Origin of the sequence: Bdellovibrio sp. HCB2-146 (assembly GCF_047345725.1) — a bacterium.
Classification (GTDB): domain Bacteria; phylum Bdellovibrionota; class Bdellovibrionia; order Bdellovibrionales; family Bdellovibrionaceae; genus Bdellovibrio.
Genome location: NZ_JBLEQP010000002.1, coordinates 1,147,344 through 1,260,118, shown reverse-complemented (window position 1 = coordinate 1,260,118; position 112,775 = coordinate 1,147,344). Strand labels below are relative to the sequence as shown.

Genomic DNA, 112,775 nt, shown 5'->3' with positions numbered 1-112,775 from the left:
GCAAGGAAGGACGTTTCTGGTATCATTTGTTTTTCGGAGCGTTGGCTATTCTTTGCGGCGTGTTCGTAGCCGTGTCACCAGTTCCCAATGCATTAATTCTTACGCTCGCAGCTTCGATTTTTTTGATTGGTCATGGTTTGGTGCAAACTGTGCAAAGTGCTTGGATACGCTATCCTTATTGGGGATGGTCGTTCACCGAGGGCGTGATTGAGCTTGTGCTGGGTGGAGCGATTATTTATTCGTGGCCGTTCTCGAGCTTTTGGACAATTGGACTTTTTGTGGGAACGGGATTGTTACTTTATGGTGCGCAGCTAGTTTCGCTGGCAGCGATGGGCCGAAGAGCTGAGAAAATACGTTTGGCTGCGGCTCAAGCGAAAAAGCCACCTACAACATTACGCAAACCCAGCTCTCGTGAAGATCGAGGACGAGATCAGGATCAAGACATCCAACATTTCTTCTAGATTTCTAAATCAGAAGAAACGGTGGTTTCAAATCCTTCCGTTGGCAATCGAGGAGCTTCTTCTTGCGGCTCCTCGTAGGTGTACCAATATTTACGTTTGATAGCCGTGACTTCCTTTTTGATCCAAGGAGCAAACGGCGCAACTTTCGTTGCTTGGCCCATTCCTTTGCAGCTGTGTTGTCCATTGGCTAACTTCCTCCCAAAAACTCCCGAATTGATTCCGATTAATTTTAAAACACCTTTTTCATGATAGAACTGGGGCCCACCGGAATCTCCCTGGCAGAGGAAAGTTTCCGATGCCGTTTGTGTTAGATAGCGATCGGCAAAGCGATTGTAGTTGTTATCAATCAGCATGACACCTCGATGAAGTTCTCCGATTGTTGCCCACGTGTCTTGCCCACGTTGGCCCGTATAGTCTTTGGTGCGACCGTATCCGTAAACGTAGACAATGCGAGATGAATAGTTCGCTTTGGAATCTGTATCATAGGCGATCGGTGCAAACCCTTGAGGTGTGCTTCCTTGATACATCGCCACTGCAATGTCGTGGTCGATGGAGCTTTGACTATTAAACTGCGAGTGTAGGGAATAAGTGGTTCCTTTACGAGTCACGGCAGGAGATTTTTCCTTCAGTGCATTGACGAAAAGGATGTTGAACTTCCGCAGTTGAGGGATGCGCGAAAGGTCAAAGCAGTGAGCGGCAGTGAGTACGAAGTGTTCTTCGATCAAGGTGCCAGTGCAAAAACCGAGACGGTTGTTATCCAAGTCGAGTAATTCAACCAGAACGACGCTTCGAGAAGCCGCGCTCTCGCGCTCTTTAACGGGACGACCATCAATGATGGATTGGTTTTGCAGACGCGAAGTGAGTCTTCCTGCTTGCGGTCTCCCACATCCCCCCAGAGCCAAACCTAAAATGCAAACCAACAAGATCCAACGTCCCACATCTCACCTCCGCTTTTTTGAGTGGACTGAGATTAGTAAGGACATCGAAGCAAGGAAAGAGAATGCGCATGTCCCTGACAAGAGACATGCATGCTGAGTTAGAATTGCGAGTTGTTAATCTACTGAGGATATTAATTGCACAAACTCGAGTGTTGGAACCTCTTCGTAAGCATTATTTTGGCTCTGGTCAGTTTTCAATTCATACGAGAAGTATATCATGTATCTATGTTGTGACTTGTTAAAAGTCGCAATTAAACAATTCGTGTCTCTGTATTTAACTTGCTGTTCATTGTAGTCATTAGTCATGTTTTGTTTGCAACGACTGAAGGTCACGTCCTTCTCAATCGAAAGATTAGTCAAAAAAGCACGATACTGTTCAGAAGGATATAAGGGCCGATCGGAGCTCGGAGTGTTCGTTTTTATGAATGCAGGGTAAACAACGTTGCGATTGTATTCATCACTCGATTGAATCAGAGTCATAAATCTACTTATATTGTTTAAGCTTTCAGCCGGAAGATCAGATCCTGCTTCCGAAAGGAGACTTGTTACCTTATGTCTAACAACCGCAGCCGGCTTGTTTTTTTGTAGAACAACCTCAGCATATGCAGTTGAATAGTCATTACATCTCAGGTCGAACTCCAATGAGTTTGATCCTTGAGAGAGGCGTATCTTTCCCAGAGGAATGGCTTGGCTCGAACCTGCTTTGTACAGTAAACTTTCATGTAAAGTTTCTTCTGCCTCATGATTCTTATCTGTCTTGAGATGAAGACTGTAAAGATAAGCTGGATATTCCCTCGATATTTGTTCGTTGTTTGGTAGGTCACACTTGTTATTCCTATTTGATATTTGCTCCAGAGCTTTTGTCCATTGAGGGAATCCATGCGGATAGCTTCCGTTCTGAATAGCAGTTTTGATTTCTTTGTAAAGCAAGGCGATAACGCCCTCAGCTTCACCAGACTTAGCGCCACATATAACGATTTCCGATTTTAGAACAATATTAATTTCGATAAGCTTTTGTTCCGTGGTCAACGCAGTCCGCTGCTTTCGTTGGTTCCAATCGGTCGTCGAGTTTAGCAGAAACAGTGTTATTGGTTGTGGAGAAGACCTTAGGTGTCCCGTCCATAGAATGCTTTCCTGACCAACTCTCAACGGCAGTCTGTTATAAAAATTTTGCATTGATATGTCGACACGTGGTGTGAGCAAGCTCGCGTTTGAGTACCAGCGGTCATAGAAAATGTCCAGATTAGGTTCGAAATAGTTGTCTCCATCGTGAAATTGGGACTGGAAATAAAGTAAGTCAGTTGCGGCCGCTAGACTGGAATTCTTGTTGGGATCAAACGGAAAACTTGTACTTTGCAGATAAGCTGAATTGATTGAGTTCGATGAAACAACTGGGAAAGTGAAATACTGTTTTCCATCCGTTCCTTGATATTGATACATGTGAATTTTTGCGTCCGGATCGGTCTGAGAAGTACCTTCGCATGTTTTAAAGCCTTTGCTGTTCTCTGGGAGAACATCCTTAATACTAGGAACTTTCGATGGAGCATAGGCAGTAAAAAGGGGAGTTAAGCCTTCAGTTGAAAGAAGCTGTCCAATCTTGTTGCGAACAGTGTCAGAGTTTTTGTAACCAGCCTTCCTTGCCTGTGCATAAAACACTTCGTGCGCCAGCAGGCCGATCTTGTTGAGCTGATCGAGCGAGCGCCAAAATCTACGATTTACGTAAAGTTTATGTTCATTTGGCACACCAGAAGACTCATCCCAAAAAGCAATTTGCACGGCTGTGCATCCGGGTTGAAGGTGAATTGGAGAGTTTGCGTCTTGGCTCGAAATGAGTTTATGGTCTTCTTCCAAGAATACGATGGCATTAACCAGTCTTTTCCAGAATGAGACCTTGGTGAATTCTAAGGAATAGCTCGCGGGACCAAAATAGGATTTCAATGAGTTCGCCAAAACCTCGAGAGCGTCGTCTGATACTGCATCGGTTCCCGCTACTCCTGGTACGGTCTTCATTTTGAGATCTTTATCAATAACAGCTTCATAAATATCGCGAACAAAAAGGCGATTGCGAATATCTGAGTTCTTGGTGTTCTCGCCACATTCAACACCCTGACCACCACCTCCATCACCAGTCGCCCCGCCGCCGCCAAAGTTGCTGCTAGCGCCACCGGAGTTGGGAGTCTTGTTCGTATCGAAGTAGTTATTGTTGGTGGAGCCGGGGCCGCATCCCGTGACCCAAATTGAGACACCTAGCAAAAGCAGAAGGCTGCGGCTGAAAATTGTTAGACAGCTGCCCAGGATCTGCGGGCGATTTCCCCTAAAATGGTGTCTTGAAGTGCTCTTTTGTTCCATGCAAATCAGCTATTACAAGGTCCATTCCAGTCAAAGCCTCGAAATGCCTATCTACAGATGGGAAAAAGGACGAGGAGAGGTCTTGACATTCAGTGTCTAGACTGGCCTTTTCCCCCCGAAGAGCCCATATTGTGGGGGTTTAAACAAGGAGCTCAGTCATGTCTAAGTTGAGAGTAGGTATCAACGGTTTTGGTCGTATTGGTCGTGTTCTTTTCCGCGCGGGTTTTGAAAAACTCGATATCGTCGGAATCAACTCTTTGGACAGCATCGAAGGTGATGCTCATCTTCTAAAGTACGACTCTGCTCACGGTGTATTCCCAGCAGAAGTTTCAACTGACGAGCACAACTTGGTTGTGAACGGTAAAAAAATCCACGTTTCTAAAACTCGCAATCCAGCAGAAGTACCTTGGAAAGAGTGGGGCGTAGATGTGGTTCTTGAGTGCACAGGCGCATTCAAAAACAAAGAAGATTTCATGCTTCACATCAAAGGTGGCGCAAAACGCGTTTTGGTATCAGGCCCTGCTGAAAAAGGTGCGGACCTGACAATGGTGTACGGAATCAATCACAATGCTTACGATCCAAAAACTCACTACGTTGTATCAAATGCATCTTGCACAACAAACTGTTTGGCTCCGGTAGCGAAAGTTTTGAACGACGCATTCGGTATCGATCACGGTACAATGATGACGATCCACTCGTACACAAATGACCAAAAAATCTTGGATGCTCCTCACAAAGATTTGCGCCGTGCACGTGCAGCAGCGGTGAGCATGATTCCAACAACGACGGGAGCTGCGAAAAACGTAGGTCTTGTGTTGCCAGAGCTTAAAGGCAAAATCGACGGTATCTCTGTACGCGTTCCAACTCCAAACGTGAGCTTGGTTGACTTTACTTTCCAAGCGAAAAAAGACGTGACAGTTGAAGCTGTGAACAACGCTTTGATTGAAGCTTCGAAAGGTGCTTTCAAAGGTATCATCGCAGTTGAACACAAAGAACTTGTAAGCGTGGATTTCAACGGTAACGTGCACTCATCAATCGTCGACCTTGCAAGCACAATGGTTGTAGGTCCTCGCATGGTGAAAGTTCTTGCTTGGTACGATAACGAAGTTGGCTTCTCTAACCGTATGGTGGACGTCGCTCTTCACATCGCAAGCAAAGGTCTGTAATCATGTCATCTGCAGGTCTTAAAGGTATTAAAACGGTACGTGATTTCGAACTTGAAGGAAAAGTCGTTTTCCTTCGTTTGGATCTGAACGTGCCAATGGAAAACGGAAAAATCACGGATGAGAACCGTATCACGGCTTCTCTTCCAACGATTAAGTATTGCATGGAAAAAGGTGCGAAGCTTGTATTGGCTTCCCACTTAGGCCGTCCAAAAACAAAAGACGACAAAGAATTCTCATTGGAGCCGGTTGCAAAACGTCTGCAAGAGCACTTGAATGTCGAAGTGATCTTGGTTGAAGAACCAGATTCGGATGCTCCAAAAGCTTTGCTACAATCTTTGAAAAAAAATGAAATCATCCTTCTTGAAAACGTTCGTTTCGAAGAAGGGGAGACAAAAGATTCAGTTGAGTTCGCGCAAAAGATCGCCAACTACACTGATATCTACATTAATGACGCTTTCGGTGCTTCTCACCGTGCGCATGCTACAATTCATGCATTGCCATCTTTGATGAAAGATAAAGGCATTGGTTTCTTGATCGAAAAAGAAATCACGATGCTCGATTCTTTGCTCACAAATCCAAAACGTCCTTACTTGGCGGTTATGGGCGGAGCAAAAGTTTCTGACAAGATCGCAGTCATCGAGCGCCTTATGGACATCGTTGATGGTTTCGTGATCGGTGGCGCAATGGCGTACACATTCTTGAAAGCTCAAGGGACGCCAGTCGGCAAGTCTTTGGTTGAAGGCGATAAACTTCGTTATGCCAAAGAAATGATCGAGCGTATCGAAGCACGTAACAAAACAATGTTGCTGCCAAAAGATCACGTTGTCGCAAAGTCTTTCAATGACGTCGCAAGTGCACGCACAACGAAAGACATTGTGATCTCTGAAGATGAAATGGGCTTGGATATTGGTCCTCAAACATTGCGTGAGTACTCAGCTGCAATCAAAGAAGCGGGCACTATTTTCTGGAATGGGCCTATGGGAGTGTTTGAAACTCCTGCGTTCTCAAAAGGAACTTTCGGTGTTTCTCAGGCAATTGCAGAAAGCCAAGCAACTAAAATCGTTGGTGGTGGTGATTCCGCTGCGGCTGCTGAGGCTTCGGGCTTTGCAGATAAAATGACCCACATCTCAACAGGTGGTGGAGCAAGTCTTGAGTACCTTCAAGGTGACAAGCTTCCAGGTCTTGAAATCTTGCGCGCAAGAGTTCGCGCTTAAGTCTAAGAAAACCTAATAAAGAAAAAGGGATCTAGCAAAAGCAGATCCCTTTTTTTATTTGTTAAAACGTCATGCAAAAATCTAAACGCTAGCGATTTTGATGAATGAATCAACTTCAAGTGAAGCACCACCCACAAGGAATCCGCTCACATGAGGTTGAGAAATCAAACCTGCTGCGTTGTCTGGTTTTACACTGCCACCATAAAGAATCGGGGCAGAAAAACCCAAACCTTTCAAAATAGTTTGAACATCCGTGTGAGTTTCAGCGACTTGTTCTTGAGTAGCGACTTTGCCAGTGCCAATTGCCCAAACCGGTTCGTAAGCAACAACCAGAGGCTTTGCTTTATCAGCTTTCGCTAATCCCAACTGCAATTGCGTTTCAAGAATACGGTAGGTGTGTTTGCTCTCGCGCTCATTTAAAGTCTCACCGATACACAACAAAGGAATCAGTCCCAAGCTTTGTACAAGAGCCACTTTATCGGCGATCATCGCATCTGTTTCGCCAAAAATCTGACGACGCTCACTATGTCCGATCAAAATATATTGCGCACCCATGTCTTTCGCTGTTTGTGCTGAATTCTCGCCGGTGAAAGCACCTTGAACTTGTGAAAAGCAGTTTTGAGCACCGAATTGAATTTTGGTGCCCTGTAAAGAATTACTCGCAGCCTCTAAGCAAAGTGCTGAAGGGAAGAAGACCAAATCACCCGTGGCTTTATTCGCAACCTCTTTGAAGGCTTGAAAGAAAGCACGCGTTTCTTGAGGCGTTTTAAAAAGCTTCCAATTGGCAGCAAAGATTTTTTTCATATGGTTCTCCCTTAGATCAGGGAAAGCCTAGCATTTTTGACTATCGAATAAAAGAAAAAAGCCCACGGGCTTCGCCGCGGGCTTTATAAGTAGAGTGAGTTAGAATCCAGATGTGTCTTTGAGTTTCGAACGTGAATCGCTTGCATCGTCGTCAAAGGGAATCACGGCAGAGGCTTCCGACGTCTTCCCTTTAGCTGGTGCCGACTGAGCAGGGGGAGCCTTTTTAGGCGACTCTTTCTTCTCAAGTTTTATGACTTTCGTTTCCACTTTTGCGGAGTCTTTCTGATCCTTTTTACTGTCACGAACCGCGACTTTGAGATCGCGTTCACCGAGGACAACGAAATTCAAGTCTCCCACATAAGTTTGCATGTTAACTGTTTGTACTGAAATTTCTTTTGCTGAAGCGGCGATTTCTTCAGATGAAGCGGCATTTTGTTGTGCCCCCTGATCTAACTGGTTCATCGCTTTAGAAATCTGCTGGATTCCAGTTGATTGCTCTGAACTTGCCGCGGAAATTTCGTTAGAAAGGTCTGATACCTTCTTAACAGAATTTACGATTTCGCTCATTACAACACCGGATTTATTTGCGGTTTGAGTTCCATTTTCAATTTTAGTCACCGAGTCTTTGATGAGACCCGTGATTTCCTTAGCCGCCGTGGCTGATCGTTGTGCCAAAGTGCGTACGGCCTCTGCGACAACAGCGAAACCTTTTCCGTGTTCACCAGCGCGGGCTGCTTCTACGGATGCATTCAGTGCAAGAAGATTGGTTTGGAATGCGATATCATCGATGACGTCGATGATCTCTTCGATTTTCTTCGATGACTGAGAAATGTCCTGCATAGAAGAAACCAAGTTTTTAATTTCTTTTTCGCCACGCTCGGCAGCATCACGTGAAGACATCGAAAGGGAAGCGGCTTGCTTTGCATTGTCCGTATTCATTTGAATCATCGAAGTCATTTCCTCAAGAGCTGCGACAGTTTCTTCTAAAGAAGCCGCCGATGCTGTTGAAGATTGGGACAAGCTATCACCAGCATAAGTCAACTGGCTAATCGAGCTTGTTACTTCGTCACTAGCTGTTACAAGCTTTTGTGAAACAGCGCGGATCAATCGAGTCACCGAGAATGCAGTCCATGCAAGAGTTAACGCCGTCAATACCACCGAGAGCATGCCAACTAAAACCAAAAGATTAAATGCAAAGCTGCGTTTTTCGTCTTGAAGGACCAGGCGTTCTGTGGATGCGAGATCATAGGCATCGCGGATTGTGTCGATCGAGTTATCAATTTCAATAACATACTGAAGCCATTTACCTTGAAGGATTTCCAGGGCTTTGGCGTCATCTTCTTTCGTCCCTTTTTTGACGAGTTCGAAAGCTGATTTTGTTAACATCACGAATTCTTCGTGATGTGACTTCATGGCGTCGTCCATCCCTTTTTCTTCTGGAAGATGAGCCGACTTAGAAAAATCTTCAGAGGCTTTCAAATAATCCTGGAATGATCTCTCTGCATACTCAAAGGCGTTATCACGAAGCGCTTTATTGTCGTGAAAAAGAAGGACTTTTGTAAGTCCGTCACTTATTCCGGCACGGGCCTCGTTCATTTTCCCCAGAGTCATGATGTTAGGGTTGAGATGAGTGTAGGACTCGTTCAGCATCATTCCAAGTTCATTCATACTCTTATAAGAGATAAATGTGGACACCACGGCTGCAGCCACTGGAATCACGGAACTCAGAATCAAACGTCCTTTAAGTCCTTTGAACCAACCAGAAATATTCATACAGAAACATCCCTTCGAAAAATTATCCGTACCTTAACAAACGGCATTTTTCCGAGGAAGATGTAGGTTTCTTAAATAGATTTAAAGAATCAGGACCTAATTTTCCACGCCAGAAGCCTCATCTGAGGCACCTTTGAGGGATTTTTCTAACAGTTGTGAGTCTTCCTTAGGTAGAGTTTTAAGAATAGCTCTCATTTCTGACTCATTTTTTTTGTAAAGCGGAAGGATGATTTCCGCGCCATAATTTGTCTTGTCTTGCTTGAGCAATACGAGCGCCACTCGAACGATTTCCCTCGTGAGTTCTGCATTTAGAGGACCTTTTGTCGCAAATTCAACGGCATCAATGAGACTGTCTACCAAGTCGTCCTCCATTTTTTCAATGGATTTTTCGTCTTTGAGGTCAAAGCTTTTGGTTTGAAAAGTCTTTAGCTTGGACTGAGCTTCATTCGCGGTTTTAAAACCAGCAAAGGTAATTGACGAACAAAATAGGAAAGTAAGAATGAGTATAAGATGTTTCATACTAATCTCCTGTTACTGGTTTAATCATCACGCCTTTGATTTTATATGGAAAACCTCGTCGGGCTTTGCGGCGCCCTTTGGGTTGCAACATCATCGGACGAGGGCTGTAATATTCTGAAACCCAGCCACCCTTAGTACCCCAATCAGTTTTGATCGCGATGTCTCCCGATTCGTGCGCTTCCTCTGTCCAGGTTACCATAATAGCCCCCTTCGGGACATCAGCTGGACTTTTAATTTTATTTTTATAACGGGGATCATCAAGCAAATTGACCCAACCCTGAGCTTTAAGGTCTTTCACTGCATCTCGAGCGTGACGGCCCGGCGGGTATTTGCGAACCTGTCCACTCGCAACGAGTGCGCGCTTTACATAACGATAGCAATATCCATAGGAGCGTCCGCGCTTATTGCTCATTGCCCGACGAATGGAATTTTGTGTTTCTTTACTGTTGGCGTGACTCATAATGTAGTCGTCATTGGCCCATGGGTTGTTTGGATCAGGCGGAGTCGATTTGTTGACGGTCTTTTGAGTTGGAGGTGGCGGCGTTGCCGGCATTGCGTTCAACACATCTTCGACTTGCTGAATATTTTTTGGATCATGAACTGGCACTTGTTGGGTCGCGCATGTTCCTGTTGTACACCAAGCGCCCTCAGTGGTATTGCGATCTTTCATGACAAGATTTGGATCAACAGAAGTTCTTAAAACTTCTTCACGAGTAGGCAACGTCGGATTCTTTACAGTTCCCTCGATAGCTGGCAGCGACTCACCATCACGTTTGGCTTGCGCCGTGAGCGCGCCTTCGGGATCTTGAACAGTTTGATTATCTGGATCACGGAATTTCAACCAAGGATCTTTTTGTGAATAATAAACCCACACCTCTTGGTCTTTTTTTACAAGATTCTTTCCGTTGTTGCGACCGACTTGGGTCACTTTCATCTTGATACCGTAAGATCCAGTGCGTTTGAGTTTGCGAACTTCGACAACGGTTCCCTTCGTGCCTTTAGGCACAAGAGCCGTGACGTTCTTAGCATTGGTACGGAAGTCGACAGAGGAGCGCGCGTTCATATCTCCGGTTAAAACCAGATTCTGCAATTCTTCAGGAACCTCTGCCCAAGCAGAAGTCGCAAAGATGCTAAGTGCTAGAAAAAGATGAACAACTCGCCGAAATAAACTCAAAATAAGATACTCCTCATGTCCTCTTCGGAGGCCGAGGCGAGAGAAAGAGTCTAGCCAGCGAGTTTCCCGTCCAACGTCTAGTACTAAAGTGTTCTTCAACGAAGGCGGGAACGCAGCGCTCCGAGGTCCAGTAGGACATAGTAAAAATAAGGGCGCCCCTTTAAGATGGCGGAATGAAAGTCACAATCGAAGATATCCAGAAAGCCCGCGAACTTCTAAAGAGCCACATTTGCCAGACGGAACTCAGTCACTCGTTGAGTGCGAGCAAACTTTTAAAGAGCGAAATCTTTTTTAAGTTTGAAAACACTCAGCGCACAGGCAGTTTTAAATTTCGTGGTGCCTACAACAAAATTTCAAATCTCACAGCAGAAGAAAAATCTCGCGGTGTCGTTGCAAGCTCCGCGGGAAATCACGCGCAAGGGGTCGCCCTTTCCGCATCCTTGATGGGAGTCAAAGCTACGATTGTGATGCCGGAAACAGCTTCCATCAGTAAATCGTCAGCGACAAGAGCATACGGCGCTAACGTTGTGCTAAAAGGAGAAATTTATGACGACGCTTTTCAACACGCCAAAAAGTTAGAAAAAGAACACGGCTATACTTTTGTTCATCCTTACCAGGATCCATTTGTGATCGCCGGGCAGGGAACCATTGGACTTGAGATTCTAGAAAAGCTTCCGGATGTTGACACCGTGATTGTGCCAATCGGTGGAGGCGGACTGATCAGCGGCGTTGCCTTGGCTTTAAAAACTTTAAAACCAAGTGTGCGAGTTATCGGCGTGCAAAGTGACCGTTCGCCAGGAATGGCCTGCCTGTACAACAAACAAAATCCAACAACTCCGCCCAAGCGTATTGCAACGATCGCCGATGGTATCGCGATCAAAAATCCATCTCCAGAAATGTATGAGAATTTCATTTCAAAATACGTCGATCAAGTCGTCACGGTGAGCGACGACGAAATTGCCGAAGCCATTGTGTTCTTGATGGAAAGAACCAAAGCTGTTGCGGAAGGTTCCGGTGCCGCGGCTTTAGCAGCAGCTATGCAAAGAGGTCTGAACCTCGGTAAAAAATGTTGCATCCTGATCAGCGGTGGCAATATCGATTTGAATATCGTGAGTAAAGTTATCGACCGTGGTCAGATCGTTCGCGGTCGCCTGTGTGAATTATCTGTGATCGTGGATGACGTTCCAGGAAATCTGAGCCGCTTGACTCAAGCAATTGCTGAAAACAAAGCCAACGTATTAGAAGTGCGACATGATCGTGTCTCTCAAGGATTGTCATTGCGAGAGACACGAATTGATTTTGTTTTAGAGACTTCGAGTCGGGAGCACGTTGAGCAAATCAAGCGGGCCATGGAAGCTGTCGGAGCTAAGGTGATTCAAGCCTAAGGCGGCGATCACTTGGCGGTTCAGCCAATCCGTCAAACTGTAACGGTCCAAAATGCGCTGAAGTTCACCAGACTGGCGCATTTCATCAATGCCCTTATTGATCAACTCAGCATAGTACGCTGATTTCGGATTGTTTGGAGAAAACGAGATGAACAAATCCGGATCGTTGGCCATATTCGGGCTTACCGGCTTATAAGCATCAAGTGGAATTTTCTTTCCCGATAAATAGAAACGCAAAACCATAGGGCTTTCGACAAATGCATCGATTGTTCCATTGTCAGCGGCTTTCAACATCTGTCCCAATGGATCGTTGCCAGAAAAGATCACCAAGGACTTGTGTTTGGTTTTAACTAAGTTGTCAACGCCGTCGCCGTAAGTGTAGCCCGCGATCACGCCGACTTTGCGTCCCGTGAGTGACTGGCGTCCGTTGTAATTCCATTTTGAATTTTTAACGACAAAGTAGTGATTGATCATTTGGCCCAAAGGACGCTCAGGGAAAATAAAGTCCGGAGCATCGCTATGGCTACATCCAATCAGAGCATTGATTTTATTGGAACGAGTTTCTTTGATTGCATTAACCCAGTTGGTAGTTTTGAAATCAATACGATGACCATGTTTGGAAAAGATGTGTTTTACAACTTCCACCATATAGCCTGGACGGGGAGAGTTTTCGTCGCAAGCATAAGGACACCATAAGTCGGAGCGAATGGAGATCGTGTCTGCTTTCACGATTTTCGTGGTAAGAATTGTTGCGAGATTCAGCGCTATCATTAAAAGTGTGAATTTCGTCTTCATGTACTGACCCCTCAGTTACGAGAAGGCAATACGTTGTCTCTAAACAAATCTCCACTGAGAAAATGAGACCTTTCGCAATTGTAACCCTGCTGTTAAAGGAGCGTTAAAAATCCAGCTTTCTTTCATAGTGGCAGGTATATCCGCCAGGATTTTTTTGTAAATAATTCTGGTGATATTCTTCTGCGGACCAGAAATCACCGGCCTTGTTGATCTGTGTAACGACGGGTTTTTTCCAAGCATTGGACTTATCGACCAAAGCTTTTACTTCCTCGGCTGTTTGCTTTTGTTCAGGTGAAGTGTAAAAAATCACGCTGCGATATTGAGTGCCGACGTCATTTCCTTGGCGATTTGTCGTCGTAGGATCATGAATTTTGAAAAAGTGGCGAAGCAAATCAGAATATTTTAATTTGCTTGGATCAAATGTGATCTTTACTGTTTCCGCGTGATTTGTGGCTCCAGTTTTAACGATATTATAAGTGGCATTTTTGAGGTCACCACCCATGTAGCCCACTTCCGTTTCTGTCACACCCGGAATCTTACGCAGAAGATCTTCCATACCCCAGAAACAACCACCTGCTAAATACGCAACTTCTTTCGTATTCATCGAAGACTCCTTTTTGGCAAATGCCATAGGTACCAGACACAATGTAATAAGAAATAGAATGAGCTTTTTCATACCTCTGAGTCTACATCAGCCTCAGAGGCATTTCAAATGCGTTAGGCTTCAGGCTTTTCAGGCAGGCCGGAACCCCCGCCAGAAGCCGAGGCAAATGTGACAAAGTCACCGGCTTTAAAGATTTCTTTCCCTAAAACGGGGAGAGTCTTAATTTGACCGTCACGCTCCAGTGTCACTTCACATGCATCTCCATGAGTGCAAGTGCGAACCAAGCGAGGACGATACAAAGTTAAATCCGTGAGCCAGTTGATTTCCAGATCTTTTAAAATTTCAAAACGAAGCAAAGACCCGCGACCACCTGAGAATTTACCAATGCCGCCACTTGAATCACGTTTATTGATTTGACTGATACGCACTGGATAATCGCGTTCAATTTGTTCAATTGAAGAAACGCAAACCGATCCATCCAATCCGACGCGACCTTGCTGGCCGCTTTGGCCACCAAAAAGTCGCAAGCAGTTTTGACGATCCGAAGTCTTGATTTCGACAAAGATAGGGCAGTGAGCTGAGATCGACGTCACCTTTTTTGGATGAATATGCGACAACGCCAATTCAATACTGCTTTGAAGAGCTGCTTTACCGCAAGTCATTCCTTTAAACGTTGGTGCTGGGTATTTGGCCATCAACCAACAGCCAGTTGGTTTGATCACTTGGAGCAAAGACAAGGTTCCTGCATTCGCAAATTCAGCAAAACCATAATACGAAGCAATGGCATGGAAGCAAACAGATGCCGCCGCCGTTTCAGTCATGAAAACAGTTTTACCGCCGGAAGTTCCGCTGAAATCCATGATCACGCGACCATCGCGAGTTTCCAGATTCAAACGCAAAAGTTCGCCGCTATCTAAAACATAATCGACACGTGCTTCACCATAGGCGCGATCTGAAATTCTTTGCGAAGCCATTTCGCGGGACATGCGCCAATATTCTTCAATCAACTCAGCCGTTAAAGCCAAGCCCGAAACCTCAACCGCCTCGATGAAGCGTTTGGAGGCGACAGAAAATTCCTGACACTTTTCGTGAACCCATTTCGCAAAATGTGGCGGGCAAAGAGGATGCGCCTGCATTGCGCCGAGGATGGTCTCATTCAACTGACCTTTTTGGAAAACCGGAGTGGGTGGAATGCGCAGACCTTCATCTTCAATGGATTTGCCAGCTTGGACCTTTGCTGTGTGCGGAACGCGTTTGACCCAGATAAGATCTTCGGAAACCGCGGTGACAAAAGTCATTTCATTTAGATGAGTGCCACCAGAATAAGGGTCATTCATCAAAACGATATCGCCCTCTTGCATGCGCAAGTACTTCGCAACTGTTCCTGCTGAGGCTGACAGTGTGCCATAGCTTAGTGGATCTTTCCCACGCAAGGCTAAAACTTCACCGTCTAAAGTTAAAAGTGCGGATTCGCCAGTTAGAAATTGCTGCAAAAGAGAATGAAAGAGTTCAATTTGATAATTCATATTAGCGTGCCTTTGCCAAAGAGCGGCCCCAAGTGGCGATCGCCGCTGCTTCCCCATACTCTTGCGTGTCTACTGTTGATTGAGAATCTTTCTTAAAGCCATTCGCAAAAAGAGAACTCAAAGGTCCCATGATTTGAATCTTTGCATTTTTCTTTTTTAAAATCACTTCTGTCACAAGTTTTTGCACGGCCAGACTTTGCAGTCCTTTCATCAGACCCGATAAATCGGATGAACCTGAGCCATTGGCTTTTGAGAGAGTGAAAAGCGTGTTTTTAAAACGTTGTTGGCCAGCCGCAACCAAGCGATCCGCAAAAGTTTCAAGTTCTGTGAGTTTGGCGTGTTCAGACCAAAGATCAATCAAAGTTGGCTTTTGCCCACGGCCCATCATCATGGGACCTGGTTCCCAGCCTTCATTAGTATTTAAAAAATCCAAACGACCAAAAGAATTCAAATCAATTCTTTGTGTCGGGTGAACTTGCAACTGCTCAAACTTGACGTGAGGAAGTTCCAAATGACCCCATGGTGAATGCCAGTGGGTATTTTCCTGTCCGGGATGAATGAGATAAAATCCTTCAAGGCCCAAGTACAAATAATCTTTTTTCGAATCCGCTGAAGCTGCCGCAAGAGCTGCCAAGTGTGACAAGTGTCCTGACAAAGCTTGCGTCTCTGATGATTTCTCTAAAGTGCCTTTGGAATTAAGGAAGAAAATTTTCTCATCCGCTACTCGTGTTGTGAGAATTCCCAAAAGATCTTGCTTTAATTCGGTAAACACAGACGCCGCAAGGGCATTTAGTGAATGCGTGCGCCATCTGGAAGTTTCATCTGGGTTGTCAGAGCCAGTGGGGCAGAAAACTTCAAAACCTTTTGCTTGGAAGAAATCACGGGCTTGGTTTTGATGTTGCGGGAATAGTCCCGCATGCAAGAATTGCAAACAGATTTTTTTGCAGTCTAAGGACTCAAGTTTTGCAGCAATAGGTTCGAGGTCTTCAAGACGAAGTGGTGTGATCACTTGACCGTCAGCGCTGATTCTCTCGGCAACTGAACATTGAAGTTCTTTATTGATCACAATGTCTTGTTGGGCATTTTGCAAAGCCGGCCATTCTTCAAGACCTGCCGTTGAAAGAGTGGCAACTGAACCACCTAGTCGATGGTCAAACATCTTTTGAGGAACGCGAAGGCTGACATAAGCCTCGTGAATCGGAGTTTCTTTATTTGCATCCAGAAAAGCCTGCAGGGAGCTCTTCATATTTTCTCTTGGTAGATACGATCGCTTCACGGCGATCACCTTTGAGTCTGTCAGGAGAGCGAATTCGACAAAAGATTCGCCCAGACTCAGTCCTAATACATTTACGGTCTGCATTTTTAAACGCTCACTATTGAATTTAACTTGGATTGATATTACAACGTAGTGTCGCAAATTAGCAAAAAGATCGCCAGATGGAAAGCATCTTTGAGACGATCTTGTAAGAACCTCGAACAAGGATTTGAAAGTGAAGATTTCTCCTGAAATTCGCAACATGGTTCCCTACAAACCGGGAAAACCGATCTCAGAAACTCAACGCGAGTATGGTCTAAAAACTGTTTATAAACTGGCAAGTAACGAGAATCCTTTAGGTCCTAGTCCGAAAGCGCTCGCCGCTGTTCAAAATGCTTTGCAGCACCAACAGCTTTATCCAGATGCCTCTCAATATGAGTTACTGCACACGATTTCAAAAGTGTGGAATTTTCCTGTTGAACAACTCGCTCTTGGCAATGGCAGTGATGAATTAATTGATCTGTTGACTCGCATTTTCTGTGAACCTGGCGAAGGTGTTCTGACATCGCAAGCGGGGTTTGCTGCCTATAAAGTCAGCGCTCAAGCCAATCGTGCAACGATTTACGAAGTGCCGCATACAAAAGATTTTGGCTTTGATTTAAATGCGATCGCAGATTTTTACGAAAAAAATGCTGCAAAAATTCGTATCATTTTTGTTGCAAATCCAAACAATCCTACGGGTACATACGCGAATCAAACTGAAGTTGAGTCTTTCCTTGAAAGAGTCGGCAATAAAGAAGACGTCGTTGTGATTTTTGACGAAGCCTACAATGAGTTCGTGCGCGCCAAAGACTATGTGTCTGCGCAGAAGTATTTAAGTAAATATAAGAACCTCATCGTTTTGCGAACTTTCTCCAAAATCTACGGCCTCGCGGGTTTCCGCGTGGGTGCGATGATTGCTCCAAAAGAAGTCATTGAAGTTTATAACCGGGTGCGCAAGCCCTTCAATGTCAACGATTTGGCGCAGGTTGCTGCAAATGCGGCTCTGCAAGATGAAGAATTTATTCAACGCTCGCAGCAAATTTGTTGGAAAGCGCTTGATTACTTTTACAAGAAGCTAGAAGAATTAGGCCTGCCTTACATTCCATCCCAGGGGAACTTTGTCATGTTTGACACCCTTCGAGACGCCGCCAAGGTGAATGAAGCACTTTTGCGTCGCGGGATCATTATGCGTCCTCTTTTAAACTACGGGTTTAAAACGCATTTGCGTTTGAGTGTAGGTTTGGAGCACGAGAACGAAGCCGCGTTTAAAGCGCTGGCAGAAGTTCTTAAAGAAGTGCCGCCACTTTAATAGTTTCAGTTTTTTGAGTATTTGAGTTTTTGGAGAGTTATGGGAATGGTAGTGACGATTGATGGACCTGCAGCTTCTGGCAAATCGACAGTAAGTCGCGAACTTGCTGCGCGTTTGGGCTGGCAATGGGTTTCAACAGGTGCTTTTTATCGTGGACTTGCTTACGCTGCCATTGAACTGCAAATTGATCTGGATGACGTTAAAGCGTTGGCGGAACTGACACATAATCCCGTTTGGCAAATTAAACTCGATGCAAGCCGCACGAAAGTTTTCTTCAAAGACGAAGATGTGACAGACAAAATTGCTCACGAAGACGTGGGTAATTACGCAAGCAAAGTCTCTCATTATCCAGAAGTACGTAAAGCTCTTTTAGATGCGCAAAGAAACTGTGCAAATGGTCCAAAAGGTCTTGTCGCTGAAGGCCGTGATTGCGGAACAGTTGTCTTTCCAAATGCGGAAGCAAAAGTTTTTCTAACAGCTTCCAGCGAGCACCGTGCTGCTCGTCGAGCAGCAGAGTTGGGTCTTGATCAAGACGACATGGTGAAAGCTCAAAAGCAAAGAGATCACCAAGATTCCACTCGTAAAGTGGCACCTATGGCGGCACCACAAGATGCATTGATGCTGGATTCGACGGAACTGAATCTAAATGAGGTTGTAGACCGCGTTTACGACTTCGTTAAAGGTAAAATCTAATACTTCAAAGCGGTCCTCTGAGACCGCTTTTTTTATGCCTTCTTCAGTGTAAAAAAATCCGGACAGTGTCGCTTTTCTCAAACAGTTCTGTGAGGCTGTGATCTGTAAAGCAAAAACACCGCGTTTAACGCGTACGCATTGCATTTTCCTAATAGTCCATGCCCTAAGACGCAGCTCGTTTTGGTTGTCGACAGAAGAGTTATAGAGTTCACTTATGCAAAGCCTTTTACACAAGGTTGCTAAATCCCTTTTAAGGGAAGAGGAGCATAAAATGAAACTTAAGAACACCACGTTGATAGCGAGTTTGGTATTGGTGTTGTTTGCAGTCGGCTGCAAATCAAAAGAGATCAAAGAAATCGACACTGAACTAAAAGACAAAAAGACCGTCGGCTCTGAAACATTGGGCAAGAACAAAGACGGCAACTACATCATTCAGAAAAAAGAAAGCCTGGCGACTTACTTGCTTGATTTGCAGCGTGAAGTTTACGGCATGGAAGAAGGCATCTACGGTAATAAAACTTACGGCAACAAAGGAAAATACGGCGTTCTGGAAGACTGTCGTATCGAGCTTCGTGCAAAATCAAACGGCAAATGGGAAATGGTGGATCCAGCTCCTAAAACTGTGTTGAGCAAAGAAGAAGCAAAGATCACAAAGAAAATCGGCATTGACGAAAAAGGCGAGCTTGTGATGTTGACTGAAGAAGAGCTTACGAATCGCATCAAGCGTTTTGAGCGTTACAAAAAGAATTACGAATCTCAAGACGACTGGTACGACACCGAAATCAAAGCCTGCAAAGTATCATTGAACAACTATGTGAATCATAAGTTTGAAGCTGTTCCAAAAACTGAAAAATTCCCTGACTTCGCAAAGGAACAAAAGGCCGACATGGATGCTTTTGTTTGCGAATATGTCGATGCAAATGCTTCCCTAAAAACACTGGTTAAAACGGCTGTTGCGAACGGTTGGTTGGTGCAAGAAGACCTTGCGGAGCGTGCGTTTGTAAACGACGACAGCGCTAAGGACGCAACGAACTTCCGTCGCAATTTCTCACTTCGTTTGGGCGACTGGGTTTTGGCTTACGACTATCGCGTGAACTATGGTGATTTGATGAACACAGATCGCGATGCTGAATTGAAAGCTTGGTTAAATCGCAGTCCGGATAGCGTTTCTGGAAAAGCCAGCTGCCTTGCAAACGGCAAGCGTTGGTCAACAGTAAGAAAATAAGCACGAGGATAAAACGATGAAAAAGATTTTATTATTGGCTTCTCTATTGGCGGTTGTTTCTTGTAGTTCGAAGTCTAAAAAAGACGCAGATATCAAAGACCAAGACATCAAAACTCAGCAAGAAAAAGGCGAGATGATTACGGGTGGAACGACTTTGGGTGTGAACGAAGATAAAGAAATCATGGTTCAAGACAAAGTAGAATTAACAGAACACCTTCGTACATTGGCAGCTTCCGTCAAGCACAAGCAAGATGAACTATACGGTAGCAAGCGTTTCAGCACCCGCGGTTTGTACGGCAAACTTGAAAAGTGCGTGGCGCAAGTGAATAAGAAAAACAAAGGTGGCGACGGAGCTTCCCATTTCACATTGGCCGCTCGTGAAATCATCATTCAAGATCAAGAATTGGGTCAGCTTGAAGCAGGTAAGTTCGGCTACGATGAAAAAGGCAAGCTGGTGGCCTTGGATGAAGCCAAGTTGCGCGACAAGATCCGTGATCTCGAAGATAAAAGACGTCGTCTTTATCAAAAAGAAGAAGAGCTTTTAGCGGAAATGAACCGCTGCGAAGCTCAACTCGATTAATTCGAAAAAAACAGAAAGACAATCCCGCTGGGATTGTCTTTTGCTTTATTGGGCTTCAATGCCGGCTTCGGTGCTATCAACCGAAGTTTTGCTCCAGGCAGATCCGTCAGGTGCTGTTTCACTCAGGAAAAATTCATACAACCAGCTACTCATTGTGAGTGTTCGTAAAGTCGAACTGATCACATTGGCTGCATTTTTTAGATTCAAGCGTATTTTTCTGCCGCCATTATCAGTCGTGGTGTTGCGAGTTCGGAGTGCCACGCCGAATACCGATGTGATACCTGCCGGGAGAGATTGGAACGTGTAGTAATCTTGTTCTGCGGTGACAGTGGTTTCAACATAAGTTGCAGTGTCAGCGGTGGCATCTCCAACGGCCTGCCAGTTTGAGGCCGCACCGACAGCATCCATTTGCGTGGAGCTACCGGCACCCGTAGGCAAAAGACCATAAACAGAGATCGGTCCAAGAAAAGTATTGTTGGTCGAGCCACTGGTGTCACATATGTAAAGGTCGTCCAAATAAACTGATATCGAGGTAGAAGTGCCACGTCCAATAATTCCGTACGACGAAATACTTCCAGCCGCCGTGTTGATGTTTGTTAATGAAAGAACCGATACACCGTTGATCCGCAGATGAGCTTCACCCGTTGTGGTTCCTAATTTCACGCGCAACTCAGCATAATACCAAGTGCTGTGAGAATATGTGCCCGACGCCGTTCCTAAAGTGGTTCCGGGATTTCCGCTTCCACCTGAAGTGTGAATACTAAATGTTCCCGCGCCAGGGTTCATGGCAAAAGCAATTCCTTGTCCTGAGTAACCAGTGCCGCCCACACAGAAAATCGTATAAGCAAATGAATTTGTCGTGGTGATGTAAACGCCGCAACCGATGATGATTTCGGTTTTAGAAGGCATGCTGAGTACAAACTCTTGGTTTCCAGGTGCATAAAGACTGCGAGAGTTCGCAGTGGTGACCTGAGACGTGCGATAAATACTCGAACTCAGAGCGACCGAAGAATCAAGTGTGGTAAAGCGGCATGCGCTCGTTCCAACCGCTGTGACGTCCGTGCGAGATGCGTATCCCTCAAAACCATCAATGTACATAAGCGCCATAATTGGACCCTTTCAGAATTACGGAGTTGGGACGGCTACGATGAGAATGGCATGTGAGCATCGTAGCGACTGTGTATCGTTCTGTGTGGCGACAACCTTAATTAAATGAGACGTGCGAAGAAGCTGCTGACTGCTTAAGCCGGCAACGATTTTGACGGTCTGAGCACAGCGCAGAGTTCCTGTTCCGCCGACACGACGGGCTCTTCGTAGGTGCGCATTCGAAAACGCCAAGACGGGTTTTCCAAATGCCAAGAGAGCTGGCAAGATCAGAGACTTTATAAATCCGCGCCGGTTCAGCAGTTTCATCTAACTAATGTTAAGCAGTGCTAAGCAACAGCGCAATAAATCCCCGGGCGAAGAGATCAACTAGTATTCCCTGAGAATTTCGTAGTGTTGAGTTCATTAAATGTGGACGCAATGTTATTGAATTTTCAATTTGTCATCCGTACTGGACAAGTGGTTGAGGGGCTTGCTAAGCACTCTGCTTATGAAAAGTCTGTTCCTATTTGCTCTTTTTAGTTCGTGGTCAATTGCTGCAATTGCCTATTGCCCGAGCAGCTATTCCTCTTGCGATTATTATATCTGCGCAGAAGAGCACAATCCATGTGGTAAACAGGGTTATTGGATCGGGTGGGGGCATCGTTACTGCCAAAAATATTTAGACTCTGAAAAGTCATTTTCTCTCGAAGCACAGCAGTGGCTCCGGGAAAATCGCCAATGCTTGCAATCGCGCGCAGAAGAAATTTCCCAGGGCACCCAATGTTCTGGAATCCGTAAGGCCGCTATGGAAAGCCACGTGGGTTGTTACGTTGAAACCGGCTTTTGTGAGCTTAGTTTTAAAGATAAAGCCGCCATTCTTTGGGGGCTCCGCACAGCTTTGAACGCTCCCGAAGCGTGGATCGAGGGAATCCGCTTGGAGAAAGCCTGCCGCGAACAAGGCCTCAGTTCTATTCTAAGATATTGAAATTAATACCCAAATATCGACCGACCGAAACCGGCTTTGTAAGGGAGCATAACACAGGACCACGAAAAGCTAATGTCCTGCGTAAATCCTTTGACTTTCACACCCTTAGATCGCTAAACCAGTGTTTCGCCCAAAGAGGTGAAGAAAGGTGACGGGTAAGACCCAGGAGGTTTTACTACGTTGGAGGTTTACAAAAATCGATATGACAAAACAATTAAACAAGGCCGAACTTGAGAGACAAAAAGTTCTAGCATTCTTGGATGCTGAAGATGCAAAGGTTCCATCGAACCCAGGCATTTACGGTGACAAAAAAGCTGACAAAGGTGATTTCGACTCAATGTTCGAAGCATCAATGAAAGAACAAGATTTCAAAGTTGGCGACGTTGTTACAGGTACTGTAGTAGAAGTTCAATCTGACTACGTTCTTGTAGACATCAACTACAAATCTGAAGGTTTGATCGCGATCAATGAATTCCGTATCGTTGACGGCGTTCGTGACGTAAAACCTGGCGATAAAGTAGAAGTTCTTATCGACCGTATCGAAAACGAAAACGGCATGATCGTACTTTCTAAAGACAAAGCTGACATGCTTCGCGCATGGACTGACATCTCTAAAGCAGCTGAGAACGAAGAAGTTATCGAAGGTACTGTTGTTGCTAAAGTTAAAGGTGGCTTGAGCGTTGATATCGGCGTTAAAGCATTCTTGCCTGGATCTCAAATCGATCTACGCCCTGTTCGCAACATGGACGTTTACCTTGGCAAGAAATTCAAATTCAAAGTTATCAAATTCAACAAAAAGCGTGGCAACATCGTTCTTTCTCGCCGTGCGCTTCTTGAAGAAGAGCGTGACAGTCTCCGTTCACAAACTTTGGACACTATGGCTGAAGGTTCAGTTGTTACTGGTGTTGTTAAAAACATCACTGACTACGGTGCGTTCATCGATCTTGGTGGCATGGACGGATTGTTGCACATCACTGATATGTCTTGGGGCCGCGTAAAACATCCTTCAGAAATGTTGAATGTTGGCGACGAAATCCAAGTTAAAGTTCTTAAGTATGACAAAGAAAAAGAACGCGTATCTTTGGGCATGAAACAATTGACTTCTGATCCTTGGGAATCAGTAAAAGCTTCTTACCCTCCAGGAACTAAACTTTCTGGTAAAGTCGTATCTTTGGCTGAATACGGTGCATTCGTTGAATTGGGCGAAGGCATTGAAGGTTTGATCCACGTTTCTGAAATGTCTTGGACAAAACGTGTGAAACACCCTTCTCAAGTTGTTAACGTAGGTGACGAAGTTCAAGTCGTAGTACTTGAAGTTGACACTGAAAACCGTCGCATCAGCTTGGGCATGAAACAGCTTCAAGCAAATCCTTGGGTTGAGTTGAAAGAATCTTACCCACCAGGAACTATCATTGAAGGCGAAGTGAAATCAGTAACTGATTTCGGCGTGTTCATTGGTATCGAAGAAGGCATCGACGGCCTTGTTCACATCTCTGACTTCTCTTGGACAAAACGTGTTAACCACCCGAACGAAATGTACGCTAAAGGACAAAAAGTTCGCGCGGTTGTTCTAGGTGTTGATATCGAGAACGAAAGATTCTCATTGGGTATCAAACAACTTGAATCTGACCCTTGGTCAAACATCGAATCTAAATACGCTATCGGTACACAACACGACGTTAAAGTAACTAAAACAGCTGATTTTGGTGCTTTCGTTGAGCTTGAGTCTGATATCGAAGGTTTGATCCACATTTCTGAACTGACTACTGAGAAAATCAACTCTGTTGAAGATTTCATTAAGCCAGGTCAATCTGTAAAAGCTGAAGTGATCTCTATCGATAAAGATGCTCGTAAGATCGGTCTTTCTTCTAAACTAGTTAAACTTCGTGAAGCGAAAGCTGACGTTGATGACTACGTGAAGAAAGCAACTGCGACTTCTAAATCAACTCTTGGCGATCTTTTCGCTGATCAGTTGAAAAACGTAAAATCTGACAACAAAGGTTAATTCCTCGTCAGGTTTACGAAAGATGTAAATCATCACAGAACCCCCGGCCTAAAACCGGGGGTTTTGTTTTATCGGGCCTACCACGGGGCAACTTATCATTTCGCGTCATGACAGTGTGGCGGAAGCGCGAGAACCTTATCTCTATTCAGAATCTATCTGTCGGAGATGTCTATGAAGGGTTCTTTCCTTAAAAAATTAATGATCGTAGTTGTTGTCTTTATTGCCCTGGGTTTCCTACTCAAGATGTCGGGTGGTTTTTTTGGTGAGACGGAAACGAAGCTCACTTCTAAAAACACAATCCTGCAATTGGATATGAATGGTGTGATTTTGAACGGGAAGAAATTCCTCAAGAACATCAAAAAATATCAAGACGACGATCGCATTAAAGCCATCGTGATCAACATCAACTCTCCGGGCGGAGCAGTTGGACCTTCTCAAGAAATTTATCACTCAATCAAACAAGTTCGCGAAGAACTCAAAAAGCCAGTGATCTGCGTGAGCACAGGTGTGATGGCGAGCGGAGCTTACTACTCAGCGGTTGCATGCGACAAAATCATTGTGGCGCCAGGGGCACTGGTTGGTTCAATCGGTGTGATCATGGAATTTGCGAATCTTGAAAAGCTTTATGACTGGGCGAAAATTTCTCGCTATTCCATCACGTCCGGAAAATTCAAAGACTCAGGTGCTGAATACCGTCCCATGCGCGACGATGAGAAAGCTTTGTTTCAAAGCATGATCGATGAAGTCTATGCGCAGTTTAAAACAACAGTGATGACGGAAAGAAAACTCGACGAAAAAACCGTCACTGAATATGCCGATGGCCGCGTGTTCACAGGTGCAACAGCAGTGAAGTTGGGTTTTGCTGATGAAGTGGGTTTCTTTGAAGACGCTGTGAAATTGGCGGCGAAAGAAGCAAAGCTAGGGGATGACTATGAACTTTTCGAAATTCCCAAAAAGCGTATGAGCATTTTCGATCTAGGTGGGTCTGAGCAAGAAGACGATATCAATTCTTTGGCAGAATACGCAGACCTTTTGAAAGGTAAGGCGGGCGCTGCTGGAATTGAAAATGCAATCAAGTACGTGATTCGCTCTGAATACTTGAATCAGCCACTGTACATGATGCCAGGCTACTGGAAGTAAAAGGCTGAATGCGAATGGCAAAAAAGACTCCTGCAAAAAAGAAAAAAGCGGCAGCTCCCCAAAAGAAAGCTGCTGCTAAAAAAGCTTCTTCCGCGTCTTTACGGATCGGGAAAGATGTTTGGCCTTTGGAAAGAGATGTTCTTTTTAGACCGGATCGTCTGAAGTATGTTCGCAAACTGGTGAAGCCTGAGGGCTGTGTGTTTTGCAAAGCCTCAAAAGAAGAGCAAAGTTTTGATACTTTGTGCGTGTACAAGACAGACCATTCGATGATTGTTCTAAATAAATTTCCTTACAACTCAGGACATCTTTTAGTTTTGCCATTGCGCCACTGCGGAGATTTGTTGAAGCTTTCTGAAGCTGAGTTTGCAGATGTGCAGGATTGCGTGCGTAAAGCAATGCGCGCTCTCAATGAACTCTATCAGCCCGGCGGTATCAATGTTGGACTGAACCATGGTGCAACGGCCGGGGCGGGGATTCCGGAACATTTGCACTACCATTTGATTCCACGTTGGGCTGGGGATCTGAACTTTTTCCCGCTTATAGCTGAGACCAAGGTCTTGGTTGAAAGTCTTGAGCAGACCTACGAGCGTTTTTTAGAGTATTTTAGGAACATATGAATAGAGGTATGACTTTCGCGACACCCGCTATAACTCCGGTTGTAAAGTGGTTGTTGATCATCAACGTTGGTATTTGGTTCATCTTGCAAGTGATGGTGGAGGGATTTCTAAGAATTCCGTTCACGTCGATCTTTGGTCTCTTCCCGGGCAAAGTCATTTTTGAATTCCAAATCTGGCAAATTTTTACTTACATGTTCCTGCACTCTTTGCAGGTCACGCATATCCTTTTCAATATGCTGATGCTTTGGTTCTTTGGGGCCGAGCTTGAGCAGCGTTGGGGCAGTCGTTTTTTCCTGATTTATTATCTGACTTGCGGTGTTGGTGCGGCGATTTTGTACTGTATCGGCGTATGGGGTTACTCGATGGTGACGGGTTCGCACACGGGCATGATTGTCCCAGTTGTCGGGGCTTCGGGCGCTGTGTTTGGTTTGCTTTTGGCGCAGGGAATGATGTTCGGGGAGCGTGTAGTTTATTTCTTCATGCTCTTCCCAATGAAGACCAAATGGTTTGTGGCCGTGATGGGTCTGATCCAATTGGCGTCACTTATGACTTCAAGTGTCAGTGGTGCTGAAACAGCTTACTTGGCCCACTTGGGCGGCTTGGTTTCCGGTTATATTTGCCTCAAAGCGAAGGACTGGAAGAATAAGAGCGATCTTAAGAAGAGAACTCGCACCAAAGGACGTAATCTCCGTTTGGTCGTCGATAACGAAAAATCTGATAAACCCCCGAAATACTGGAATTAGTTACTGGTTCTGACAGGGCTCTGGACTTAGCTATGTTTTTTGGCTATATCTAGGGCTTCAGGTGCGACAAAGGAGAAAGTCATGTCTTTAGCTCAAGCTAATAAAAATTTGAAATACGATAAAAGAATGACAGAGAGAAACATCACTATCGGTGAAGTTTCTAAAGAAGAGTGGCAAAAGCACTTAGAAACACTTCCAGACCTTGCTAGCAACGCGATCACATTCACGATCGATGGCAAAACAGGCTCTTCAGCTGACGACAACCACTAAAAATTCGCTCAGACCGGCTCCTTTGCATGAGCCGGTGTCGCAGGACGGACGTACAGTTCCTTCTCCCGTCTCCAAGAAGCCAATCTGTTCAAATTTTTACGGACCTAAAAACCCACTTCGCAAGAGTGGGTTTTTTTATTTGTGAACCTTGACAGGGAAAAAGGTGTTCTCACTTTTTTTATGAAAGGAGGTTCATAGAAAAATGAGGTTCAAATAATTTTAAACTAACAAAAAATCTTTATCTGTTTCGATTCATAAAAAACCAAAGAAAGGAGTTAATGGTTTATGAAACAGAATATCGGTCGGTCCGTTTGGACAGCACTTCAAAAAACCCTTCAAAGGGCATCACTCATTGTCAGTCTTTTGGCTCTTGCTCTTGTGGCCTTTGCAGACTCGACACCTAAAATTCATTTAAAAGAATCAACCAGCAATCACATGCAATTTCTTTTATCTAAAGGAGGACAAAAATGAGATCACTTACGCCATACTGCCCATCTATCAATTTAAAATCGCACTTGTGGTCGGTGATGAAAGCAAGCGAGCCCCGGTCGGGCCCGCTCTGTTTAAACCGCGAATTTAAAGCGAATTAATTACTGTACTTGGTGAGCTTGTTGAGCTGTGAGGCTGTTTTCGCGCGCTATCGCAGCTGTGACTTCTTTTTGATTAAAAGGAGTCCATTCTTCGCGAATGATCTTGTACGTGTCGCCTGATTTCAATGCGTAGATAGTCTTCACACCGTAGTCGACGTGTTTGTCGGACTCATAGCGCTGCAACGTTTTAACTAACAATTGTTCGTTATGTTGAACGATATATGGCTGAGACAAGTGAACTTTGATGAACTCATAGTTCTTTTTCAAGTTCGCTTTGTGAGCTTTCCATGAGGCGAAGTTAAAGCCGGGTGCTTTAAATTCAGAGTCATAGAACGTCATATACTTTTCGATATCTTGGTTTTCCCAAGCTTGGCGCCAGCTCTCAACAAATTGAGTGAGCGATTGACGACGTTTATCGTGTTCATCTTTCGAGATGTAGTCGACATGATCAAAAATCAAAATCGGTGTTTCTTTGAGTTTTACGAAGTCTTCAAGCTTTTTGATGACTTCGTTGCGAACCACGACACAACCGCGAGAACCTCGAGTGAGGGGAACTGAATCTGGAATTGCATGAAGCCAAATTCCTGAGCCCGTTTTATTTTCGCGTTTATCAAACAAGTTTGGATAGTTCGTTGTGAAGGCCATCGCACCATACAAATTAAAAGGAATCTCTGGTTGCGAGAGTTTTTTCTCTAGGAAGTAAATACCTTCGGGAGTTTTGTGGTCGTCACGTTTGGTCTTGTTGCCACCCATTTTGCCGATATCAGCAGGGTAGTCTTGAATTTTTTTGATTTGCTCACCGTTGCGCTCAAATACAGACAGAACTCTTTGCTCTTTATCAACGAGAAGAACATAGCGAGAAAAAGCTTCCGTCTCAGAGATCTGAAGCAAACTTGCTGGCAGCAAATTCGCCGTCTCTTTTTGAGAATCCGCAGCCTTCGTTGAGTCAGCCCAACTAGGCATCGCGAGTAGAATGATTGCGCAACTCTTGAGAAATAAACTCATATGATATTATGTCGGAAGAAGTCTGTTTCTTGTCAAGTCTTTGCCCTTAAGTGTTCAAAGCGTAGACACTTTCCGAAACATTTTGCCTCGAAAAATAAGCATAGAGTCATTAAGACCTTAGACTGATTCACCGATAAAATCTGAGTAGAGGTGTTTATGGCTGAAAAGCAAGAGCAGCAAGCTGCCCAAAAACCAAAAAATACAGGTGCAATTCTTCAGGCCGTGTTTGCCGTTCTGAATTTGGCGGTAATGGGAGTCGGTGCTTATCTTGTTTATGCCTCCACAATCGGATGGCACAGCCCTAAGATTACTGAGGAACAAGCGCAAGAGGAATTGGCCTCAACCAGCTCTGAAGAAGCCGGACCTTTGGTTTACACCATGGATAAGTTCACGGTGAATTTAGGTGGCGAGCCTAAGCGCACGATTCGTTTGGAAGTAAATCTACAAATGTTAGGTAAGAACGGTTTTGAAGAGGTCATGGAGCCTGAAAACCGCGCCAAAGCCCGCGATAAAATTGTCCGCCTTTTAAATGACAAGTCCTTCACGGAGCTTGAAACCATTCAAGGTAAGTTGTTTCTAAAAGACAAGATTGCGATGGAGGTGAACTCACTGCTTCACCGTGGTATCGTGAAAGACGTCTTCTTCTCTGATTTCGTTGTTCAATAGGCGGCTCTTTTTGCCCGCCCCTAAGTCCTAAATATCCTCTAATTCTTGTCAGGTGAGACCCCGGATTTCACAATGAATCTGGTGGTTTTCTCTTACAAGGATTGTAGGTGTTTATGAAACGATTTTTTCCCGCTCTCGTGGGCTTAAGCTTTGCTTTGTCTGCATATGCTGTTGAACCCACTCCTCCCGTCGGTCCCACAAAAAATGAAGTCATCGGCGCGATTCAAGGTTGGTCTAAAAAGAACGACCTGAAAATTTCTTTGCCAGTCACGCGCTTTGTTTTGGAAAACGGTTTGACCGTGATCCTTGTAGAAGACCATGCCGTTCCGATGGTGAGCTACCACACTTGGTATCGTGTCGGCTCACGTGATGAATCGCCAGGTGTGACAGGTGCGGCTCACATGCTTGAGCATATGATGTTTAAGGGTGCGAAGAAATACGACGGCAAATCTTTCGATCGTATTTTTCATGAAAACGGAATCACCAATAACGCCTTCACCACCAATGACTACACAGGCTTTTATGAAAACTTACCAAGCTCAAAGCTTGAGTTGGTGATGGATATGGAAGTCGACCGTATGAGCTCTTTGTTGCTGAACCCTGAAGATCTAAAAAGCGAAAAAGAAGTCGTGAAAGAAGAACGTCGTTGGCGCGTCGATAATAATCCAATGGGTCTTGTGCGTGAGCTGATGATGGGCACTGTCTTTAAAGCTCATCCGTATAAGTGGCCAGTAATTGGTTATATGAAAGACATCGAAGCGTATGATGTAGAGAAGCTTCGCTATTTCTATAACACTTACTATGTACCAAATAACGCTGTTCTGGTGTTGGTCGGGGACTTCAAAACTTCAAAGGTAAAAGGTTTGATCGAGAAGTATTACGGTAAACTACCTTCGCGACCATTGCCGCAAAAAGAACTGGCGCAAGAAAAAGCTCAAACCGTGCAGCAAAATGCCATTCTTCACAAAGATGTTCAAAACAGCTCTTTTGTTGTTGCGTTCCGCGCGCCAAAACAAGGAGATCCGGATATGTATGCTTTGGACTTGGCGGCGAATATTTTGGGCAACGGAACTTCCAGCCGTTTGCATCGCAAGCTGGTTTATCAAAAACAAATCGCGACATCTGCATACTCGTTCAATTACTCAATGAAAGATTACGGTGTTTTGGCAGCAGGTGTTAGCTTGAAGCCGGGCCAAGGAACACAAGAGGCTTTGGATATCGTGTATAACGAAATCTGGAAGCTTCGCAATTCGCCAGTCACTCCGAAAGAACTGGAAAAAGCCAAAACTCAAGTCATGAAGGATCTCGTCGATAGCCTGAAAACAATGGACGGAAAAGCACGTGCCTTGGCGGTGAATGAAATTGTCAATGGAACTTACGAGACTCTTTTCACCGATCTTGAAAAATACGATGCGGTGACAGCTGATGATATCAAACGTGTTGCCGAGAAGTACACTCAACAAACTCAGCGTTCAATCATCACTCTTGCGCCGAAAGCGAAAAAGGAATAGCCGACTATGAATAAACTTATTTCGACTTTATTATGCGCGTTTGTTGCTTTCCAATTTGTGGCTTGCGCAAGCCAAAAGACAACACAAAAAGCACCTCCGGGTTATGTACAAAAAGGCAATGGCAGTTTCCAACTTCAGCCTTATAAAGAAAAAACTTTGGCCAATGGTTTAAAACTTGTTTTCATCCAAGATAGCACTCTTCCGCGTATTAGCCTCACGATGTTGGTGAAAACCGGTACGATGCAAGAGCCCATTGCCGGGTTGAATGCGCTCACAGCATATCTGCTTGAGCAGGGCACGCAAACTCGTGATGCCATGAGAGTCGCAGATGATTTTGGGCAAATTGGAAGTTCATTGGATATTGCTCCCGGAGCTGATTTTACGACGATCTATTCAGACGCTCTGTCGATGGATGCCAATGAGGTTTTGACTTTGTTTTCAGACGTGACAATGAATCCGGCATTTAAAGATCGCGAAATCAATCGTCTGCGCAGTCAAATGTTGGCTGGCCTTCAAAAGAAAATCGACAACCCGTCGTCATTTACGGATGATGAAGCGGATCAATTTCTTTTCGGAGAGCACCCTTATTCACGTGATGTGAATGGAACGAAAGAGAGTCTGCCGCAAATTAGAAAGCAAGACATCATCAAGCATTACCTGACGTTCTATCGTCCTAACAATGCTTCGCTCGCAGTGGTTGGTAATATCTCTCCAGAATTTGAAAATAAAGTCGAAGAGATCTTTAGCAAATGGACAAAGCGTACCGCGCCTGACGTGAAAGTGACGGCACCACCTGCGATTGAAGGTCTGCAAGTGAAACTTATTGTGAAAAAGAATTTGCAGCAAACGCAAATTCGTATCTCACAACTGGGCATTGAAAGAGCCAGCGCAGATTACATCCGCGTGCGTGTTGCCAACGAAACTTTGGGTGGCGGCTTTGCAAGCCGTTTAAACCAAAAAGTTCGTGATGACCTGGGTCTGACTTATTCGATCTATTCCTACTTTGACACTCGTAAAGAGAAGGGGAGTTTTGAAATAAGTACATTTACAAAGAACGAAACCGCAGGGCAGACCCTCGAAGAAAGTCTTAAAGTTTTAAAAGATTACGTCGGTACGGGACCTAACGAAACCGAGCTCGCGGCGGCGAAAAACCAACTTATCGGACAGTTCCCAAGAGCTATTGAAACGGCGGACCGCTTGGCCTTCAATATATTGGCTTTGGACTTCTATGGTATCGGCATTGACTATCTGACGGACTTTAATAAAAACGTAACGGCGATTCATTTGAAAGATATCAATCAGACAATTCAAAAACATTTCGATCCAACAAAGGTAAAAGTGACGATCTACGGGGACGCAAAAATTATCCCGCAGTTCGAAAAGTACAAGCCGACTATTGAGCGTTTGTAATAGCAGTTTTTACAATTGAGTTCGTCATTCTGAATTGGTATATCCAGCGGAATGACGAACAGTACTCAGTTATTTTTTGAAGACTATCGCCAATATCTCCGTGAGGCTTTCGACCTCCGTTCTAGCCGCAATAAAAATTATTCTTTGCGCTCGTTTGCTAAAGATCTAGGCTTAGCGGTTTCAACTTTGACTGAAGTTCTTGCCGGCAAATATGGTTTGTCGCCAGAGCGCGCAACAGACGTTGCGGTTCGACTGAATTTGAGTGCCATGCAGTCAGAGCATTTCTGCAATCTCGTGACTATGCGCTTTTCTCGTAAAATGGAAGCTCGCGAAGAAGCTCGTCGTGCAGTCGAACAACGACTTTCCACTCACACCCAAGAAGTTCCCACAGAACAATTCAAGACGATCGCACAATGGCAGCACAGTGCTTTGCTGCGTTTGCTTGAGACCAAAAACTATGTACAAGAAAATTCTTGGATCGGACAACGTTTGGGGCTTCCGCCGGAAGAAGTCGATGCTTTTTTTGAGCGGCTTGAAAAATTAAATCTGATCGTTCGCGAAGATGGAAGATTCAAACCCACAGGTGAATTTGTAACGGTCGGGGATGGTCGTGCATCAGAGGCTCTTCGTCAGGCACATAAAGATATAATGAAAAAAGCCATCGTCGCGATTGATGATGTGCCAATCAACGAACGTCAAATGTCGTCGACGATGTTCGCCATCGACAAAAATGATTTAGAAGCGGCAAAAGAAGAACTCACGCAGTTTCGCCGTCAGTTTGCTTCGAAATACTGTAAGGGCAACAACACCGACGACGTTTATGTTTTGGGAATGCAATTTTTTAGTTTGTTGAATTAAGTGGAGCTCCTATGAAAATTTGGATGATGTCTCTTATACTTACAATGACAACTTCAATAGCGCTGGCTCGTGGTGGCGTCACTGATTTAGGTAACGGTGGGGCTGGCGTTTTAGTAAACGGTCGCCCTGTTGTTTTGGATCTTTATGAAATGGGCTTGGAAGAGGGTGCAATTGATCAATCGATCAAGCCGGATGCTGACATGATCGCAGCTGTTTTAGGGCTCGATTTATTGAATTCTTCAGAAAAGGGACTGTTAGCAATAAAGCTCACGGAAGTTTCTCGATTGAATGCGCGAGTGGGAACGTTGCTTGCCATGGGCCTGAGTCGCTACATCTGGCAGGTTGTTCAAGCAGATCTCAATGTGATTCCTGAAAAAACACCTCTTGATGTGGAAACAGTTCAATTGGCAAACAGATTGGGATCTGTGGTTCGCATTCAAAAAGGTCTTTGGGACAAAATGAGTTCGTCCAACAAAGTCGCACTTCTTATTCATGAAGTGGTTTACGCCTATGCGCCTTTGCGCATAGCCGGTGAGTCCTTGTATCGACAAGACAGCATCCCAGTGCGCGAATTGGTAGGGCTTTTATTTTCGCCAGATCTGCGCAAACAGACGCGCTTAGCCCAAGATTTGATGGAAGGAATGTTTAGCTATTTAAATGCGAGAGCCGCATTCACAACCGGCGATCTTTTGGTGACGATTACTTATTACGCGACCAAGGGACTTCCGACGACGAATAATCTGACTGACTTTTGTAGCAAAGTTCGCGAGCGCACAACCACGAAGCTGCCGTTTACCGGATCTCTGAACATTCGCGGGAATGTGGAAGTGATTGCTTTAAGTGACTACAAGACTCTGGCGGGTGTACAGAAACGTTTGATTTTCTGGGAAGCGGAATATCTCGACAAGAACCTGAATTTTAATTTTACATCTGAGAACGCGGCAGCCTGCGAAGCGTGGCTTGAGGCTGCCATCATGGCTCGTTACAGAAAGATGTATAACTAGCGTTTCTTTTTACGTGCTTTCAAGAAGATGTAAGCACCGATTGCAGCTAACAATAAGGCTCCACCTAACAACATAGTTTTGTTCGAGCCTTTGCCTTCATTCATTCCATCACCTTGAAGCATATCTTGCGGCATGGCTTGGCCGATTCCCACTCCCAACGTTTCAGAACCTGGTCTTAGAGAACTACGGTCAGGTGTCGACAAAAGATTTTTTGCGGCAATCACGCGCAAGCTCATCACGGCTTTGAAAAAGTCTTGGCTGTATTTTGTGTAATATTGTTTGTGCGCGCTGAATGTGACCAAGATCGCGATGCGATCTTTGATCGTCGCAAGATAGCGCGTGAAGTAATTTGGAACTTCAGAGCCCAGGTGCAGGGAATCAATCCAGTTTTGGTCATTGATTTGGACGGTTTTAGATTTGTACACGACTTTAGACTCGCTCATAGCACCGCCACGAGCTGTTAATGTGATCGGAGAGTTTAAATGCGTTTCATAAAGAGGGAATGTATCGGTGGGACCAACCTCTTTAGCCGTGAGGATAATGATGGCCTCTTTGGATTCTTTAGTTTGTTCGCTCCGACAGACCCACTCTGTTTGTTCGAGATTACACTTCCATGTGTCTGGCATCTCAAAGGAGATGTAGGCGTTACGAAAGACTTTTGCTTGTGCGGCAAAACTGAGTAGAATAACTGCGAGTGATACTAACAAAGACTTCATGCAGAACCTCTTAGGTGAATGCACTAAGTATAATAACAATTTGCCCTCGGATCAAAGCGCAAAGGAGTAAATTCTTGTGAAGAATATTTATCAACTGACGACCTTTGTGACCGTCATGAGCGAAGGCAGCATGACAGCCGCCGCAGATAAGCTTTACCTGACTCAGCCAGCAGTGAGCCAGCAGATTCGTAACCTAGAGGAAGATCTAGGGGTCGAGCTCTTGGTGCGGGGAGTGAGGTCCATTAAAGCTACACCTCAGGGCGAAGTTCTCTATGAATACGCGAAAAAAATTATTCACCTTACACAGCAAGCGGAAATTGCGATCAAGTCAATTGGCAATCAAATGCGTGGGCAGCTTCGCATCGGCAGTTTGAATTCCATTGGTTTGCATTTGATGAGTCCGATTGTGGGGCGTTTGATGCGTCACAATCCGGATTTGCAAATCAAAATCGATTACGAGCGTGGAGAAGAGTTGATCAAAGGATTTAAAAAATCCGTTTACGATGTTCTGATCATTCCTGACGTCAAAACAGAATTCTCGACGGAGCTTGAAGGCTGCGAGCAAAAGTTTTTAGCGAAAGAGGAAATGTGGCTGGTCGGTACAAGTAAAGACGAAAAGATGCCTCAGCATATTACGACAAAAAATTTGGGCGAGTTTCCTTTGGTGAACTTTACGGAAGAATTTCCGAATTTCAATAAGCAGCTCATGGAAAAATTGGATGGCCAAGGTGTGAAGTACAGTTCAATCTTTGAGTCTGCCAATGTTGGAACTTTGAAGCGTGTTATCGAGGCTGGATTGGGTTGGGGATTTTTACCAGCACATTCCATCAAAAAACAAGTGCGCTCGGGGCGGTTGAACCGCGTGTACGTGAAAGATCTTTCTTATGAAATCGATCTGATGTTCTATTATAAACGTGCATCAGAAAGCCGGCCTTTGATCGAGGTCTTCTATCAAACACTCGCACAACAAGAAAAAGCATAAGTCTTTGGTCTAGCAATCCCCTCTGTAAATCTGAGGGGACCTCTTGTAATGATAAATGGGTTTATATGCCTGAGTTTTCTTCCGAAAAGGAATTCATAAATTCTTTTTTGGAAAGAGAGCCCATGAAGAAAAACTATTCTATTCAGGTCAAACTTGCAGTTCCTATTCTTTGTCTAGCGATCCTCGTTCTGGGAAGCATGACATTTATCATGGCCCGTAGCGGTCACGAAAATGCGAGGAAGTCGGCCACTGAAGAAACAGTCGCAACCGCACAAGCGGCCGCAAGTGATATGCGTCTTGCCGTCGAGCGTGGACTGGATATCGCCAGAACAATGGCACATCAATTAGAAGCGCAGAAAAAACACGGTTTTACATCTCGTGAAATGGTGAATGATACTTTGCGTGAACTTCTCGAGAAAAATAAATTCCTTATCGGAACTTGGACGGGTTGGGAGCCCAATACATGGGATGCTCGTGACACAGCTTACGTAGATAAAACAGGTCACGATAAAACAGGCCGTTTTGTTCCCTATTACAATTGGGAAAAAGGGAAATCAGTTCTCACGCCTTTGATTGGTTACGACCAAGCTGGTGCGGGCGACTATTACCTCGTTCCTAAATCTCGCCTAAAAGAAACAATGGTTGAACCTTACTTGTATCCAATCGATGGCGTGCAAGTTTTGATGACATCTGCAGTCGTACCTATTGTTATTGAAGGTCAATTCGTAGGTGTTGCGGGCGTTGACTTGCCACTTAAAGAAATTCAAGCCAAAGCTGCGACGATCAAACCTTTTGAAACGTCTGAAGCTTTCGTTATTACGGCTGCGGGAAACTACGTTTCTCATCCCGATGAAAAACTGATCACGAAACCAGCTGATTATCCGTTTGAACCAGAAAAGTTTCAAAACGCTATTAAAAAGGGCGAGCTCTTTACTCAGTCAGGTGTGGATTCTCGTGACGGTAAGGAATACTTATACGTCGTTGCTCCAATGAATATTGGTTTCACGGAAGCTCCGTGGGCTTTGGTGGTGAGAACACCAATGAAATCCGTATTGGCTGAAGCTAATGCCGCTTTGATGACTCAGCTCTTTATCGCTCTTGCGGGTATTGCGGTTCTATTCTTCGCAGTTCTCTTTATCGCACGTTATATTTCTAAGTCTGTCAGCCAATTGTCGGAGAAATTGTTTGTATCAAGCGAGCAAGTTTCTTCAGCAATCAGCCAGCTTTCAATTGCGGGTCAATCATTGTCGCAATCTTCAAGTGCTTCTGCAGCTTCTTTGGAAGAAACAGTGGCGTCTCTTGAAGAAATGACTTCAATGGTAAAAATGAACTCTGAGAATGCGAAACAAGCAGCGGCGTTGTCAGCGGCATCTTCTGATGCAGCAACTCGCGGTGAAGTTGAAATGTCTTCTCTTTTGGCTTCAATGAAGGAAATCTCTTCTTCATCGAAAAAGATCGAAGAGATCATCAATGTGATCGACGATATTGCGTTTCAAACAAACTTACTTGCTTTGAATGCCGCGGTTGAGGCCGCTCGTGCTGGTGAGCAAGGTAAAGGTTTCGCGGTCGTCGCGGAAGCGGTACGAAGCTTGGCACAAAGATCCGCATCGGCGGCTAAAGACATCACTTCTTTGATTAAAGAATCCGTTAACCAAATTGAAGAAGGAACAGTGAAAGCAGACAAATCCGGCGAAGTTCTAAAAAACATCGTTCAGTCTGTTAAGAAAGTGTCTGATTTGAATAATGAAATCTCTGCTGCGAGTGAAGAGCAATCAACAGGTATTTCACAGATTTCCAAAGCGATGAACCAATTGGACCAATCCGTTCAGTCCAATGCAGCTTCTTCAGAGGAAATCGCTGGGACATCAGAAGAGATCAACACACAAGCTCAGGTGATGAAGAAAGTCGTAGACGATCTGAACATGGTTGTCTATGGATCCAAAGGCGGCAATATGGAACACACGCCGCCTCCTCCTTCTGGAAATCACGATCAAGAAGACCCATTGTGGGCAGATATGAAGAAGGCCGCGTAAGCGGCCTTTCTTTTTTGCTTGAATTATCTTCCGCGAGGATAATCCGCACACTTCGATGCAAGGGTTTGGTCGTTGTTATAAATAAGTGTGTAAGCGGCATCGACGGTATTACGACCGATGTTTCTAAGGCGCAATCGTACGGGTCTCAGAACCATTGGAAAAGCTCGTAGATCTGAGAACACAAATCCAGAGCCATAATTACATGCCGATCCTCCGGCACTTTTTACCATGTCGACCAAGTTTCTTCCCGTAGCCACATCATAGACTTCAAATACAAGTCCCTGAAGTGCAATTTGGTCTTTCCCTCTTTTCCAATCCGGATCGCCTTTGAACGAAACACCAATTTGAAGGGTGGCGTCGAGTTGAGTGTAAAGAAGGCAATCGCTCTTTAAATCAACGATCAACTCTTTCACTTCACCGGGCCTTAATGTGTAATATCTAGAATCAGCAATCGCTGTATTTGCAGCATCACAATATATCGCCATTACGTCAGAAGATTGCGCTTGAGCCAGATTAAGCTTCAGCAACAATATTCCTATCATTAAGAGAAATCTCATACGAACCCCCCGATTGTACTGATATCAATGCAACCCAAGTGCCACGGTAACATCTTGAAATTTCTAGGGTTAGGTTTCCTTAATATGTAAAGCGATCAGCCCCGAAGCTCATGGGTTGTTGTGGATATCTAAGCCATTAACGACACTTATAAACTCTATGCTCTGATCTGGACATGATCGATAGTTCTACGTTCCAAATAGAGTCGACCATTTCATGGTAGCTATTGAGGCTTTGGCGCGAAACTTTTTCTTGAAGGGTTCCATCTTTTGGTAAAGGGAAAGGCTTTTTCGTTTTGGAAAAGTCACGGCGAAACACGCCAAGAGCCAAATCGTATCTTCCGCCACTGCCGTCGTATTCGGGGTGAATCTCACGGAGTGAGACTTTACCTGTATTTTCAGCTGAAACATTTCGAATGTTTGCTGCCATCGTGACATACACTTCTTTATTCGATGAATCGAGGCAGTGTGCGGCAGTCAGGAAGACATTTTTTGCGACCAGAGTGCGCCTAATAGTAAAAGAGATTGAATATAAGCTTTCACAAGTCCTCCGATTCGAGGGCAAATTAGACCATCTTTGAATGGAGGACTGTGAACTTCTTTGAACTTTATTGTTAAGGGCGTAGGTCTGAACTTATTACCGTATTAGTTGCCCAATGCCACTTCGCACGTTGTGGTGTTGACGGGGAAACTGATGCGTTTTTCGTTCGTGCAGTGAAGGGATGAAAGGCTTGTGCTGTCGTATCCAAATGGAGTGCTACGATGTTCTTGGCTGTCTTTTGCAATGGCACAAGCATCACCAACGCTTCTTGCGGCTTTAATATTACGAGTGACTCGGTTCGACTCTTGGCCCAACGGAGTGCTTCGGCTGCGATTGTAAGTGGCAACACAGTTGACTCTGCCGCCCACGGCATCCAAAACTTTATTCAAGACATCGCCCCATCCTGCGTGGGCTGAAGTTGATGACACTAAAAGGATCGTGAAAAGGACTGATTTCATAAAGGCTCCATTTCAATTTAAGGGTTGGGTTAACTTGAATTGAACTTAAATGGTGCTCTTGAAAAACGCGATTTATTTGAACTTAAAGTGTTCGTCGTAAGAGAACGTCAAAAAGTTAGACGGATGCCTTTAAAAGGGATCTTGATCCACGTGACTATTGGAATCGTGAAAGTATCATGACTTAGAAAATTACGCTGTCTGGTAATCCCAATCGGGCCGCGATAATACGCACGATTTCGCTCGCTGTTTCTTCAAGCGCACGTTCCGTGACGTTAAAGACGGGCCAACGGCGATTCAGTTTGAACATGCGTTCTGCGTATTCGATCTCTTTTGCAATGTGAGACATGGAGGCGTAAGATCCGCCGGGGTCTTGGCCGAACTTTTCCAAACGACTCTTACGAATTCGCTGCAAAGAATCCATATCGATAATCAAACCGACAATACGGCGTTGATCGATTTTGAATAATTCTTCAGGTAGGGGAGTGTCGAGTACCATCGGAACGTTTGCGACCTTCCAGCCTTTATGGCTTAAGAAAATCGACAGTGGCGTTTTGCTCGTACGAGAAATCCCCACCAGAACGATGTCAGCTTTATCTAATTCCGCAAAAGTTTTTCCGTCATCGTGTTTAACTGTGTATTCAATGGCTTCGATTCGTTTGAAGTATCTTTCGTCGACGGCGCGAAGAGCACCGACGTGGGCTTCTGAGTGTTCGCCAAAGAACGTATCCAAAGTGCCAAGCAGCGGACCTAGCAAATCAAAATAAGGAATACCTTTGCTTGAGGCCATTTCACGGATTTTATTTCTTAGCTGTTCGCTGGCGACCGTATAAACCAACATCCCACGACGCTCAAAGCATTCTTCGATCACAGCTTCGGCTTGCATCTCTGTTCGCACATTTTTACTGCGAATCATATTGATGTCTTTATTCGAGTACTGAACTAAGGCTGCACGAATCATCGTCGCCGCTGTTTCACCGGTACTGTCAGAGAGAATATAAATCGTGTAGGTTTGATTCGAATCGTCGCTCATTAATCGGCAAATCCATTGATAAGAGCTGTGCGCACTTGCGTGATATGATCTTTCAGCCAAATATCAGGCAATGTTGAAAACAACAAAAAGGCAAAGTCAGGAGTTGCTTTGATCAACAAGCAAGAGCTGCGTTGTTGCGGATCAAGATCTTGCAATTGTAATTTCTCAAGCAACGGTCTTGAATCGGTTTTCAATACGGTCAATAGATCTAAACTTGGCAAGCTGATCGTGAGCTTTGCCGAGTTTTTCAAAAGCTCTGTTGCACCTTTGTGAAAGAAGGCTTGCGCTTTCCATTCGCCGTCATTGTTCTCTAACAATACGCCTGAATCAAAAAGTAAAGCCAAGCGAGAAAACGCCACAATCGCGCGATCGATATGATCTTCCGGCAATCCTTGTGAAAGGCCGCGCACCAAAGAAACATCGCGAGAAGCTTCAAACATTTCTTGTTGGGATTTTTTCTCATCAGCATTGGGATCGAAATCATTTTCCAAAAATGATTGCAGACGCTTTTGAAAGTGTGTGAGTTTTGAAACCAGTGCTTGTGAAATCTTCTCCATGAAATCCTCGTCCTTTTATTTGACGGGATCTTGGGACTTTAATCAAGTACGACTGTGAATTCTTGAGAGGCCTGATGCTTTTGCCATTGTTGCTGAAGGTTCCCAGCACTTTGTCCAGGTGGTAAGAAAATGCGCAGACTTGGCTCTTTCAGATCGCGCCAAGTTTTCACAACCTTCTCAGTCCAATCCGACATATTCTCTGTCCAAGGAATAACCAAAACCCACTTATTCGGAAGAAGATCAGCCGATGAAATCATGAGTGGAGAATCTGCAGGCAAAGAAACATTCGGGAAACCTTGTTCGGTTTCACGCAGAACATAACCGACAAACTCCGGAAGCTTGGGAGTGTGATGGCGAGAAGCCTTGCAGATTTGGAAATTCAAATACCAATCAAGCTTTGCCGTCCAGCGCGAGCGTTCCAAGTCAGGCACGATCCACAGGTCAGAGCCGGGATTTAATGCGCTGGCTTGGGAAAGCACGCTGACAGACATTAGTGAGCCTTGCTGACTTGGTCGAGAAGACCATTTACGAAACTCGCTGATTCGGTTGTTCCGTATTTTTTTGCGATCTCAACGGCTTCGTTGATGGCAATGTTTTCTTTGATTTGTTCAGAAGCGAATTTCATTTCGTAAACAGCGATGCGCAAGATATTGCGATCAATCGTTGCCATACGCTCAACCTTCCAGTGAGCACTGGAGGCTTGGATTTTGCTATCGATAGCAGCTTTGTGTTCCTGTACGCCTTTGATCAAAAGATCCGCGTACTGGATGGCTTCATTATCATAGCTTTCTTCAAAAACTTCCATCAGCGCACGAACGCTGATCTGTGCAGAAAATTCAGTTTGAAAGAGGATTTGCAGGGCGAGTTCTCGGGCCTGGCGTCTTGCTGTCAGTTTCATGATTTACTTGTTTCTCGCTTTCTACAAAATTCAGAGCGGTCAGACTTAATTGTGGATTATTTGCGTCCACAAAATCAAGTAGTTCAGCATCTTCCAGTGTCTCAACAAATTCCTGAACGTCTTTGAAAGTTCGATAAACGCTCGCGAAACGGATGTAAGCAACGTCATCGAGTTGTTTCAATTCGGCCATGACTTTTTTTCCGATCAGACGAGAGGAAATCTCACTCTCTCCGCGGTTGATGACCCATGCTGAAATGCGCTCTACCACAGCTTCGATTTGCCCCAAGCTGACAGGGCGTTTTTGACAGGCGGCTTGCAGACCTTTAAAGATTTTCTCTTTATTGAAAGGCTCGCGGCGACCGTCCTTTTTGATAATAAAAGGGAAGGCCAACATAATTGTTTCAAGCGTAGAAAAGCGAGCCTTGCACTCAAGGCACTCACGACGGCGGCGGATGCTGCCATCTTTCTGCACTCTCGTATCTAGTACTCGGTCATCAGCGTGACCACAAAATGGGCATTTCATAGGCTTAAGTCCCGTCCAAAAACTTGTTTGGAATCTAGGTTCCCCAGAGGAGAGAGTCAACGTCGCGAGGCAATTGCGCGCAGGGTCAATTTAACTTAAGACGAGGGCCTAAAACCCTTTACAGTTTGGCTTTGGCGGTCAAAAGTTTTAAGGCTATTATGTGCAAGGATGAGGTGCGTTGTGAAGACACTTTTAATCACTCTTTTTGGCTCTATTTTACTCAGTTCAGCAGCATTTGCCCAAGATGCGCAACCACGTGTCGGTCGCGAGGCCGCGGCGAAGTACTTCCAAGTCAGCGAACCTAATAACTACGACGTTCGAAATGAGGGTGGCAGTCTTCGTGGAGCTTCTGATCACTATTTGGCTCTGCATTTTGGTCGTTATATGGCTTCGCAATCCTACGATTGGGGTGACAACGGTCAAGAAGACGACGTCGGTGGAAATTCCTTCGGCCTCACATACCGTGTGGGCGAATGGCACAACTCAATGGACTTGAACCTGCGCTTAGATTACGCCGAATACAATCTTGAAGGCGGTCGCCCGACGAAGTTGTCCTTCTTGCCATTGATCACTTTTCCGGATGCAAACTCACGTTTCCCTCTGTATTTCGGGATCGGTGCGGGGTTAGGTGTGTTCTTTAAACAAATCGACAGCAAATCAGCGATCTCTTTTGACTACCAATTGGTCGCAGGTGCGAGATTTTTCGATGTCTTTGAAAATACTGGATTCTTTATTGAGGCTGGGCTAAAAAACCACCTTCTGATTCTGTCATCAGGTCAGTTGAATGGAACCTTCTTAGCCGGTGGATTGGTATTTACGTTTTGAAAATTCATAGACTGCTCGTAGAACAAGTTATTTATGCCCTAGAAGAAATTTTCGAACACGGGCAGTACGCTGATAAAGTGATCGAACGCGTGATGAAGGCGAACCGCAAATGGGGCGCTCGCGATCGTAAGTTTTTTGCTGAGACAGTCTATGAAATCGTTCGTTGGAAAAGATTATTAATCGAAATCACAGGTGAGGAAGATTGGTGGCGCGTATTTGGCGTTTACTTCCTTCGTAAGGGTGAAGAGCAACTTCCGAACTGGGAAGAGTTCCACGGTCTTTCACTTCCTAGAATCCAAGAGCGCGAAAAGAAAATTACGAACCCTGCTATTCTTCAGTCCATGCCGGACTGGATGTATGAGCGTGGCCTTAAAGAAATCGGTCCTGAATTCGATCAAGTGGCGAAAGCTTTAAATCGTCCTGCCGAAGTTTTTTTGCGCGTGAACACTCTGCGAATTCAACCCGACGAATTGATCAAAAAACTAGCTGAGGAAGACATTCAAGCAGAAAAAGTTTCTCCGGATTTGCCAGTGGCTTTGCGTTTAAAAGAGCGCAAAAACGTTTTCGTGACGGATGCTTTCAAAAAAGGTTTCTTCGAAGTTCAAGATGCGGCTTCGCAAATGGTGGCAGCACTGTTGGACGTGGAGCCCGGTCATCGCGTCGTCGATGCGTGCGCGGGTGCGGGCGGGAAAAGCTTGCACATTGCAGCTCTTCTGAAAAACAAAGGCAAAATTATTTCTCTCGATATTCACGAGTGGAAGCTCAAAGAACTCAAAGAACGTGCGCGCCGTAACGGTGTCGATGTGATTGAAACGCGCGTGATTGATTCCAACAAGGTTATTAAGCGCATGGAAGAGTCTGCGGATCGGGTGCTTTTGGATGTGCCTTGTTCAGGTATGGGCGTTTTGCGTCGTAATCCAGATTCAAAGTGGAAATTAAGTAACGACGAAATCACGCGGCTTCAGCAATTGCAGTACGAAATCCTGACGGGTTACTCGCAAATGACCAAGAAGGGCGGACGTCTAGTCTATGCGACGTGCAGTCTTCTTCCGAGTGAGAATGAGCAACAGGTGGCCAAGTTTATTGCTGAACACGGTGATAAGTGGTCCCTCGTCAAGGAGCTCCACTTACGTCCTGACCGCGAAGGCTTCGACGGCTTCTATGCCGCTCTTTTGCAAAGACATTAAAAAACAGGATCTCAAGCTGAGATAAAAACTGCCGATCAAGATTCTGTGAAGAATTTGTTCGTACTCCTTTTTATTTTAATGTTTGTGAGTTCCTCCCGCGCAGGTGCCTTATTGGAAGTGGGGGGGACTTATTTAAGTGACAGCACAAACAGTTCTTCCACAACAACTTCGACCAAGTATCTTTATCAAGTCGGCGTTCTTTTTAACATTCGCAAAAAGATTTGGGGCGGGTGGAATTATTCTGGAATTTCACACACGGACAAAAACGATGAGACGGAAACATTTACCTCGATGGATACCGGACCCTATTTCAAATGGGAATTTGGTAAGAATGAAGTTTTCAATTTAGGTTTTGCTTATAATATTCTCAGCCGCGCGACTTTTAAAAATGGAAGCGTGAACGAAAAATGGGAAGGCACAAGTTTTTGGTTTCAGTTTGGCGTCATGCCAGAGATCAAAGAAGGATTGCACATCGGTGCATCACTGAACTATTTCGCTGCAAGTTATACGAAAAAAACCGTCGAGAGTGTAGAATCCACGGACTCCAACTCCAAGACTTGGATTTTTCCCATGCTAAGTCTCACCAAACAATGGTAACGCATTGCAATTAATTTGAATCCTTCAAGAAGCCCCTGTTAGAACTCCAAGGCAACAAATAAGGGGGTCCTCATGTTACGTTCATTAGTGGTATTTGCACTAACAACTGGTATGGCTGCTTCATCTTTCGCGATGGATAAAGCTTACTTCGAAATCAAAAATGTAAAAGTAACTGACGTTACAGAACAACAAGCCGATCTTTTCGCAGCAAAAAAAGTTTTGCCAGAAGATTGCAACTCTCAACGCCCATTGCGTGCCGTTCGTTCAAACGAAGTGAAAAACAATCCAGCTGCAGGACCTCTTGATGTTGTTGAAGCAGTTGTTGATCAAATCATCAACATCGGTAAAAAAATCTTCGCGGTTATCGCGCAAGGTAAACCGGTTGTGAACTTGCAATTTGATACTGCAAACGCATTGCCTGCGGGCGTTCAATGCTGGTCGGACCTTTCTGGTTGGAATGCTCCAGCATCACGCGTTTACAACGTTGTGTATGAAAACGGTCTTGGTATGGCGGTTGTTGATTTCACATACCGTGTAACTTACGTAGCTGGTGGTTCAGTAGATGGCGTTGGTCAATACATCACAAACGCAACGATCTTGCCTGCTAACTTGTCTGTTGCTTGGGGCTTCCAATTCGACGCTACTGCGCAAATCCCATCTGTATTCAACATGGGTTCTAAACAAGAACCTCTAGCTGGAATGCAAATGAACATGGCGTGGAAAGTAACTTCTCCAGTTGCTCACGAGCAATCTGTTGAAAGCTTCCACATCAGCGGTAAAAACGAACTTGTTCACATGCAATAGTCTTTAGAAGAAAATCTTAAGACCTGTTCGAATCCCTGTGCGCTCGGTGAGAGTCTCTTCGATCGCAGCAGGGATTTTTGTTTTAAGAGACTCTTTGTACCATGTCCCGAAAATTCGGAATGCTTTAAAGTCGATAAAAAGACCGCCCTCAACGAGCTCGTCTTTTACTTCTCCTAATTCGTTATTGTCCGTCGGTAGGAAATAGCGATATTTGCCGTCCATACCGAAATACTTCGTCAAATAAACCTGTAGGGCCGCTTGCCCGAATTGCTGAGACAGGCGAGTTGGAGTTGTTCCACTCATTTCACGGGTGCGCAGGCCGTAAGACAATGTCAGGCCGGTATTCTGGATCGAGTTCCCGAACAGGCGGATATTAAAAAGCCCAGTGAGGTCATTGAATTTTTCTTCGGTGTTATTTTCGTATTCACCCGAAACTCCGACAAGTTGAGCATAGGCCGCGAGCTCTCCTGAATAAGAGATTCCGTCGGAACTTACAGGCGAGGTGCTAGGGTCGCGAACTTCGGACTTACCACTGATGTAGGATCCACCAATCATGAATTCGAATGGCGAGGGCGAATTCAGGGAAAGCCACATGTCCATCATGCGGTTTCTTTCCTTCATAGCCAGCCAATCTGTGAGTGAGAAACGGGACTTTTCCCGTGCCGCCGCCCTTTGGGTAAAATCGATCCCGCTGCCCCATTTTCGACCTTGGGCATGAGTCGCAAATGAAGACAGAGTGATAATGCATAACAGAAGCAGAGATGAAAATCTGGACATGGAGTTATTTTCTCGCTTTTATGTGGGAAGGTCTAAAGAATCCCATGTTGGAACAGTTTAAGTGTCTCAGAAAAGGATAGCTTGTGGTTCACGATTTCGATCCCTTTGCTCTAAGAATTTCCGGTGATTTCGGTATCCGCTGGTATGGTCTGTCGTACATGATGGGCTTTATCTGTGCTTATCTTTTGATTCGTTGGCTTGCGACAAAACAACGCGCGGGCATGACAGCACAGATGGTGGGTGACTTTGTTACCTACGCGGCGATCGGAACTTTGGTGGGCGGTCGTTTGGGTTATGTGTTTTTCTATAGCCCGGATCTTTTGACGAAGTTCAAATCCACGTTCCCATTCTGGGGAGTGTTGGCAGTAAACGAAGGCGGGATGGCCAGCCACGGTGGTATGATCGGTATCGTTGTAGCGGTTTTGCTGTTTGCTCGTAAGTACTCTGTGAATTCATTGTACCTGTTGGATTTGGTTTCTGTATCGGGTCCTATCGGTGTGTTTTTTGGTCGTATCGCGAATTTCATCAATGGTGAGTTGGTGGGTCGTCCTTGTGATCCAAGTTTCCCATTGGCAGTGAAATTCCCGCAAGATATCACAATGTGGCCAGGACAAGAGCCGGAGCGTTTGAATGCTCTTGCCGATGTGGTCGACAAAGTGGGCGTGAGCCGTGAAACTTGGCTAGAGCTGGTTGGTAAATTCCGTTTTGACGGAGCCGCTCGTGACCAAATGTATTCGATCATGACTCAAACAATTGATGCGATTCAAAACGGCAATACAGCTGCAAAAGAAGCGATTGCTCCTTTGCTGACACCTCGTTATCCATCGCAATTGTTTGGCGCCGTAGGTGAAGGTCTATTTATTTTCTTGGTGCTGTTCTTTTTATGGAGAAAGCCACGTAAGCCAGGATTTATCGCGGCCACATTTGTTGTCTTGTATGCAATCGTGCGCATCTTGGATGAACATTTCCGTATGCCAGACGCGCATATCGGTTTCCAATGGTTGGGTCTGACGCGCGGTCAATGGTTGAGTATCGCGATGTTAACAGTTGGCTTGATCTTGATGTTCGCATGGAGCCGCGCAAGCTCGCTCAAAATTCCCGGCTGGAGCCGCGGACACAGCATCAAGCTAAACCGCAAATAGGTACCTGCTTTCTTTCGTGTAGAAAAGGTACCAGGTTCTTTTCGTGTCGAAAAAACGGGATAAAAAAAAAGGAGCATCCGCTCCCTTTTTATTTTGTATATCGTAAAATATTACTTTTGAAGATGTGCAATGATCTGCGTGCGATCCACGGAGTCCTGCTGACCTGTTCTCAAGTTTTTGCAGGAAACTTTTTTGTCGTTCACTTCAGATTCACCCAAGATCAAAACAAAGCCTGCGCCCATTTTGTCGGCTTTTTGAATGCGTTTTCCCATTTTGCCTGACATCAAGTTCTCTGTGCGGATACCTGCAGAACGCAACTCGTGAGCAAGAGCGATACTTTCAAGCTCACCTTTTTCATCAGCGCCGATCACGGCAACGAAGAGATCGTTTTTGACTGCGAGTTCTTTTGGAGTCAGATCTGCCAATCGGTCTATGCCGGCTGCCCAGCCCACGCCTGGAGTTTTAGGTCCACCCATCATTTCGATCAAACCGTCATAACGACCCCCAGCCAAAACTGTTCCTTGCGCTCCCAACTTTGAAGTCGTGAATTCAAAAACAGTGTGGCAGTAGTAGTCAAGACCGCGAACCAACAATGGATTTACTTTGTGAGGTATTCCAAGTTTTTCGATACCAGCCAAAACTTGTTTGAAAAATTCTTTCGATTTTTCGTTCAAATATTGTTCCAGCTTCGGAGCATTGGCGATGATTTTGCGATCACCTTCGTCTTTGCTGTCCAGAATGCGCAGAGGGTTTTTCTCCAAACGCACTTTGCTGTCTGCCGACAACGATTCTTTGTGATCAGTGAAGTATTTTACGAGAGCTTCTCGGTTCGCCGTGCGGCTCTCAGCGTCGCCCAAAGTATTGATCTCAAGCGTGCAGTCTTGTGAAATTCCGATTTTTTTCAGAAGATCCCAAGCTAATGCGATGCACTCGACATCAGAATACGGGGACTCATAACCTAAGCATTCTGCACCTAGTTGGAAAAATTGACGGTAACGACCCTTCTGCGGGCGTTCATAGCGGAACATAGGACCTGAATAGTAAAATTTCAGCGGTAAATTTTGGGATAAGCCCTCAGAAATAAAAGCACGTGCAACGCCGGCAGTTCCTTCGGGACGCAATGTAAAACTATCTCCGTTACGATCTTTGAAATCGTAAGTTTCTTTGCTCACAACGTCAGAACTCTCGCCCAAAGTGCGGTGAAAAACTTCAGATGCTTCGAAGATTGGCGTCTCAATTTCGCCATAACCATACTTACGAGATAATTCGTAGGCTGATTCTTCGACAAAACGGAATAAAAGACTCTCATCTGGAAGGAGATCGCGCGTGCCTCGGGGACTCTGAAGTTTTTCACTCATAATTTGGCCTCAACTGTAGAAGTTTTAGTTATAGCAGAGTAGAGGGGGCGTCGTCTAGAAGAGAGCAGACTCAAAGTGATTGCATTTGTGAGAGGGCGGGTTTTTAATAAATATATGAATAAGTGGGTTCTTTCTGGTGTTTTCATTCTTGCTCTGGTTATGGGCGCCATGGCTTACCAACTCTGGTCTTCTTCAGGAGGTCCGGTGAATGGTGTTGAGGTCGATTGGCGTTTATTGGGCGATATGGATTACATCACAGGGAAGGCCACATCTGAGCTGAACGCTTTGAATGGCAAGGCGGTGAAAATCCCGGGCTTCATGGTTCCTCTTGAAGACAATCAGCGTGATGTCGTGGAATTCTTGCTTGTGCCAAGTGCGCAAGCTTGTATTCACGTGCCCCCTCCTCCTCCGAATCAAATGGTTTATGTGAAAATGAAGAAAGGTGTAGAAGTGGCGATGGGTCCGATCTGGGTCTATGGCACTTTGAATCTGGTAACGAAAAAATCAATGTATGGGGATGCGTCGTTCGAGCTTATCGGCGACTTTGTTGAACCGTATCGTTAATGAAAGGAGTTGCTATGATCAGTCTTCTTCTTGTGTCATTCCTATCAATGGCACACGCTGACGAACAGAAAGCTCAAAAAGCCCATGTTCACGGCGAAGCAAATATCAGCATCGCGTTTGATGGGAAAAAAGGACGTATGGAATTCCATGCGCCGTCGGAAGCCCTTTTTGGTTTCGAGCATGAAGCTCGCTCGGCAAAAGACCGAGCAAAAAAGGATCAAGCCATGACCAAACTCGAAGAGAAAATGTCCGAGATGGTTGTTTTGGCTCCTGAGCTGAAATGCGAAATTAAAAAAGAAATTTCGGAAGTGATTCAATCCAAGGATCACGGGGATGTGGACGCTGAGTTCAATATCACTTGCGAACAACCAGTGGTAGGAACAACGGTCCGCTTGCAGTTTGCAAAAGTCTTTCCTGGAATTAAAAAGGCAAAGGTTGATGTGATTGCAGGTGACGTCCAAAAGTCAGTGATTGTGAAAAAAGGCGGAGAAAGTCTTGAGCTTAAATAGTCCTCTGATCGAAATGAAGGATGTGCGCTTTTCCTATCCTAATCAAGGAAAGGACACGCTTCATATTCCAGAATTCACCGTCAAAAAAGGTGAAGCTGTTTTCATCTATGGTCCAAGTGGAACGGGGAAGACCACCTTCCTTGAACTTCTTGCGGGGGTTTTACAACCGACACAAGGTGGACTCAACATTCTGGGGCAGGACTTTACCAAGCTTAATTCCTCAGCGCGGGATGCGTTCCGAGCTGAACATATGGGATACGTTTTTCAGAGCTTCAATTTGATTCCTTATCTTTCTGTTCGTGAAAACATTGAATTGCCTTTGCATCTCAGTGCTGCTCGTCGCTCACGCGTGGGGAACACTGTTGATACAGAAATGGTGATTCGTGCTTTGTGCGGAAATTTGGGAATTGCGGATCTCCTAGATAAAAACGTGACAGAACTCAGTGTAGGGCAGCAACAACGAGTAGCGGTAGCGCGGGCTCTTTTAGGAAAGCCTGATTTGCTCCTCGCAGATGAGCCGACATCCGCATTGGATACGGATCATCGTGAAAAATTTCTGAAGTTGTTGTTTGAGCTCGCCGAACTTTATGGGACGACGGTGATCTTTGTATCACATGATCGTACAATTGAAGGTTTGTTTTCTCGATCTCTTTCATTGTCCTCAATTAACAAGGCGGTGTGATGGTTTTCTTTCGTCTCGCGGTGAAATCTCTTAGAAATCGCATCTTAGCAACTACTCTCACCGTGTTCGCGATAGCATTAAGCGTGACGCTTTTGTTATCCGTCGAAAGAGCCCGTCGTGCAGCCGAAGATGGATTCACGCAAACAATTAGCAAAACCGATTTGATCGTCGGTGCCCGCAGTGGCCCGTTGCAATTGTTGTTATATACAGTTTTCAATATGGGGAACGCGACCCATAATATTAATTACGAAACTTATCAAAAAATTCGTCAAAATCCTGCAATCGAATGGACGGTGCCATACTCTCTGGGTGACGGTCATCGAGGCTTTCGTGTCGTAGGAACCAATGAAGATTTCTTTAAGCACTACCGCTTCCGCGGCGACAAAAACATCGCTTTTCATGAAGGCCATGCATTTGAAGGTCTCTGGGATGTGGTGATCGGTGCGGATGTGGCACGCAAACTTTCATATCGCGTGGGTGATCGCATTGTAGTAGCTCACGGTGTGACGAAAGAAGAAGGCGTTCTTAAGCATGACGACCGTCCCTTTGTGATTGTCGGAATCATGGAAGCGACGGGTACTCCACTTGATCGCGCCGTTTATATCAGCCTCGAAGGTATGGAAGCTTTGCACATTGATTGGGAAAATGGATCTGTTCCAGCTGCTGGAAAAGTCACTCCAAACTCATTGATTAAAAAAGAAAACATGGTGATTGGAACCATCACTTCGTTTTTCGTAGGTGCCAAAAGCCGTATCGATACCTTGCGCTTACAGCGCGAGATCAATAACTTCAAAGAGGAGCCACTTCTAGCAATCATTCCGGGGGTCACTCTGAGTGAGCTTTGGAATGGCCTTTCCTATGTCGAAGGGGTTTTGAAAATGATTTCCTGGATGGTTGTGATCGTCGGTTTCATGGCAATGCTCATTGCATTGACGACGACGCTGAATGAGCGCCGTCGTGAAATGGCGATTTTGCGCGCAGTAGGGGCGGGGCCTGGAAAAATTTTGGGTCTTTTGGTATTCGAATCCGCTGTCTTAACTCTGCTGGGAATTGTATTGGGGTTGGTCCTTTCAACGGCTCTCTCTATGGTGTTACGCCCTTGGCTGGAAACAGAGTTTGGTCTTTATCTCGCCGGTCCCTTGTTCACCAAAAAGGAACTGATTTATTTGCTGATTACATTGATTGGCGGAATCTTAGCTGGTTTGATCCCAGCTCTTCGCGCGCAAAGCCTGTCATTGAAAGACGGGCTCAGCATGCGAGTCTAACAAAAAATTAATCTTGATTCCGATACCCCGTCTTCGATTTTGGAATGACGGGGTTTTATTTTTTACCGATAGAAATTCGCGATCCGACTAAATAGTCGAAAATTCTGTACAAAATCCGTGATTCAAATTCCAAAGTGTTTACGACCCCTCTGGCACTTTCCTTGCGAAAGGGAAGGTCATTCAGTTTTTAGGGGTGGTTATGAAAGCTCAGTTCGTTGAAAAGTGCTTAGAAGTTTTAGTGAAGGACCAAAATATTTCGTCTGAGGAACTTGTGAATTTCCGTTCTGCTCACGGGGATCAACCGGATTCCATTTTTCTGTTTTTCTTTTTGGTCTTTATGTCGAAACGTGGCGTGTGCTGGCCGAAATTTCTCGATGAACTCGAAAATCTTTTCTTTCAAGCTCGTGATTCTCAGGAAGAATTTTTAATCAAAACCGGTTTCTTAGAGCCGATCTACAATATGATGACCAGTGGTCGCTTTGATCGAACATCCATTTACCCTCATCTGGGGCCGCTATCTAAAAAGTTCATCAATGAAGAAGAACAGTATGATCGCAACCCTCCCATCATTGTGAGCCGTCGCAATGCTCAAGTCGAAGCAGTCGTTGAAGCTCTTTGTCGCCAGCAAAAGATCAAGCCACGTGAGCTCAATCTTTTACGACTTAAAAATTTAAATGTGGACGATGGAAATTTCTTGTTCGCGATTTTGCGACATTTGATGATTCATCCCGAACAAACGAACTGGCGAGTTCTCTTGAATGGCCTTGAAGAGATAAAATCAAATGAAAATTGGAAGAGGAAGTAGTTCATTTGGCAACTTCGGCGATCAGCTTGAAAGATTTCAGACGATCTTGGAAGTCATAAGCGTCAGACACAATGATGAGTTCATCGGCCTGAGTTTCATCGATTAATTTCTGTAAGCCTTTTTTGACAGTTTCTGGACCACCGATCACTGAAAAGCGCAGTTTGGATTTTACGAATTCTTCTTCTTGCGGGCTCCAGAATTGGCTCATGTCGTGAGTCGGTGGCATCAGATTCACGCGTTGATTGCGAATGATGCCCAGGAATCTTTGATACAATGTCGTGGCAAGTAATTGAGCTTTTTCATCTGTGTCAGCGGCAATCACTTGCACTCCCACCATCACGCGTGGAGCTTTCAGAACTTTTGAAGACATGAAGCCCACGCGATACAAATCAAGAGCCTGCATCAACATTTCAGGAGCAAAGTGTCCCGCAAAAGCATAGGGGAGTCCTTCACTTGCGGCTAATTGGGCGCTGTAAAGGCTTGAGCCGAGAATCCATATCGGAATATTCAGTCCCATGCCTGGGATAGCACGCACTTTTTGTCCTGGTTCTGCAGGCGCGAAATAATGTCGCAGTTCTTGAAGCTGCAAGGAAAAATCAGGTTCTGCGCCTTTCATCTCACGACGAAGAGCTCGCATCGTCCACCCGTCAGAGCCGGGGGCTCGTCCTAATCCTAAATCAATTCGTCCCGGAAAAAGTGTTTCCAATGTGCCAAACTGTTCGGCGATTACCAGTGGCGCGTGATTCGGAAGCATAATGCCACCAGAACCCACGCGGATTTTTGAAGTATGAGCCGCCACCTGACCAATCAAAACCGACGTGGCAGCACTGGCGATGCCATCGAGGTTATGATGTTCTGCCAACCAATAACGTTGATATCCCAAAGCTTCGACATGTTTGGAAAGGGCTAACATGTTTTTGAATGCGTCTGAAATGGGCTTTCCATCAGCGATAGGGGCTAAATCTAAAACAGAGAGTGAAACATCAGAGAGCTTTTTCATAGAAAAGTGTCCTTGAATCTGAAAATACAGTTTTATTCTACGCCTCATTTAGGGACCTGTCTGGTTTTTAAAACTTTGGTCGCCGAACCTTGGGAGGATGTGTTGCGGAACAGTTTTACTACCCCTTGTCCGAATTCCTATATTTTGGAATTTTCAGTATCTGCTTTCGGACGTCTTATCCATTTTGAGAGCCTTTAGCGACATCAAGTCTGTTTAACGCGGATTTGGCCATGATTCCTTCCTGGTCCGGTCTTTGTAATTGGGGAAGCTCATAACAAACGTTCGGAAAGGAACATTATGAAAACCAAGATCTCTTCATTTATCGCCGTGGCATTGATGTCTTCAACTGCATTGGCTCAGTCACAAACTTCAACAATGCCAATGCCTCGCTCATATATCTCTGCAGAAGGTATTCGCGTTGGGCTCGTGAAGCCAATGCTTGATATGGAACTCAAGATGAGTGTTGGTGGTGAATCATCAACTGGAAAAGCCAAAGTAGATGATGGCATCGGTGTGGCTGTCGGTTATGCTTATTTGCCAATTCAAGATCTAGGCTGGAGTGCGAGCTTTGTCCATTCTGCTGGCAAAATTGAAAGTTTGAACATTGGAATTTCTAGGATTGAAGGAAATTTGGGACTGGCCTTCAACGAGTACTGCAACATTAAAGGTGGAATCAACCTTAGTAAATTATCAGGCGAAGAAGTATTTAATAAAATGGGCCCAGGGTTTGGTCTCCAAGCTGGCGTGGGTGTTCAATTTACGAAAAATATCGGACTTGATCTCAATTATTTATATTTGAATCAGATCGGCAATATTGATGGTGTGAATCTTATGTCAAAGCAAACAGGTTTTGAAGTGGGTGTGAACGGGACTTTCTAAGATCCTCTGCCAATAAAAAAGCCCAAGGGAATTTTTCCTGGGCTTTTTTTATGTTGTTCAGTTTGTTTAACTTAAGCAGCAGATTTGATTTTTACTTTGTCAGCGCCTTCAGCTTCGTAGTCTGAGTAAGCTGTTTTAATATCAACGTAACTGCCATCTTGCGCTTTATAGCCGCGCACTTTGTACATCTTCAAAGCTTCAGAACGACCTTTTACTTCTGCGGCACCAGCAAGCTCGACTTTGAAAGCATCGCCGACTTTGGCGATAACGTCGTCGGTAACCAGCAAGTCAGCACCGAAAGCTTTTGTTGAAGCTTCGATACGAGAAGCGGTATTGACCGTATTTCCGATAACTGTGTACTCCATACGCTCGTCAGAACCGATGGTTCCCGAGATCGCGCGACCGGCATGCAGGCCCATACCGATATTGATCGGTGGCTGACCGCGAGCTATGCGGGCTTCGTTCAAACCTTCAAGACCTTTACGCATTTCAAGGCAGGCATAAAGAGCATTTGCTGCATCTTGATCAGATGAACGAGGAGCACCCCAAACTGCCATGATCGCGTCTCCGATAAATTTATCGACGACACCACCACGTTGATTGATGATTTTAACCATCACGCCGAAATACTCATTCAGCATTTCAACGACTTCCTCTGGAGAACGTTTTTCAGAGAACGCCGTAAAGCCACGAATATCCGAGAAGAAGACGACCACATCCTTACTTTGACCGCCAACTCCAATGTCTTTTCCAATCAAATCTTCAGCAACAGAAGAGCCGTGGAACTTGGAGAAAAGGCTTTTTACTTTATCACGCTCTTTCAGACCCTCAGTCATGTGATCAAACGCTTCAGCCAAATCGCCAACCTCGTCATGAGAGCGAACCGCCGCGCGGGCTTTCACGTCGAAGTTACCTTTAGAAACGAGATTGATCATCTCTGCCAACTTTTCAATAGGAGAAGTGAGCGTCATCGAAAATAAGAAAATACAGAAGATCGCCAACGAGATCGCAGATCCCGCAACGAAAATCGCTCGGCGTTTCACCTCGCGGGAGACTTCCAGAATCGTTTCCTCTGACGTTTGCGAAATCAGGCTGATACCTAAAGACGTTTTCACGGAAGCACCAAAGAATGTTTTGCCAGAGTCAGGTTCTGTGAACTTCGTTTGGAACTGTGGCGACTTTGTCTTTAAAGCCTTTTGCACAATCGGTGAATAGTTCATATCCATGCGGGCCATGGCTTTTTGCTCATCTTTGTGGGCGAGCAATTCACCATTGCGGTCAACCAAGAACTGAGTTCTCTCTGAAGGATCGGTAAATGGTTTTTCAAGAGGGGAGAGTGTGACATCGGCCAATGCGATATGCGTGATACGACCATTCTCATCACGAATCAGCGGAATACCAATAGTGAACATCGCGGGTGCTTTTGGATAGGAGGCATTTTTAAGCTCCACACTTCCTTGTGCAACTGAACGCACAGGGAATTTTTGCCAAGAGCGAAGGCTGACAAAATAAGAAGGCGACAAGTTGTACGGTTTTAGAACGTCTTCTTTCACGCGACGAGCGACCGTTTCAACGCTTGTACCGTTGAGTTTTAAAACCTCCAACGCGACAAAGTTTTTGTCCTTGGTAAAGTTCAGTTCCAAGTCATCCAGGCCATTGACGGGACCTGTTGTGCCCTTCATTAAAAGAGAAGCGCTGACACGTGTTTTATCAACAAGCGTCGTGATGATGTTTTCCACTTCCTTGGCTTTCGCAGCTGCTGACTCTAAGTTTGCGATATCGACTTGCTCGGAAGCTTTTTTCTCAAAGTATGCAGACGAGATGTAAGTGATCGTTCCAGTTGCAGCAACTAGAATCAGGATCGTGACGGAAATGAGTTTTGTTGAAATAGGTATTCTCATTTTATCCCCTAGAAAGCCCACTCGGCGAAAAGGTTGAGATAGTGTCCGATGATTGTGGACTGGTTCACATCACCTTCTTCGGCAAACGTATCAGTAGAAGAAATGGCTTTATAAGCTACGCGGTCTTCACGAAGAGCATAACCTACTAGGCCGGTAAAGTTCGGAGTGAAGCGATAGCTTCCCATCACACCAAACTGAGTTGAAAGAGTCGGGTCAATGTCTTGCCCATTTGGCGTACTGATTTTCATCAGCGATAAGTACAGATGCGCATTAAATTGTAGACCGAGCTTTGGACTGAGCGAGTACCAATATTCTCCACCAAAGTGAGGACCCGCAGTTGTCACAGTTGAATACTCGTACTCGCCAGTGAAAAGATCCCCGATCGTTTCAGGCAACTGTTTAAAGTACGGCCCCATTTGTAAGCGCATCTCACCACGGTCGCCCATGGAGTAGCGATAAACGGCATTGAGCTCAACGGCAGCAAAAGTTTGAGTTTGTCCTTTAAACGAAAAACCACTGAGGTCCAAGATACCCAAAAAGCCCCAAGCTTTATTCGGATCAAACCAACCAGCTCCCAGACGACCCGTACCGCCCAAGACATCGTAGGAAACGATGGAGTTTTTTTCTGGGTTGGAACCCTGGAACTGCATTTGTGTCACAAGATAAGAGGCAATTCCGTACCAGCCCGACACACGCTCAATAGATTTTCGAACCAATGCTGTGTATTCGGCAGCAGGGGAGCGATCGCCGTTACGAACTGTGAAGCCTTGATTTACAATTGGAGAATCTGGGCGCAAATCTGATTTGGCTTTAATCGCGACCTGATATTTACCACCAGGCCATTTTTCGTCAAACGCCAAAGAGTCTGTTTGATAATTTTCGAATGTTTGAAATTTGTCCCATTTTTTCGTTTGTTCGTTGTATTTTAGAATATAAACGTCAAAGCCCGTCACATGATCTGGACGCTTCCATGTCAATTCACGCACGAATTCACTTTCAGGTTTCGTAATTTCTGGTTTTGCGATCGGCTTACCCAGCAATGAAAAGTTGGCAACAGATGTCGCTTCACTCTCAATGCCTTCTGGACTACGAGCCAATACTTTCCAAGTATAGTTTTGCGCAACAGGAACTTTGGCTTTAAATGAAGGCTCCTTCAAAGTTTCGTCAATTGTGGTTTTGCCGTCTTCCGAAGTCAGAATAAAACGATAAGATTCCGCCCCACCAACAGCAGCCCACTTAAAATCCACATTCATTTCGTCTGTGGCATCTGTTTTGATTTTTGCATCTGGGGCCGGAGATTCGGTTTTGACGATATCAAGACCGACGTTGAAATCACTTGGCTCAGACCAATCACCCGGGACACCACGATAGTCGAACGATCGCAAACGCATGAGGTATTTACCTGGCGTCAAACGTCCATTCCAATCCGCGACTTTCACTTTGAAATTAAATATTTTTCCAAAGGCGCCGTCTGATTTAACTTGTTTCAGTTCTACTTCGTAGTGTTTAGCTCCCTCAACAGGTTCCCATTCGAAATTGACAAGACGACGATACGGCTCCGCCCATACACTCGGGGAGTGCAAAATGAATCCTAAAATGAAAAGTACCGGAAGGATTCTCAACATCAATTCACCTTGATTTTCTTCAAAGTAGGCGCTTTGAGGTTGGACTTATCTGGAACCAATAATTTACGAGGCGATGCCGTTTCACTTGCACGACCATGAGCATCGACCGCTGAAATCTCAACATCATATTCACCCGGCAACAGGTTTTTCAAAGACGTTGAAGTGCTCGCATATTTCGTGCGTTTTAATTCTTTCCCGTTTTTGCTAACAACCAACCAGTATTCTTTAGCTCCCTCAATCGGACTCCATTCCAGAGTCGATTTTCCGTCCATTGAAGCTTGCAACTGTCCTTCAAATGGCAAGAACTGCGGGGCTTTTAAGAGCGGCAGAGGGTTGACATCCAAAGTTTGTGGTGGCGTTGTGCCTAGAACTTGACCGTCTTTATTAACAGCTTCAATGGAAGCAATATAGCGGCCTGGTTTTTCAACCTTGGTTTGGAATTTTGTTTCTTTCACTTCGATGGGTTGGACCTGCGAAGGATCTTGATCAGCACCGTATAGACGAACGCGCCACAATGCGACCTGATCATTTTTGTCAGCTTTCCAATTTAGACCCACTTGTGGAGTGTCTGTATAATATTGAGTGAACGAAGACTCCGGCATATTAAAGCTCACTTGAACTGGAACCACTGGTGGAGGCTCCACCTTCACCTGCACTTGCTCAGGTTCTTTCACTGTGAACTTTTGAACTTTGCCAAGCAGTGGTTTATCTGAATCCACATAGTATGAACTCATACGCCAGAAGTATGTTCCTGGCTTCAAAGATGGCAACGTGAAGCTGTCTTCTTTTTGGAATGACTTCGCTGTTACACGATTTTTAAGTGATGGATCTGTCCATACTTCCAAAGTCATCTGACGGGTGTCATCACCTTTTTGCCATTTAAATGTCATATCAAATGGTGATTTATCCGCAGGGATTTGCGCATCTGCCGTTGGGAAGACAACAGTCGGCGCATAACGAGCTAAGATCTCAGTTTTATAGACGTTACTTTCTTGGAGGACTTTTCCTTCAGGATTTGTCGCGACAAGTTTATAATAGTGACGACCAAACGGCAAAATCGCAGACAGCTCGTTTTTCTGAGCTTCCGCGGTTTTGACAGCTTTCATTTCTTTACGAGTCGGTCCTACCCACAACGTGACTTGTGAATTTGCCGGGAAGCCTTGCCATTTAAATGGCACAGGTTGTGGAGACTCGGCATCCATTGCTACTGGCTTTTGCGGCAACGGACTTAAGATTTTGATAACCGATGTCGAGGTTAAATCTTTGCTCTTACCGTCTTCAGTTTTCAGAGAAGCTTTACCTTCTAAGACTTGGACATCGACAGAGTTGCCTTTGCCTTTAGAAAGTGAGGCAGAGGCTTGCGAGAGATCGACTTTACCGTTCGCAGAATTCAAGACAAGTCCCGGAGCCGCAGGATCGCCATTTCCTTCTTTGGCATTGACGAACAAGCTACCTTCCATCAAATCAAGGGCGATTTCGCCTTCGGATTTTTTGATGACGATCAGTGATTCTGGTTCGAGATCTAAATAACGGTCCGAATCAGCAAATTGAATTCGCACCTCGCCTTGTTCGGAAGTACGAATTGCTTCGCCATTGTAAAGCGGCTCACCCGTGTTGACGATTTGCCAAAGAAGGCGAGAAGACGGACGTCTTTGGATGTCGTTCATCACACGGCCCACATAAGCTAATGGTTTTTCATTGGAGTTTGACGAGTAGGAAGAATCAGTGGATTGATACCAAAACCAGGTGCCGAGAAAAACGGATGATGAAATAAGCGCAGCAAATAACAGACGTTTCCATTGGGTTTTCATCAATCCTCCTACGTCTGTTTTTCGGAAAATATCATGAGATAATTAATAGACCTTAAGTCTAGAGACGTCTTACAGAAGACCTAGCTTCTTGGCCTAAGTTGGATTAAGTTAGGGGGCATGAGCGACAAAAACTACATCACGCCAGCTGGACTCGAAAAACTCAAAGCCGAATATCACGAATTGATGCAAGTCGAACGGCCTAAGGTCGTGGAGATTGTGGCGTGGGCTGCGAGCAACGGAGATCGCTCCGAAAATGCCGATTATCAATACGGTAAGCGTCGTTTGCGCGAAATTGATCGTCGTGTGCATTTTTTAACCAAGCGTTTGGAAGATGCGGAAGTTGTCGACCCTCTCAAAATGAGCGGGGAAAAAGTCCTGTTTAGTGCGACGGTTACTTTGGCAAATGAAGATGGTGAAGAAATCGTCTATCAAATCGTCGGCGAAGATGAACTTGATCCTAAGGCGGGCAAAATTTCTTGGCGTTCTCCTGTTGCCAAGGCGTTGCTCGGAAAAAAATTGGGCGATGAAGTTCGCTTGGTAAAACCCTCGGGCGAGGAATTCGTCACGATCGAAAATGTCGAATATAAGTAAAATTTTCATCAAGATTTGATGAGGATTCGAATCATTTCTGCGTCATCAAGATAAATGGTTGTTTTTGTTGCTTCATCAAGGGAGACTCCCTCGCGTTGAGGGGGAATCATGAAAAGAGTTTTCATCTGTAGTTTGCTACTGGTTATGTCATTTGCAACGGCGGAGGCGCGCAAGCCTTGGGATCACCGCAGAGATCCAAATCCATCATTTGGTGAAGAGCCAGCTGAGGGAACTCCAGACGCCGATATTATTCGTGCAGTAAACGGTCGCAAACGTCTCAATTTCGTCGAAGGTTCAGGAATGGTTGTGACTAAAGTTCTGCCTGACGACACGAGCGGTCTTAAACATCAAAAGTTTTTTGTTCGATTAACAAATGGTGTTGAAATCCAGGCTGTGTATAATCTTGATATGTGCCCGCGTGTGCCAGTGCAAGTTGGCGACACTGTGGCCATTGGTGGAATGTTCTTGTGGCTTGGTAAGCACGGAATGCTACACTGGTTACATCACGATCCAAAAGGCAATCGTCCTGCTGGATATGTTGAATTGGATGGGAAGTTCTATTGCAAAGACTGGCGCTAAATCCATGTGATGCTCCCGTTTGGGCCAACAGTGGCCACGGGCAGACTATTGCAGGACACTTTCTTAAATCGCCAGTTCTTCCAACAAATGGACAGAAATTTAAAGTCGATCTTCCTGATGGGGATCGACTTTTTTATTATGTGCGTGAAGGCCACAGCGATTATGTCGTTGCTCTTTTTCACGGACTTTCTGGTGATGTGACATCAGATTACATGCAAAGAACCGCTTTGATTTGCCAGGAGCTGGGCCATACGGCAGTTCTTGTGAATCACCGTGGAGCAGGTGAGGGTGTTTTAGAAGCCAAGCGACCGTATCATTCCGGTAGCACTGAAGATATGTCGGTGGTTTTGCGTCAATTGCGTGCTCAATTTCCCAGCAAAAAAGTCATCGCCGTTGGTTATTCGTTAAGCGGAAATATTTTGCTTTCCTTGCTTGGTGGATTTCGTACGGATGAGCGTCCTGATGGGGCCATTACCGTCAATGCTCCGCTGCTTCTTGGAAAAGGCTCGCTACTTTTGCAAAAAGGTCTGAATCGTCTATATGACATTCGCTTTGTTTTGCGTTTGCGCCGCTTGATTGAAGAAAAATATCGCCATGGCATCATCAGTGAGCGATACAATGTGCCTCCGTGGGCGACGTTGTATATGTTTGATGAAATTTACACAGCACCGGCGTCTGGCTTCCGCAATCGCCAGGACTACTATGATCAGTGCTCATCCATTCAGTATGTGCATCAAATTCAGACTCCAACGTATGTGCTTACCGCAGCTGATGATCCGTTTATTGACGTTCAGGACTATCTAGGAGCTTCATTTTCTAAGCACTGCCAGGTGCATATTGAAAAGCGTGGCGGGCACATGGGCTATATTGCAAAAAATCCAATTTCTCAGTGGGGACATCGTTGGTTGGATTATTACCTATACGAAGCTCTTAAGGCACTCACTCATACCTTGACCTGATTTTAGGCTCCCTGTTACAAGTTTTCTCTATGACCAAAATCAAATTTACGGATATGCCCCTTGTCGCGCCTTTGCAATTTGCACTCAGAGAATCGGGCTATGAAAATCCGACGCCAATTCAAGCTGAAGCCATCCCTCACATTCTCGAGGGCCATGACCTGCTTGGTATCGCGCAAACGGGCACCGGTAAGACGGCGGCCTTTTCTTTGCCTTTGCTACAAAATCTTTCTAAACACTCTGCTCGCACAGAACCCAAACGCCCACGTGCGCTTGTTTTAGCGCCGACTCGCGAGCTGGCAATTCAAATTCATGAAAGCCTTGAAACTTACGGCAAACATTTGAAATTGCGCCACGGTGTGATCTTTGGTGGTGTAGGTCAGGGTAATCAAGTCAAAGCTTTGCAATCAGGTGTCGATGTGTTGGTGGCAACGCCAGGGCGTCTGTTTGACTTGTTAGAGCAAAAATTTGTCTTTCTTGATAAAGTTGAAGTTTTCATTTTGGATGAAGCTGATCGCATGCTCGACATGGGATTTTTGCCAGATATTCATAAAATTTTGCCGCTTCTTCCAAAGCGTACCCACAATTTGTTTTTTTCTGCGACAATGCCAACAGAAATTCAAAAGTTGGCGCACCAAATTTTGCGCAATCCAAAAACAGTGCAAGTCACACCTATTGCCACGCCGGCTGAGAAAATCGAACAGAGTGTGATGTTCGTAGAAAAACCGAACAAGCTTTCCCTGTTGTTGAAAGTTTTAGAAGACAACACCTATTTCAAAGTTCTGGTTTTCGTTGATATGAAACATGCGGCTGATCGTATCGTGGATAAACTGGTCAAGGCGGGCATTCCGACAGCAGGTATTCACGGTGATAAATCACAAGGGGCTCGTCAACGTGCGATTGAAGAGTTCAGAACTGATAAAGTTCGCGTCTTGGTCGCAACCGATATTGCTTCGCGCGGTCTTGATATCGACAACATCACACATGTGATTAACTATGACTTGCCTCATTTGCCAGAAAACTACATTCACCGCATCGGGCGCACGGCGCGGGCGGGAATGGAAGGCAAGGCTTTGTCATTCTGTACGGGTGAAGAAAAGTCATTCCTTTTTGCCATTGAAAAAACCATGCGCGTGAAAGTGAATGTGATCACGGATCAACCGTTCCATTCAGAAGAGGCCTCTAACGCTCAAGTTGTGAGTGTTGGAAAAGCTAAAGCCGCTATTGAAGCTCGTCGTATCGAAGCTCGTAAGCAAAACTTCAACCGACAACGTCGGCATAAAGCCAAAACTGAAAAGTCAGGCGGTGGCGCAGGTGGGAAGCCTGGTGGCGGCAAAGGCGGCGGGAAAAAGGGTGGTAAGAAAAAGCCATTCATGGGCCGAGGAAAATAAGAATGAACAGAAAGCTTTCGTTCTCTCGGTATCATGGCTTTCTTTTGTTCGTTCTGGTTCTAGCCGTTGTCAGTCGTTTTCTGTTTCTAACCAATAAGCCTGTGCATTTTGATGAGGGCATCAATGGTTGGTTCGTCATGCAAATGACGAAAACTGGATTTTATAAATACGATCCAACCAATTATCACGGGCCTCTGTATTTCTATTTATTGCTTATTTTGGAATTATTCTTAGGTCGCAGTGTTGCGACATTGCGTGCACTGCCGTCTCTTTTTGGTGTGGCCAGTGTTTTATTTGTCGGCTGGGATTTCTTTGCTACTCGTAAAGTGCGTGTGCCGCTCGTTCTATTTCTTCTGCTGAGTCCGGCATTTTTATTTTTTGGTCGCTCAGGTATTCACGAAATGCCTTTCGTTTTTTTTCAACTCGTCGGAGCCGTGGGGCTTTTACGTTGGATTGAAAAGAAAGACACGACTGCCTTTAATCTTGTGATCGTAGGCCTTTGGGGCGCAATGCTTCTGAAAGAAACATTTGCGGTGACAATGTTTGCTTGGGGTGTGGCGTTTTTGACCTTGGGATGGGCTGAGATCCGCGCGTTGTTTGCAAAATCGACGTGGTCGCAGGTTTGGAATCGTCAAACGCGTTTATTGTCGTTGTCACTCTTGGCTGCATTTGTTTTATTCTTTACGGGGTTTATGGCGAATCCGCGTGGTATTGTCGATTTCTTTGCGGCGTTTTTACCATGGATGAAAACAGGCCATTCTGGAAACGGGCATGAGAAAGAATTTTTGTATTGGGTGAAGGTTCTTGTCGAGGCCGAACCGCTGGTGATTCTCGGAATGCTATGTTCGGTGCCGGGGGTTTTTGCGAAAAATAAATCTCTGCGCGCCATCAGCGTTTTTTCTTTGGTTCAATTTTTTATTTATTCGATCATTCCTTATAAGACTGTCTGGTGTATTCTTTCATTAGTTTGGGGATTCTATTTCGTCTTAGCGTATTCGCTTAACGAAGTGAAGCACAAGGCGTTGAAGATTGCTCTCTGGACGGCCACCATTGCTTTGGGATTGTTCCAATTAAAAAGCGCCTACCAATCCGTCTATGCGCAGCCGATTCGCATGGAGCATCCTTATGTTTATGTGAATTCGACATATGAGATGAAAAATTTGACCGAGCTTATTGAACAGGGATTTGCGCGACACCCTGAATGGGGCAAAGAAACAATTCAAGTCGGTATGCGTGAGCAATGGCCATGGCCATGGGTTTTCCATTCTCACGACAATCTCGATTACAACCAATGCGGTCAGTTCGTAAAACCAGATGCATTGGTTTATTTCTGCGACTTGGTGGACACAGCCCATCTGGAGTCGCAATTGCAACTTCCGTATATAAAAATAATTGTGACATTCCGCCAAAGCAAAGAAGCCTCTGTGGTTTATTTGCGTGCGGCGGAATTTGAATCTCTTTATCAAGGAAATTCCGTACGTATTGAGCCTAAGAAGGGGACACCATGAGAGTGATGATTTCTGTTTTTGGTTTGCTGGTATCAAGTTTTGTTTTTGCAGCGGACGTACAAACGGTTGATTTGCAAAAGGACTTTACCAAACAAAAAATCACACATCTTTATGAAGCTGCGGTCCCGACAAAATCTTTGTCACCACTGGCGCGCTTGAAAGACGACGAAATTCATCTTCGTTGGAACGAATGCTTGAAGGATGCTCCAGGAGTATACAAAAAACAAACCGAGGTCCGCGGTTGGGTGGCTTTGACGTGGCTGCACTGCTTAGAGAAAGCACAACAAAAGAAAAAAGATCTGGCGGCCGTCGAGTCTGTGGTGAATCAGCTCGAAAAAAATTCAGATTTATTTTTTATCGGCCCGTGGTCCAATGACTTATGGCAACAGTGGGCTGGCTTTCAATTGTCCGTCTTAGAAAACAAGGTCAGCAAAAAGGATAAAAAAGCAGGTGCTGCTTTGGATCGTCTTTTGGGTTATCCATCGCGGATGACCAGTGAACAGCGGTCGTTGGCTTATCAGTTATTGGGCGACCTGGCTTTAGCGCGCACCAATTATCCGGAAGCTCTAGCGATGTTCCAACAGGCTTCAGACGCCAAGGAAAATAAGTACGTTTCGGAAAAAATTGAATTTCTAAAAAAAGCTTTGAACAAAAATACTGAAACCGCTGCGAAATCGACAAGTGATCTGAGCGGTGATGAAGAAAAGTTAGAGGCTCGAATTCAACAGGGTCTTAAAAACGGAGAAGCTGTCGCCGCGATCAAAGATTTGGTATCCTTGCTGAATCAATATCCGGGCAGCCAGGCTGCGCGCCGCTGGAAAGACAAGCCACTTGAAGTTTACAACGGAATTTCTGATGCGATGGCTTCAAGCAAAGCTTTGAATGAAATGTCGGAAGCGGACATCAGCCGTTTATTGGATTGGGCTCAGAATCTTCACCGTCGTGGCGATTATCAAGGTGCGATGACACTAGCGAAAAAGATCGCTGAAAAAGCACAAACGTCGCCTGCGGCAACTTCAGCACTTTGGATTTCAGGGCGATGTGCGCACTTTTTAGGTCAGTATGATCAAGCATTGGAATCGTTTTCTCAATTGATGAAACTCCATGCCGGTTCCGAAGAAGCTTCTGAAGCTTTTTTCCGCTCGGCTTTGATTTATTATCGCAAAAAAGAATTTTCAACATCAGCAGCACTTTTAGAAAAGCTGCTCTCTCGTAACGTCGATCGTTATGATTTGTTGGCGCAGTATTGGCTGGTGCGATCTTTAGAGCAAGTGAACAAGGATCGTGCAAAGAAGGCTTCAGCGGAACTCGTTGCGGAGTATCCGTTTTCTTATTATGGCTTGCGCTTAAGTGCGGAAGCGAACAACGGAAAACTTTTGTGGCCGGAGCAAAAAGATAAAGTTCCTACTCTAGATCATCAATTTTTTCTCGTCGGTACACAGAAAAAAGCCTGGAATCGATTTGTGATTCTGTCCCAAGCCGGATGGGTCGGTGAAGCACAAAGTGAGTGGAATCAGATTCCGTCACTGAAGGATCCAACGTTGCAAATAAAAATGGCGGAATTTTTGGCTTCCCGCGATCAGTACATGCTTTCGATTCGCTTGTTAAATGCGGGAATGGAAGCAGATCCACGTTTACGCCGTGAAGAGTTCGTAAAAATTGGTTACCCGAAAATTTATGAGAATTTGTACAATGAACAGGCGCAGCGCTATGAAATGGATGCCACTTTGTTGCGCAGTTTGACCCGACAGGAGAGTGCCTTCAACTTGCGTGCGATTTCGACATCGAATGCGATGGGGTTGATGCAAATGATTCCGCCGACGGCGCAGGAAATTGCCAAAAAATTGGGACTTAAAATTGAACTTCCCGACGACATGTTCCGCCCGGAAATTAATATTCCGATGGGTTCATTCTATGTCTCCCAGATGTTAGGCCAGTTCAAAGGAAGCATTCCGTTCGCCCTTGCAGCGTATAATGCGGGTCCCTATCGATTAAAGAATTGGATTGAGGGCCGCGACGATATAAAGTCTCTTCCAGAAAAAGGAAGTCTTTCTCCTGAGGATGAGTTGTGGTTTGATGAGCTCCCTTGGACGGAAACGAGCTTCTATGTGAAAGCCATCTTGCGCAATATCCTGATTTATAAGATGGCCGAAGATAAAAATTCAGTGAATTTTCCGGCCCAATGGGCGGATTTGCTAAAGAAAAAGGCAAAATAAGGGAGATGTTTTATTGAAAAAGCCTCCCGAGTTGGTTAGCCTGAAAACTGTACCGGAGGACTCATGAGGAGACTTTTAACATTGAGTGTTGTCCTGGCCGTTATGGCAGGTTGTGCTCACAAGGACGTGAATGGTGTGAGCCAGGACAATAACGGAGCTTCTAGCTCCGGTGGAGAAATGAAAGATATCGGATCATTCCGTCTTTCTGATCCTGAAGGTCCTAAAGTTGTCGACCAAGAATTAGAATCAATTCCGACAGAAGTAAATCCATTGGTTGAAAAATGGATTGCTTATTTCCAAGGCCGCGGCCGCGAACATATGGAACGTTATTTATCTCGTTCCACTCGTTACGAAAAACTGATGAAGAAAGTTTTGCGCGACAATGGTTTGCCTGAAGATCTTTTCTATATCGCTTTGATTGAATCTGGTTTCAGTTCAGCTGCAACGTCACATGCCTCTGCTGTGGGTTACTGGCAGTTTATCCGTGGAACGGGTAAGCGTTATGGACTTGATATCAATGCTTTCGTTGATGAACGCCGTGACCCGGTTTTCGCAACTCAAGCAGCTGCGGAGTACTTCAAAGGTCTTTATAGCGTGTTCGGTTCTTGGTACTTGGCAATGGCTTCGTACAACGTTGGTGAAAACCGCGTAAAACGTGAAGTGATGAATCACTACACACGTGACTTCTGGGAACTGGCTCGTAAAAGACGTCTTCCAAAAGAAACAATCAACTACGTTCCAAAATTTATCGCAGCGAAGTTGATCGCAAAAGATCCAGCAAAATATGGTTTCGGAGATATCGATTATCTTCCACCTATCGAGTTTGATCATATCACTGTGACAAAATCTGTGAACTTGAGACAAATGGCTGAGAAGTTGAGCGTGAACTACGAAGACTTCAAAGCGTTGAATCCTAAGTACAAAGGTGAAGTGGCTCCTGTTAAAGGCTCTGAACTTGTTCTTCGTATTCCACCGGGAACTGCAGAGCAAGCGACGATTGCTGCGAACGAGAGCTTTGTTGATTCAGTTCAATTCGTAGCAGACTCAGGTGATACTCAAGCTTACCGCATCCGTCGTGGTGACAGCTTGCACACGATTGCTCGTAAGTTCCGCACTTCTGTGGCGTATCTTCGTGATTTGAATGATTTGCCTCGTGGTCGTCGTCTGCGCGTAGGAATGAAAATCTACGTTCCAGATCGTACACCTCTGCGTGAACGTTCAAATAAATCCATGGTTGCGAAACGTGCTGCTCCGGCGGCAACGAATGCTGCAACTGAAACGACAACTGTGCAAGAGTCAGCTGATGGACGTTACTACATCGTTCAGTCTGGCGATTCTCTTTATACGATTGCAAAAAAATATTCGACAAGTGTGGCTGAACTTCAGCGTTTGAATAATATCCGCAGAAAAAGCACATTGAAAGTCGGCATGAAATTGCGTCTGCCAGGTGGATCTGACACTTCTTCATCGGCGCGTGAAATTGTAAAAAACAAAGTTCACGTAGTTCGTCGCGGTGAAAACTTGTCGCAAATCGCAGCTCGCTACAATGTCGCTGTTGGCGATATCAAGTCTAAAAACAAAATCCGCAATCCTTCTTCTTTGATTGTGGGTGCGCGTTTGGTGATTCCGCCAAACGAAAGCAGTCAATAGACAAAATCAAATATGCAAATTAACGAAGGCTCCAGAAATGGGGCCTTTTTTGTTCGGTCTTCGACTAAACTAAGAATTGATGAAAGCTCTTGCTTTGCTCCTCATCATATTCAGTTCTTTAGCACAGGCCGCTCCCAAAAAGGACTGCCAGCGAACATATCGGGTGTCCGTAAATCCCATTGCGCCGGTTTCTTATCGAGATGAGAACGGGAAAATCAGAGGAATCGCTCGTGACTTAGGTGAGGTGCTGACACGCAAAACGGGCTGTCGGTTTAGTATTGAGGAAGAGCCAACGTTTGAAGTTTGGCGCTCTCTACAAAATGATCGAACCGATATGACGATGGTGAATATTGAAAACGCCACGCCAGCCGCGAGCTTTGGACACTTTATTCTTTTTTATACGGTGCCACGATCTTTCGTCACCCGACGGGAACTTCTCACCGAAGGCACCACTTGGCAGAGCCTGTTCGCAAATAAGAAATTAAAATTTGTGGGACTGATCGGCGTTGATTTTTTTTATAGCTCCGAAGAAATTGCCGAACTGAAAAAACAAAAGCGGTGGATTGAAGTTGTGGGGCTTGAAGAAGCGTTTTCATTGATCGCGCAAAAGCGGGCAGACGTCATTGTGAGTTCTCCGGGGGCGACTCACATCAACTTGCAGCGTATGGGTCTTAATGATCAATTGCATTGGGTTCTTGACGAGAAAAATCTGCGCAATGCGGGAATGTACGTTTCAAAGAGACGATTGAATAAGGAAGAATTCGAAATGATTAAATCGGCAATTGAGAGTTTAAAAGATGAAGGCTGGTTTAAGGACAATTTGAAGAAATATATTGATTCGAGCTATCAGCGTGTTGAGCAAAAAAAAGTGCCTGCGAAAAATCCTCAATGATAAAACGCAGGCTAAGGGGAATGAAACCAATCCTTGTATGTAATTGAACCTTCCATATGCACACCTCTGATTCCTCAGGTGACTCACCTTTGGCAGCTGGCTGGTCGTTCTGACCCCTTTAGCTTTGCGTCCCGTCGTTCCCGACGGTTTGCCTTGAGGCAAAGGAAGGATCTAAATCCTAACGAGTATAACCCTAGGAACCTCCTTATGAGTTATTCATCAGCGACCTTCCATGCTCATATTCTTTTGAGAGGTCTGAGCGTTTTCCTCTTTGTAGTAATCCTGGTGATCGCGTCGTCACTTTGGTGACTTATCTCGATGGTCGTAAATACGTCCTAACATCGAATAACCTCCTTCGCGGGCCCTATAGCGTTCACCTGCTCGAAGCAAGTCTCCCGGGCCATCGTGGTTTCAACAAAATCAGGATACCTCGACCAAAGTTTTAATTTCAAGAGGACGACATAAGATTCTCAAGTAAATACAAATACTTGTATCACTGTGAGAATTTAGAAGTGTTTTAGTCAGAAAGAGAGACAAGGAGGAAGCGAAAAGAGACATTCTTCCCGCCAAGATCTGACGGGAAGAAGAAATAAAAAACTAAACCGGAAGAATTTCGCGCAAGCGTTCTGCAACTTTCATGAAGGCTTGTGCTTCGGCGCCGTTTGGATTTGCTTCGACAACGGGAATGCCCGCTTCACAAGCAAGACCAACAGAAGGGTTGAATGGAATTTCACCCAACTTTGGAAGTTGTTGAGCGTCGGCGTAAGAATCAATTTCGCCCTTAGGGAAAAGTTGGATTTTTTCGCCGTTCGCTGGGTTCAACATGTAAGCCATGTTCTCGATGTAACCAAGTAAAGGCACGCTCATACGTTTAAACATATCGACTGCTTTTTTCGCGTCAATCAACGCCACGTTTTGCGGAGTTGAAACAACAACAGCACCAGCAACTGGAACTTTCTGTGCAAGAGTTAACTGGATGTCACCTGTTCCTGGAGGAAGATCCACGATGAGGTAATCCAATTCGCCCCAGTTCACGTCGCGAAGGAATTGATCCATGGCTTTGAAAAGCATCGGCCCACGCCAAACCACCGCGGCACCTTCTTCAACCAAGAAACCAATACTCATCAACTTCAAACCATAACGGCTGACAGGCTCAAGTTGGTTTGTTTCAGGGATAATGTGAGGCTTTTGATTGATTGAGCCTAACATTCGAGGAATGCTCGGGCCGTAGACGTCGGCATCCAAAAGGCCGACTTTGTTTTTCTTAGAAAGAGCCATCGCTAGGTTGGTTGCAACTGTGCTCTTACCAACCCCACCTTTTCCAGAACTAACTGCGATAATATGTTTCACACCGGGAATGCCGGCTTGTTTATCAAAAGGATTAGGTGCTGCCATGTCTAGGACTCCTTGCTAAAATAAAACTCCCAACGAATAATAGAACTTACATGAATAGCCAAGACTTTTTGACATTGAATTTGGTGGGAGCGGGCGCTTTCATATTCTGGTATTTGCTCTCGCGTGGGGGCTCGCGCCGTCCAACCAAGTTGAACATGAACGCTCAAGATAGCGTGCCGCCTCTGGTCGAGGCCGAAAAGTCAGTCACTCCAGCGCAGGCTCAAACCTATCCACGACAGAGGCATCCTGACCTTCAGGGCCGAGCGACTAAGAACCTGAATGTGATGTTTAATTACAACGGACACAGCTGGGATGCATACGAAGTTTTAGGTGTTCCAGCGGGAGCCTCGATCCCGATCGTGACCGAGGCCTATCAGACTGCTCTGCGTAAGTCAGACAAGGAATCCATGGAATTCCTCGAGACTGCTTACAAGGCCATTCTTCACAAAAAATAATCAATACGCGTTCTGCATGCAGATGATGGTTTTGATAACGACGTTGTCAGAGCCCTTTGTGATTTTACCCGTCGAGAGATCTAAAACCACATCATTGGAAGCTGAAGATTCCAAGGTCTGATAGTAATTTTTGAAAGTTAGGTTTTGGCAAGCCACTGAATCCAAAACGCGATAAGAGTTCTTGGCAAGGCGATAAATCACTCCATTTTTTGATTCACCACGGACATTCGTAAGTTTGATGTCACCTTTTTGAGTCGGAACATCTGTGACCACTTCGATTTTCTCTCCGTTGACTTCGATTTCACCCAACAAGAACTTTTCACTCGCATGGACATTCATGGACATCATCATTCCGAGAAGCAGAGCGATCACTGTTTTCATTTTGAACTCCTTTTATAAATGGAATTGGGGCTGCGAAGCCCGTGCCATGCCTAAAGCGCATTTGCGTGATTCGGGTTTTACAAGACTGTCAAAATATTAGGAAAGTTCCCTTAATTGCGCGGCCTGAATTGGCTGTTGGCCATTTTCTTTACACACATTTATGTCTAATAAGAAATCTATCGTATCTGGCGAGGCCTGTTTTTTGTATTGTCCAGGACATCTATGTTGGTACGTCTTTTCGTCGTTATTTTAGCTTTAAATTTCGGGGGCTTCGCTGAGGCGGGGAACCCTAAAGACCCAGTCATCAAGGTGCAATCCCTGACCCCTGAGCATGGGGCCGAGATCAAGACTGTGTTGTCTTTGATTCAGAATATTCGTCTTTCAAACAGGGCTCTTCCTGATCGCTATAATCTTAATATCGTAGGCGATGATTTTTGGACTTTCTTTAGCAAACGCATTCATACGATTGAGGAAGTTTCTGCCGACAATGAACATTGCGTGCGAGGGGCTATGGCTTTTGTTGAGCAAAGTGAAAAGCCAAATGTCGCTTCGGTCTGTCCTGTTTTTTTTGACTCCATTTACTCGCGCTATGAAAAGGCATCTGTTTTATTGCATGAAGCACATCACACAGAAGGTCACAATCACGTGATGTGCCTTGCAGGCAATAAGGCCGGTAGCTTCGGCGGCTGTGATGAGAGTATCAAGGATCGCGGTGCTTATGCCGTTACGATCGAGACTCTGGCAAAAATGATTTTGCGAGGAATTGGCATTCCGGAAGAGGACCGTGCTCAGTTGCGGTTTGGATTGTTAGAGGCCTTGGATTCGTTTAATCAGACAGTTGGCGGAATTGGAAATTCTGCTCTGTATTTGCAAAGCCTGGATGGAAAGAAAGCGTATTTTTTTGATGGAGCTCGATTGCATGCAGCCCCCCTGTACAAGGGACAAAAAATTTTAAGTCGAGTGCTGAGTGTATTGGCTGTTCCTCATAACAAACAGGCGATTACAGGGATTGATATTTTTTCCCGCAGTTTGCGAAAAGTTCCTCCACAGGGGCTTTGTGCGTTGGAATACAATGCAGGAAAAACGCGTTCGAAACTTGTGGATCTGATGAATGATGGACCTTTTTCTTTGTGTGTTTACGAGAAAGGCCTGGTGGGGCGAATCAGTTTTGATCAAGACGAAGATTCAAGCGCGGAATGGCCGTTTAAGGCGGTGCAAGTGCTGAGCGCCGAAGAATTAGGATTGGAAACTCGCGATTCCGTTTTTGTAAAGTCGGCTCGAGGTGAGTTCTATCAAGTGAAGTCCAACGGTTCGAATAAATTTGAAGTGAAGCGTCAACCTGATCCCACTCAAGGATTCCAGCAGCTGTTTTATTTTAACAGTGATTTGACGGGGCTTCGTCGTGATGGCCAGTTGATGAAAGTCGACTTTGAAACCAATCAATGGATTCCTTATCCCGGTATCGAGTCCATGCGTTTTAAATATTCCACGCGGCCTTTTTTGTGGAGTCATGATTTGGTGGAGGAGCAATGAAAAAGCAGTTGCTGGTTTTAGTGGGTCTTTTCCTTATGTCAGCTTCATCGTTTGCTATTCACGGTGGTCGTGATGCAAAAGCAGGCGAATTACCTTCAACGGTGGGCTTTGCAGTGCAAGACTCACCGGGGCGCTTTCGTACATTCTGTTCCGGCACTTTGATCGATGCACAAACGGTGTTAACAGCAGCGCACTGTCATGGTGAAGCGGGTGCGGAAGAAGCTTACGTGGTGTTTTCTCTGGATGCGAATCGTGCAGACGCTGTGGTTTTACCTATCAGCAAGTGGATTGTGCACGATCAGTGGAATGAAGAGTCGGTCGATGAAATGGATCCACGCAACACTCATGATATTGCCTTAGCAAAATTCTCCGGCGTGATGCCAGAAACTCATCGCGCGGCAGAAATTTTGATGGAAGATGCATTTGTAAAACGAGGAACACAAATTCTTGTTGCCGGTTATGGCTATAAAGAAGAATCGATGGAGCCGGGACCGGATGGATGGCCACAGATGCCGACAGGAGCGGGTGTGTTGCGCTCGACACGCGTCCGGGTGTTAGATGCGCAGTTTTCAGCAACAGAGGTTTTAACGAATGAAGTGAAGTCGGGAACAAATTCGGCGGACTCGGGAGGCTCAGCCTTTATTCGCCGAGGACCGAAGTACTATCTCTGGGGCGTGACCTCACGCGGATTGCCAGGACAAGATGGCGTTTACACGCGTATCAGCCGTTACCTCGACTGGATTCGTCTTAATATTCCTTCGGCCAAATAAAAAGAGCACTTCTTTTGCGGAAGTGCTCTTACAGATAGTTTTAATTTTTTCTAAATTAGTTTGTGCAATCAGTAAGGTAGATCACGCGTGCTTTTAGCAAGCTGTCGATCGCGCTGTACTGAGAAGCTTGGCCATTGCCAGTTTTGAAATCGATAACCAGAGATTTTTTATTAAACATACTCTTTTTGTAGTTCACCACTAGCTTATCGTCTGTGTTTGCCTTCACAGTTGCTGAGTTTGCTGGAATTGTGATGGAGAAACCATTACGGTACTGGGAGTTGATAGCGATTTGATTGCCATTGAGCTCAATCGTGTAGATCTCGCCAATCGAGCCTTTAACGATAGATCCGCGACACTCTGCAAGAATTTGAGTCGATGCTTGGGCAGCAGTTGTGCCTAGAATCATAGCAGCGATAAGAAGGCCTTTTTTCATAATAACTCCTTATTATTCAATTCGTTGTCCTATATACAAGCTCTGTGCCGCTTCTATCGGAGATATGGTCGTTTTAGGGTGGTTTTTGCCCGTCGATTTTTTTGACGAACAGATATTTATTGCTTAAGATGCGGCACCTTAAAACGGAGAAATTTCGATGCAAATCAATGGTCAAAACATCACGCTTGAGAGCCTCTACGAGGTCGCAAACAACCCGGCTATTAAAGTTCAGCTGAGCCCTGAAGGCTACGCTGAAATGAAAAAATCCCGCGACTATATCGAAGGCCGCATTTCTAGCGGTGAAGTTATGTACGGCGTGAACACGGGCTTTGGTGCCTTTTCATCTGTTCGTATTTCTGATTCGGAAATTGAACAGTTGCAAAGAAACTTGATCCGTTCCCACTCAATGGGTGTAGGCACTCCGTTTACGAAAACTGAAACTCGCGCCATGATGGTTCTTCGTGCGAACGCTTTGGCAAAAGGTCACAGCGGTATTCGTCCAACTGTGGTAGAGAAAATTCTTGAGTTTTTGAATAACGACATCATTCCAGTGGTTCCTTCGCAAGGTTCCGTTGGAGCGAGCGGCGACTTGGCTCCGCTTTCTCATTTGGCATTGACGATCATCGGTGAAGGTGAGGCGTGGGGAGCCAATGGTGCGATCGTTCCTGTACAAAAACTTTTGCAAGAAAAAGGAATCAAGCCTCTTGAGCTGAAGGCTAAAGAAGGTCTTTCGATGATCAATGGTTGTCAGGTCATGACGTCTATTGGTTTGCTTTCAACTTGGGAAGCACGTCGTTTGGTATGGATGGCGGATCTGGCTGGTGCGATGTCACTTGAAGGTCTTCGTGGCTCACGTAAAGCCTTTGATCCCTTGATTTCGGCAACTCGTCCTCATCCAGGAGAAGCAAAAACAGCGCGTAACTTGATGAAGTTGATGGGCGCAACAAGTCCAATCGCCGAGAGCCACTTGGTCAATGATCCACGCGTTCAAGATGCGTATTCTCTTCGTTGTATGCCAGCTGTTCACGGGGCCGCGAAAGATGCTCTTCGTTACGTTGTCAAAGTTCTTGAAACTGAAGCAAACTCTTCAACAGACAATCCGTTGGTTTTTGCTGACGCGAACAAAGTTCTTTCTTGCGGTAATTTCCACGGTATGCCAGTGGCGCACGCAATGGATTTTGCGGGAATTGCGATTTCTTCGCAAGCGAGCATCAGTGAGTGCCGTATTTCTAAAATGATTTCGACACAAATGAGTGAGCTTCCGCCTTTCTTGACTCCAAACGGAGGATTGAATTCCGGTCATATGATCGTGCAAGTGGCAGCCGCATCTTTGGTGAGCGAAAATAAAGTTTTGGCGCATCCAGCGTCTGTGGATTCAATCCCAACATCTGCTGAAAAAGAAGATCACGTTTCAATGGGCACGATTGCGGCTCGTAAATTTGCGCAAATCTTGCGTAATGCAGAGAACGTGGTGGCAATGGAAATGTTGTCAGCAACTCAAGCTTTGGATTTGCTTGCTCCATTAAAACCAGCCGCGGCCGTTGCTGCCGCTCACGCAGAAATTCGTAAAACCGTTCCATTCGCACAAGAAGACCGAATCTTCTCTAAAGACGTAGAAGCGATCAAAGCGATGATGGTCAACGGTCAATTGCTTAAGGCAATTTCTCAGACTGTTGGCGATCTGGAGTGGTAGGAGCCGGTCGTTCTTGAGCTAAGCGCTTCGATTCACCGGGGTGCTTAGCAAACCACGACTTCACATAGGGACAAGTCGGTTCAATCTTAAGTCGGTATTGATCGGCGTAACGAAGGGCTTCTTTCAGCAAAAGTTCGCCGATGTTTTTTCCGCGTTGTGAAGGTGGCACAAAGGTCGCCACGAGTTCCAAAGTATTCGTGTCGTTCCATTTATTGTATTTCAAAGTCGCCTTTTCACCATTTTCACAGACTGCATAGAATTCTTTTTTGTCAGTGCTATTTTGTACATCCATGAGGAACTCCTTGTCGTAGGATGTTCTTGCCTTTTGTCTCTTCCAATATCATTTTGAAGAGGTAGCGACGGAGTGTAAATGAGCTCGTTAAAAGTCACAGCCATTCGAACTCGAATTTTTCACCGGGAAGAAAATCTTCTCGAATTTATTTTGTCGCAGGTTCCCTCTGATCATTGGCAAGAAGACGCAGTTTTAGCGGTGACTTCAAAGCTTGTAAGTTTGCATGAAGGTCGTTTGCTCGCGCGTTCGGGCGTGGATAAAATTGAACTTATTAAAAAAGAATCTGACGTTTATTTAGGTGAAATGGCCTATGGCTGTCATCTCACTATTACGAAAGGTCAGTTGCTCGCAACGGCGGGTATTGACGAATCTAATTCTGAAAATGGGGATTATATTCTTTATCCTCATGCTCCTTACGACAGTGTTGAACGTCTGCGTAACGGCTTGCGCGAACGCACGGGAATTAAAAACCTGGGCGTGCTCCTGACGGATTCTCACAGCGTACCGCTTCGTCATGGTGTGGTGGGTTCTTGTGTGGCTTTTGCCGGATTTCGCGCTATTAAAAATCGCATCGGTGAAAACGATATCTTTGGTCGCGCTTTGAAAATGACAAAACAAAATCAAGCCGACGCATTGGCAGCCGCCGCCGTGTTGATGATGGGTGAAGCCGCAGAACAATGTCCGTTGGCGATTATCACAGGTGCGCCCGTTGAATTTTCAGAAAAAAGCCCGCGCGAAGAACTCGAAGTCGCTATGACTGATGATATGTACTATCCGCTCTATAAAAGTTTTTTAGATAAAGAGTGAGCGGCGCTCCGCTTGCGCAGCGAGCTATTGCAGACTACTTCTTTTTGAAAACGGCTCGTTCTAGTTTTTCAAGACGCTGTTCGACCGTTGATTTATCGCTCATAGCCTGACGAAGAAACCAATTCAGAAATGTTTGATAGCCCATACCCTGTTTTGTCGATTCTTCCTCAAGCCATTGAACTACCTCGGGATCCAAGCGAACGGTTTTAAGAATTTTAATTTCTTTTGCCGTTTTGCCTTTTTTTGCTTTTGAAAAATCGTATTCGCTTCTCATCGTTTACTCCCGTAATAATATTGCTCTTCTTTTTTTGAAGCTTTCCGCGCAGAAATAATTCGAATTCTTAAAATTCGCTCCGCGTAAACTACAACAAGAATGTTACCTGCACCAGACATCCCCATACGCACCCAGCGATCTTCATCGTCGGGGCTATCGGGATCCAGAATCTCCAAACTGTTCTCATCGTTCCAAAGGCTGGTGGCTTCAAAGAAGTGAACGTTGTGCTTTTTGAAGTTTATGTCTGCTTTGTGCTCATCCCACTCAAACTTCATTTGCCAACCCCAATTATAAAGTAAATACGTTGTAAATACAATTTAAAATGCATGAAAAACTAGCAAGCAAATCGTGGGCAATTGTTTAATTCGATTTGAGTTTAATAAGATGATAGATGTAGTCCGGACTTCGGCGATTGGCCAATCAGATGGGACGTGACAAAATGGTAGCCACTATTAAGAAGCTTTGGGTTTGAACTGCTCGAGGATGATCGTCCAATTGTGGATCTCGCGTTCGACTTGTTCGCGGTCTTCGGGATTTAGGTCTTCACCCATAAGTTCGTGGAGCTTTGCGAGTTGTTCAGTCGCTGTTTCCACAAGTTTTTGCGAGTAAGTCGTTTCGATATCTGGAATTTCGACTGACGAAGCAGACTCTTGCTCCTTCTTTTCTTTCATGAGTTGAGAAAAAGCATAAGAACTTGAAGCAATAACAGAGGCAATCATCACTCGTCGTGCAAGAGTTGGTGAGATCGCATTTAAAGCTTTCATCGTTCCGCCCATGAGTTTTCCGGCGCCCTTAATGGCGACGGCTGCTATGGAAATCGCGACAACCTTGCCGGCTGAATCGGCAATCAACATGTTACGGACAAAAGCGGATTCCTCATCTGAATCACCCAGGCAATCTTGAAGAGCCACAGAAGTCGTAGGATTTTCTAATAAAGCATTCAGATAGGGAGAAACACCGTTGCTTGCCATCAAGTTCTTTACACCGTTTTGCGAAAGACTGATAAACGCCAATCCAGAGGTCAGGCTTTGCACATACGCTTTATAATAACTATCAAGTTTGAAGTCAGATGCCTGGCAGGCTTTAAAGAGTTGCTGATAAGAAGGACGCAAACGAATATCGTCCAGCTCTGAGAATGCCAGGGCCGGACGAACAAAATTTAAAACTAACAACAGAGAGAGAATCCCGCGCATCTCTTACAAGAGACCTTTTGAGGCTTCGAGGATTTTTTGTTGTTGAGCTTCGATGCGCTTTTCAATTTGTTTAATTTTGTAAACATCAAGAGCCACAATCACACCGGATGCTGTCGCACCTACCGTTCCAATCACGATCATCGAATCCGCTAGTGTAAGGTTGGTGATTCGAGTTACAGCCGAAGACTGCACACCCAAGATATCAAGGATAAGACCAGTACCGAGCAAAGCACTTGAAATAACAAAAGCCACGCTATTTGTTTCACCGGCTTTTACAGCCAGCTTCAACTGAGTTTTAAGGTCCTCAAGTTCTGCGTATTGTTGTTTTAAAACCAACTTCGCATTTGAAATTTCGATTTGTTGGTTGTCGGCAGCAAAAGTGCGAAGGCTTGTAAGGGCCAGGATAGAGGCCAAAATAGCGCGGCTGATTTTCATAAATACTCCTCTGACTGAATGTCGGCTTTATATGCAAAACGATGCCAGGGTTTTTAGCCCCTGATTTTGTCAAAGGACTGGTGGGTGAAAGGAACAATCGCCAAAGATCTTGATAACTTAACCCCAACGGCCCATTCCGACCCGAAAGTGACGGAAAAGGGCGTATTTTAGCCTTGTAAACCCCGTTAACGCGAAGTGATGATTTGCTCGGACTCGGAGGCTTTGATAGGAATTTAGGGTCTATTTTAAAGCCGGAGGAATACATGTCTCGAGTGGTGAGAGCGCCCACAGGAAATAAACTTCACTGTAAAGGTTGGTTGCAAGAAGCAGCTTACCGAATGATCCAAAACAACTTGGATCCTGTTGTGGCCGAGCGCCCAGAAGATTTGGTTGTGTATGGCGGTATTGGAAAAGCCGCTCGTAATTGGGAAAGCTTCGATAAAATTTTGGAAGCTCTGACGACTCTTGAGAACGACGAAACTCTTCTTGTTCAATCAGGAAAGCCGATCGGCGTTTTGAAAACTCATGAAGATGCACCAAGAGTTTTACTTGCGAATTCAAACCTTGTTCCGAAATGGGCAACCTGGGAGCACTTCAACGAACTCGATAAAAAAGGTTTGATGATGTACGGTCAGATGACAGCGGGTTCTTGGATTTACATCGGAACTCAAGGCATCATCCAAGGAACTTACGAGAGCTTCGTGGAAGCCGGTCGCCAATACTTCAACAACAATCTCAAAGGTCGCGTGATTTTGACTGCAGGCCTTGGCGGTATGGGTGGCGCGCAACCTCTCGCAGGTGTCTTCGCTGGTGCTTGTGTCTTGGCTGTTGAAATTGATCCAACTCGTATTCAAAAACGCCTTGAAACAAAATACGTTGATGAAGTGGCTGATAATATCGACGATGCGATCGCTCGTATTCGCAAATACACAGCTGCAGGCGAGGCAAAATCCATCGCTTTGCTTGGCAATATGGCGACAGTGATTCACCAGTTGCTTGAGAAAAACTTTATTCCAGATTTGTTGACCGACCAAACATCAGCTCACGATCCACTCGTTGGTTACATCCCTGAAGGTTACACTGTTGAGACGGCGAAAACTTTCCGTGAAAAAGATCAAAAGGCGTACCTTGAAGCCGCATATGCTTCGATGGCAAAACACGTTCGTGGCATGCTTGCGATGAAGGACAAAGGTGCCGTCACTTTCGATTACGGTAACAACTTGCGTGCACGTGCTCTTGAAGCAGGTGTGACAAATGCTTTTGATTATCCTGGATTCGTTCCAGCGTTTATCCGTCCGCTTTTCTGTAAAGGCTCAGGCCCGTTCCGTTGGGTGGCGTTGTCAGGCGATCCTAACGATATCAAAGTCACAGACGATGCAATGAGAAAGCTTTTCCCTCACAAAAAAGACCTTCTTCGTTGGTTGGATATGGCTGAAGAGCGTATCGCCTTCCAAGGTTTACCAGCACGTATCTGCTGGTTGGAATACGGAGAGCGCGCAAAAGCAGGCTTGATGTTTAATCAGCTTGTCGCGGAAGGAAAAGTGAAAGCTCCAATCGTTATCGGTCGTGACCATTTGGATTGTGGTTCTGTGGCTTCTCCAAATCGCGAAACTGAAGCGATGAAAGATGGCTCGGATGCAGTGAGTGACTGGGCTCTCTTGAATGCTTTGGTCAACACTGCATGTGGCGCGACTTGGGTGAGCTTGCATCACGGTGGTGGTGTCGGTATGGGTTACAGCCAACATGCGGGTCAAGTGATCGTAGCTGATGGAACTGAGAAGGCCGCACGTCGTCTTGAGAGAGTTTTGACAGCGGACCCGGCTATGGGTGTATTCCGTCACTTGGATGCGGGCTATGAGCTTGCTAAAGAAGTCGCGGAAGAGCGTGGTGTGAAGAGCTGTTGGTTGTAGTTAACCTATTGTGAATTCTCGTTAAATTCACGAATTGAGAGTGACAATTTGCAGGGCGTTGTTGGGTTCTTAACCAGCAACGCCCTTTTTATTTCCAGCTCGCGCTGGTCCTAATCATGCATCAAGGCGTTCTGGTAATAAACCCGAAGGACGTTTTGTGTTACGAAGATCTTGGCTAGTGCCCCTTTCCATAATGCTGCTTTTTCTCATAAGCACGATTGCGCATGCTTCCGATAAACAGGAACTCTACTTGTCGTACGATCAGAGATTGGCTTTGTCTTATGCATTGGTGGCGCAAGGGCAGCCCCAAGACGTGCAACTGCAATACTTTAATAAAATTCAAAACTATTTCGTAAAGAAATTTTCTCAGAAAATCGAAACCCGCCGTGTGCGGAACTTTAACGAGTTTCTTACACACTTCCGAGGCGAATGGCCGAACACCCATAGCCTTGCGCTGGATTTAGAAATCATTGAGAAAAAATCAGTTCGTCCGTTCACGGTCTATGAAGCTCCGACGGCTCGTGTGCAAAAGAAAATTGATAATTATATTCACTGGCAGATCTTGCAGCTTAAAAACGGGGCGGTCAGTTCGGCTTCCGCTGACACAGTGGAATCAGTTCGTCGCTTTGTTTCGGGAGCGTTATTACTAACGACAGCAACGGTTCCGCAAATGGCAAAAGAATGGCTGATCTCGGAATCGGATGCAGCCTTCGGAAAACAGCTTTTGAAACTGGATAATCTGGGGGGTGAGATCGCAAACTCCAAAATCGCTGCCACCCAAGATGTGAAGATGAAGATTTTGCTTCAGACGCTGTTCTCGGAATACTTCTCACGACTTTCATCGGATTCAAAGAAGCTGATCGTGTCTTCTTATCTCGGTCGTAACTTGCGAATGGGAGATATGGAGAAGCTTGAGATCTTGATTCAAAACAGCGGTCCGCAATTGCAAAAGCTTTTGCAATTGGTAGCTCGTCAGGGTGATTTGCCAAAAGATGTTTTGGAAGTGTTCCAAAAGCTTGAAAGCTCGGTCAAAGAAGTGCCTTGGGTTCAAGTTGAAAAACTTTTGCAAGCCGAAACAAAAAATTATCATTTCATCAGCTTTGAACGCAAACCATTGGGTGTGGGAACTATGGCGCAAGTTCATCGCGCGAAGATGCAAGTTGATGGAGTTGTTGAAGACGTCGTTGTTCGCTTTATCAAACCAGGCATGGCTTTGCGTGTAGCTGAAGACGGTCGCATTTTGCGTGAGCTTGCAGCGGTTTTAGATGCGAATGAGGATTTCCGTCGCACCGGCGTTCCGAAATTAAGTCCTCTTGTGGAAGATGTGACGGCGACAGTGGAGGCAGAACTCAGTCAGCAAGACACCATCAACCGTCAAAATTTTGCTAAGGGCCGGTACAGCAGGTCTTCTTTCGTTCGTTTGACTGATTATAAAAACTTATTAGAGTTTCATGTGCCTTCTATTTTTCCACCGCAAGGAAGTCACTCTGAATTTATGGTTCAAGAAATGGTCTTCGGTCAAAAAATTGATAAGGCTGTTCGTGCTTATGGAAAAATGGCACCGGGAATTAAGCAGTCTATCGCTGAGGACCTCGCTCGCTTGTGGTTGTCGGAAGTTCTTTTTGGCCAAGGTTTTTTCCACGCTGATTTGCATATGGGAAATTTCATGGTGCAGATCACAGATCCACGCATTCGTTTGAACATTCTTGATTTCGGAATGGGCGGTCGCATTGATGCAGATATGCAAGGTGTGATGATGACTTTGGGTGCAGGTGTGAAACTATTGAAGGCCGATTTGATCGCTCGTTCTTTGTGGACGATCAGTGATAAAGAAAAAAATGTTCTGACGGAACAGCAGTTTTATCAAATGTTGGAAAACAAAGTGAATGGCATGACTCGCGAAACCAACCTTCCAATGGATGGGTGGACTGCATGGGCCTTAGATCAAGGTCTCAGACTTCCGTATGAATTTGTGAACTTGAATCGGGGCCTTGTTATCATCAGTCGCCTTTTGCAGGAAAGTGGTAGCACGCTGACGCCGATGTCGATTGTCAGAGATCTTGCTGCGCAGAACCCACTGCTAGTTTATCAGCGCATGGTGGTTGAAGAGAAGATGAGCCATATGGATATCCTGAAGCTTGGATTTCAAGAAGTTCGGGATCGTTTCAGCCCTTCTGAGCGCGTTCCTTCGCTTCCAAGCATGACCTGTGAGATGCTTTTTCAATAGTTAAATGGCAAAAAGAATTCTGACATTTGTCAGAGTTTCTGAAGTCCCCTTGCATGGACCTCCCTCTAGGAGTGAGATAAGGCTGCAATTGGAAGGGGGCATTTTATGCAGGCAACCGCATCACGTAAAGGCAAGCTTCTTCTCAGTTTTTTTGTACTTCTGATTTTATCTATTTATAACTTCGATGCTCAGGCCCAAGACCTCGTGCGGGTCGGGAACCTGAAGTTCGCCCACTACGGCGCCATCAGCTACATGACTGAAATATGTGGCAAATACGGTCTTAAAGTTCAAGAGCGGGTCTTCCCTAAAGGTATTGATATTATGCCGGCAATTATTGCGGGAGAAATTGACGTGGCCGCAAGTGCCGCTGATGCCGCGATTGCTGGGCGAGCAGGGGGCGTCCCGATCTTTGCCGTTGCCGGCTTTGCCAAGGGGGGCGCACGAATTGTGGTTCGTCCCGATCAAGAGTTTAAATCTGTCGCTGACTTCAAAGGTAAAAAAGTGGGTGTCGCACGCGGTGGGGCGCAGGAGCTTTTGCTCTTAGCGGAACTTGCGAAGGTCAACCTGACTTGGTCCGATCAACCAGGCAAAGATGTGCGCATCGTCTATATGGCATTCGCCGATTTAAACCAAGCCCTGCAAGCGAAGAACATCGATGCCATGGCGCAAAGTGAACCGCAGGCTTCACAAGCCATCAACAAAGGATTCGGTAAAGAACTTCTCAAACCGTATGACACTCCGATGGGAGAACCGATTCGAACTCTAGTGATGACAGAAAAAATGTACAAAGATAAGAAGTCTGTCGCCGAAAGATTTATGAAATGTTTTGTTGAGTCGACAAAGACATTTATCGAGAAACCAGATCTCGCGGAAAAGTTTGTTCGTGAAAAAATGTTCAAAGGTCAAATCACCAGCCAAGATTTTAAAGACGCCATAGGAAATTCACCTTATTCTTATGATCTCTCGGAAGATCATATTCAGATCACCACAGACTTTATGCAAAAATATGGAGTGGGGCGCATGAAAAATCCACCAAAGGCCAAGGATTGGGTAAAGCTTGATCTCTTAGCTCAAGCGAAAAAAGATTTGGGAGTTAAGTGAGGAAGTGGAAATTCAACCTGAAAGGAATTTGGGTGCCCATCTTGGTTCTTGTGGTTTGGGAGGCGGTCGTCAGATTAGGCCTCGTCAATCCACAAGTTTTGCCGTCGCCTTCGTCCGTGGTGGTGAGATGGTATCATTACTTATTGCCTCTTGAAGCCTATGATCCAGCAACAACAAGTTATTGGAAGTGGTTTTTCTCTGGAGAACTCATTCACGATCTCTTGGCCAGTCTTTATCGTGTGGCCGTGGGATTTTTTGTGGGTGCAGGGCTTGCGCTTCCTTTGGGATTAATGATGGGCGCAAGCACGCATATTTATGATTATCTAAATCCACTGGTGCAAGTTGTCCGACCTATACCACCGATTGCATTTATTCCTCTTGCTATTTTGTGGTTTGGCTTAGGTGATCCACCCGCCGTCTTCCTGATCAGTTTGGGCGTTTTTTTTCCGGTGCTTATGAATACCATCGTGGGAGTACGAGCTGTTGATAGTATTTATATTCGCGCCGCACGCAATATGGGAGCAGGGCCTGTGGTGATGTTTCTTAAAATCATGTTGCCAGCAGCCATGCCCTATATCTTAAGTGGTATTCGCATCGGTATTGGCACGGGGTTTATCTGTATGATCGTGGCGGAGATGATTGCGGTGAACAATGGTCTTGGTTATCGCATCTTAGAAGCACGTGAATATTTTTGGTCCGACAAAATTATTGCAGGGATGTTGAGTATTGGTTTGCTAGGACTTGCGATCGACACCGGTGTCAGTCGCCTGAACAATTATCTTTTGCGTTGGCATCGGGGGCTGGAATGACCAGAGGAGCTGCGCAAATTGAAATTGATCACGTCCATAAGGTCTTTCATGGGGGAGACCGCGATGTTGTCGCTCTTCGTGACATTGATTTTAATATCTCAGAGGGGGAGTTCGTCTGTTTATTAGGACCTTCAGGTTGTGGAAAAAGCACACTCCTTAATGGAATTGCGGGATTTTCTCTGCCCACCCAAGGAGAAATCCGTGTAAATGGTAAAGTGATCACCGAGCCGGGACCTGATCGTGGCATGGTCTTTCAAGAGTACGCGCTTTTTCCATGGATGACGGTCGCTGATAATATCACGTTCGGCTTGCGAATTAAAAAAGCACCGGAAGACCAAATTAAAAAGAAACTCGAGGAACTCTTAGTGATGCTCAAACTGCAAGAGTTTAAAGATCGCTTTCCGAAAGATCTTTCCGGCGGTATGAGGCAACGGGTGGCAATTGCACGTGTTTTGGCTTTGGATTCCCAAATCATGCTTATGGATGAACCTTTTGGCGCATTGGACGCTTTGACACGACGAAGTTTACAGGATGAAGTTTTAAGAATCTGGAGTGAACTCAAAAAGACGATCGTCTTTGTCACACACTCAATCGAAGAATCCATTTATCTGGCGGATCGAATTGTCGTGATGACCTATCGACCAGGAACAGTCAAAAAAGAAGTGAGGGTCAATATCCCACATCCGCGCAATCCAACAGCGCCAGAGTTCAATGCGATTAAATCAGAACTGTCGCAATTGGTAATGGCAGAACAAACACGTTTTGAAGACTCACAAAGAAAGACGGCGACCACGGGTGATTAAGCTGCCGTCTTTTGCACTTCTTCTTTGGCTTCGGTGTTTTCGGTAAGAGACTGCTCAACAAATTTAAGAAGTTCGGCTTTCGTTTTGTCGGCATCTTTCACGCTGAAGTAGTAACCTTTGCCATTTTTAAGTGTGACTAAGAGTCCTTTTTTCCAGAACAGCGGCGTGTAGAAGTAATAACGATACTTCACGGCGCCTATCCATCTTCGTAGTGGAAATGGAAATCCCATAGTCCGTGGTGTGGTAACTGAAGCAATTTGATTCAGCGGAATTCGGAATGAAAAATAAGTGACACTTTTCACCAAGAGGTCTTTCTCGTGAACCATCAATTTTCGCGGAAAGAACGAGTAAAATCCTTGAGCAATCGCCAGGACACAGACCACTGATATCACAGAGTAAAAGTATTGACTGAGTAGCACATGGGACTGCAGCAGGTTCATTTTCATAAACAGAGTATCAACTCCGTATTGGACGTGCAGATAAGCATACCAACACGCAAAGAGCACCAAGCCTTCTAAAAGCTTTACCGGAGGATATTCGAGTTTGCGAATCCAGCGAACTTGATCATGCTCAAATTTTTGCGTGAGCAGTCGTCTAAACCCCATGAAACAGAAAATCACGGAGAAGAAATACATAAGGACTGTATCGTAGTGAAAAAACACCGGCGGTTGCTGGATGAATTCATAGCTTTGGTTGGCGGCAAAATGCTTCTTTAAACTTGCATTGTAAGCTTCGGGAGTCACATTTTCTAAAACTGCGTAAGGCGATTCAAATTTTCCGTATTGATCAATGATGGAGCTATATTGCCCGGCAAGGGCCATCATCGTGTCCGCTTCTTTACCCATCAGGTGATAGCGAGACAGATGTAGATCAATGGCTTCCTTCACTTGTTCCGGAGTCAGTCCTCCGGTGCGGGCTTCGCTGTTTAGGAAGTGGCGTGCAATTTCCAAATTCTCAGAGAAGCTTTCCTTCGAAGTTTCAAATTGAATGGTTGCATAACCATAGCCTTTATAGATGTAAGAATCTTCGTGAGCCGTGTAGGTTTGTCCCTTGATATTACGGATTTCTTTCATCAAGCGATGGGCTAAGAACTCCATGTATGAAGTCACGATTTTTTCATCTTCAAGACTGGCTTTCCAGAGTTTCGTTCCTAACGTAACTGTCGGTGTTGTTGAGATTTCGTAGCGGCGATAGGAAGCCAAGCGCGGGGAAGCTTCGCTATCAGGAGGAAGAACTTTACCTTCACGTTTTTTGAGCGAGCCCCATTTTGCGTTGATTTCTTTAAGCACTTCTTCACGATTGAATTTTCCTGCGACGAACAAGGTCATGTTAGAAGGATAATAATAATCCGTGTAGTGCTGTTGCACTTGAGCCGTGGTGAGGTTTTGTGTGGAGAGTTGTTCCTCTGTCAACGTGTAAGGATTTGCACGTGGTAATCCAAATTCGCTTTCCCAAAAGCCGACTTTTTTTAAGTAGCTGGGATACAAGAAATCCATCGGATTAAAGCGCAGGGCTTGAACGATAGGGCTGGGACGACCGCGCTCAAGTTCAATGGTGCCTTTTTCTTTGTTCACGTAGTTATCGCCAATAGCAGGTTCTAACAACATCTTCCCCATGTTTTGCAAAAGCCAGAGGCTTTTTTTTGCAGGGATTGAGGCAAAATAAGACGTCACACGATCGCCAGTACTGCCATTGGCGCTGCCGCCAGCTTCACGAATGAGTTGTAAGTAGCTCATTTCATCGCGGAGTTCTTTGTCGCGGAAAAGCACATGCTCCAACAAATGCGACACACCAATCGTAGGTCCTTCTTCTGCATCCGTACCGACAGCAACATTCAGGCGAATGGAGGTCAGCGTTGCTTCCGAGCTCGGCGCCAGGAAAACCTTCAAACCATTTTCAAGTGTGATGTGCTCGACAGCAGCATACGGATCGTTCCCAGGTTCTTCTGCATGCAGAGAAAAAGGAAGGCTCAAAAGTGCTAAAAATGGCAGGCAAAAGAAAGAGATTTTCATACCCTTCTTATCGGCGTTTCAGAGCGAGATCTTGAATATTTGCGGGACTAATCTTCGACAAAATTTTGAGTTGTGGAAGGGCGGCGGAGACGCTGAATCAAGCGAACCCCTGAGATGATGATATATCCCAGAGCGGCACAGCCAGCAGCAATACCGAGAGTGGTCGTCCCGGAGATAAGTCCAAGTTTCATAAGTTCTGTAATGGAAGGGGCTTCGACGTAGCTGAGTTTAATGCAATTACGAATCAGCAGTGGCAGGATGTATCCAGCCGTGATGAGAAGGCTGTTTTCGATAATTTGATACCAACGAAAAATACTCAAACCGGTGATGATAGATAGCAGACAAAGAAAATTGACTGAGTCGCCGAGGAAATTCCAATTTTGAGCCTGATAAATAAGAACAACGCTACCAGTAAAGAACAGCAGGTAGTAGATCCACAAGCTTCGACTGTGAAAGAATGAAGGAATTCGTTTCATCAAAGTGCCTCTACAAGAAATCTTAACAGAGGCTGTGTAAATTAAAACAGTCTAACCGGAAGTTAATACTACCCTGGACCTAGGTGAAGAACCTAAGGGCACTGACACACTTTGAGTCTGCAAGATAGAACACGACCATGATTGTTGAATTGGAATTCAAAGACTTGGTTATTGTGTTCTTCTACAGCTACTGTGGATTTGTCTTTCAACTGAATTGTTCTTTTTGACTCGTGTTGTGTCAGTTTTCCAAGACTCAACAAGGACTCTTGAGTGTCTGAATCTTTAATCGTGAGTCGCTCGGGATAACCTTCTTTATCAAGCTTGAAAAAACGCAATTCTTTTTTGTTGGGTGTGTTGGTGTTATCAGAAACCAAAACTTGCAAACGACGTTCGCTGCCGTCAGGAAGTGTGATGTGGAAGTTCTCAAGATGCACTTCTTCTTTTGCAACACCGATACTTTGGCGCAAATACAGAAGCAATGCCTCCGGAGTTCCGACAGCCTGTGCTGCAATTTCTGGCGCACATTTTTTCAAACTCTCTAAAAATGTATCGGGAATGTTTTGTGCATTTTCCTCAGAGGCTCTGCCGTTTGCCACGACAGGAACCTCATTTGGTTTTTGAGTTGGATCCATCACGCCCTCAATTTGAGGAGTCGTGGCTTCGGATTTTTTTTCATGAAACAAAAAATGGAGGAAGTAATAGTCCGCAAAAACGCCCAGGATAAAAAGAGTCGCAGCCCAAATGATCCAAGTTTTTAATTTTATCGGTTCCATATTCCTCTATAATTCAGTTTAAATCTGGTACCCAAGAATCCCATGATTGGCAGGATTTTGCACGCTGCGAAGGTCCACGGAGCTCACCCCAACGGTACTCTGCAGTCTCATGTGGATTGTTGGAAATCAGGCCACTGAACATGCGGCGTTTGAACTCAGCCAAATCCATTTTCTTGCCACGACGATATTCAAGAGTACAAACCGAATACGCCGTCACACCTTGTGGTGCCATCTGTGCTTCTTCGCGTTTTGCGGAAGATTGAATGTACGGATAGATTTTATTTAATTGACCCAGAATTTCTGCGCTCAATTGAGATCCGCCATTTTCTTTCAAGATATCTTGGTAATTACGACGAAGCGCCATCAAGTCATCAAACACGCGCTGGTCGCGGTTCGGCGTTGAGTATGTGTCATAAGTTGCGTAATCCATGCAGCGTGGATTTTTTGAGATATAAAGCAAAGCTTCATCAATGGAAGGAATGCGCGAACGGAAGCCTTCACATGAAGTTTGAATCAAACGCGTGATACGTTGGTTGTCCGTTTCCTGACGAAGAGCCAAACGAGTTTGCAAAGTGCGCTCCCATTTGCTGAGAGGAATGCGGTACTGCTCTTCGCTGTAAGTTGGAACTTCCCACACCGGACGATTGATGTACGCTGCTGGTCTCCAACCACGGAAACCCGCAAATCCTGCCGGTGTAAAATCACCTTCAAAGACCCATTCAGCATGGGGCCATGATTGGCGTTGTTGCAAACCTAGGCCGGAGTAAGAACCCACGACAGAGTTGTACACTAAGTGCGGGACACCAATAGGCAACATTTCTTTTAGAGTCCATGAGTGATGATTCACTTTTGTCGTCATGATCAAAGAACCTGAACGAATAAAATCACGACTGACTGGAACCGGGTAAGTATCATTCGGTAAAGAACGCGTGCTCATCACATCGTAAATGTATCCTAGGAAAAGACGAATACGCTGTGATTCGTTTTTGCTGTCCCAACGAGACATCATGTTGGAAATAGTTTTGCCACTCGCGGTGGGATCTTGTGCGATGAATGGCAGGCGGTTTTCATAAGCAAAAATAATACGCATCGAATAAACTGTATCGGCACAGTCTACGCGCAAACCATAGTACGGATTTGACTGTCCATGAGGGAGCTGTTTACGGGAAAAGAAGTCGACTTGCCAATGGGTCTTCACCCATTCCGCATAGCGATCTTCCCAGGCAGGTGACCATTCGTTAACGGCCGTCCAAACGGCGGCTTGAGATGTTTGAGTGAACCCCATGATCAGGCCGAAGATTGCAAAAATAAGGGATTTCATCCATTTCCTCCACTATAGATAACTCTAGGGGAGGGGCTATATTGCGTGGATGTAACAATCAATATAATATTTACATCGCATAGCGCCCGATCTCGATATTAACCCGCCGCAGCATTACTATCTGTCCCTTATGCGATTACAGCTATTTCTTGGGACAATTCTCCTCATATTTTCTTTTGTTGCGTGTCAAACAAAGGAAGATCCTGAGACGCGCGAAACCGCTCTCCGCAAGGGTTTTGCGATGATGGATGAAGGCAAAAATACCGAAGCCATCAACTATTTTGCTGAACTCGCAGAGCGTGATTCGCACTTTCATGTGAAGATGGCGTGGGCCTCGGCCTATGCCCTTCGTGCCGGCCTTCGTATCGAAAAGATTTACTCGTTCACAGCTCTTGCTCCCAAGAAGCAGGATTTCTCGGTGCCGGTAACGGGTCTTTCATTTGATCAAAAAACCGCAAGTCTTCTTCAAAACATTCAAAGCTTTCTTTCGCGTTGGGAAAAAATCCCGACATTGAATATTTCAGCGCGCAGTGATTTGCAAAATGCGGTGCAAGTTTTAGGTCAGGAAACAGAGCCAGGTGCGCGGTTGTATTCGGCGATCTTACGAGTGGTGCTTCTTAAATCCGTGAGCCAAGAAGCCAACGTAAATTGGCAAGCCTTGCAATCGCAAACTGTTTGCGGAAAACAGCTTAAAAGTTTTCACACGTGGGCTGTGCAAGTGCTCGAGCAGCTCTCCGTTCTGTCAGCAGATTTAGAAGTCGCATTTCCGAAAGAAGCTAAAAATTATCGTGAGATCAAAATCAAAACGCGCCATCTTCAAGCGGCTGCTGTGAAATGGGCGCAACCTGCGGAGGATGAATGCTATTCACTCGTGCAGGATTGATTCTTTTTGTTTTATTCTTTGCGATTTTGGCCAACGCAGCTGCGTTGCCATCATTTATGCGCGAGGGAAGCAGTCGTTTTCTATCACGTTCCTTGGGAAGTGCCTGTTATTCCATGGACAGTGTGCAAAGAGCCTTACCTTGTAATCCCGCAGCGGTTGCGAAAGAGCGCAAGCCTCGCTTTGATGGAGATCTGTTTTTAGGTAGCAACATTGATTATCTCAAAGAGGCTGAAGATATATTGGCCGGAGAGAGCAGTGAGGAAGAAGTCGCGACATTTTTTTCTCGCCGTGAAAGCTCTCAAGCAGAAGCTTCAGTAGAACTTGCTTATCAAGCTCCGAAGTGGGGTGCATCTTTTGAGCCGTACCGCGTGGTTTTATATTCGCGATTTGATAACCCGGCTTTACCGATGGTCGATATGATCGTCGCGCAAGAGCAGAGTGCGAAACTCCAACTTGCAAGTTATGTGGGCGAGAATTTCTATGCGGGTTTGCAAATGCGTTACTCGCACGTTCGTTACATCGGAAAGTTTTTTTCACTGACTGAAGCTTTCACTCACCAGGATGATGACTTTTTTGATCCAGAAACGCAGGATCTTATTTATTTGGAACCTGGATTTTTATATGCCTGGGAAGAACTCGCTTGGCAGCCACAGATCTCTGTCGCTTATATGCAATGGGGATGGTCGGATAAAAAATCAGAAGCTTATTCAATCAAACCCGAAGGCCAAGTGGGCGCATCCATCAAGCCCCTTGTTCCCCTCGGTCTTCTTGAGGTGGGTCTGCAATTTAGTCTGAATTCAGAAACTCGCAATGCTCGCGAAGCTGTGCGCGGGGCCGTGGCCTATCAGCTGGGAATTTTGCAGGCAGTGCTCTCGGCCTCTGATATTGATCAATCAGCCGGCTTTCTTGTCGGCTTTAAACATTTCACCAGCGGTTTGTCTTACTGGCGCGAAGAAGATCACCAAGGTGTCTTTGTGCAATTTGGGGTGACGCTATGAAACTCATGATCGTCTTCATTTTGTTATTTGCCCAAATATCTTTTGCTGGAGAAAGCGAAAGTGCTGAATTTAAAGGTCCGGCACAGTGGAAAGAGTTTCGCGAATTTGTCTTAGAAGAACAAAGACGTGATGAAGAACGCGGACTCAGTTATATGATTTCCGGTGGTATCGCGGCTCTCGGTGGAACTTTGGCGTATCATTCAGCGGATGAGGCTTTTAGCCGCGCCATGTACGCTGTGACGGCGAACATTGGTATTGCTGCCATTGGCTTAGGGGCGACTTATTATTGGACGGGGAACGAGAACGACTCGTTCTATCATGCTATCGAAGGTTCCTCTTTGACACTCAAACAAAAAAATGAAGTTTTGGAACGTTATCTGTGGCGCCAACGTCAAGAGCGCGACCACAAACGTTGGATTCAAGCGGCAACACATGCTTTGGTAGCAGCCATTAACTTGTACAGCGCGCATCAAGAGGAAAATGAAGACATTCAGTCGGTGTTTTATTTCCTAGGCGGTGCCAATGCTATCATTGCTCTCACATATGCATTCTAAATGCGACAAATAACAATTCATTTCAAATAGCAGCTGTCCGTCGTTACATCATCACAAGATTTACGACTTTCGCTCGGGGGCCGTTGTCCTGGGTCTTATTGTTTTAAAATCTCAGTAAATTTAAAATAGATGTGGGAGGTATTTATGAAGCGAACACTCATAGTACTCGCCCTTTCGAGTTTCTTGATTGCGGCGATTCCACCTCACGAAGTTCAAAACGTAAGACTAGAAGTCGAGCGGTATGCACTCGGCTTGCAAGTCGACGTCCTAAGTGCCAAGCGAAACCCCGAACGCTTTCGCGCTTTGAACCGAGCTCTCGACGAAATTAAAATGCTGCGTGAAAATTCGTTTACCGCGACTCAAGCCGACGAGGGTTATTTGGATTTGATGGTGAATGCTCTTGAAGCAATTCCGCCAGAAAGCCAATTTAAACGTAAAGACTGTGCGAAATACGAAAATGATTTTTTAAATCAGTTTGAACCGTTAGCGGAAGAGGCACCGATGGAGCCTGCAGTAAAACCCGGCTGGGCGGTCCTACAAGCTCTCTGTCGCTGAGTCTTATTAAACCTTAGCCCACATTGCGCGGAATTTGGAGAGCGCAGTTAAGCCGGCAATGTCATAATCAAAGGTTTGTCCTTTGTAATAACCAGCGTGTGTTCGTATTGAGCGGTTAAAAATCGTTTTGCCGTAGCTAAGGTCCAGCCGTCACCTGCATCAAAAACTTCAGTTGCTCCGGTTGAAAGGAAAGGCTCAATCGTGATGACTTGGTTTTCTCTTAAAATCCGTTTGTCTTTAGGATCGTAATAGCCCGGAATAAAATCAGGTTCTTCATGCAAAGCTCGTCCCACGCCGTGGCTGCCTAAGTTTTCAATGATCGTAAGCCCATTCTTACGCGCTTCTTTTTCAATCGCTTTACCGATGGAGTTTAACGGCTGTCCCGCGCGTGCCGAACGAAGTGCCATCTCAAGTGCACGTTTGGTCGCAAGGCAAAGATTTGTTTTGATGGTGGATTCAGGAGGAATGATGAAAGATCCACCTGTGTCGGCAAAGTAACCATCGAGTTCAGCAGAAACATCGATATTGACCAAATCACCAGCGCTCAGAATTCGCGGACCAGGAATGCCGTGAGCCGCTTCTTCATTCACGCTGATGCAAGTTGTGCCCGGAAAATTATAGACAAGTTTCGGAGCAGATCTTGCACCGTGCTTTTCAAGGAATTGTTGTCCTAGTTGATCAAGCTCAAGCGTCGTGATTCCGGGTTCTAGCTTTGAACCCATATACTGAAGGCAATTGGCGACGATACGGCCAATTTTTCGAAGTGCGATAAGATCGTTTTCGTTTTCAATAGACATGCACAAAGCCTATCACAGGTCTCAGGGATCGTCATTAAACCAATGCCTTGAGGCCCAGTCGTGAAACAATTCCCATGTGGATCACTAAGGTGTGCGATCTATCTAGAAAGACCAGACTCAGCTAAATTGCTGTCCTGACGTTCTTGAACGTTTTGCCATATTTTTCCCGTCACAGGACCTGGAAAAAGAGACTTCAGATCGTCTTGAAATTTAGGATCGGCACTTAAAGCCATCAGCACTTCAGCCTTAACACCCGCAAGTTGCTCGCGTTGAGCCTGAGGCAAAGTTTCGTTTTCGACGCCCGCCGAGGCGACCACGTCCTTGAGGACTCCGACAGCAACGTCACGGGAATCGCTTTGCAAGGCTGCGAACAACAAATCCAAAGCCGCGTTTTGCAACTGCTGTTCAGACTTGTCTTGAGAAGCTGTTGTTAAAAGAGGCGTAAGACTTTTTATCAAAGCCTCGTCTGCCAAAAGTTCTTTTCGTGCAATCTGGTCTGTAGGTAAGAGCAAAGCTTTTTGTGATAAATGCGAAAACCGAGAGAGATCTTCTTTGTGCGAAAAATCTTTAAACGCTGTTGAAAGCGCAGTCGCGGCGAGGTCTGGCACAGGTGCTGGCACTACTTGATCCGATGTCATAACGGTTGAGAGCGGAGTTGATGAAGCAGAAGCGGGTGGTTGAACACCCACTTCTGAGATTTCATTTTGGGGAGCAAGCTCTGGTCTTGAAAGTGAGTACCAGACTGTGCCAACAAGAAGACTTCCTAAGACGCTTGCTCCAATGGCTCTGACTTTTAGTGATCTCATTTACCAAACACTCCACGAGTCATTTGCGAACGGAACAGACTTCTATTCATGTCTTTAGCTCCCGCATTTTGGAAGTAAGCTGTACCGTTGAGGTATCCGTTTGTTACCACGATGTTTTTCGCAGCTTCATCGGACTGAACAAAGAGATTGTAAACCTTACCGAAGTGTTTGATCTCTTCGATCGAAACGATGCGGTCTAGTGATCCACCCAATTGAACCAGTGAATCATCGGATTTAAATTCGGAAGCCATTTTCATCATGCCATCTTCAGTCAAGAGCGGGTGATTTTTAGTTACACGAAGCTCACGACCAGATTTCATTTTGAAAACCAAGATTTCATGTTCTGTATCGATAAGCTCTGTCACCCATTGATCGACTTTGATTTTAGCAACGGCTTTTGAATTCATCGAAGCTGATCTCAAAGTTGCTACGTATGCTGATTTTTGCGTCAAGGCATCGATGAAGGAAACATATTTCATTTTCTTGCTCGAAGCTTCTTCCGCCATAATCAATTGCTCTGGAGTCGCACATGAAGACACACAGACTGTTGCGACGTAAGCAGTGGCTGGCATAGCGCAAGGAGCCGATTCTTTAGTTGGAGCAATCCAAGGTTTTTCTGGGTTGAATGCACGATCCATAAAGCTTGCATACAACTCACGACCTTTGCTCGCACCGAAAGTGATTTCTTTACCGCTGATTTTCACAGAAGCATCACCCATCTCAGCAAGGAATTTTTTGATAACTGGCAACTGATCCTGACATTTCACCATCCAGTCATAACGACCTTGTGCTTGGGCGTTGCTTAAAGAGTCTTGAGAACAACGGTGTGCTACATAGTCACGGCAGAGTTTTGTTTCAACCCAAGCACCTGGAACAACAGTTGTGCTTTCCAGTTGAACGGAGTGGTCAATACAAGCGTAAGTCTTAGTTGTGACCACATCGCGAACATTTGTAATCACACCAATTTGGTTTTTTGGGCAAGTAGCAGAGCTATTCGCTTCTTCAACTTCAGTTGTTGATTCAGAGCGACGAACGGCTTCTGGATTTCCATCACACACGCGCTCTTCTACTGGAGCCGACTCAACTCCGCAACGTGCGTTATCTACAACATTTCCTTTGTCATCTTTACAGATAAAGATACGTGTTTGCTTACCACCACAGTCTGCTGAACAAGCTGTGAAGTTTTCAGTTGGAACGAATGTGTAAACTGGGCACGAACCCGCCTCTTTCAAGCTGCCAGTGCGAGTATTCGAGTTTACCACGGAACCATCGTTACAAGTTTGATCGGAAATCTGAGTGTAAGTGTCAAAGAAACCTTGTTCTTGGAAAGAACATTCTTTGGCAATTTTAACTTCACCAGTCACAACATCTGTTTTAACTGTTCCGTGAGAACCGAAGTCACCGCAACCATTGTGGCAGATATTATGAATATGGCTTTGTGAGCCAGAAAGTTCGCCATTGTTACAAGTGCGAGACTCACTTACAGATGAGCATGTTCCTGGAGGCGTCATGTTTGAGTAAAGGATTTTGCTTGCGCCATCAGCTAATTTTGATCCATCAGGAAGAGTACATGACTGACCTTCGCAAGAACCTTCATTTGTCATCTCTTTGTCACGTGAAAGCTCAACCCATTGCAATGACTCGCCAACAAGCTGACATTTTTCTTTGATGCTTTCGCGATAAGTAATTGTTCTGTGGCCATCAGTACCGCAGCTTAATTCCTCCGACAAGAGTTCGCCTTCAATCGTGCGGATGTCACCGTCAACAAGGCATGCATGAGGATTAGCTGGTTCTTCTGGAACAGGTTCGTCGACAAGATCTTTTGTCACTGTGATCACATGATCAAGAGTGAGCAAGGCTTCCTGGCTGTTACCTAGATACAATGCTGCCGTTACGTGGTATGTGCCTTCTGCCGTATATGTATGTGTGACAGTTTGGTTTGAACCGGAAGCATTGTCGCCGAAATCCCAACGAACGGCGCCAATTTGGTCAACTGCACAGCTTGGTAAAAACACAGACATTTGTGTTGCCACGCCAACTTTGGCTTCTTGTGCGCCAGAGATCGCGATTTCATTTAAGCAATTCAATCCATCAATAGGTTTAATAATTGTCACACGACGAGTGAGTTGAGTGACCTGGCCATCAGTATCAGTGACGGAAACTTTGACTTGATATTCGCCTTCACTAAAAAATGTGTGCTCGACGGAATTGGAATTTTCAACTGCTGGAGAACCATCAGCAAAATCCCAAGAAATAGATGCCACAGAAATTTGTGATGGAATCACAAGACCAAATTGCAGTGGATTCATTTGAAACCCTGCTTGAGGGCCTGTGATTACGATATCATTTTTAACAACTGTCGTTGTCAGGGAAGCTGATTGAGCGTCTCCCACTTTTTGAGCCGTCACAACATAAGAACCGGCTTTATTAAAGACTGAAATCAGACCTGAAGATGAAGTACGAGAAGCACTTGCACCTGCCACCTTCCAGTTGATCGAGTTTCCGTTAACACAGTTTCCATTCTGAGCTGCAGAGTAGGCAACTGTGTTACCTGTTTGTGAAGAAGCTTGACCTACCACAGTCAGTTCTCCAGTGGATGCGGCCTCAGCGCAAAGTGCGGAGGACGTTCCCATTAAGCTCTCATCGAGCTGACTTCCCATTTCATTTTTTGAACAACCTACAAAAACGATCAAACTAAGAGATAAGGTGGCGACTCTTTGTTTCATCTTACTGACTCCTTGTCATGAGTCTATGTTTTCAGGGCCGCCCAAAAATCTCCACTGCTTTTGAACGTTTGAGTCACAATGATTTAGTCGGATATCAAAGGTTTAAACAGTCTTCTGAACATTTTTTCGATGTTTAAATTATTGCCCAAAGTTTTGACGATAGTGATTGGGACCCCCTAATTGCACTCTTTGGACGCAACATGAAAAGGGGAGACTGGGAATAAAAAAAAGGGAGCCGAAAAGCTCCCTTTTTAAATCATGTTTTCAAAGGATCTTACATCTGACGAGCGCGTTTTTCTACGTTCAAAGCTGCTTCACGCACAACTTCACTCAAAGTTGGATGCGCGTGGAAAGAACGAGCAAGATCTTCGCTGCTGCCACCGAATTCCATGCAGACGATCACTTCATGGATCAATTCAGAAACACTTGGTCCTACCATGTGAGCGCCCAAGATGCGGTCTGTTTTCTTATCCGCGATGATTTTTACGAAACCTTCTGTGAAGCCTTTTGCACGGGCACGACCGTTTGCAAGGAATGGAAATTTACCGACGTTGATTTCCAAACCTTTTTCTTTGGCTTGCTCTTCTGTGATACCGACTGACGCAATTTCAGGATGCGTATAGATCACACCTGGAACTGTGTCGTAGTTCACATGGCCTGCATGACCCGCCAAGATCTCAGCGACTGCTACGCCTTCTTCTTCTGCTTTATGCGCAAGCATTGGGCCGGCAATAACGTCACCGATTGCATAGATACCTGGGATATTTGTTTGATAGTGTTTATCGACTTGGATACGTCCTTGCGCATCTTTTGTGATACCCATTTCTTCGCAACCAACACCTGTGCTGAATGGTTTACGACCTGTTGATACCAGAACCACGTCAGCTTTGATGCTGTTCGCTTTTCCGTCAGTCAAAGATTCGTAAGTCACTTCGACACCGTCGTTCAAAGTTTTTGAACCTGTCACTTTAGTTGAAAGAAGGAAGCTCATGCCTTCTTTCTCAAGATTTTTCTTCAAAACATTCATGCAGTCTTGATCCATAGGTCCACCCAAACGAGGAGTGTACTCGATCACTGTGACTTTCGCTCCCAGGCGTTGCCAAACTGAACCCAACTCAAGACCGATAACGCCACCACCGACGACAACCATTGTTTTTGGAACTTGCGGCAGGATCAATGCACCCGTGTTCGAAACGATGCGTTTTTCGTCGTATTTCAAGAACGGCAATTCAACAGGAACTGAACCCGTTGCGATCATGATGTTTTTAGTTGTGATAACTTGCGTGTTACCGTCAGCACCTTTCACTTCGACTTTACCTTGAGCGACGATTTTACCGAAGCCATTGTAAGAAGTGATTTTGTTTTTCTTAAACAAGAACACGATTCCTTCTGTGTTTTGTTTTACAACTTTGTCTTTACGAGCGAGCATCGTCGGAAGATCAAGATCAACTTTCGAAACCTTCACACCGTGTGCGCTCAGATCATGTTGAGCTGCTACATAGTGTTCAGAGCTTTCCAGCAAGGCTTTAGAAGGAATACAGCCGACATTTAAGCATGTGCCACCGAAAGTTTTATCTTTCTCAATCACGGCTACTTTAAGCCCTAATTGTGCTGCGCGAATTGCGCCTACATAACCACCGGGTCCTGAACCAATCACTACAAGGTCAAATTGTGTGTCTGCCATATGAAGAATCCTTTTTGAATGCTAACGAACTACCTCTGAAGGTATACGTCATATTAGCAGCTTTGACACGTAAGAAGCTTCGCATTATGGACGCGAGGCTGGGTCGGGCTATCTGTAATGAGGTTGGGTGTGTTTTGTCAGGGCGGAGATGACTTTATCGACCTGGATTGGCTTGGTGAGATAGTCGTTACAGCCAGCTTGCAGGCAGCGGTCACGATCTTCTTTCATAGCGTGGGCGGTCAGCGCGATAATAGGCTTGTCGTAACCCGCATCTCGTAGGGTGCGAGTCGCCGTATAGCCATCCATGAGCGGCATCTGAATATCCATCAAAATAATATCGTAGTGCTTTTCTTGCGCCATACGAATGCCTTCAATACCACTGGCGGCAAGGTCCACACGAGCGCCGCGACGGGTGAGCAGACGATGAACCAGCAAACGATTGTCTTCGACATCATCGATAATCAAAATGGACATGCCTTGCAGTTGTGTTGCTGTATCGGCGCTTTTTTGGGCGAGCGGTGGGTGCGCCGGAGCTGGAGCATTTTGCACGTTGTCCAATGCGACGCTGACGACAAATGTACAGCCGACACCGACTTGGCTGTCCGTGAGCTCCACATCACCACCCAGAATTCGCGCCAGCTGACGGGAAAGAACCAATCCCAATCCTGTGCCCTCGTAACGGCGAGTGGCGGAGTTATCAACTTGCGAAAACGGTTGAAACAATTGGCGTCGTTGTTCAGGCGAGATTCCCATACCTGTGTCTTTGATCGTGACCATCAGTTTGGAATCACGAATTTCATAGGAAACTTCGATGGAGCCTTTTTCTGTGAACTTCACAGCATTGCCCAAAATATTGAGTAAGATTTGGCGCAGACGCAAGGGATCGGTGTGGATCATATCGGGCACACGACCATTGAGGCGGAATTGAATGTCGATGGGCTTGTCGCCCTTTTTTGCCAACACCAGCATATGAATTTCATGCAAGAGTGTTGTAAAAGAGAACGTGCTCTTTTCAACTTCTAAATAACCTGCTTCCACCTTGGACAAATCCAAAATGTCGTTGATAATTTTCGTTAGATTCTCACTCGTGCGTAAGATGATCGACGTGTATTGTTGGCGTTCTTCTTCGGTCAAATTTGGTGCTTTTAAGAGTTCTGCAAATCCCATGATCGCCGAAAGAGGAGTACGCATTTCGTGACTCATATTTGCCAAGAATAAGCTTTTTACTTTACTGGCGTTTTCCGCCTGCACGCGCTCACCGGTGTGCATTTTAAGACTGACGGCCATTTTGTTAATCGACTGTGCGAGTTCGCCTAATTCATCTTCAGAGCGGATGGCTACTTTAACGTTAAAGTTTCCTTGTTCAATTTGTGCGGCGGCCTGAGTTAATTCGCGAAGACCGCGGGTGAGGTTGCGACTCATCGTGATCGTCAGGAAAAGCCCCGTGCATTCGACAATCAAAACCGCCAAGAACAGACCGACCATTAACAGACGTTCTAACCAGCGTGATCCTTCACCTAAGACAAACGAGAACTCCCGCTCTTTAATCGTCAGTTCCTCGTTGATGGTGTCAACTTCCATCAAGACGCGGCTGATGACGGTATTGGGATCATTTGCCTGGATAGCTTTATGCAGAATTTCCGCTCGCTCAAAGAGCATGGCATTTAGACGATCACCTTCATTCCAGAGATCCATCGCCGCACGCACTTGCGGAATCTGATTGAAGTTGCGAAGCAGATAAATCAATTTTCCAATATCGTCAGGATGATTTTTTCCTTCCAAGAATCCGCGACGAGTTCCCTCCAGATCAGGGGGAACTTGTTCGAGGGCTTTTCGTCCTTCGCTGTCGCCCAGAGGGACGCGCATATTCTCTCTGAACTCTCGGTACCAAGCCTCATCGCGTGTACGCGCATATTTGTGCAAAGAGAGCACGGCATCTTTTTGTGCTTTTGACCAAAGACTTTCACCTGTGACGATGGCGCGGACGGAAGAAATCGTACGCATCGCAAATGCCAATGTGAAAAGCTCCAATGCGATAAGGAAAGCCATTCCACCAATGACGAGGTAAAGTTTATTTGAAACGGAGAGGGTTCTCCAAAAACGACGTAAGCCCATGGTCTAGTTAACTGTTTCCTTCTCGAGTGGTTACATCATACGATTCGGCTATATTCTAACTAAACTGCAGTTTACTTCATACTTGTAATTTCCTTGCTCGAACTTGATGCACTCTAGGCAAAAATGTGAGGATCTTCTTTTTTAAGAGAGAAATTGAGGTTTTTTCTGCCTATGGAATGAGCATTTTAGGGATGTTTTAAACGCAATTCCTGAAGGGCTGACATGAACGGAGTCATACCCGGAAAAGGCGAGATTTTGCCTAAACGTTTTCCGTCTTTGAAAAAGAAAAAAGCGGGAATTCCGTGCAGCCCAAAACGAGTTCCCAGTTCCATATCTTCATACACGTTCACATGAAACCACTGAATGTTCAGAGCCTTTACTAGATCAGAATCTTGATGAAGCATTTTTTTAGCGACTTCGCAGTTAGGACAATCATGTCCCCAAAAGAAAACGCCCACAAGTTCGTGCTGATGTTTTTCCATCGCTGCATCAAAAGTAGCGATGTGGAGTTGTTGCATATTGATTGATTCAAAAACGGGATGAGCCATGTTTTCCTCGCAAGCTCAGGATAAAGCGAAGCGAGGAAAAAGGGGAGTCGAGTTACTGACGTTTGCAGAGATAATCACTACGAACGTATTTGTCGTAGTTCGAAGATTCAGTTTGGATACGGCCCCCGTATCCGCCGTGTTTAAGTTCATAGCCGCCCTCTAATAAAGCGCGTTCCGCGAGCAAGCTCATTGTTTCGCCAATTTCAAAACGCGCGAAATTTTTGCGTGAGCGAGGGATGTATGAGTTGTCCTGAGGTCCTTGAAAAAGACGACCGGCTGACGAATGAAGTGTCGCTTTGTTTGCATCGACCACAACGATCACTTTTTCGCCTTCAACATAAGGGCTAATGCCTTGGCATTCGTAAGTAAATTCACCAGCAAAACCAGTCGCTGAGAACAGGAGTGTTGCAATAAGAATAAGTTGTTTCATGAGAAGCCTCCTTACTAGTGATTCCTCTTGCTAGTAAGTCTGCCCCAATCAAGGTCTAGGTGTAAAATGCATATCTGGATAATGGATATTCGTGTTTTGAATAATTAAAAGCCCCTTCAGAGTGAAGAGGCTTTTAAGTTCTTATTTTTCAGAGCGAAACTAAACTTCAAGAAGAAGTCTTTCTGGATCCTCAACAAGCTCCTTGATTTTAACAAGGAAGCTCACAGCTTCTTTACCGTCGATGATTCTGTGGTCGTAAGTCAAAGCCACATACATCATTGGGCGGATTTCTACTTTACCGTTGATCGCAACCGGACGGTCTTGGATTTTATGAAGTCCCAAGATCGCTGATTGTGGATAGTTCAAAATCGGAGTTGAAAGTAGGGAACCGAATACGCCACCGTTTGTGATAGAGAAAGTACCGCCACCCAAATCGGCTGGAGAGATTTTTCCATCACGGCCTTTAGCCGCCAAATCGCGGATCGCCATTTCGATGCCTGCAACAGATAGCAAGTCTGCGTCTTTAACGTTTGGAACCATCAATCCTTTTTCAGTCGATACTGCAATACCGATGTTGTAGTAGTTGTGGTATTCGATATCAGAGCCCGTGATCCATGCGTTCACAGCAGGATATGCTTTCAATGCTTCAACAGCGGCTTTTACAAAGAAACCGTTGAAACCGAGGCTCAAACCGTATTTCTCTTTGAATTTGTCTTTGTATTTTCCACGAAGCTCAACAACTTTTGACATGTCGATTTCGTTGAACGTCGTCAAAAGTGCCGCTGTGTTTTGCGCTTCTTTTAGTTTTTCAGCGATACGCTTACGGATTGTCGTCATCGCAACAACTTTTTTCTCGCCTTGTTTCGAAACACCCCGGAATGCCATGACTTCAGCTGCAGAAACTTGCGGAGCTGCCGCCTTCGCTGGGGCTACGGCGGCCGAGGCCTTGTCCGCTGGAGCTTTAGCGGAAGAGGATGCTTCCAAAACATCACCTTTCGTCAAGCGACCGTCTTTGCCAGTGCCTGCGATAGATGAAGGATCTAGATTTTTCTCTGTCACAATTCTTTGAACTGCAGGAGAAAGGTGAGTGTTAGGTGCTTGGCCAGAAGCGGCTGGTGCTGCTGTTGGGGCCGGTGCTGCTGCCGAAGCAGATGGAGCCGCCGCTGGGGCTGCGGCACCCGCTGCAGGTGCTTTTGCATCTGTATCAAGAGTGGCAATTGTGGCACCGATTTGTACAACTGCGCCTGCTTCAGCGCCGGCATTGATAGTCAATACGCCGTCGTTTTCTGCTACAACTTCAACGCTGGCTTTATCGGTTTCAAGAAGTAAAAGTACTTCGTTACGTTTTACGAAGTCGCCTGATTTTTTTGTCCAACTGCCAATCGTTGCTTCTGTGATTGATTCACCGACTGCGGGAACTTTGATTTCTTGTTTCATACGAACGTCCTTCTATTCAGCTGCTACTAGTTGAAAATAGATTTAATAATTTCTGCTTGCTCAACTCTGTGTCTGTGGATTGAACCAGTCGCTGGCGATGAGCGCTCAGGACGGCCCACATACTCAAAGCCTAATTTCAATCCGGCTTTTGTCACAGTCTCAACAAACTTGAAGTATACGTGTTGGAAAGCACCCATGTTTTTTGGTTCTTCCTGAGCCCAGATCAAAGTTTTCGCTTTTGAATAAGACTTCAAGATCTCCGCGACCTGCTTTGCAGGGAATGGATAGATCTGTTCCAGTCTGACAAGAGCGATGTTTTCTTTTTTCGATTTCTCACGCTCTTCCAAAAGTTCATAGTAAAGTTTGCCAGAGACAAACACCACTGTGTCCACTTTAGATTTATCAACCGTATCGGCGATCACTTCTTGGAATTGGCCTTGAGCCAAATCTTCGATTGTTGAAACCGCTTTTGGATGACGAAGCAATGATTTCGGTGACATCACAACCAATGGTTTTCTAAAGTCACGTTTCAACTGACGGCGAAGAGCATGATAGATCTGCGCCGGTGTTGTGAGGTTGCAAACTTGCATGTTGTTTTGAGCAGATAGTTGCAAGAATCTTTCAAGACGTGCAGACGAGTGCTCAGGTCCTTGACCTTCATAACCGTGAGGAAGAAGAAGAACCAAACCGCTCATTTGCTGCCATTTAGATTCGCCCGCTGCCAAGTACTGATCGAGAACGATTTGTGCACCGTTAACGAAGTCGCCGAACTGCGCTTCCCACATCACAAGAGAGTTTGGATCTTGAACTGTGTAACCATATTCGTAACCCATTACGCCGTACTCAGACAGAATTGATTCTGCGACAAGCAATTTTGCTTTCGGGTTCAAGTCAGCAAGAGGGAAGTACGCTTTGCCCGTTTTGAAATCGTACATACCCGCGTGACGGTGAGTGAATGTACCGCGTACGCAGTCTTCACCCGTCAAACGAACAGAGTTGCCTTCGCTTAGTAAAGAACCATAAGCCAGCAATTCGCCCATACCCCAGTCGATTTTCTCTTTACCAGCACCCATATTGCGACGAGCTTCCAAAAGTTTGATCAATTTTGGATGCGGAGTGAAGTCGCTCGGGAAAGAACCGATTTTCTCGCCGATTTTTTTCAAAGTCGCGAGATCAAATTTTGTATCCGCTGTTTTTTCAAAATCAGCTTCAGTTGCTTTACGAAGACCTTTCCAGTTGCCCTCGAACTTAAAGTTTTTAAGTTTCGGTGCCTGTTTTTTCGTGTCATCGTAAATCTGCTGCAAGCGATCCATCGCTTTCGCGTATAGATCGTCGATGTATTTTTGATCGATGCTATTTTCGGCAGTCAATTTTTTTGCATAGATTTCACGAACAGTTGGATGAGTTTTGATGAGCTCATACATTTGCGGTTGCGTGAATGCAGGTTCGTCACCTTCGTTGTGACCGTATTTACGGTAGCACAGAAGATTCAAGACGACGTCTTTGCCGAACTCTTGACGGTAGCGAAGAGCCATGTCAACCGCGCGAACGCAGCTTTCAACATCGTCGCCGTTCATATGAATCACAGGCGTGAATGTCATTTTCGATGCATCAGATGCATAGCGAGTTGAACGTGTATCAAAGCCATTTGTCGTGAAACCAACTTGGTTATCGATGATCAAGTGGATTGTTCCGCCCGTTGAGTGAGATTTTGTTGCTGCCATTTGCAACACTTCTTGCACGATACCTTGGCCTGCGAACGCGGCGTCTCCGTGGATCAATACTGGAACAACTTGTTTGAAACCTGTTGCGCCTTTTTGATCTTGAGTCGCGCGAGCCATACCCAAAGCAATGGCATTCACAGTTTCCAAATGTGATGGATTGTATGCCATCGTGATTTTGCAATTACCTTGAGCTGTTTTCTTTTCAGAAACATAACCTAAGTGGTATTTTACGTCGCCGTCGAAATCTTCAATTGGTTTTTCCAGTTCAAGAGGACCGTTGAAGTCACCGAAAACGTATTCCTCACCTTTGCCAAAGAAGTTCACAAGCATGTTCACGCGACCACGATGGGCCATACCGAAGAAGAATTCTTGAACTTGCATGCCAGCGCCTTTGCTGACCAAAGCTTCCATCATTGGCAACAAAGATTCTGCGCCTTCGACAGAGAAACGTTTTGTTCCCACGTAACGAGTGTGGACGAATTTTTCCAGCGTTTCTGCTTTCGTCAAAGCAGCCAATGCATTTTTCTTATCATCAACAGAAAGTTGCGCAGAGGATTTTTCGAATTCTTTAATGAACCAAGCTTGTTCAATAGGTGAGCCATCGCTGGCTTGAACAGAAATTGTACCGCAGTAGATTTTTTTAAGGTGAGCAATGATCTCAGACAAAGTGGCATTTTGTTTGCCGATCAAAGAACCGATTTGAAATTTGCTGTTCAAGTCTTTGTCTGTGAGGCCAAAACGTTTCAAAGACAAATTGGTATTTGCTTGAGGCGGGTAAAGAGGATTCAAGTTTGCTTCAAGATGACCTTCACCGCGATAAGCTTGGATCAACTGAAAAACAGCGAGCTCTTTGTCAGACATTCCACCGACGCTGCGGTCTTGTCCGAATTCCATTCCGTCAAAAAAGCTTTTCCATTCAGGTGCAAGAGCATCTGGGTTGGCTTTAAATTCGGAATAAAGCTGTTCAATGTATTCTAGATTAGAGCGGTTGATGCCACTGTTACTCACGATGATTTTCCTCACCAAAGGTTCATAAGGTTTTTTCAATTTTCTGATGTCCAACGAGCCGATTCATGATAGCTCTTTTTAGTGGGAAAATGAAGGAGTTTGACGTGTACAAATTGGTACTTATTAGACACGGTGAAAGTGTGTGGAATCAAGAGAACCGTTTCACGGGTTGGCAGGATGTGGATCTGTCGGAAAAAGGTCGAGCAGAAGCCCTAAAAGGCGGTCGCGCGCTTAAAGAAAGAGGATTCGTATTCGAGATCTGCTATACAAGCGTTTTGAAACGGGCCATTAAGACCCTTCATTTGGCCCTCGAAGAGTTGGATCAGTTGTGGCTTCCTGTCCACAAAGACTGGCGCTTAAATGAGAGGCATTATGGCGCTCTGCAAGGTCTGAATAAAGCTGAGACTGCGGCTCGTCATGGCGAAGACCAAGTTAAAATTTGGCGCAGAAGTTACGACGTGCCGCCTCCACCAATGGATGCAAAGGATCCTCGTCATCCAAGTCACGACCCTCGCTACAAAGATGTGAACCCGGCTCTTTTGCCTAATCAAGAGTCACTGAAAGATACGGTTGCTCGTTTTCTTCCGTTGTGGAACGACACCATCGCTCCGATGGTCAAAAGCGGCAAAAAAGTTCTCATTGTGGCGCACGGAAACAGTTTGCGAGCTTTGATGCAGCATTTGGAAAACATGTCCCCTGAAGAAATTATGGGAGTCAACATGCCAACAGGAATTCCTATGCTATACGAACTAGATAAAGATCTAAAAGTAATCAAAAAAGAATTCATTGGTGATCCTGATGAAGTGCGCGCTGCGATTGAAGCTGTTGCGAATCAAGGTAAAGCGAAGTAGTCGGATTTTTGACAAGCGTAAGTGCTCTTTCTTGACGTTTTTTTCGCGCATTTAAGAATGAGGAAGACAAAAAAGAAGGAGGCACTTATGCCATCACGTTCACTTTCTCCATGGGGTGGTCGCCGTCGCGATCTCATGAACCAGTTCGAAGAATTCATGAATGACTTTGATCTGCTTTCTCCGCACTCAGGGCTTTCAGATTTTTCTCCAGCCGTTGATATCGAAGAAAAAGATAATATGTATTTGGTAACGGCTGACCTGCCAGGTATGAAAAAAGAAGAAATCAAAATTGATCTCTCTGATAATGTTTTGACGATTTCAGGGGAGCGCACGCGTGAATCCAAAGGTGAGGGCCGCTACACCGAGCGAACTCACGGGAAATTCATGCGTTCCTTCACTCTGCCATCGCGGGTAGATCCCGATAAAATCTCAGCTCAATTCGAAAACGGGGTTCTGCGTATCACTCTGAATAAATCAGAAGCATCGCGTGGTCGTTCTATCAAGATTCAGTAAAGCTGACGATTTTAGCTTGATCCTCAAGACCCATGTGCTTGAATGAGCCCATGGGTTTTATTTTAAAAAACATTTCGACACTTTTAACTCTTGAAGGCGCGGCGAAAAAACAAGGCCGTCGTATCGAAGAGTCTGACCTGAGTATTCAAACCAAAGCCGCTATGGTCGTAGATAAGGGACAAATTCAGTGGATCGGTCCCTCGGGAAAAATTCCTAAAGAGTATTTTAAAAAATCTTGGGCTGACTATGATCTGAAAGGTTTGACGGTGCTTCCGGGCTTCGTTGAGTGTCACACGCATTTGATCTTTGCTGGTCACAGAGCGGCTGAATTCGAACTTAAGAATCAAGGTGTGAGCTATCAAGAAATCGCCGCCCGCGGGGGAGGAATTCTCTCGACAATGAAGCAAACTCGCGCGGCTTCTTTGGCAGCATTGACTGCTTCAGGGCAGAAGCGTGTGGATCATTTTGTTTCTCAAGGAGTGACGACACTCGAAGCGAAATCGGGTTACGCACTTAACTTGAAAGACGAAATGAAATGCTTGCAGGCCATTCGGGATCTGAAGGGACCGCGTATGGTAAGCACCTTCTTAGGTGCGCATGCTTTGCCACCAGAATACGGAACATACGAAGAGTATCTTGAATATCTCGGTCAAAAGGTTTTGCCTGAGGTGAAAAAGAAAAAACTCGCGGAGCGTATTGATATCTTCATCGAAAAAGGATTTTTTCCTGCAGAAGCAGGTGAAAAGTACCTGCAAAAAGCACGCAGTCTTGGTTTTGAAACTGTTGTGCATGCCGATCAATTAACCTTAAGTGGTGGTGCGGACGTCGCAATGAGAGTGGGAGCTTTATCAGGTGATCACTTGTTGCAAATCACAGAAAAAGAAATCAAGAAGCTCGCGCAATCGGAAGTGACGAGTGTCTTGTTGCCAGCGGCTGACTTATATATGCGCTGTAAATACCCAGCGGCGAAAGAATTAATTGAGGCCGGAGCTCGTGTTGCTTTGGCTACAGATTTTAATCCGGGAACTTCACCAACTCAGGATTTGAACTTGGTGGGATTGCTCGCTCGTTTAGAAATGAAAATGACATTGCCACAAGTGATCGCGGCCTACACGGTGGGTGCAGCCTATGCCTTGAACCTGCAGAATGAGGTGGGTTCCTTGAGTATTGGGAAGTCTGCTGATTTTGTGTGCATTGAGGAAGGTTGGGAGGAGTTGTTCTATGGGATCGGGGGGCCAGCTAAGAAGGCGGTTTTCTCGAGAGGAAAGAAGATTTTCGGCAAGTTATAATTATACTTCGCGTCAGAAAATTTAAGATTCTTAAAATTTCCTTTGAATAACCGACCCTTTTCTTCCTAGTCTTGGATTTAGACACGAGTGGTACTGAGGGGGAGCATCATGAGATCGTCATACACTACATTAATGCAGTCGAAGTATTTCAATCCTGCTTTTAATAGTGCCATCTTTGATGGTCCCGTTCGCATTTACTTTGCGCAGTTCCATGAATCGCAAGCTTTGAAAGTTTATTTCTCTATTCAGCAAAAACTCACTGCTGAAATGACGAAAGCAAAAGAAGCCGCAAAAAATTCTGGCGCCAATATCCTTGTCATGATCTATCCAACGGCTGACAGCTTTGCTTTTTCTTTCGAGTCCAGTGCCAACACTTCGACTCCTTTTGAGGTCGAAAAGTGGAACGAAGATGTCGTTATCGGTCTTCGTGGGCCTTTGGAAGACGAAAACCTAGATCTTTTGCTAGAGACTTTGCGTTTGACGATGGAAAACTGGCGTCCAGCTTCTAAGACACGTTCCTCTCCTGAACTGGAGATGTGATAGGATTCTAATATGAATCAAAGAGGTCAGATCGTGGTGGAGTACGTTCTCCTCCTCGTCATTGCAGTGGGCCTGGCAGCCCTTCTTGTTAGTCAGCTGGTCAATCGCGACCCTGATAATCCTGGCGTTCTCGTTTCGAAATGGCATAAAATTCTGATGGTCATCGGCGACGACGTACCCGATAAACGTGCTGGCGGCACTCGTTAATTAGTTTTTCTCAACAGAGGCGTTATGGAGTTTTCCTTCCGACGAGTGGATTTTAAAAGTTCCACCGAAATTCGATTTATTGCCGAAAACGATGCCGCTATTCCCTCAGCGCATGATTCTGATTTTCCTTTCGATGAGCAAGCGATTCAGGATCGTATCGATTACTATCTGAACAAAATTACTTCCGATGATTTTTTTGATGTGGCCGTGGATTCTTCCAATCAGGTCATCGGCTTTCATGTGATTAAGAGAATTCCTTATATGCGTGGGCTCTTCGCGGGCGCCGTGAACACATTGTGGGTTGCTCCCGCTTTCCGCGGTCGGGGAGTTGGGCGTGCATTTAAAGTTCGCGGCGAAGAATGGGCCCGTGCCTCGGGACTTGATCATTTGCATACCTGGATTCATGCCAAAAACGAAACAAGCTTGCTAGTAAATGAAAAGCTCGGGTATGAAGTCGTGAACGTGAAACTCATGAAAAAGCTTTGATATGGTTTTGGATCGCAAAAGAAAAACTAAAACTCCGTGCCCGGTTTGTTTCGTCAATCCGGAGCGCTGTATTTGTTCTGTGATACCAAGTCTCGATTACAAAACTCGCTTGTGTCTTGTGGTGCATGCAAAAGAATTGAAGCGCACAACGAATACCGGCCGCTTGGCTGTTAAAGCTTTGAAGAATAGCGAAATGCGCATTCGCGGCGCGGGACGTGAGGTTTTAGATCTCAGTGATTTAATTGTTCCGGAATATCGAACCGTTTTGTTTTATCCTTCTGATGACGCGGTTGATTTGACGGAAGAGTTTGTTCGTCAAGATCCGCGACCCATTCAATTGATTGTGCCTGATGGAAATTGGCGCCAGGCGAGTAAGGTGCATTATCGTCATCATGAGTTGCGCGATATTCCGCGCGTGATGATCAAGGCTGCCAATACGGCGAAATTCCATTTGCGTGCGGAAACCACCGAAGAGGGCATGGCCACTTTGCAGGCTATTGCGCATGCTTTTGGTGTGATTGAAGGTGCGGCTGCTCGTGAGGACCTGATGAAAGTTTATAACGCGAAATTATCCGCGACCTTAGTGGGCCGCGGAATAAAGGAATTTTCTGAAGAATAGAATGAGCTATTCGCGAAGCAATAATCAATCTATCTTCAATTCCGCTTTTCTATATTGATTTCTCCTAAGACTCACAAATGTTTTCCCTTGGGCGCACAAGGTAGTGGTGCGGCATTTTTGAATTACAAAATTGCATCAATGGAAAAAGAATTTGACAGAGTTTTTGGTCGAAATATTTTCGGCGAACGACTCTTCTCTAGGGGACGCTTAACTAAACTTTTGAGCCTCTGGCTTGGCTCCTATTAAGCGAATTTGTTTTTTGAACGAGCCCTCTCGTATTTTAAATTTCTCATTCTTAAAACGAAAAATAAGACGAAAAAATCGTTTTATAAAAGTCGTGATAACTTCCTTTTGCGAAGGAGAAACTTACGATGAATATCAATACTTCTGTCAAACAACTTTCAGATAGCTTGTTACTCGAACAAACGAATTTTCTTGTTGAAAGAGAACGTGCGGATACGATTCTTATTTTACGTCATCTACGTGAAATCGAAATTCGTCGTTTATTTATCGACTTAAAATATTCTTCGATGCATAAATACTGCATTAAACATCTAAAGTATTCAGAATACGAAACTCAAATGCGCCTGTCCTCTGCGCGCCTTTTGCAAGATCTTCCTGAAATCGAAAATCAGATTGAAAAAGGTGATCTGAATTTAACTAATTTGGCTCAGGTGCAAACTTTTATTCGTGCTGAAAAGTCAGCCGATGTTGTACTTAATAAAGAACAGAAGTTGGAACTTCTTTTCGATGTCCAAGGTAAATCCACTCGTGAAGTGAAAAAAGACCTCATGAGTAAATCGAATCAACCAAGTCTATTGGCCGAAAAATTTAATGTGACTTTGGATTCCAGCAATCAAGTTATAAAAACCTTTCAAGTACAGCTCGATGAGGAACATCAAGCTATTCTACAAGAGTTTCGCGATCTCTATGCGCATGAACTCGACGACCAATCTGATTTTAATACTCTAATGTTTCTTCTAAAAAAGGCGACTCAGTTTAAGAAGAAAAAATTAGGCTTGGTTGGGACTGTCGGTGATCAAAGTAGAAATTCCGATTATAAAAAGAATTTTAAGTTGGTCAATACTTCGGATGAGAAAGAAGTTGTTGGCACTCTTCAGGGCGTAAGCAATAGATCTAACGCACCACTACTTTGTGCGCACAAAGTGAGTCAGTTCCCTCAACTGAGGAAAGCATTACCTGCATCGGTAAAGCGACAAGTTTGGATCAAGGCCGATGGGCAGTGTGAGCATCAGGATAAACTTTCAAAAACTCGTTGTGAATCCAAACATGCGCTTGAGGTGGATCATGTCGAATCCGTTGCTTTAGGTGGGACTAATGAGGTTGCGAATTTGAGATTGCTGTGTCGAGCGCATAATTCGAGAAGGTCTATTCAGACATTTG

112 protein-coding genes and 1 riboswitch (2 of these 113 cut by a window edge) are annotated in these 112,775 nt (G+C 45.2%); of the genes, 63 read left to right on the top strand and 49 right to left on the bottom strand.

Going from position 1 to position 112,775, the window contains the following annotated elements; all coding sequences use genetic code 11:
* Positions 1-461, top strand: partial view of an HdeD family acid-resistance protein gene (locus tag ACLWOR_RS16955; RefSeq protein WP_413941997.1) — the 3' portion only. Its footprint begins 193 nt before the window's first position; only the last 461 of its 654 coding nucleotides appear in the window; the start codon falls outside the window, past its left edge; it ends in the stop codon at positions 459-461.
* Here ACLWOR_RS16955 and ACLWOR_RS16950 read toward each other — a convergent pair.
* Both ACLWOR_RS16950 and ACLWOR_RS16945 read right to left on the bottom strand, forming a co-directional pair.
* Complete coding sequence (locus tag ACLWOR_RS16950; RefSeq protein WP_413941996.1) at positions 458-1,399, bottom strand: S1 family peptidase; 942 nt, start codon at positions 1,397-1,399, stop codon at positions 458-460. The genes ACLWOR_RS16955 and ACLWOR_RS16950 overlap by 4 nt on opposite strands.
* 114 nt (positions 1,400-1,513) lie before the next feature.
* Positions 1,514-3,652 (bottom strand): hypothetical protein, encoded by a 2,139-nt coding sequence (locus ACLWOR_RS16945; RefSeq protein WP_413941995.1) that lies wholly within the window; start codon positions 3,650-3,652, stop codon positions 1,514-1,516.
* A gap of 254 nt (positions 3,653-3,906) precedes the next feature.
* Between ACLWOR_RS16945 and gap the strand changes: the two genes are divergently transcribed.
* Both gap and ACLWOR_RS16935 read left to right on the top strand, forming a co-directional pair.
* Entirely contained in the window at positions 3,907-4,914 is a 1,008-nt protein-coding gene (gene gap, locus ACLWOR_RS16940) for a type I glyceraldehyde-3-phosphate dehydrogenase (protein ID WP_413941994.1), read from the top strand.
* A gap of 2 nt (positions 4,915-4,916) precedes the next feature.
* Positions 4,917-6,128 (top strand): phosphoglycerate kinase, encoded by a 1,212-nt coding sequence (locus tag ACLWOR_RS16935; protein ID WP_413941992.1) that lies wholly within the window; start codon positions 4,917-4,919, stop codon positions 6,126-6,128.
* An 81-nt stretch (positions 6,129-6,209) separates the two neighbouring features.
* On the opposite strand, the gene tpiA is transcribed toward ACLWOR_RS16935, so the two are convergent.
* From tpiA to ACLWOR_RS16915, 4 genes are all read right to left on the bottom strand, one after another.
* A complete protein-coding gene (gene tpiA, locus ACLWOR_RS16930; RefSeq protein WP_413941991.1) occupies positions 6,210-6,932 on the bottom strand; it encodes a triose-phosphate isomerase in 723 nt (240 codons plus the stop codon).
* A gap of 99 nt (positions 6,933-7,031) precedes the next feature.
* Positions 7,032-8,705 (bottom strand): methyl-accepting chemotaxis protein, encoded by a 1,674-nt coding sequence (locus tag ACLWOR_RS16925; RefSeq protein WP_413941990.1) that lies wholly within the window; start codon positions 8,703-8,705, stop codon positions 7,032-7,034.
* 96 nt (positions 8,706-8,801) lie between these two features.
* The gene (locus tag ACLWOR_RS16920) at positions 8,802-9,224 is read right to left on the bottom strand and encodes a hypothetical protein (protein ID WP_413941989.1); all 423 of its coding nucleotides are present in this window, start codon (positions 9,222-9,224) and stop codon (positions 8,802-8,804) included.
* Position 9,225: 1 nt separating this feature from the next.
* Positions 9,226-10,398: a hypothetical protein gene (locus ACLWOR_RS16915; protein ID WP_413941988.1), complete on the bottom strand. Its 1,173-nt coding sequence runs from the start codon at positions 10,396-10,398 to the stop codon at positions 9,226-9,228.
* 173 nt (positions 10,399-10,571) lie between these two features.
* On the opposite strand from ACLWOR_RS16915, the gene ilvA reads away from it, so the two are divergent.
* Positions 10,572-11,783 carry a threonine ammonia-lyase gene (gene ilvA, locus ACLWOR_RS16910; protein WP_413941987.1) on the top strand — a complete coding sequence of 404 codons (1,212 nt, stop codon included), beginning with the start codon at positions 10,572-10,574 and terminating at the stop codon, positions 11,781-11,783.
* Here ilvA and ACLWOR_RS16905 read toward each other — a convergent pair.
* The 4 genes from ACLWOR_RS16905 to ACLWOR_RS16890 form a co-directional block, all read right to left on the bottom strand.
* Entirely contained in the window at positions 11,703-12,578 is an 876-nt protein-coding gene (locus tag ACLWOR_RS16905) for a substrate-binding periplasmic protein (RefSeq protein ID WP_413941986.1), read from the bottom strand. The genes ilvA and ACLWOR_RS16905 overlap by 81 nt on opposite strands.
* A gap of 103 nt (positions 12,579-12,681) precedes the next feature.
* Positions 12,682-13,254 (bottom strand): peptide-methionine (S)-S-oxide reductase MsrA, encoded by a 573-nt coding sequence (msrA, locus tag ACLWOR_RS16900; RefSeq protein WP_413941985.1) that lies wholly within the window; start codon positions 13,252-13,254, stop codon positions 12,682-12,684.
* A 41-nt stretch (positions 13,255-13,295) separates the two neighbouring features.
* Positions 13,296-14,708: a hydantoinase B/oxoprolinase family protein gene (locus ACLWOR_RS16895; protein WP_413941984.1), complete on the bottom strand. Its 1,413-nt coding sequence runs from the start codon at positions 14,706-14,708 to the stop codon at positions 13,296-13,298.
* A 1-nt stretch (position 14,709) separates the two neighbouring features.
* On the bottom strand, positions 14,710-15,954 hold the full coding sequence (locus ACLWOR_RS16890) for a hydantoin utilization protein (protein WP_413941983.1): 1,245 nt from the start codon (positions 15,952-15,954) through the stop codon (positions 14,710-14,712).
* Between the two features lie 244 nt (positions 15,955-16,198).
* On the opposite strand from ACLWOR_RS16890, the gene hisC reads away from it, so the two are divergent.
* The 4 genes from hisC (at position 16,199) to ACLWOR_RS16870 (ending at position 19,812) form a co-directional block, all read left to right on the top strand.
* Positions 16,199-17,314 carry a histidinol-phosphate transaminase gene (hisC, locus tag ACLWOR_RS16885; protein WP_413941982.1) on the top strand — a complete coding sequence of 372 codons (1,116 nt, stop codon included), beginning with the start codon at positions 16,199-16,201 and terminating at the stop codon, positions 17,312-17,314.
* 39 nt (positions 17,315-17,353) lie between these two features.
* Positions 17,354-18,007: a (d)CMP kinase gene (gene cmk, locus ACLWOR_RS16880; RefSeq protein WP_413941981.1), complete on the top strand. Its 654-nt coding sequence runs from the start codon at positions 17,354-17,356 to the stop codon at positions 18,005-18,007.
* A 271-nt stretch (positions 18,008-18,278) separates the two neighbouring features.
* Positions 18,279-19,232 (top strand): hypothetical protein, encoded by a 954-nt coding sequence (locus ACLWOR_RS16875; protein ID WP_413941980.1) that lies wholly within the window; start codon positions 18,279-18,281, stop codon positions 19,230-19,232.
* A 16-nt stretch (positions 19,233-19,248) separates the two neighbouring features.
* The gene (locus ACLWOR_RS16870; RefSeq protein WP_413941979.1) at positions 19,249-19,812 is read left to right on the top strand and encodes a hypothetical protein; all 564 of its coding nucleotides are present in this window, start codon (positions 19,249-19,251) and stop codon (positions 19,810-19,812) included.
* A gap of 45 nt (positions 19,813-19,857) precedes the next feature.
* On the opposite strand, the gene ACLWOR_RS16865 is transcribed toward ACLWOR_RS16870, so the two are convergent.
* Both ACLWOR_RS16865 and ACLWOR_RS16860 read right to left on the bottom strand, forming a co-directional pair.
* Positions 19,858-20,919, bottom strand: coding sequence for a hypothetical protein (locus ACLWOR_RS16865; protein ID WP_413941978.1), 1,062 nt, complete (start codon positions 20,917-20,919; stop codon positions 19,858-19,860).
* Positions 20,920-20,937: 18 nt separating this feature from the next.
* Positions 20,938-21,225, bottom strand: coding sequence for a hypothetical protein (locus tag ACLWOR_RS16860; RefSeq protein ID WP_413941976.1), 288 nt, complete (start codon positions 21,223-21,225; stop codon positions 20,938-20,940).
* 181 nt (positions 21,226-21,406) lie between these two features.
* Here ACLWOR_RS16860 and ACLWOR_RS16855 point away from each other — a divergent pair, with 181 nt between their 5' ends.
* The 7 genes from ACLWOR_RS16855 to ACLWOR_RS16825 all read left to right on the top strand — a co-directional run bounded on the left by ACLWOR_RS16855 (position 21,407) and on the right by ACLWOR_RS16825 (position 27,129).
* Positions 21,407-21,883, top strand: a complete 477-nt coding sequence (locus tag ACLWOR_RS16855) for a hypothetical protein (protein ID WP_413941975.1) — start codon at positions 21,407-21,409, stop codon at positions 21,881-21,883.
* 202 nt (positions 21,884-22,085) lie between these two features.
* Positions 22,086-23,888, top strand: coding sequence for a 30S ribosomal protein S1 (locus ACLWOR_RS16850; protein ID WP_413941974.1), 1,803 nt, complete (start codon positions 22,086-22,088; stop codon positions 23,886-23,888).
* A 171-nt stretch (positions 23,889-24,059) separates the two neighbouring features.
* Positions 24,060-25,028 (top strand): signal peptide peptidase SppA, encoded by a 969-nt coding sequence (gene sppA / locus ACLWOR_RS16845; RefSeq protein ID WP_413941973.1) that lies wholly within the window; start codon positions 24,060-24,062, stop codon positions 25,026-25,028.
* An 8-nt stretch (positions 25,029-25,036) separates the two neighbouring features.
* Entirely contained in the window at positions 25,037-25,645 is a 609-nt protein-coding gene (locus tag ACLWOR_RS16840) for an HIT family protein (RefSeq protein ID WP_413941972.1), read from the top strand.
* Complete coding sequence (locus ACLWOR_RS16835; protein ID WP_413941971.1) at positions 25,642-26,388, top strand: rhomboid family intramembrane serine protease; 747 nt, start codon at positions 25,642-25,644, stop codon at positions 26,386-26,388. The genes ACLWOR_RS16840 and ACLWOR_RS16835 overlap by 4 nt, the downstream gene beginning before the upstream one ends.
* A gap of 81 nt (positions 26,389-26,469) precedes the next feature.
* Positions 26,470-26,658 carry a hypothetical protein gene (locus ACLWOR_RS16830; RefSeq protein WP_413941970.1) on the top strand — a complete coding sequence of 63 codons (189 nt, stop codon included), beginning with the start codon at positions 26,470-26,472 and terminating at the stop codon, positions 26,656-26,658.
* 285 nt (positions 26,659-26,943) lie between these two features.
* Positions 26,944-27,129 carry a hypothetical protein gene (locus ACLWOR_RS16825; RefSeq protein ID WP_413941969.1) on the top strand — a complete coding sequence of 62 codons (186 nt, stop codon included), beginning with the start codon at positions 26,944-26,946 and terminating at the stop codon, positions 27,127-27,129.
* A 119-nt stretch (positions 27,130-27,248) separates the two neighbouring features.
* Here the strand turns inward: ACLWOR_RS16825 and ACLWOR_RS16820 are convergent, their stop codons facing one another.
* Complete coding sequence (locus ACLWOR_RS16820; RefSeq protein WP_413941968.1) at positions 27,249-28,253, bottom strand: L,D-transpeptidase family protein; 1,005 nt, start codon at positions 28,251-28,253, stop codon at positions 27,249-27,251.
* Positions 28,254-28,409: 156 nt separating this feature from the next.
* Between ACLWOR_RS16820 and ACLWOR_RS16815 the strand changes: the two genes are divergently transcribed.
* The 5 genes from ACLWOR_RS16815 to ACLWOR_RS16795 all read left to right on the top strand — a co-directional run bounded on the left by ACLWOR_RS16815 (position 28,410) and on the right by ACLWOR_RS16795 (position 33,702).
* On the top strand, positions 28,410-28,919 hold the full coding sequence (locus tag ACLWOR_RS16815; RefSeq protein WP_413941967.1) for a flagellar basal body-associated FliL family protein: 510 nt from the start codon (positions 28,410-28,412) through the stop codon (positions 28,917-28,919).
* A 113-nt stretch (positions 28,920-29,032) separates the two neighbouring features.
* Complete coding sequence (locus ACLWOR_RS16810) at positions 29,033-30,430, top strand: M16 family metallopeptidase (protein ID WP_413941966.1); 1,398 nt, start codon at positions 29,033-29,035, stop codon at positions 30,428-30,430.
* A 6-nt stretch (positions 30,431-30,436) separates the two neighbouring features.
* Positions 30,437-31,840 carry a M16 family metallopeptidase gene (locus tag ACLWOR_RS16805; RefSeq protein WP_413941965.1) on the top strand — a complete coding sequence of 468 codons (1,404 nt, stop codon included), beginning with the start codon at positions 30,437-30,439 and terminating at the stop codon, positions 31,838-31,840.
* A 51-nt stretch (positions 31,841-31,891) separates the two neighbouring features.
* Positions 31,892-32,698: a TIGR02147 family protein gene (locus ACLWOR_RS16800; protein WP_413941963.1), complete on the top strand. Its 807-nt coding sequence runs from the start codon at positions 31,892-31,894 to the stop codon at positions 32,696-32,698.
* 11 nt (positions 32,699-32,709) lie between these two features.
* Positions 32,710-33,702 carry a hypothetical protein gene (locus tag ACLWOR_RS16795; RefSeq protein ID WP_413941962.1) on the top strand — a complete coding sequence of 331 codons (993 nt, stop codon included), beginning with the start codon at positions 32,710-32,712 and terminating at the stop codon, positions 33,700-33,702.
* On the opposite strand, the gene ACLWOR_RS16790 is transcribed toward ACLWOR_RS16795, so the two are convergent.
* Positions 33,699-34,418: a hypothetical protein gene (locus ACLWOR_RS16790; RefSeq protein WP_413941961.1), complete on the bottom strand. Its 720-nt coding sequence runs from the start codon at positions 34,416-34,418 to the stop codon at positions 33,699-33,701. The genes ACLWOR_RS16795 and ACLWOR_RS16790 overlap by 4 nt on opposite strands.
* A 76-nt stretch (positions 34,419-34,494) precedes the next feature.
* Between ACLWOR_RS16790 and ACLWOR_RS16785 the strand changes: the two genes are divergently transcribed.
* Together ACLWOR_RS16785 and ACLWOR_RS16780 are read left to right on the top strand one after the other, a co-directional pair.
* A complete protein-coding gene (locus tag ACLWOR_RS16785) occupies positions 34,495-35,400 on the top strand; it encodes a LysR family transcriptional regulator (protein WP_413941959.1) in 906 nt (301 codons plus the stop codon).
* Positions 35,401-35,522: 122 nt separating this feature from the next.
* Positions 35,523-37,433, top strand: a complete 1,911-nt coding sequence (locus ACLWOR_RS16780) for a methyl-accepting chemotaxis protein (protein ID WP_413941957.1) — start codon at positions 35,523-35,525, stop codon at positions 37,431-37,433.
* A gap of 23 nt (positions 37,434-37,456) precedes the next feature.
* On the opposite strand, the gene ACLWOR_RS16775 is transcribed toward ACLWOR_RS16780, so the two are convergent.
* The 8 genes from ACLWOR_RS16775 to nrdR form a co-directional block, all read right to left on the bottom strand.
* Entirely contained in the window at positions 37,457-37,990 is a 534-nt protein-coding gene (locus tag ACLWOR_RS16775; protein WP_413941956.1) for a hypothetical protein, read from the bottom strand.
* Between the two features lie 136 nt (positions 37,991-38,126).
* Positions 38,127-38,552, bottom strand: a complete 426-nt coding sequence (locus tag ACLWOR_RS16770; protein ID WP_413941955.1) for a trypsin-like serine protease — start codon at positions 38,550-38,552, stop codon at positions 38,127-38,129.
* Between the two features lie 80 nt (positions 38,553-38,632).
* Positions 38,633-38,986 carry a hypothetical protein gene (locus tag ACLWOR_RS16765; protein ID WP_413941953.1) on the bottom strand — a complete coding sequence of 118 codons (354 nt, stop codon included), beginning with the start codon at positions 38,984-38,986 and terminating at the stop codon, positions 38,633-38,635.
* 181 nt (positions 38,987-39,167) lie between these two features.
* Complete coding sequence (locus ACLWOR_RS16760; protein WP_413941952.1) at positions 39,168-40,016, bottom strand: pyruvate, water dikinase regulatory protein; 849 nt, start codon at positions 40,014-40,016, stop codon at positions 39,168-39,170.
* Entirely contained in the window at positions 40,016-40,573 is a 558-nt protein-coding gene (locus ACLWOR_RS16755) for a GTP cyclohydrolase (RefSeq protein ID WP_413941951.1), read from the bottom strand. The genes ACLWOR_RS16760 and ACLWOR_RS16755 overlap by 1 nt, the downstream gene beginning before the upstream one ends.
* A gap of 38 nt (positions 40,574-40,611) precedes the next feature.
* A complete protein-coding gene (locus ACLWOR_RS16750) occupies positions 40,612-41,064 on the bottom strand; it encodes a hypothetical protein (RefSeq protein WP_413941950.1) in 453 nt (150 codons plus the stop codon).
* On the bottom strand, positions 41,064-41,471 hold the full coding sequence (nusB, locus tag ACLWOR_RS16745; RefSeq protein WP_413941949.1) for a transcription antitermination factor NusB: 408 nt from the start codon (positions 41,469-41,471) through the stop codon (positions 41,064-41,066). The genes ACLWOR_RS16750 and nusB overlap by 1 nt, the downstream gene beginning before the upstream one ends.
* Entirely contained in the window at positions 41,410-41,994 is a 585-nt protein-coding gene (nrdR, locus tag ACLWOR_RS16740) for a transcriptional regulator NrdR (RefSeq protein ID WP_413941948.1), read from the bottom strand. Before nrdR ends, nusB begins: the two co-directional genes overlap by 62 nt.
* A 180-nt stretch (positions 41,995-42,174) precedes the next feature.
* Here nrdR and ACLWOR_RS16735 point away from each other — a divergent pair, with 180 nt between their 5' ends.
* The 4 genes from ACLWOR_RS16735 (at position 42,175) to ACLWOR_RS16720 (ending at position 45,407) form a co-directional block, all read left to right on the top strand.
* Entirely contained in the window at positions 42,175-42,819 is a 645-nt protein-coding gene (locus ACLWOR_RS16735) for a hypothetical protein (RefSeq protein ID WP_413941947.1), read from the top strand.
* Positions 42,816-44,006, top strand: a complete 1,191-nt coding sequence (locus ACLWOR_RS16730) for an RsmB/NOP family class I SAM-dependent RNA methyltransferase (protein ID WP_413941946.1) — start codon at positions 42,816-42,818, stop codon at positions 44,004-44,006. Before ACLWOR_RS16735 ends, ACLWOR_RS16730 begins: the two co-directional genes overlap by 4 nt.
* 78 nt (positions 44,007-44,084) lie before the next feature.
* A complete protein-coding gene (locus ACLWOR_RS16725; RefSeq protein WP_413942178.1) occupies positions 44,085-44,603 on the top strand; it encodes a hypothetical protein in 519 nt (172 codons plus the stop codon).
* Between the two features lie 72 nt (positions 44,604-44,675).
* Positions 44,676-45,407 (top strand): hypothetical protein, encoded by a 732-nt coding sequence (locus tag ACLWOR_RS16720; RefSeq protein WP_413941945.1) that lies wholly within the window; start codon positions 44,676-44,678, stop codon positions 45,405-45,407.
* Between the two features lie 3 nt (positions 45,408-45,410).
* On the opposite strand, the gene ACLWOR_RS16715 is transcribed toward ACLWOR_RS16720, so the two are convergent.
* Positions 45,411-46,028: a hypothetical protein gene (locus ACLWOR_RS16715; protein WP_413941944.1), complete on the bottom strand. Its 618-nt coding sequence runs from the start codon at positions 46,026-46,028 to the stop codon at positions 45,411-45,413.
* A gap of 239 nt (positions 46,029-46,267) precedes the next feature.
* Between ACLWOR_RS16715 and lgt the strand changes: the two genes are divergently transcribed.
* Entirely contained in the window at positions 46,268-47,326 is a 1,059-nt protein-coding gene (gene lgt / locus ACLWOR_RS16710) for a prolipoprotein diacylglyceryl transferase (RefSeq protein ID WP_413941943.1), read from the top strand.
* 110 nt (positions 47,327-47,436) lie between these two features.
* Here lgt and hisS read toward each other — a convergent pair whose 3' ends face one another.
* Positions 47,437-48,684 (bottom strand): histidine--tRNA ligase, encoded by a 1,248-nt coding sequence (gene hisS, locus ACLWOR_RS16705; RefSeq protein WP_413941942.1) that lies wholly within the window; start codon positions 48,682-48,684, stop codon positions 47,437-47,439.
* 114 nt (positions 48,685-48,798) lie between these two features.
* On the opposite strand from hisS, the gene ACLWOR_RS16700 reads away from it, so the two are divergent.
* The 5 genes from ACLWOR_RS16700 to ACLWOR_RS16680 all read left to right on the top strand — a co-directional run bounded on the left by ACLWOR_RS16700 (position 48,799) and on the right by ACLWOR_RS16680 (position 52,509).
* Positions 48,799-49,248: a DUF3299 domain-containing protein gene (locus ACLWOR_RS16700; protein WP_413941941.1), complete on the top strand. Its 450-nt coding sequence runs from the start codon at positions 48,799-48,801 to the stop codon at positions 49,246-49,248.
* A 14-nt stretch (positions 49,249-49,262) separates the two neighbouring features.
* Complete coding sequence (locus ACLWOR_RS16695; protein WP_413941940.1) at positions 49,263-49,757, top strand: ZrgA family zinc uptake protein; 495 nt, start codon at positions 49,263-49,265, stop codon at positions 49,755-49,757.
* 13 nt (positions 49,758-49,770) lie between these two features.
* A complete protein-coding gene (locus tag ACLWOR_RS16690; protein WP_413942177.1) occupies positions 49,771-50,439 on the top strand; it encodes an ABC transporter ATP-binding protein in 669 nt (222 codons plus the stop codon).
* A complete protein-coding gene (locus ACLWOR_RS16685; protein ID WP_413941939.1) occupies positions 50,439-51,704 on the top strand; it encodes an ABC transporter permease in 1,266 nt (421 codons plus the stop codon). The genes ACLWOR_RS16690 and ACLWOR_RS16685 overlap by 1 nt, the downstream gene beginning before the upstream one ends.
* A 199-nt stretch (positions 51,705-51,903) precedes the next feature.
* The gene (locus ACLWOR_RS16680; RefSeq protein WP_413941938.1) at positions 51,904-52,509 is read left to right on the top strand and encodes a hypothetical protein; all 606 of its coding nucleotides are present in this window, start codon (positions 51,904-51,906) and stop codon (positions 52,507-52,509) included.
* Between the two features lies 1 nt (position 52,510).
* Here the strand turns inward: ACLWOR_RS16680 and ACLWOR_RS16675 are convergent, their stop codons facing one another.
* On the bottom strand, positions 52,511-53,509 hold the full coding sequence (locus ACLWOR_RS16675; protein WP_413941937.1) for an LLM class flavin-dependent oxidoreductase: 999 nt from the start codon (positions 53,507-53,509) through the stop codon (positions 52,511-52,513).
* Positions 53,510-53,806: 297 nt separating this feature from the next.
* Between ACLWOR_RS16675 and ACLWOR_RS16670 the strand changes: the two genes are divergently transcribed.
* Positions 53,807-54,388: an outer membrane beta-barrel protein gene (locus tag ACLWOR_RS16670; RefSeq protein ID WP_413941936.1), complete on the top strand. Its 582-nt coding sequence runs from the start codon at positions 53,807-53,809 to the stop codon at positions 54,386-54,388.
* A 71-nt stretch (positions 54,389-54,459) separates the two neighbouring features.
* Here ACLWOR_RS16670 and ACLWOR_RS16665 read toward each other — a convergent pair whose 3' ends face one another.
* Genes ACLWOR_RS16665 through ACLWOR_RS16655 form a run of 3 tightly spaced genes read right to left on the bottom strand, consistent with a single transcriptional unit; the run spans position 54,460 to position 59,725 of the window.
* Complete coding sequence (locus tag ACLWOR_RS16665; protein ID WP_413941934.1) at positions 54,460-56,289, bottom strand: adenylate/guanylate cyclase domain-containing protein; 1,830 nt, start codon at positions 56,287-56,289, stop codon at positions 54,460-54,462.
* Positions 56,290-56,297: 8 nt separating this feature from the next.
* Entirely contained in the window at positions 56,298-57,914 is a 1,617-nt protein-coding gene (locus tag ACLWOR_RS16660) for a hypothetical protein (RefSeq protein ID WP_413941933.1), read from the bottom strand.
* Positions 57,914-59,725, bottom strand: a complete 1,812-nt coding sequence (locus ACLWOR_RS16655; protein WP_413941932.1) for a FecR domain-containing protein — start codon at positions 59,723-59,725, stop codon at positions 57,914-57,916. Before ACLWOR_RS16655 ends, ACLWOR_RS16660 begins: the two co-directional genes overlap by 1 nt.
* 117 nt (positions 59,726-59,842) lie before the next feature.
* Between ACLWOR_RS16655 and greB the strand changes: the two genes are divergently transcribed.
* The 8 genes from greB (at position 59,843) to ACLWOR_RS16615 (ending at position 69,508) form a co-directional block, all read left to right on the top strand.
* A complete protein-coding gene (gene greB, locus ACLWOR_RS16650; protein ID WP_413941931.1) occupies positions 59,843-60,316 on the top strand; it encodes a transcription elongation factor GreB in 474 nt (157 codons plus the stop codon).
* Between the two features lie 108 nt (positions 60,317-60,424).
* Entirely contained in the window at positions 60,425-60,895 is a 471-nt protein-coding gene (locus ACLWOR_RS16645; RefSeq protein WP_413941930.1) for a DUF3465 domain-containing protein, read from the top strand.
* Positions 60,877-61,854, top strand: coding sequence for a YheT family hydrolase (locus ACLWOR_RS16640; RefSeq protein ID WP_413941929.1), 978 nt, complete (start codon positions 60,877-60,879; stop codon positions 61,852-61,854). Before ACLWOR_RS16645 ends, ACLWOR_RS16640 begins: the two co-directional genes overlap by 19 nt.
* 29 nt (positions 61,855-61,883) lie before the next feature.
* Positions 61,884-63,242 carry a DEAD/DEAH box helicase gene (locus tag ACLWOR_RS16635; RefSeq protein ID WP_413941928.1) on the top strand — a complete coding sequence of 453 codons (1,359 nt, stop codon included), beginning with the start codon at positions 61,884-61,886 and terminating at the stop codon, positions 63,240-63,242.
* Between the two features lie 2 nt (positions 63,243-63,244).
* Complete coding sequence (locus ACLWOR_RS16630; RefSeq protein WP_413941927.1) at positions 63,245-64,750, top strand: flippase activity-associated protein Agl23; 1,506 nt, start codon at positions 63,245-63,247, stop codon at positions 64,748-64,750.
* The gene (locus ACLWOR_RS16625) at positions 64,747-66,966 is read left to right on the top strand and encodes a transglycosylase SLT domain-containing protein (RefSeq protein ID WP_413941926.1); all 2,220 of its coding nucleotides are present in this window, start codon (positions 64,747-64,749) and stop codon (positions 66,964-66,966) included. Before ACLWOR_RS16630 ends, ACLWOR_RS16625 begins: the two co-directional genes overlap by 4 nt.
* Before the next feature lie 63 nt (positions 66,967-67,029).
* On the top strand, positions 67,030-68,616 hold the full coding sequence (locus ACLWOR_RS16620) for a LysM peptidoglycan-binding domain-containing protein (RefSeq protein WP_413941925.1): 1,587 nt from the start codon (positions 67,030-67,032) through the stop codon (positions 68,614-68,616).
* 79 nt (positions 68,617-68,695) lie between these two features.
* On the top strand, positions 68,696-69,508 hold the full coding sequence (locus ACLWOR_RS16615; RefSeq protein WP_413941924.1) for a substrate-binding periplasmic protein: 813 nt from the start codon (positions 68,696-68,698) through the stop codon (positions 69,506-69,508).
* 88 nt (positions 69,509-69,596) lie between these two features.
* Positions 69,597-69,671, bottom strand: a riboswitch (cyclic di-GMP riboswitch).
* Positions 69,672-70,105: 434 nt separating this feature from the next.
* On the opposite strand, the gene ACLWOR_RS16610 is transcribed toward ACLWOR_RS16615, so the two are convergent.
* Positions 70,106-70,903, bottom strand: coding sequence for an Mrp/NBP35 family ATP-binding protein (locus ACLWOR_RS16610; protein ID WP_413941923.1), 798 nt, complete (start codon positions 70,901-70,903; stop codon positions 70,106-70,108).
* 50 nt (positions 70,904-70,953) lie between these two features.
* Here ACLWOR_RS16610 and ACLWOR_RS16605 point away from each other — a divergent pair, with 50 nt between their 5' ends.
* Positions 70,954-71,358: a hypothetical protein gene (locus tag ACLWOR_RS16605; protein WP_413941922.1), complete on the top strand. Its 405-nt coding sequence runs from the start codon at positions 70,954-70,956 to the stop codon at positions 71,356-71,358.
* On the opposite strand, the gene ACLWOR_RS16600 is transcribed toward ACLWOR_RS16605, so the two are convergent.
* Positions 71,359-71,739 carry a hypothetical protein gene (locus ACLWOR_RS16600; RefSeq protein WP_413941921.1) on the bottom strand — a complete coding sequence of 127 codons (381 nt, stop codon included), beginning with the start codon at positions 71,737-71,739 and terminating at the stop codon, positions 71,359-71,361.
* A gap of 222 nt (positions 71,740-71,961) precedes the next feature.
* Between ACLWOR_RS16600 and ACLWOR_RS16595 the strand changes: the two genes are divergently transcribed.
* Both ACLWOR_RS16595 and ACLWOR_RS16590 read left to right on the top strand, forming a co-directional pair.
* Positions 71,962-73,272 carry a hypothetical protein gene (locus ACLWOR_RS16595; protein WP_413941920.1) on the top strand — a complete coding sequence of 437 codons (1,311 nt, stop codon included), beginning with the start codon at positions 71,962-71,964 and terminating at the stop codon, positions 73,270-73,272.
* Entirely contained in the window at positions 73,269-74,042 is a 774-nt protein-coding gene (locus ACLWOR_RS16590) for a S1 family peptidase (protein ID WP_413941919.1), read from the top strand. Before ACLWOR_RS16595 ends, ACLWOR_RS16590 begins: the two co-directional genes overlap by 4 nt.
* 55 nt (positions 74,043-74,097) lie before the next feature.
* Here ACLWOR_RS16590 and ACLWOR_RS16585 read toward each other — a convergent pair whose 3' ends face one another.
* Positions 74,098-74,475, bottom strand: coding sequence for a hypothetical protein (locus ACLWOR_RS16585; protein ID WP_413941918.1), 378 nt, complete (start codon positions 74,473-74,475; stop codon positions 74,098-74,100).
* Positions 74,476-74,632: 157 nt separating this feature from the next.
* Here ACLWOR_RS16585 and hutH point away from each other — a divergent pair, with 157 nt between their 5' ends.
* A complete protein-coding gene (gene hutH / locus ACLWOR_RS16580; RefSeq protein ID WP_413941917.1) occupies positions 74,633-76,168 on the top strand; it encodes a histidine ammonia-lyase in 1,536 nt (511 codons plus the stop codon).
* Here hutH and ACLWOR_RS16575 read toward each other — a convergent pair.
* Positions 76,128-76,460: a GNAT family N-acetyltransferase gene (locus ACLWOR_RS16575; RefSeq protein WP_413941916.1), complete on the bottom strand. Its 333-nt coding sequence runs from the start codon at positions 76,458-76,460 to the stop codon at positions 76,128-76,130. The two genes, hutH and ACLWOR_RS16575, sit on opposite strands and share 41 nt — an antisense overlap.
* A 78-nt stretch (positions 76,461-76,538) precedes the next feature.
* On the opposite strand from ACLWOR_RS16575, the gene ACLWOR_RS16570 reads away from it, so the two are divergent.
* Positions 76,539-77,267: a coenzyme F420-0:L-glutamate ligase gene (locus ACLWOR_RS16570; RefSeq protein ID WP_413941915.1), complete on the top strand. Its 729-nt coding sequence runs from the start codon at positions 76,539-76,541 to the stop codon at positions 77,265-77,267.
* A 34-nt stretch (positions 77,268-77,301) separates the two neighbouring features.
* On the opposite strand, the gene ACLWOR_RS16565 is transcribed toward ACLWOR_RS16570, so the two are convergent.
* The 4 genes from ACLWOR_RS16565 to ACLWOR_RS16550 all read right to left on the bottom strand — a co-directional run bounded on the left by ACLWOR_RS16565 (position 77,302) and on the right by ACLWOR_RS16550 (position 79,169).
* Entirely contained in the window at positions 77,302-77,541 is a 240-nt protein-coding gene (locus tag ACLWOR_RS16565) for a BrnA antitoxin family protein (protein ID WP_413941913.1), read from the bottom strand.
* Positions 77,538-77,816: a BrnT family toxin gene (locus ACLWOR_RS16560; protein WP_413941912.1), complete on the bottom strand. Its 279-nt coding sequence runs from the start codon at positions 77,814-77,816 to the stop codon at positions 77,538-77,540. Before ACLWOR_RS16560 ends, ACLWOR_RS16565 begins: the two co-directional genes overlap by 4 nt.
* A gap of 177 nt (positions 77,817-77,993) precedes the next feature.
* Positions 77,994-78,734 (bottom strand): hypothetical protein, encoded by a 741-nt coding sequence (locus tag ACLWOR_RS16555; protein ID WP_413941911.1) that lies wholly within the window; start codon positions 78,732-78,734, stop codon positions 77,994-77,996.
* A gap of 3 nt (positions 78,735-78,737) precedes the next feature.
* Positions 78,738-79,169 carry a hypothetical protein gene (locus ACLWOR_RS16550; protein WP_413941910.1) on the bottom strand — a complete coding sequence of 144 codons (432 nt, stop codon included), beginning with the start codon at positions 79,167-79,169 and terminating at the stop codon, positions 78,738-78,740.
* A 263-nt stretch (positions 79,170-79,432) separates the two neighbouring features.
* Here ACLWOR_RS16550 and hutU point away from each other — a divergent pair, with 263 nt between their 5' ends.
* The 5 genes from hutU (at position 79,433) to ACLWOR_RS16525 (ending at position 86,019) form a co-directional block, all read left to right on the top strand.
* Positions 79,433-81,079: a urocanate hydratase gene (gene hutU, locus ACLWOR_RS16545; protein WP_413941909.1), complete on the top strand. Its 1,647-nt coding sequence runs from the start codon at positions 79,433-79,435 to the stop codon at positions 81,077-81,079.
* 250 nt (positions 81,080-81,329) lie between these two features.
* Positions 81,330-83,306: an AarF/UbiB family protein gene (locus ACLWOR_RS16540; RefSeq protein WP_413941908.1), complete on the top strand. Its 1,977-nt coding sequence runs from the start codon at positions 81,330-81,332 to the stop codon at positions 83,304-83,306.
* Between the two features lie 105 nt (positions 83,307-83,411).
* The gene (locus ACLWOR_RS16535; RefSeq protein ID WP_413941907.1) at positions 83,412-84,407 is read left to right on the top strand and encodes an ABC transporter substrate-binding protein; all 996 of its coding nucleotides are present in this window, start codon (positions 83,412-83,414) and stop codon (positions 84,405-84,407) included.
* Positions 84,404-85,216 carry an ABC transporter permease gene (locus tag ACLWOR_RS16530; RefSeq protein WP_413941906.1) on the top strand — a complete coding sequence of 271 codons (813 nt, stop codon included), beginning with the start codon at positions 84,404-84,406 and terminating at the stop codon, positions 85,214-85,216. The genes ACLWOR_RS16535 and ACLWOR_RS16530 overlap by 4 nt, the downstream gene beginning before the upstream one ends.
* Complete coding sequence (locus ACLWOR_RS16525; RefSeq protein ID WP_413941905.1) at positions 85,213-86,019, top strand: ABC transporter ATP-binding protein; 807 nt, start codon at positions 85,213-85,215, stop codon at positions 86,017-86,019. Before ACLWOR_RS16530 ends, ACLWOR_RS16525 begins: the two co-directional genes overlap by 4 nt.
* Here the strand turns inward: ACLWOR_RS16525 and ACLWOR_RS16520 are convergent.
* From ACLWOR_RS16520 to ACLWOR_RS16505, 4 genes are all read right to left on the bottom strand, one after another.
* On the bottom strand, positions 86,016-88,031 hold the full coding sequence (locus tag ACLWOR_RS16520; protein WP_413941904.1) for a M16 family metallopeptidase: 2,016 nt from the start codon (positions 88,029-88,031) through the stop codon (positions 86,016-86,018). The genes ACLWOR_RS16525 and ACLWOR_RS16520 overlap by 4 nt on opposite strands.
* Positions 88,032-88,078: 47 nt before the next feature.
* On the bottom strand, positions 88,079-88,507 hold the full coding sequence (locus ACLWOR_RS16515; RefSeq protein WP_413941903.1) for a hypothetical protein: 429 nt from the start codon (positions 88,505-88,507) through the stop codon (positions 88,079-88,081).
* Positions 88,508-88,599: 92 nt separating this feature from the next.
* A complete protein-coding gene (locus tag ACLWOR_RS16510) occupies positions 88,600-89,280 on the bottom strand; it encodes a hypothetical protein (protein WP_413941902.1) in 681 nt (226 codons plus the stop codon).
* Positions 89,281-89,293: 13 nt separating this feature from the next.
* Positions 89,294-90,601 (bottom strand): hypothetical protein, encoded by a 1,308-nt coding sequence (locus tag ACLWOR_RS16505; protein WP_413941901.1) that lies wholly within the window; start codon positions 90,599-90,601, stop codon positions 89,294-89,296.
* Positions 90,602-90,731: 130 nt separating this feature from the next.
* Between ACLWOR_RS16505 and ACLWOR_RS16500 the strand changes: the two genes are divergently transcribed.
* The 4 genes from ACLWOR_RS16500 to ACLWOR_RS16485 all read left to right on the top strand — a co-directional run bounded on the left by ACLWOR_RS16500 (position 90,732) and on the right by ACLWOR_RS16485 (position 93,591).
* Entirely contained in the window at positions 90,732-91,484 is a 753-nt protein-coding gene (locus tag ACLWOR_RS16500; RefSeq protein ID WP_413941900.1) for a hypothetical protein, read from the top strand.
* Complete coding sequence (locus ACLWOR_RS16495) at positions 91,460-92,482, top strand: hypothetical protein (RefSeq protein ID WP_413941899.1); 1,023 nt, start codon at positions 91,460-91,462, stop codon at positions 92,480-92,482. Before ACLWOR_RS16500 ends, ACLWOR_RS16495 begins: the two co-directional genes overlap by 25 nt.
* On the top strand, positions 92,479-93,036 hold the full coding sequence (locus ACLWOR_RS16490) for a hypothetical protein (RefSeq protein ID WP_413941898.1): 558 nt from the start codon (positions 92,479-92,481) through the stop codon (positions 93,034-93,036). Before ACLWOR_RS16495 ends, ACLWOR_RS16490 begins: the two co-directional genes overlap by 4 nt.
* A gap of 144 nt (positions 93,037-93,180) precedes the next feature.
* Positions 93,181-93,591, top strand: a complete 411-nt coding sequence (locus ACLWOR_RS16485) for a hypothetical protein (protein ID WP_413941897.1) — start codon at positions 93,181-93,183, stop codon at positions 93,589-93,591.
* Positions 93,592-93,638: 47 nt separating this feature from the next.
* Here ACLWOR_RS16485 and map read toward each other — a convergent pair whose 3' ends face one another.
* From map to ACLWOR_RS16440, 9 genes are all read right to left on the bottom strand, one after another.
* Complete coding sequence (gene map, locus ACLWOR_RS16480) at positions 93,639-94,388, bottom strand: type I methionyl aminopeptidase (protein WP_413941896.1); 750 nt, start codon at positions 94,386-94,388, stop codon at positions 93,639-93,641.
* A 98-nt stretch (positions 94,389-94,486) separates the two neighbouring features.
* Positions 94,487-95,194 carry a hypothetical protein gene (locus tag ACLWOR_RS16475; RefSeq protein ID WP_413941895.1) on the bottom strand — a complete coding sequence of 236 codons (708 nt, stop codon included), beginning with the start codon at positions 95,192-95,194 and terminating at the stop codon, positions 94,487-94,489.
* A complete protein-coding gene (locus ACLWOR_RS16470; protein WP_413941894.1) occupies positions 95,191-97,920 on the bottom strand; it encodes a PKD domain-containing protein in 2,730 nt (909 codons plus the stop codon). Before ACLWOR_RS16470 ends, ACLWOR_RS16475 begins: the two co-directional genes overlap by 4 nt.
* Before the next feature lie 274 nt (positions 97,921-98,194).
* Positions 98,195-99,604 carry a dihydrolipoyl dehydrogenase gene (gene lpdA, locus ACLWOR_RS16465; RefSeq protein WP_413941892.1) on the bottom strand — a complete coding sequence of 470 codons (1,410 nt, stop codon included), beginning with the start codon at positions 99,602-99,604 and terminating at the stop codon, positions 98,195-98,197.
* A gap of 108 nt (positions 99,605-99,712) precedes the next feature.
* Entirely contained in the window at positions 99,713-101,719 is a 2,007-nt protein-coding gene (locus ACLWOR_RS16460; RefSeq protein WP_413941891.1) for a response regulator, read from the bottom strand.
* A gap of 185 nt (positions 101,720-101,904) precedes the next feature.
* Complete coding sequence (locus ACLWOR_RS16455) at positions 101,905-102,267, bottom strand: thioredoxin family protein (protein ID WP_413941890.1); 363 nt, start codon at positions 102,265-102,267, stop codon at positions 101,905-101,907.
* Positions 102,268-102,319: 52 nt separating this feature from the next.
* Positions 102,320-102,697, bottom strand: a complete 378-nt coding sequence (locus ACLWOR_RS16450) for a hypothetical protein (protein ID WP_413941889.1) — start codon at positions 102,695-102,697, stop codon at positions 102,320-102,322.
* A gap of 159 nt (positions 102,698-102,856) precedes the next feature.
* Positions 102,857-104,134 (bottom strand): 2-oxoglutarate dehydrogenase complex dihydrolipoyllysine-residue succinyltransferase, encoded by a 1,278-nt coding sequence (gene odhB, locus ACLWOR_RS16445; RefSeq protein ID WP_413941888.1) that lies wholly within the window; start codon positions 104,132-104,134, stop codon positions 102,857-102,859.
* Between the two features lie 26 nt (positions 104,135-104,160).
* Positions 104,161-106,866: a 2-oxoglutarate dehydrogenase E1 component gene (locus tag ACLWOR_RS16440; RefSeq protein ID WP_413941887.1), complete on the bottom strand. Its 2,706-nt coding sequence runs from the start codon at positions 106,864-106,866 to the stop codon at positions 104,161-104,163.
* A 104-nt stretch (positions 106,867-106,970) separates the two neighbouring features.
* Between ACLWOR_RS16440 and gpmA the strand changes: the two genes are divergently transcribed.
* The 8 genes from gpmA to ACLWOR_RS16400 form a co-directional block, all read left to right on the top strand.
* Positions 106,971-107,717: a 2,3-diphosphoglycerate-dependent phosphoglycerate mutase gene (gpmA, locus tag ACLWOR_RS16435; protein WP_413941886.1), complete on the top strand. Its 747-nt coding sequence runs from the start codon at positions 106,971-106,973 to the stop codon at positions 107,715-107,717.
* 87 nt (positions 107,718-107,804) lie between these two features.
* Positions 107,805-108,230: an Hsp20/alpha crystallin family protein gene (locus tag ACLWOR_RS16430; RefSeq protein WP_413941885.1), complete on the top strand. Its 426-nt coding sequence runs from the start codon at positions 107,805-107,807 to the stop codon at positions 108,228-108,230.
* A gap of 50 nt (positions 108,231-108,280) precedes the next feature.
* Positions 108,281-109,519 carry an imidazolonepropionase gene (gene hutI, locus ACLWOR_RS16425; RefSeq protein WP_413941884.1) on the top strand — a complete coding sequence of 413 codons (1,239 nt, stop codon included), beginning with the start codon at positions 108,281-108,283 and terminating at the stop codon, positions 109,517-109,519.
* A 108-nt stretch (positions 109,520-109,627) separates the two neighbouring features.
* Complete coding sequence (locus ACLWOR_RS16420; protein ID WP_413941883.1) at positions 109,628-110,059, top strand: hypothetical protein; 432 nt, start codon at positions 109,628-109,630, stop codon at positions 110,057-110,059.
* 12 nt (positions 110,060-110,071) lie between these two features.
* Positions 110,072-110,266, top strand: a complete 195-nt coding sequence (locus ACLWOR_RS16415; protein WP_413941882.1) for a hypothetical protein — start codon at positions 110,072-110,074, stop codon at positions 110,264-110,266.
* A 24-nt stretch (positions 110,267-110,290) separates the two neighbouring features.
* On the top strand, positions 110,291-110,752 hold the full coding sequence (locus ACLWOR_RS16410; RefSeq protein ID WP_413941881.1) for an N-acetyltransferase family protein: 462 nt from the start codon (positions 110,291-110,293) through the stop codon (positions 110,750-110,752).
* Position 110,753: 1 nt separating this feature from the next.
* Positions 110,754-111,371, top strand: a complete 618-nt coding sequence (locus ACLWOR_RS16405; protein ID WP_413941880.1) for a tRNA-uridine aminocarboxypropyltransferase — start codon at positions 110,754-110,756, stop codon at positions 111,369-111,371.
* 371 nt (positions 111,372-111,742) lie between these two features.
* A protein-coding gene (locus ACLWOR_RS16400) for an HNH endonuclease (RefSeq protein WP_413941879.1) crosses the window boundary here: on the top strand, positions 111,743-112,775 show its 5' portion. The gene runs 17 nt beyond the window's last position; 1,033 of the gene's 1,050 nt are visible here — the first part of the coding sequence; it begins with the start codon at positions 111,743-111,745; its stop codon lies off the right edge, out of view.

What these genes read in the sequence shown, in the direction of transcription:
- hisS (WP_413941942.1), bottom strand. Translation starts at nt 48,684, where the DNA reads ATGAGTGAAAAACTTCAGAGTCCCCGAGGCACGCGCGATCTCCTTCCA.
- ACLWOR_RS16660 (WP_413941933.1), bottom strand. Translation starts at nt 57,914, where the DNA reads ATGTTGAGAATCCTTCCGGTACTTTTCATTTTAGGATTCATTTTGCAC.
- ACLWOR_RS16790 (WP_413941961.1), bottom strand. Translation starts at nt 34,418, where the DNA reads ATGAAGTCTTTGTTAGTATCACTCGCAGTTATTCTACTCAGTTTTGCC.
- ACLWOR_RS16720 (WP_413941945.1), top strand. Translation starts at nt 44,676, where the DNA reads ATGTTACGTTCATTAGTGGTATTTGCACTAACAACTGGTATGGCTGCT.
- ACLWOR_RS16590 (WP_413941919.1), top strand. Translation starts at nt 73,269, where the DNA reads ATGAAAAAGCAGTTGCTGGTTTTAGTGGGTCTTTTCCTTATGTCAGCT.
- ACLWOR_RS16515 (WP_413941903.1), bottom strand. Translation starts at nt 88,507, where the DNA reads ATGAAACGAATTCCTTCATTCTTTCACAGTCGAAGCTTGTGGATCTAC.
- ACLWOR_RS16490 (WP_413941898.1), top strand. Translation starts at nt 92,479, where the DNA reads ATGAAACTCATGATCGTCTTCATTTTGTTATTTGCCCAAATATCTTTT.
- ACLWOR_RS16615 (WP_413941924.1), top strand. Translation starts at nt 68,696, where the DNA reads ATGAAAGCTCTTGCTTTGCTCCTCATCATATTCAGTTCTTTAGCACAG.
- ACLWOR_RS16595 (WP_413941920.1), top strand. Translation starts at nt 71,962, where the DNA reads ATGTTGGTACGTCTTTTCGTCGTTATTTTAGCTTTAAATTTCGGGGGC.
- ACLWOR_RS16815 (WP_413941967.1), top strand. Translation starts at nt 28,410, where the DNA reads ATGGCTGAAAAGCAAGAGCAGCAAGCTGCCCAAAAACCAAAAAATACA.
- ACLWOR_RS16725 (WP_413942178.1), top strand. Translation starts at nt 44,085, where the DNA reads ATGTTTGTGAGTTCCTCCCGCGCAGGTGCCTTATTGGAAGTGGGGGGG.
- ACLWOR_RS16665 (WP_413941934.1), bottom strand. Translation starts at nt 56,289, where the DNA reads ATGAGAATACCTATTTCAACAAAACTCATTTCCGTCACGATCCTGATT.
- ACLWOR_RS16905 (WP_413941986.1), bottom strand. Translation starts at nt 12,578, where the DNA reads ATGAAGACGAAATTCACACTTTTAATGATAGCGCTGAATCTCGCAACA.
- ACLWOR_RS16520 (WP_413941904.1), bottom strand. Translation starts at nt 88,031, where the DNA reads ATGAAAATCTCTTTCTTTTGCCTGCCATTTTTAGCACTTTTGAGCCTT.
- ACLWOR_RS16685 (WP_413941939.1), top strand. Translation starts at nt 50,439, where the DNA reads ATGGTTTTCTTTCGTCTCGCGGTGAAATCTCTTAGAAATCGCATCTTA.
- ACLWOR_RS16800 (WP_413941963.1), top strand. Translation starts at nt 31,892, where the DNA reads ATGACGAACAGTACTCAGTTATTTTTTGAAGACTATCGCCAATATCTC.
- nusB (WP_413941949.1), bottom strand. Translation starts at nt 41,471, where the DNA reads ATGAAACTGACAGCAAGACGCCAGGCCCGAGAACTCGCCCTGCAAATC.
- ACLWOR_RS16470 (WP_413941894.1), bottom strand. Translation starts at nt 97,920, where the DNA reads ATGAAACAAAGAGTCGCCACCTTATCTCTTAGTTTGATCGTTTTTGTA.
- ACLWOR_RS16870 (WP_413941979.1), top strand. Translation starts at nt 19,249, where the DNA reads ATGAAAAAGATTTTATTATTGGCTTCTCTATTGGCGGTTGTTTCTTGT.
- gap (WP_413941994.1), top strand. Translation starts at nt 3,907, where the DNA reads ATGTCTAAGTTGAGAGTAGGTATCAACGGTTTTGGTCGTATTGGTCGT.
- ACLWOR_RS16655 (WP_413941932.1), bottom strand. Translation starts at nt 59,725, where the DNA reads ATGAAAACCCAATGGAAACGTCTGTTATTTGCTGCGCTTATTTCATCA.
- ACLWOR_RS16510 (WP_413941902.1), bottom strand. Translation starts at nt 89,280, where the DNA reads ATGGAACCGATAAAATTAAAAACTTGGATCATTTGGGCTGCGACTCTT.
- ACLWOR_RS16825 (WP_413941969.1), top strand. Translation starts at nt 26,944, where the DNA reads ATGAAACAGAATATCGGTCGGTCCGTTTGGACAGCACTTCAAAAAACC.
- ACLWOR_RS16475 (WP_413941895.1), bottom strand. Translation starts at nt 95,194, where the DNA reads ATGAGATCACTAAAAGTCAGAGCCATTGGAGCAAGCGTCTTAGGAAGT.
- ACLWOR_RS16565 (WP_413941913.1), bottom strand. Translation starts at nt 77,541, where the DNA reads ATGAGAAGCGAATACGATTTTTCAAAAGCAAAAAAAGGCAAAACGGCA.
- ACLWOR_RS16850 (WP_413941974.1), top strand. Translation starts at nt 22,086, where the DNA reads ATGACAAAACAATTAAACAAGGCCGAACTTGAGAGACAAAAAGTTCTA.
- ACLWOR_RS16645 (WP_413941930.1), top strand. Translation starts at nt 60,425, where the DNA reads ATGAAAAGAGTTTTCATCTGTAGTTTGCTACTGGTTATGTCATTTGCA.
- ACLWOR_RS16670 (WP_413941936.1), top strand. Translation starts at nt 53,807, where the DNA reads ATGAAAACCAAGATCTCTTCATTTATCGCCGTGGCATTGATGTCTTCA.
- ACLWOR_RS16495 (WP_413941899.1), top strand. Translation starts at nt 91,460, where the DNA reads ATGCTATTCACTCGTGCAGGATTGATTCTTTTTGTTTTATTCTTTGCG.
- nrdR (WP_413941948.1), bottom strand. Translation starts at nt 41,994, where the DNA reads ATGAAATGCCCATTTTGTGGTCACGCTGATGACCGAGTACTAGATACG.
- ACLWOR_RS16450 (WP_413941889.1), bottom strand. Translation starts at nt 102,697, where the DNA reads ATGAAACAACTTATTCTTATTGCAACACTCCTGTTCTCAGCGACTGGT.
- ACLWOR_RS16415 (WP_413941882.1), top strand. Translation starts at nt 110,072, where the DNA reads ATGAATCAAAGAGGTCAGATCGTGGTGGAGTACGTTCTCCTCCTCGTC.
- ACLWOR_RS16625 (WP_413941926.1), top strand. Translation starts at nt 64,747, where the DNA reads ATGAGAGTGATGATTTCTGTTTTTGGTTTGCTGGTATCAAGTTTTGTT.
- sppA (WP_413941973.1), top strand. Translation starts at nt 24,060, where the DNA reads ATGAAGGGTTCTTTCCTTAAAAAATTAATGATCGTAGTTGTTGTCTTT.
- ACLWOR_RS16505 (WP_413941901.1), bottom strand. Translation starts at nt 90,601, where the DNA reads ATGAAATCCCTTATTTTTGCAATCTTCGGCCTGATCATGGGGTTCACT.
- ACLWOR_RS16890 (WP_413941983.1), bottom strand. Translation starts at nt 15,954, where the DNA reads ATGAAGAGCTCCCTGCAGGCTTTTCTGGATGCAAATAAAGAAACTCCG.
- map (WP_413941896.1), bottom strand. Translation starts at nt 94,388, where the DNA reads ATGTCTATTGAAAACGAAAACGATCTTATCGCACTTCGAAAAATTGGC.
- tpiA (WP_413941991.1), bottom strand. Translation starts at nt 6,932, where the DNA reads ATGAAAAAAATCTTTGCTGCCAATTGGAAGCTTTTTAAAACGCCTCAA.
- msrA (WP_413941985.1), bottom strand. Translation starts at nt 13,254, where the DNA reads ATGAAAAAGCTCATTCTATTTCTTATTACATTGTGTCTGGTACCTATG.
- ACLWOR_RS16405 (WP_413941880.1), top strand. Translation starts at nt 110,754, where the DNA reads ATGGTTTTGGATCGCAAAAGAAAAACTAAAACTCCGTGCCCGGTTTGT.
- ACLWOR_RS16605 (WP_413941922.1), top strand. Translation starts at nt 70,954, where the DNA reads ATGAATAGCCAAGACTTTTTGACATTGAATTTGGTGGGAGCGGGCGCT.
- ACLWOR_RS16895 (WP_413941984.1), bottom strand. Translation starts at nt 14,708, where the DNA reads ATGAATTATCAAATTGAACTCTTTCATTCTCTTTTGCAGCAATTTCTA.
- hutH (WP_413941917.1), top strand. Translation starts at nt 74,633, where the DNA reads ATGCAAATCAATGGTCAAAACATCACGCTTGAGAGCCTCTACGAGGTC.
- ACLWOR_RS16690 (WP_413942177.1), top strand. Translation starts at nt 49,771, where the DNA reads ATGAAGGATGTGCGCTTTTCCTATCCTAATCAAGGAAAGGACACGCTT.
- ACLWOR_RS16795 (WP_413941962.1), top strand. Translation starts at nt 32,710, where the DNA reads ATGAAAATTTGGATGATGTCTCTTATACTTACAATGACAACTTCAATA.
- ACLWOR_RS16835 (WP_413941971.1), top strand. Translation starts at nt 25,642, where the DNA reads ATGAATAGAGGTATGACTTTCGCGACACCCGCTATAACTCCGGTTGTA.
- ACLWOR_RS16610 (WP_413941923.1), bottom strand. Translation starts at nt 70,903, where the DNA reads ATGGCAGCACCTAATCCTTTTGATAAACAAGCCGGCATTCCCGGTGTG.
- ACLWOR_RS16765 (WP_413941953.1), bottom strand. Translation starts at nt 38,986, where the DNA reads ATGAAATCAGTCCTTTTCACGATCCTTTTAGTGTCATCAACTTCAGCC.
- ACLWOR_RS16715 (WP_413941944.1), bottom strand. Translation starts at nt 46,028, where the DNA reads ATGAAGGAAAGAAACCGCATGATGGACATGTGGCTTTCCCTGAATTCG.
- ACLWOR_RS16570 (WP_413941915.1), top strand. Translation starts at nt 76,539, where the DNA reads ATGAGCTCGTTAAAAGTCACAGCCATTCGAACTCGAATTTTTCACCGG.
- ACLWOR_RS16820 (WP_413941968.1), bottom strand. Translation starts at nt 28,253, where the DNA reads ATGAGTTTATTTCTCAAGAGTTGCGCAATCATTCTACTCGCGATGCCT.
- ACLWOR_RS16410 (WP_413941881.1), top strand. Translation starts at nt 110,291, where the DNA reads ATGGAGTTTTCCTTCCGACGAGTGGATTTTAAAAGTTCCACCGAAATT.
- ACLWOR_RS16935 (WP_413941992.1), top strand. Translation starts at nt 4,917, where the DNA reads ATGTCATCTGCAGGTCTTAAAGGTATTAAAACGGTACGTGATTTCGAA.
- ACLWOR_RS16760 (WP_413941952.1), bottom strand. Translation starts at nt 40,016, where the DNA reads ATGAGCGACGATTCGAATCAAACCTACACGATTTATATTCTCTCTGAC.
- ACLWOR_RS16865 (WP_413941978.1), bottom strand. Translation starts at nt 20,919, where the DNA reads ATGGCGCTTATGTACATTGATGGTTTTGAGGGATACGCATCTCGCACG.
- ACLWOR_RS16555 (WP_413941911.1), bottom strand. Translation starts at nt 78,734, where the DNA reads ATGCGCGGGATTCTCTCTCTGTTGTTAGTTTTAAATTTTGTTCGTCCG.
- ACLWOR_RS16600 (WP_413941921.1), bottom strand. Translation starts at nt 71,739, where the DNA reads ATGAAAACAGTGATCGCTCTGCTTCTCGGAATGATGATGTCCATGAAT.
- ACLWOR_RS16925 (WP_413941990.1), bottom strand. Translation starts at nt 8,705, where the DNA reads ATGAATATTTCTGGTTGGTTCAAAGGACTTAAAGGACGTTTGATTCTG.
- ACLWOR_RS16780 (WP_413941957.1), top strand. Translation starts at nt 35,523, where the DNA reads ATGAAGAAAAACTATTCTATTCAGGTCAAACTTGCAGTTCCTATTCTT.
- ACLWOR_RS16535 (WP_413941907.1), top strand. Translation starts at nt 83,412, where the DNA reads ATGCAGGCAACCGCATCACGTAAAGGCAAGCTTCTTCTCAGTTTTTTT.
- ACLWOR_RS16810 (WP_413941966.1), top strand. Translation starts at nt 29,033, where the DNA reads ATGAAACGATTTTTTCCCGCTCTCGTGGGCTTAAGCTTTGCTTTGTCT.
- ACLWOR_RS16560 (WP_413941912.1), bottom strand. Translation starts at nt 77,816, where the DNA reads ATGAAGTTTGAGTGGGATGAGCACAAAGCAGACATAAACTTCAAAAAG.
- ACLWOR_RS16455 (WP_413941890.1), bottom strand. Translation starts at nt 102,267, where the DNA reads ATGGCTCATCCCGTTTTTGAATCAATCAATATGCAACAACTCCACATC.
- ACLWOR_RS16525 (WP_413941905.1), top strand. Translation starts at nt 85,213, where the DNA reads ATGACCAGAGGAGCTGCGCAAATTGAAATTGATCACGTCCATAAGGTC.
- ilvA (WP_413941987.1), top strand. Translation starts at nt 10,572, where the DNA reads ATGAAAGTCACAATCGAAGATATCCAGAAAGCCCGCGAACTTCTAAAG.
- ACLWOR_RS16805 (WP_413941965.1), top strand. Translation starts at nt 30,437, where the DNA reads ATGAATAAACTTATTTCGACTTTATTATGCGCGTTTGTTGCTTTCCAA.
- lpdA (WP_413941892.1), bottom strand. Translation starts at nt 99,604, where the DNA reads ATGGCAGACACACAATTTGACCTTGTAGTGATTGGTTCAGGACCCGGT.
- ACLWOR_RS16585 (WP_413941918.1), bottom strand. Translation starts at nt 74,475, where the DNA reads ATGAAAAAAGGCCTTCTTATCGCTGCTATGATTCTAGGCACAACTGCT.
- ACLWOR_RS16700 (WP_413941941.1), top strand. Translation starts at nt 48,799, where the DNA reads ATGAATAAGTGGGTTCTTTCTGGTGTTTTCATTCTTGCTCTGGTTATG.
- ACLWOR_RS16550 (WP_413941910.1), bottom strand. Translation starts at nt 79,169, where the DNA reads ATGAAAATCAGCCGCGCTATTTTGGCCTCTATCCTGGCCCTTACAAGC.
- ACLWOR_RS16860 (WP_413941976.1), bottom strand. Translation starts at nt 21,225, where the DNA reads ATGAAACTGCTGAACCGGCGCGGATTTATAAAGTCTCTGATCTTGCCA.
- ACLWOR_RS16420 (WP_413941883.1), top strand. Translation starts at nt 109,628, where the DNA reads ATGAGATCGTCATACACTACATTAATGCAGTCGAAGTATTTCAATCCT.
- ACLWOR_RS16830 (WP_413941970.1), top strand. Translation starts at nt 26,470, where the DNA reads ATGTCTTTAGCTCAAGCTAATAAAAATTTGAAATACGATAAAAGAATG.
- hutI (WP_413941884.1), top strand. Translation starts at nt 108,281, where the DNA reads ATGGGTTTTATTTTAAAAAACATTTCGACACTTTTAACTCTTGAAGGC.
- ACLWOR_RS16675 (WP_413941937.1), bottom strand. Translation starts at nt 53,509, where the DNA reads ATGAAAAAGCTCTCTGATGTTTCACTCTCTGTTTTAGATTTAGCCCCT.
- cmk (WP_413941981.1), top strand. Translation starts at nt 17,354, where the DNA reads ATGGGAATGGTAGTGACGATTGATGGACCTGCAGCTTCTGGCAAATCG.
- ACLWOR_RS16755 (WP_413941951.1), bottom strand. Translation starts at nt 40,573, where the DNA reads ATGGAGAAGATTTCACAAGCACTGGTTTCAAAACTCACACACTTTCAA.
- ACLWOR_RS16855 (WP_413941975.1), top strand. Translation starts at nt 21,407, where the DNA reads ATGAAAAGTCTGTTCCTATTTGCTCTTTTTAGTTCGTGGTCAATTGCT.
- ACLWOR_RS16485 (WP_413941897.1), top strand. Translation starts at nt 93,181, where the DNA reads ATGAAGCGAACACTCATAGTACTCGCCCTTTCGAGTTTCTTGATTGCG.
- ACLWOR_RS16620 (WP_413941925.1), top strand. Translation starts at nt 67,030, where the DNA reads ATGAGGAGACTTTTAACATTGAGTGTTGTCCTGGCCGTTATGGCAGGT.
- greB (WP_413941931.1), top strand. Translation starts at nt 59,843, where the DNA reads ATGAGCGACAAAAACTACATCACGCCAGCTGGACTCGAAAAACTCAAA.
- ACLWOR_RS16920 (WP_413941989.1), bottom strand. Translation starts at nt 9,224, where the DNA reads ATGAAACATCTTATACTCATTCTTACTTTCCTATTTTGTTCGTCAATT.
- ACLWOR_RS16875 (WP_413941980.1), top strand. Translation starts at nt 18,279, where the DNA reads ATGAAACTTAAGAACACCACGTTGATAGCGAGTTTGGTATTGGTGTTG.
- ACLWOR_RS16680 (WP_413941938.1), top strand. Translation starts at nt 51,904, where the DNA reads ATGAAAGCTCAGTTCGTTGAAAAGTGCTTAGAAGTTTTAGTGAAGGAC.
- ACLWOR_RS16840 (WP_413941972.1), top strand. Translation starts at nt 25,037, where the DNA reads ATGCGAATGGCAAAAAAGACTCCTGCAAAAAAGAAAAAAGCGGCAGCT.
- ACLWOR_RS16775 (WP_413941956.1), bottom strand. Translation starts at nt 37,990, where the DNA reads ATGAGATTTCTCTTAATGATAGGAATATTGTTGCTGAAGCTTAATCTG.
- ACLWOR_RS16750 (WP_413941950.1), bottom strand. Translation starts at nt 41,064, where the DNA reads ATGTCTGTCAGCGTGCTTTCCCAAGCCAGCGCATTAAATCCCGGCTCT.
- ACLWOR_RS16635 (WP_413941928.1), top strand. Translation starts at nt 61,884, where the DNA reads ATGACCAAAATCAAATTTACGGATATGCCCCTTGTCGCGCCTTTGCAA.
- hutU (WP_413941909.1), top strand. Translation starts at nt 79,433, where the DNA reads ATGTCTCGAGTGGTGAGAGCGCCCACAGGAAATAAACTTCACTGTAAA.
- odhB (WP_413941888.1), bottom strand. Translation starts at nt 104,134, where the DNA reads ATGAAACAAGAAATCAAAGTTCCCGCAGTCGGTGAATCAATCACAGAA.
- ACLWOR_RS16500 (WP_413941900.1), top strand. Translation starts at nt 90,732, where the DNA reads ATGCGATTACAGCTATTTCTTGGGACAATTCTCCTCATATTTTCTTTT.
- ACLWOR_RS16695 (WP_413941940.1), top strand. Translation starts at nt 49,263, where the DNA reads ATGATCAGTCTTCTTCTTGTGTCATTCCTATCAATGGCACACGCTGAC.
- ACLWOR_RS16460 (WP_413941891.1), bottom strand. Translation starts at nt 101,719, where the DNA reads ATGGGCTTACGTCGTTTTTGGAGAACCCTCTCCGTTTCAAATAAACTT.
- ACLWOR_RS16575 (WP_413941916.1), bottom strand. Translation starts at nt 76,460, where the DNA reads ATGGATGTACAAAATAGCACTGACAAAAAAGAATTCTATGCAGTCTGT.
- ACLWOR_RS16430 (WP_413941885.1), top strand. Translation starts at nt 107,805, where the DNA reads ATGCCATCACGTTCACTTTCTCCATGGGGTGGTCGCCGTCGCGATCTC.
- ACLWOR_RS16630 (WP_413941927.1), top strand. Translation starts at nt 63,245, where the DNA reads ATGAACAGAAAGCTTTCGTTCTCTCGGTATCATGGCTTTCTTTTGTTC.